The following is a 99,314-nucleotide window of genomic DNA, read 5'->3' on the forward strand; positions in this document are numbered from 1 at the left end:
AGCAAGATGTAGTCTTTCTTAGGACCACAGCCACGACCTTCTTTAATTTCTTGGTCCATAGAACGTGATACGAAGTCACGAGGAGCCAAGTCCTTAAGTGTCGGTGCATAGCGTTCCATGAACGGCTCACCAGCATCGTTACGAAGGATTGCACCTTCACCACGACAACCTTCTGTCAACAATACGCCTGCGCCAGCAACACCTGTTGGGTGGAATTGCCAGAATTCCATATCTTGTAATGGAATACCTGCACGCGCTGCCATACCAAGACCGTCACCAGTGTTGATATAAGCGTTAGTAGATGCACGGTAAACACGACCAGCACCACCAGTAGCGAACAATGTTGCTTTACCTTGGAATACTGCAATTTTACCAGTTTCTTGGTCAATTGCTGTAACACCAAGCACATCACCAGCTTCGTTACGAATAAGATCAAGCGCGATCCATTCTACGAAGAATTGAGTACCCATTTTCACGTTGCTTTGATAAAGCGTGTGAAGAAGCGCGTGACCTGTACGATCGGCAGCAGCACATGCACGTGGAACTGGTTTTTCACCATAGTTCGCAGCATGACCACCAAACGGACGTTGGTAAATAGTACCGTCAGCGTTACGGTCAAATGGCATACCAAGGTGTTCAAGTTCATATACAACTTGCGGTGCTTCACGAGTCATGAACTCGATTGCATCTTGGTCACCTAACCAGTCAGAACCTTTAACAGTGTCATAGAAGTGGTAGTGCCAGTTATCTTCTTGCATGTTACCAAGAGATGCACCAATACCGCCCTGCGCTGCTACAGTGTGTGAACGAGTTGGGAATACTTTAGTCAATACCGCAACTTTCAAACCAGCTTGAGCAAGTTGGTAAGAAGCACGCATACCTGAACCACCACCACCAACGATGACTGCATCGAAAGTTTGGTGTGGAATATTTGTGTAATCTTCTTTAGGGGTTATAGCGCCCATGATATTTTCCTATCAATTTGCCCAAAAAATCTGGATCGCCCAGATCGCGTATGCAAATACTGCAATAATCACTGCAGAAGTCAGCACCAAACGCAGACCGTTTGCTGATGGACCCATTTGACGAGTAGTTACATAGTCAGTAAATACTTGCCACATACCAATCCAAGCATGCGCAACAAGAGATAAGACAGACAACAAAGATAAAATCTTCATTGGTGTTGTCATCATAAAGCCATACCATTGTTCAAAATTGAATCCGCCATTGCATAGGATCCAACCCAGTACAACAATAGTATAAACAGCCAATACAACGGCACTTACGCGTTGGATAAACCAATCGCGTGAACCTGATCCTGTTAAACCTGTAGCACTTTTCATTAGAGAACAATCCATACAAATGCTGCAACAATACCGATTGCAGACAAGATCAATGAAATAGTAGCTGCGATACGACCACTTTGTAGTTCTTCAGCAACGCCAAGATCTGCAAATAGATGCTTGATACCACCAATGAGGTGATAGATTAAGCCGGCTACAAATACCCATACGACAAAACGCACAATGAAGCTATCAAACACAGCTTGCACTTGAGCAAAACCTTCAGGCGAAGATAAAGATTTGTCTAAAATCCAAAGTAGGACTGGTACGAGTAAAAATACGATAACACCTGATAGACGGTGTAAAATTGATGCAATAGCCACAGGGGATTTTAAGTTTACGTCTAAAACTTGACCCATGGACAAATTGACAGGTCTGTTGCTTTTCACAGCGGGCATCCTGTAAGTAAAAACTCCATCCGGAGTTTGTTGGAATTAATTCGTAGGAAAGCTGGCATCGTCAGACAATACAATATAATAAACTCTGCAGCTGTCTGATCTTATAAACGACAGGGAATTATAAAACGTGAACTATCAAAATACAAACGATCACATTTAGGTTTTTATTAAAAATTCTTTAAATAAGAATCATTAACAATAACTTTAACGCAGTAATATACATGTTAATTTAACAAAAAACCGACTATGTTATTGGTTTTAAAAAGTTAAATGGCAATTTCTTTCTTGTTCTAAAAGACATATTTAGTTGCTTTATATTTAGACTTAAGTTGAACAAAACTAAACCTTTATTTCCCCGCTTCATTTTAAAAGCATCAAGACAATTCGCCAAGTATTAATCACTAAAATAAATATCTACTATTTTTTTAAAAAATAAATATGAAAGATCATGAAGTGAAATAAGTACTTAGTCTGTGCATAAAAAATGATAATGGGTAAAACTCGCATACAAAATAAGCATTTTTGGTAAATTTAGAGAGGAATTTGCTGTCTTTTTAATCATTTCTTACAATCTAATGAGTCATTTTTTGATCAAACAAACTTTTTTAAAAGCTTCAGTTAGTCGTAATAATTATGAATAAGAAAAGATCAATTTAGATCAAGGAATAGCTGTAAGTTACGAAAAATATAATATTTTAGGTAAATCTCCCTCTTGTAAATCCACAATGTCTCAGAGTTTTTATGAATTAAATATTGCTTACAATTAAGACAACAGTCTTTTGAAAATCTGCACCTCCCCTTTAATTTGACTTATTATACTGCGTCGGCACTGTGATTAGACTCATTTTTTAAGCGGATATTTTGTGATGCAGTTCCATATAGAACTGTACTTTTTATCCATAAGTATAATTGACAAAATTTCAGTTCCCTCTAATCTTAGAGCAAATTTTTGATCCGTCTGATTCTCGCATTAAAAGATTAGTACTGAGTCAGATAAACATTCACCAGGACAGGAGATCTATTGAATGTCTGAAGCAACTGGCAAAAAAGCCGTTTTACAGCTTGATGGCAAAGAAATTGACTTACCAATTTACAGTGGCACTTTAGGCCCAGATGTAATTGACGTTAAAGATGTGTTGGCCGCAGGTCACTTTACTTTTGATCCTGGTTTTGTCTCAACGGCTGCTTGTGAATCTAAAATCACTTTCATTGATGGCGGTAAAGGTGTTCTTTTACACCGTGGCTACCCAATCGACCAGCTTGCTACTAAAGCAGACTACTTAGAAACTTGCTACCTTCTATTGAATGGCGAGCTTCCAACTGCTGAACAAAAAGTTCAATTTGACGCTAAAGTTCGTAACCACACTATGGTTCACGATCAAGTTAGCCGTTTCTTCAATGGTTTCCGTCGTGACGCGCATCCAATGGCGATCATGTGTGGTGTTGTTGGTGCGCTTTCTGCGTTCTATCACAACGGTTTCGATGTTGAAAACATTGACCACCGCGAAATCACTGCTATTCGCTTAATCGCTAAAGTACCTACTTTAGCTGCTTGGACTTACAAATACACAGTAGGCCAACCATTCGTTTACCCACGTAACGATTTAAGCTACGCAGAAAACTTCTTGTACATGATGTTTGCTACTCCTGCAGACCGTGACTACAAAGTTGACCCTATTCTTGCTAAAGCAATGGACCGTATCTTTACGCTTCATGCTGACCACGAACAAAATGCGTCTACATCTACTGTACGTCTTGCTGGTTCTACTGGCGCTAACCCGTATGCATGTATTGCTGCTGGTATCGCGGCTCTATGGGGACCTGCTCACGGCGGCGCGAACGAAGCTGTTCTTAAGATGCTTGATGAAATCGGCACTGTAGAAAACGTTGCTCCGTTCATGGAAAAAGTGAAAACTAAAGAAGTTAAACTTATGGGCTTCGGTCACCGAGTTTACAAAAACTTCGATCCACGTGCGAAAGTAATGAAAGAAACTTGTGACGAAGTGTTAACTGCACTTGGTATCAACGATCCGCAACTTGCTTTGGCTATGGAACTTGAACGTATTGCGCTTTCTGACGAATACTTCATCAAACGTAACCTTTACCCGAACGTAGACTTCTACTCAGGTATCATCCTTAAAGCGATTGGTATCCCGACTGAAATGTTTACTGTAATCTTCGCTCTTGCACGTACAGTTGGTTGGATCAGCCACTGGTTAGAAATGCACAGCGCTGCTTACAAAATCGGTCGTCCACGTCAACTTTACACTGGTGAAGTTCAACGTGACATCCAAGGTCGTTAATTCGCAAGAATTGTTCGATTTAAAAAACCGCCCTTGTGGCGGTTTTTTTATGCTTTGTAATAAGTTCCCATCTTTGATGTAATTGTTCTTTTTGATGAATCCCCCGCATTACAGCTAAAATTATTCAAATTCATTATGACATACAAGAAATAATATTTTGTTCATGCCTAAATAACTATGCAGCATAATCTGTTTTAGCTTTCAAAAAGCCAAAATAAAAAAAGCCTAACTTCATGTTGAAATTAGGCTGCAAACAAATTTTTTAGTCATTTTATTAAACGCAGAATTTAAGCAACAGTGTCGTAATCCTCTAGATTTACCTGAGCTAAACGCTGTTTTAAATGGCTCAGTGACCAAGGCCATGCAGCAAAATTGCGTCCATTGGCATCAAGGTAATAGCTTTTACATCCCCCACGATTAAATACAGTGGTCTGTAGATGCGTTTGTACTTTCGCATTGTGATAAGCCAATACTTTCGGCTTAATTTCTAATCGCTGGATTTTATTTTGCTTCATTTTCACCAAGGCATCGACGATATACCCCACTTGGGCCTCGGCAATACCGATGAATGAGTCATAGACCAAAATATTTGGACCAAGGACCAAGAACGCATTTGGCACTTGGGCAATACTGGTGCCCAAGAAGGCTTCAGGTGAACTGTTTTTCCAAAGTTCAGACAGCAACTGCCCTTGAGCATTTTTGACACGTCGACCAATCGGTGGATGTGACACTTCAAAACCTGTGCCCCAAATAATCACATCCACTTCAAAACGCTCCCCATTGGCAGCAATCACCGTATTACCTTCAATCTCAACCAGACCATGTGGAATCAAATCCACATTGGGTTGTTGCAGCGCTGGATAATAGTTATTGGCAAACAGTAAGCGCTTACAACCAATCGAAAAATTTGGCGTGACTTTTTCGCGCAGGTCATCATTTTGAATTTGTAATTTCAGTAATTGACGTCCCAAATAGTTTATCGGCTCAAGTAAGGTCGGATTACGCAAACCTAAATTTATGCCATTTAAAATTTTTGCGACACTTTTACGCCATGTATCCTGAATTTTGGGGAAACGTGTCATTAATCCTTTTGCACGATCATTGAGTGGAAAATCCGCTTTTGGCAACACCCAAGGCGCTGTACGTTGAAATACCACCACATTTTTAGCAATAGGCTGTATTTGAGGAATAAATTGGATGGCTGAAGCACCCGTACCGATTACCGCAATGCGCTTGTCGGTTAAATCAAATTGATGATTCCAACGTGCTGAATGGAACATCTCACCTTTAAAGCTTTCAATACCTTTAATCTTTGGAATTTGTGGTTCTGTAATTGGCCCTGTTGAGAAAATCACGGTTCGAGCAATGTAGGGACCTCTAGACGTTTCTAATTGCCATTGCTTCAGATCTTCATTCCATTCTGCATGCTTTAATTCGCAGTTAAATTGAATGTTTGGATATAAGCCTTGCTGCTCAGCCACATCTTCTAAATAATTTAAAATCTCGGGCTGCTTGGCAAATAAGTGGCTCCATTGATGGCTAGGCGCAAAGGAAAAAGAATACAGTGCAGAAGGCACATCGCAACCACACCCTGGATAAGTATTGTCACGCCAAGTTCCGCCAACCCGATTGGCTTTTTCTAACACGATATAGTCGTGGTAGCCCTGCTCATTCATGCGATGTGCCGCAGCCAAACCCGATATACCCGCACCAATCACAATGGTGTCATAGACCCGAATCTCTTGATTCACTTGGTCTTCTTGAACTTGCTGCGGCTTCGTAGTTTTATTCGTTTCTGATTTTTTACCTGAACTTCGACCAGTTGCCGCTTTTGCAGTAACTTTAACTTCTTTTGGTTGTGGTTTTTCTTGCTCTAATGCTTTTACATCTTCTTCATGCAATTGTGTCGGCATATTCATACATTTGCTCCCGACTTTTTAATATAAGTATTGAATAGTGGATAACCCACGCCCAGTAAGCGTGTATACATTTGCGGTGATAAGCGTTTCAACCACCAAAATAGCTTGGCATCGGGTTGAGGAATGGTATACAGCTTGCCTGCGTCTAAATTATCTAAGCTTTGCTTTGCCACATCATGACTCGTCGTGAATGCATGGTTCATTAACAACTGATCTGCCAGACCCGAATAACGACTGGGCAAACGACCATTTTTCATTATGTTTGTTGGTACCAACGTTGGGCAAAGTACATTGACGCGAATATTCGCAGAACGTAATTCGGCAGATAGTGTTTCAGACAATGCCAGTACACTTGATTTCGTCACGTTATACGCCGTCATTTCAGGAGCTGCAGTATATGCTGCCGCTGAAGCCACATTGATAATTGCTCCACCCGATTTATTGCGTTTCAGTTGGGGTACAAAATAATGACAGCCATGTATCACTCCCCATAAGTTGACATGCATACACCATTGCCAATCGTCCAAGCTCAATTCATCAAACTTACCTCCGAGACCCACGCCTGCATTATTAATCACTAAGGACACAGGATGACCCAAGAGCTGTTCAGCTTGTTCTGCCAGTGCTGCGACTTGTTCAGCATTTCCAACATCACATTGCACAGCATATGCCTGCGAAGATGTTAGAGATTGAATTTGATCTACGGTTTCTTGTGCGGCATCGAATTGAATATCGGCGCACACCACCGTTCCACCTCGACGTGCCAATTCAAGTGCATAACTGCGTCCAATACCACTGCCCGCACCCGTGACCACGGCATATGCTTGAGAGCTTGGTCGAGACTTTTTCTGAAATAAACCCATATTTATCTTCCTTTTTATACTTTTAATGCAGGTGTAAATTCTTTGACAAAATACGGCGTCAACACACCATCCGCAGGGTTCAACAAGGTTTTTTTGTAATACTCAAGGAAAGCAGAGGTATCGTGGTCATTCGGATGAAAACTAGGACGCAAATAGTCAAATATATGTTTAATGCTGCTGCCATAAACACCATCTTTTAAACCGAAGATCAACCCCACACTTCGTGGTAGATCTTTCCAATATGCCAAGCTCACTAAGTTTGAAGGCTTGCGATAAAATGGGACAAAGAATGATGCAAATGAAATCAACACTAAGATGGTAAAGAGAGCCGGAAAAAAGCCAGCAACGCGTAAGGCATAGTTATTTGAAAGCTTTTGAAACACATCATAGGCAATATCTTTATGCTCAGATTCCTCTAACATATGCCACATCCAAATGGCGCGCTGCTTTTCATCTTGTGAGCTAAAAAAAACGTCTTCATGATTCATCATGTATTCAGCAAGCACTGCTGTAAAATGCTCAATCGCTGCCATTAATGATAATTTCATTGGCTGTGGTAAACGCTCGAATCCATATTCAAAGACATAATGTTCAAGCTTTCTGAACAGAGAGACTGGTAAACCTTGTAATAGATAAGCATCATTCAATTCCTCATGCATCCGTGAATGAATGGCTTCTTGTCCGATTAATGACGTTACACGTTGTCTCAATAATGGGTCATCAATAAAATCTCGGTGATAACGCGCGGTATCAATCACCAAATCTTCACCGCGTGTTAGAAAAATCGACAATGAACCAAAGTAAGCACTCGCCAACTCTGCATTCATATAAAATTTTGGATCAATTTTTTTCGCCTCAAAATTGAACTTCATATGGCGAATAGGAACAACAGCAGATTGTTTTGCCGCATCAAAAGCTGGACCAGAAAATACGCGCGCTAAGGTTTTTTTAATCGGTTGAAAAGCACTCATAGTTTTTCTCTCAATGTAGGTGTTTTTCTAGCCAGACCTCATGTCAAAAATCTAGAAATACACATGTATTGAGCTTCAAACTAAGGGAGATAAAAGCCAAGACCATTAGCAAAATCGACCTCTCGATTTGCAATTTTGCTCAATTATTTTCTTTGTTAGACAATCCTGAAAGCAACCATGCTATATAGCTCAAAAGCTTGTCATTACAGGTCATGCGAAGTTTTACTATTTTTATGTTATGGCTGGATTTTATGTACTTCGCCTGTTGCAGATTGATACACCCATTGGTGATCAAACAGACTTTCATCCAAATGATCGAGTCGAAAATTCCCGATAGCGACGGCATAAAAACCATTGCCCTGTTGTTTCAGTGCCGTGATTTCTTGCATTAAATCCTCGGTTAATTGTCCCATAATAAAATCGGAAATCACCACAATATCTGCCTGAGTAAAACTCGGTTGCTGAATCATCTCGACCGCATGTTGCATCGCAGGAATAATATCTGTTCCACCATGAAATGATTGTCCCAAGAAATGAATCACATCATCCAATGAGCCTTCTTGCTGTAAATTAAGCGCAGTAATATTGGTCGAAAAATTCACAAGGTACATGGCACGTTTTTCACGTAAAGCTTGGATCGAAAGATATAAACAAATGGCTTTGGAAATGAGTTCAGGTTGCCCATTCATCGAGCCACTGGTATCCAGACAAACCACCATCGGACCTTTTTGTCCCATACGCTTTTTTGCATGATGCGGATCTTCAATTACACGCCCACTTTGCTGCCCCTGCATATTGAAACTCATTAAATTGGCTTCAAGGAATTTCAAATCAAATAAAATCTGCAAGTCAGGATCGGCTAGTAATGCCAGCTCACTGGGCAAAGCAAGACTTAGATCTTGAGCGAGTTTAATCCCCGTAATTTCTTCATGTGCAGCTTGCTCATGCATTAATACATCGGGTGAAATACTTTGCTGTGCTGACATGCGCTTACGCGGTAAATTTGGCTGTGCACTCCCAATCATGCGACAAAGTCGTTTCAACTCTTGATCTTGTTCTAAAAAATTTGCCCACTGTTCAAAATGCTGCATATCCTGTTCAGTCAGACGACCTTTGGAATAATCAATAAAGATGCCTGTTTCAAAGCCCAAACTGTCATGGTGTTTGGCCATTTTAGACAAAGTCGCAAGAAAATCTTTGATCTCATCTAAAAATGCATCACGCTGTAAACGTAGCTGTTCAAACTCCCAATGTGCAATGGCTTCAGTCAATTTACGCTGCCATTTTTCTTTTAACAGCACGCTTTGAAGTTGAATACTTTGCGGACTAAAAGAGCTGCTGTTAGCAGCGTTTTGCCAAAACTCAGTCAGCTCAGGCACACCCAAAGTTTGCATAAAAGCCGTGTAATCGGTACTCAGTTGTTTTAATTGCCCATAATCAAAGCAGTCTTGAGCTAACCATCCCTCTAGCTGCTGCTGTTCAGTTAAATATGGATGTTGCTGATCTAAATTAGACTTGGCTTGAAACGCCCATTCTTGAATTTTCTGATCGAGTTTTCTTGCAACTTTGTCATCAGCCAACCAGTGTTTCAGCGTCGATTGTCCCAACTCATCATACAACTGTGAACTGAGCTGCTCGATTGCCTGCTGTGTACGCTGCTTGGACGCTTTTAACTGCGACATAACTGTTCCAAACGGTCACAGTCTTGTCGTTGAAGCTGATAACGCGCCTGCTGTTGTTGAATGGCATGATGAAGCTTTTCAATTTCCGATTCGGCGACAAATACTGATTTAAAAGATTCTTTTTGTTCTAAGTAACGTGCAGACAAGGTTTGGGCTTCTTGAGCAAACCGAGCTTTTAATGTCTGTACTTCATGCAAAAGATCATATTTATCCTGTGCGGAAAGTTCAGTCCGCGGACTACCTTTCGTGTGCTTAATATAAGGTGTCACAACTTCTTCAAGTCCGTAATATCCTCCTTTTAAGGTACAGACACGTGACCCATTAAAATTACACACAATGCCACGAACTTCTTCCCCAGTTTCATCCAAGGCAAAGAAATCCTTTTTACTGTCCATTTTATCCAATTCAAGATAAAGCAATTTGTCTTTGTAGTGGCGATCCAAATTGGTCACTGCACGTAGATAATCCTTACCCTGAATCAGATAACATTCATATACATCGTCGGTATAATAAAAATGATTCAGCACTTTCTGCTCCAGCATATCTTTATCGTCAATCAATTGTTCTAAAGACAATCCATCATTGAGTCCTTGTTCTGCCAATATCTCATCAATCTGCTGTGTTACAAATTCAATATCTTCCGCTTGATTCCATAAGCAATGTTTTAAAATTAAAAGGTCACTCAAAATCACTTGATCTCGATCATTTAAGAAAGCACACGTCTTGACCAAATAAGCAACTCGCTGCCAACGGCGGTCAGAAACATACACCACATGATCTTCAAAATTATGAGCAAGACGCGCCTTTAAGGCATCAAAAATTTTTAAGATTGCAATCGGCAATTCCACCTGATGAATTTGCTCACGCCAATCTGCAAGTTCAGATTTTTTTATTTTTAAACTCGGCTCAACCTGCACAGTGACTTGGGTCGGCTGCGCTTGTAATAAGGCATGAAAATTCTGTACTTCAGCAATGGGCGAAACTTCTAACCTTAAAATAAAACGGTCATATAAAGCATCGAGCCCTTGATTCGGTTCTGGAATTTCATTCGATGCGCTCATCAGTACATTTAATGGCACCTTTTGAATCAACTCACCATTTTTAAAACTACGCTCATTCACCAAGGTTAATAAGGTATTTAAAATGGCTGGACTGGCTTTCCAAATTTCATCTAAAAATGCAAAGTCTGCACGCGGTAAATAATGTTCTGTTTTACGGATGTATTGATCTTCTTTAAGCGCCTTAATGGACACTGGCCCAAAAATTTCTTCAGGCGTACTAAAGCGATTCATTAAATATTCAAAATAGTCATGCACTTCAAATGCTGAAGCGATTCGTCTTGAAATTAAACTTTTTGCAGTTCCCGGCAAACCATACAAAAAGGTATTCACCCCTGCTACACCCGCCAGCAGACTTAAAGCAATAATCTGCTCGCGCTCATACATATTTTTGCTGATTTCAGAAATTAAAGTATTGATCCGAGCTTGCATATCGCCATCGAGAAAACCGAAAACCAAATTGTAACGCCCAAAACACAATTACGCTGCAATTGATCGCAATTTATAACGCATTATCCACAGCATTCAGTGCTTGAACATTTTAATTTCAAGTGATATTACACAGTGATAGCTCTCTCCATTTGACCTTTATTTTTTATGTTTAAACTCATTCCCGCACTGATTCGACTGTTAAAACTGGATCGCTTTAAATGGCGACCTTTAACATCTGGCGAAATTACCATGTGCCAAAGTGTGTTCGGAGATTTGATTAATTATGAACAAGTCAAAGTGATGAACCATCCATTTTTACCTTGGCAAGCATCCAATGTGGTCATGGCGCCCAGTGGTTATATTCATGCACGTAACTTGCTCTATAAAGATGATTACGCCAAAGAAAGTTTAGGTTTTCGCGCACTGTTTATCCATGAAATGGCGCACGTCTATCAATATCAAAAAAATATCAATGTCTTGGCATTGGGTGCAGTTTTGCAATTTGCCTATTTTATGAGTGCAAAAAAATACAATCCGTATCGCTATCAACTTCAGCCCAATAAAGGTTTTTTTGATTACAACATTGAACAGCAAGGCGATATTGCGCGAGATATTTATTTAAAACGGATCGACAATATTATTTTGCAAACTAACGCTTCCGACTAAATTTCTACTGAATAAAGTGCGACAAGTTCTGTGCGAATGACAGTACGGATCATTGAATAATTATTGAATGTCGAAATCGATCAAAAATACGGTGTATCGAAATTCTAAAGGTCATTTATGTGTAAATTTTCAGCATTAAAAATTGCTTCGTACACAATATCTCACGCTTCGCTTTGAAAAGCTTGGAATAACTCTAGTATCTCGCTTAATTTCAGATAAAATAAGCTTACCGAATTTTTTGCCTTGCAAGAAATAGGTTTGATTATCATACGATGATGGTGTTTTGTTTTCGCCTTTCGGCAGTATTTTCGTGTCTAAATACACTCGCTGAATAAATACAATAATACAAATCAGTGTGTTTAGTGTATTCACCTATAGGAATAGGATTTAGTTGGAATGAATAGTTTTAAAATTGCACTTGCCCAGTTCTCTCCGCATATTGGTAACTTAGAATCAAACGCAGCTAAAATGCTTCAACAAGCAAATGCAGCAAAAGAACAGAACACAGATATTATTGTTTTCCCAGAACTTTCGACTGTTGGCTACCCTGCTGAAGATTTATTACTACGTCCAAGTTTAAACAAACGCACGCAACAAGCGTTTGAACAATTGGCGACAATTAAAGATATCGTTTTGGTTTTTGGTTTTGTCAATCAAACTGAAGATGGTCAACGTTATAACTCTGCTGCTGTCATGAAAAATGGACAAGTTTTAGGGATCTACAATAAGCAAAATCTACCGAACTACAGTGTATTTGATGAAAAGCGCTATTTCAGCGAAGGCCATCAACATTTGGTATTTGAATACCTTGGTCACAAATTTGGTGTTTTAATTTGCGAAGATGTTTGGGCACTTCCTACTGTTCAGCAATTGGCTCAGCTTAATGTTGAAACCGCTTTGGTTTTAAATGCTTCACCTTATGAAGTAGGTAAACCGCAGCACCGTATTGAAACCATGTCTGCATTGACCAAACAATTAAACATGAACTTGGTTTACTGTAACCAAGTGGGTGGTCAAGACGATCTTGTATTTGATGGCACAAGCTTTGTGATGAACAATGCAGGTGAAGTCGTTGTTCAAGCACCGAGCTTTGCTGAAGATGTATTTATTGCAGAATATGATGCTGAACAAAAAGCATTCAAAAAAGGTGCGATTACACCTGTACTTGGCACAATGGCTGAAATCTACCAAAGCTTAGTGGTTGGTACACGTGATTATATTCAACGTTCAGGTTTCCCTGGTGTCATTCTAGGTTTATCTGGCGGTATTGACTCTGCATTAACTTTGGCGATTGCTGCTGATGCGATTGGTGCAGATAAAGTCCAAGCCGTTATGATGCCATATACCTATACGGCGCAAATCAGTGTTGAAGATGCCGCTGAACAAGCGAAAACCATGGGTGTTACTTTCGGAATTGCCGAAATCAATCCAATCGTAAATGGCTTTATGCAAACGCTGTTCCCATTCTTTGGTGACTCACCTGCGGATGCAACTGAAGAAAACTTGCAAGCACGCTCACGTGGCACGCTGCTTATGGCGCTTTCAAATAAATTTGGCAACCTTGTGCTTTCTACAGGTAACAAATCTGAACTTTCTGTAGGTTACTGCACACTATACGGCGACATGGTTGGTGGTTATGCGGTATTGAAAGATGTGTATAAAACCATTGTGTTTGAACTTGCGAAATACCGTAACAGCATTGCAGATAAACCGGTTATTCCTGAGCGTGTGATTACTCGTCCACCTTCAGCTGAACTTCGTCCAGATCAAAAAGACCAAGACTCTTTACCTGAGTACGAAGTACTGGATGCAATCTTGTATGCATACATCGAAGAAGATATGAGCCAAGACGACATTATTGCCAAAGGCTTTGATGCTGAGGTTGTGAAGAAAGTGATTCGCTTAGTCGACTTAAATGAATACAAACGTCGTCAAGGTGCGATTGGCCCACGTATCAGCTCACGTGCTTATAGCCGTGAACGTCGCTACCCAATCGTTAATGGTTGGAAACCTGGCGTTTAATTTGCCCTAAGCCTATAGAAGTACAAAAAAGCTCAGTCAACGACTGGGCTTTTTTATCAGTAAAATTTAATAAAAATAGTCAGTTTTGAAAAATACACAAATAAAAACGAAGTTGTTGAGTAGAACTTAAATGAAATAAATTGGAAGATTTTGCAAATATAGTTTTATTAATAACGTGAAATGAATTTGCTTTGGAACTTTTCTTGGCACAAAAAAAGAGACCAAGCTGAGAGCTTGGTCTATAAAAATGGTGGCTATGACGAGACTTGAACTTGTGACCCCCGCATTATGAGTGCGGTGCTCTAACCAACTGAGCTACATAGCCTTAAACTGTGGGGGCATTATCTAGATTTACGACATTATCGTCAAGCATTTTTGTGCACATTTGTTCAGAGTTTAAACAAGTGCACATTAAGATGATAAGATTTAATCAAATCTCGATATTTTTATCGTATTTCTCACATTTTTTGATTAAATATTAGAGTTTTATAATGAAGTCATATTCAATGAAAAAAATATATATTGCTTTCAGCTTTGTCCTTATTGCCCTCACAGGTTGCCAAATGGTGTCGCCGATTTTTGTAAATTACAATGGTGTTCGACGTGATGTGGCAACATGGATTAATCAGCAAACCTTTTTATCCATGCAGCAAAAACGTAGTTTGGCACAGATCAGTAAAGCCCAACAAAAAGTGTATCGCTTAGATTTAAATAACCACGATGCAGTTTTTAGTGTGGCAAAAGAAAATCAAATCGCGATACATTGTGCCAACATCAATCATGTCAGTGACAAAAAAATTAAACAGTTACAGCAGCATATATTTGATGAATCAAGCTGGGCTAAATTTCAGCAGTTCGAGCAATCCGCACCTCAAATCAAACTAGATGCAAACACTATTCAATGTGACTAAATCGATGAGCACGACAAAAACTTTTTGTTGTGCTCTTCTGCCCCTAATCTCTTAATTTTATCGTTAAAATTACTTACAACTTTATTGCATTTTGCCATTGTTAGTTTCACTCAATACAAACATATATTTTATATGATTTATTTTACAAACTTGAATATTATCCTTATGAATTTACTGGGTTTTATTCATTTTAAAAACAGCGTATGATGAATCTATAACCAATATTTTATATCGCTTTTTCTTTGTTTTTTTATAGATTCAATTGATCCTAAAAGGAGAAATATAATGGCTTTAAATAATATTTTAGTTCCAATCGACGGTTCAGAAACTTCATATGCTGCAGTTGCAAAAGCAGTTGAATTTGCAAAAACCTTTGGCAGCAAAATAACGGTGGTTCAAGTTCTAACGCTTGACCCATATATTGCCGCAGAATACATTTCTGCTTCTCAGACCAACGATTTAATTGAACGTGCACGCGCATCAATTTTAAATACATTGGCAGAAGCGAAAGATAAGTTTTCTGTCGAAGGTGTAACGGTAGAAACTCGCCTGCTTGAAGGACAAGTTGTACATACTGAACTGGTGAATGCAGCAAAAGAAACCAATGCAGATTTAGTTATTATTGGTTCACATGGTCGAACAGGAATTAAAAAATTCTTCCTTGGTAGTGTCGCACAAAGCATACTCAGCGCTTCTGATATTCCTGTGTTGGTTGTGCGTAAATAATTACGCCACTATTTTAATACTAATTGATGTTTTAAAGCCTTCTTACGAGAAGGCTTTAATTTTTTAATAATATATTTTTGACTACTTAGGGCTTCCACTGATACAGCTTTAAATTTATGCGACCATTCACAACCACAACCTGCTCAGCAGCGAGTTTATCTTGTTGAATATTGTCGCCATTAGCCTTTAACTGCTCAGTACTAATTTTCCCTTGTCCGTTGATCACGCGATGCCAAGGCACATTGTTTGCTTGATCCATATGTTTCAGCACATATCCAACCAATCTTGCATGCTTAGGCAAACCCGAAAGCTGCGCAATTTGACCATAGGTCGCGACTTTGCCATATGGAATAAGCGCTACAACCTGAAGGATGTGTGTTGCCAATTCATCACTTTTTTTCAAAACATGTCCTTATTGAGTTGTATTGCAAAAGCATGAGCATAAAAAAGAGAACCCGAAGTTTCTCTTTTAGTCTTACAAGATTTTAGCTATTAGTACAGTAATTGGTTGTGATCTAACAAATCTTGCAGCGTCACATCTGTATTTTTCAATGTCAGTAGTTCGACTTTGTCACCAAACTTCGTACCTGTGCCATCGCGGTCAATACTAATCACCGTATTACCCTTACCATCGGATTTCACTGACACGAATTGATCAATGTTGCTCTTATCAACATTTTGTCCTTGTAGCAATGCTTTGATATCGACCTTGTCACCTTCCGCTTTGTTAAAGTCATTCCAAGTATCATGCCCATTGCCACCCGTAGCGTCTGCTTGATTCAATACTTTATAAATTACGGTATCAATTCCTGCTTTAGTGGTGAATTGATCATTTCCAGCACTGCTGGTCATGACATCATCACCTACACTACCACTGAAGTTCACACCCGCTTTAATCGTCAATGTTGCTGCTGAAATATCACCATTTGGTGCAACCAATTTATAGGTGAATTGTTCAGCCGCACCAGCACTCAGGTTATTGTCCGTAAGCTTATAGGTATAACTACCATCCGATTTCACCACCATTTCGCCATATTTAGCCGTAATCGTGGTACCAGTCGAACTTACATGAGTAAAGCTTAAGCCGCCGTCCTTAGACACATATAAATCTGTGTATTTCGAAGCAACCGTATCCACACCAAAACCTGCGTTATCTGTTAACAGATTCCCTTTGGTTTCTGTATTGGCTACAGATTTAACCGTAAATGTATCTAGATCGATGATGCTACGTGAAATAACCGCAGAAACGCTGCCAGCGAAGCTGATGCCCTTATTAGTTTCGGCTTGAATCGTATATGTTCCCGCTTTCAAACCGGTCAAAGTCACTGAATTTCCATTCGGTAATAAGCCAATCACATCAACAAGTGTCGAAGCACCTGTAGTTGCAACCAGTTTGCCTTTCTCGTCATACACGTTGATCTTGGTATTACCGAGTAACGAAATAAGCTGAGAAGAACCAAAGTCCACTTTGACATTTTCTATGGTGCCTTCAGATACTGTAATTTTGGTTGTCCCCGATTTCGTACCACCAAAACCAAATGTCCAGCTATAGTTAATTGAACATGATTTTCCAGCTGAAATAGCATTTGATGCATCAAATCCAACGATATCAACATTGTTGGTTGCCACAACTGTCGTAGCATGCTCTGTTGGATCAGCGTTGTTCCATTTCAATGCCAAGTCACTTTGCGTACCAATATGAATAATGAGATCAGCACTGCTGGCCTTACCACTTACTGGATCAAGCACGGTATAGGTGAAGACTTCAGCTTTACCAATGGCTGTAACATCTGCTTTTGGTTTATAGCTGTATGAGCCATCTTTATTAATGGTTAAAGTACCGTAATTACCTTGAATCGTTGTCGCACCATTAACTGCTTTACCATTAACGCTATTGACTACAGATCCTTCTGGAACAGCGTCTTGACCATAAATGGCATCTTTATCGGTAATGACATTGCCTTTTGCTTCCTCTACATGACTCACTTCAGGGTCGACTGAAGTATCAAATACTTTCAGAGAAAGGTTCGCCGATACCGAGGTCGCAAGACCAATCGCAGAACCACCGACGAACTCAAACTTATATTCACCTGACTGTAAGTTTTTCGCACGAACTGATGTTGCTTCACCAAAAATACCTAAGAAATCAAGTAAGCCATAGTCTTTATTCGATGCAATAAGCTTCCATGAACCATCTGTATTTTTCACATATAGACGCATTTCAGCTTTATCAAATAGGTTCACCAATGAGCCTGTATGCACACTGATAGTCGCCTCACCCACTTCTTGATCACCTATATTGAAGTAACCTGTGTGTACCTTAGAACCAATATTAATTAAATCAAAAACATTAAATAATTCAGTTTTACGGGTTTCTTCAATTGGATATTCAAAATTGATTGCTGCATTAACCAAATTGTCAGCCGCAAACATATTCACTGAAGGAGCAATCAATTCTTTCGGTGCAGATTCGCCACCATCGTCTTTAGCCGTAACCAAAATGTGCTGCCCATCGGTCACCGCTGTTTTCAAAGTAATACTGAAATTACCAGCAGCATCTGCAACACCAACTCCCAAGACTGTTTTACCATCTGCGGTATATACTGTGATGTCCGATGCTGCTTCTGCAGTACCCGTCACGACAGCACCTTGACTATTTAAAGTCGCAAAAGGTGTTGCAGGTGCATAAAGATCTGGCGCTAGTGCTGGCGTTGCTAGGGATTCACCGCCCATATCTTTTGCAGTCACTTTAACTTGTTCACCATCGACTAGTGCAGGAACCAATGCAATGTTGTAGTGACCATTGGCGTCAGCAATTGCTGTACCCAAAGGCGTTGTGCCTTTGCTGCCACCATAAACTGTCACAATCGCATTTGCCTCAGTCAACCCTTCGACTGCGGTTCCTGTTGCATTGACTTGTGCACTCGGTGCATCTGGTGCAAATAGATCTGGTGCTTGTGCATTCATAGCGGGTGATTCACCACCTGCATCTTTAGCGGTAACTTTGACGTGTTCACCATCGACCAATGCAGGTTGTAAGTTAATACTATAGTTGCCGTTTACATCCGCAACCGCATTGCCTAAAGTCTGTTTACCATCTTGGCTATACACGGTAACTTCAGAACCTGGCTGTGCTTTACCAAAGACCGTAGCACCGTCTTTTTGGTTTACTTCCGCAGTTGGTGATACTGGTACAGAATTATCATTGAGATCGCCATTTGCATAACCTAAGTTTCCAGCTTTATCTGTTGCTGTCGCCACATAGTTACCTTCCGCTGCTGTTGCTGGAACAGTCGCACTAAACTGACCATCCGCATCGACAATCGCAGGAATTTTTTGACCATCTGGCGTAGTGATTTCAACTGTCGCACCCGGTTCAGTTTTACCTGTAACCGTTGCTGTGCCATCTGTGTTTGCATCTACTTCTAGAGCTTCAACTTTTGGCGCAACTGTATCATCTAAATCTGCTGTTGCTGAACCTGTATTCCCCGCTGGATCTTTTGCTGTTGCAGTATAAGTTCCTTCTGCCGCTGTTGCTGGAACAGTCGCACTAAACTGACCATCAGCATCGACAATTGCAGGAATTTTCTGACCATCTGGCGTAGTGATTTCAACTGTCGCTCCCGGTTCAGTTTTACCCGTAACGGTTGCTGTGCCATCAGTGTTGGCATCTACTTCTAGAGCTTCAACTTTTGGTGCAACTGTATCATCTAAATCTACCGTTGCTGAACCTGCATTCCCTGCTGGATCTTTTGCCGTTGCCGTATAAGTTCCTTCTGCCGCTGGTGCTGGAACAATCGCACTAAACTGACCATCAGCATCTACGATCGCAGGAATTTTCTGACCATCTGGCGTAGTGATTTCAACTGTCGCTCCCGGTTCAGTTTTACCTGTAACCGTTGCTGTGCCATCTGTGTTCGCATCTACTTCTAGCGCTTCAACTTTTGGTGCAACTGTATCATCTAAATCTGCAGTTGCTGAACCTGTATTCCCTGCTGGATCTTTTGCTGTTGCCGTATAAGTTCCTTCTGCCGCTGGTGCTGGAATAGTCGCACTAAATTGACCATCAGCATCGACAATCGCAGGAATTTTTTGACCATCTGGCGTAGTGATTTCAACTGTTGCTCCCGGTTCAGTTTTACCTCTAACCGTTGCTGTGCCATCTGTGTTGGCATCTACAGAAATACTAATTTGAGCTGTACTGTCTAATGTCGTCGTTGTAGAGGCCGTTTTACTTACATTTCCTGCTGTATCTTTTGCTACAGCTTCAACAGTATAAGCACCATCTTTTAAGTTTGAAGTACTTTGATATGACCAATGTCCTGAGCTATCAACAAGTGCTTTACCTATTTCTACCACAGCACCAGCAGCATCTTTAATGCTCACTGTAACTGTTGCACCTTTTTCTGTTTTACCGCCAAAGCTTGCACTAGGGTCATTAATAACACCGACTTCTTCAATATCAATCAATGGTGGTGTGATATCTACAATAAATTGTTTTGTCGAAGGTGCACTTACATTTCCAGCAACATCTACTGAAATTGCTTCGAGTGTTAGCAACCCTTCAGGCAAGGTAATAGAAGGTGTAAATGTCCATTTCCCAGTTGTCATATCTAGTTGCGCCTTACCTGAATCAATCAGTTTATTTTCAGCGTCATAAAGATTGATATTGACTTCAACACTCTTTGTCGATGTCCCAGAGAAAGTTTGCTTATTGTTATTGGTTTGTGGAATGGTCGGTGCAGATAATACAGTCGCACGCATTGCAAATGCAGCAACGGGTGCTAAAGCTGATGCTGCAAAAAAATCAAAATCATCAATTCCTACCGTCGGTGGAATGGTATTAATTTCAAATTCATCTGTAGCTGAGGCTTCATTTCCTGCTGAATCTTTTGCAACTGCCTCCACAGTGAAATGACCATCAAATAAATCTGTTGATGGCGTAAATGTCCATGTTCCATTAGAAAATACGCTAGCATTTCCTTCAATTTGGACTTCGCCTAGCTCATTTTTGATGTAAACATAAACTGACGAGCCAATCTCAACATCACCACTGATGGTTGGGGTCAAATCATTAGTAACGTCAAGATCATGAATACTTAGCGCTGGAGGTGTGCTGTCGATGCTTGCAACATTGTGTGTTGCTGTTGCGGCTTGACCTGCATTGTCTGCTGCATCGCGATAACTGCCAGCTGCAATATCAAGTGTCACACTTGCAACGCTACCATCTGTACCGTTTGCAACCACTTGACCGATCCAGCTGCCATCTGCTTGTTGTGTTAAGCCGCTGATCTTACCACCTGTCACTTGGACATCGTCTGCATCAAAGCCTTGCACTTTTTCGTTAAAGCTAATCTTCACTGCACCAGTGTCGGCAATGCTGATTGTTGCGGTTGGTGCTGTGCTGTCAATGCTTGCGACGTTGTGTGTTGCTGTTGCGGCTTGACCTGCGTTGTCTGCTGCATCGCGATAACTGCCCGCTGCAATATCAAGTGTCACACTTGCCACGCTACCATCTGTACCGTTTGCAACCACTTGACCGATCCAGCTGCCATCCGCTTGTTGTGTTAAGCCAATGATCTTACCGCCTGTCACTTGAACATCATCTGCATCAAAGCCTTGCACTTTTTCACTGAAGCTAATCTTCACTGTACCGTTGTCCGCAATGGTGATTGTTGCAGTTGGGGCTGTACTGTCGACGCTTGCAACGTTATGTGTTGCTGTTGCGGCTTGACCTGCATTACCTGCCGCATCGCGATAACTACCCGCTGCAATATCAAGTGTCACGCTTGCAACGCTACCATCTGTACCGTTTGCAACCACTTGACCGATCCAGCTGCCATCCGCTTGTTGTGTTAAGCCGCTGATCTTACCGCCTGTTACTTGGACATCGTCTGCATCAAAACCTTGCACTTTTTCGCTAAAGCTAATCTTCACTGCACCGTTGTCAGCAATGGTTATCGCTGCGGTCGGTGCAACAGTATCCACACTTACTTGCGACTGAACAGCATCACTGACATTACCTGCTTTATCTTTAGCATTTGCAGAAAATTGATAATCGCCGTCAGCTAAATTAGCTTTGACGTTATATGTCCAGTTACCTTTTGCATCTACAGTGGCAGCACCTGTTTCAATGACATCACCATTCAGTTTTTTTACTGTCACTGTAACGGCTGAGCCAATTTCCGTCTTACCTTTAACATCTGGAGTAACATCATTGGTTAAAACCGTATCTTGAATTTCAATCACTGGATCAGTGGTGTCAATTACAAATGCTTTTGAAGCAGGCGCACTAACATTTCCAGCTGCATCTTTAGAAATTGCTTCAAGAATGTAATAACCTTCCACCAACTCTACGGTAGGTGTATAAGTCCATTTTCCTGTTGCAGCATCTAATTTTGCTAAACCAGATTCAATAATTTTACTATTTGCATCACGAATATAGACATTGACTTCTATACTCTTGGTCGATGTACCAGAGAATGAAGGTTTCGTTTGATTGGTCTGTGGCACATTTGCCGGAACACTTAAAGTGCTAAGACGAGATAGGCCAGCGACAAAATTTGCAGTACCGAACAGGTCATCAATTTCTACCGAAGGTAATTTGGTATTTACAGTTTCTGAAACAGAAGTTGAATTACCCGCAGCATCCTGAGCCACAACGGTAACTTTATAGTCACCCTGACTCAAATTATCTTGAGGTTTAAATGTCCAAATACCATTTTCAACCTGAGTTATACCAGGGATGTCATTACCATATGAATCTTTAACAGTGACTTGAAGACTCGCGTCTTCATTTATTGTCCCAGTAAAATTTTGCTGATCATTATCATCCATTTTTACTGTTTCATCGATCGTCACAATAGGTGCTGTTGCATCAATTGTGAACTCTGGATCAATAACATCCGCAGTATTTCCAGCCGCATCTGTTGCTGTGGCTTTAACTGAATATTGACCATCGACCAAAGCTTTTGACGAAGTATAGGTCCAATCAGTACCAATAACTTTAGCCTGACCTTGATCAACAGTAACGCCATTTTTATCTTTAATAACTACATTTACAGTAGCACCAGCCTCTGTTGTACCCTTAAATTCAGGCATTGAATCATTTGTTAAATCAAGATCATCAATTTTTATTTCTGGTTTAATCGTGTCTTTACCACCAACAACTTGAGTTGGGTCAGATGTATTACCTGCTGCATCAGTTGCCGTTACTTTGGCTATTTCACCATCTGTCACTGCTGGTGAAACTTTGATTTCAAACTGACCAGAAGCATCGGCTGTGCCTGAACCAATCAATTTTCCAGCTGGATCACGCACTTCAACTTTAGCACCGGCTTCAGTTTTACCTGTTACGACAGTACCTTCATCATTCAATGTTGCTTCTGGTGCTGCTGGCTTAGTTGTATCTTTTGCTGTTGCTTCTGCTGGCTCAGATTCATTACCTGCTTTGTCTGTCAACGTTACTTCTACAGTTTCACCATTGGTTAATGGTTCTTTTAGTTCAACATCAAAATTGCCTGATGAATCAACGGTACCTGTACCAATGACATCACCATTTTTATCTTTGACTTCGACAGTCGTACCTGCTTCACCTTTACCTGTAACGTGTGAACCATCATCTGTCATCGTAACGTCAGTTGGTGCATCTGGTTTAGTGGTGTCTTTTGCTGTTGCTTCTGCAGGCTCAGATTCATTACCTGCTTTGTCTGTTAATGTTACGTCTACAGTTTCGCCATTGGTTAATGGTTCTTTTAGTTCAACATCAAAATTGCCAGATGAATCAACGGTACCTGTACCAATCACTTCACCATTTTTATCTTTAACTTCGACAGTCGTACCTGCTTCACCTTTACCTGTTACGTGTGAACCATCATCTGTTATCGCAACGTCAGTTGGTGCATCTGGTTTTAAGGTGTCTTTACCACCAACAACTTGAGTTGGATCAGATGTATTAGCTGCTGCATCAGTTGCCGTTACATTGGCTGTTTCACCATCTATCACTGCTGGTGAAACATCAATTTCAAATTTACCTGAAGCGTCGGCTGTGCCTGAACCAATCAATTTTCCAGCTGGATCACGCACTTCAACTTTAGCGCCTGCTTCAGTTTTACCTGTTACGACAATACCTTCATCATTCAATGTTGCTTCTGGTGCTGCTGGCTTCATTGTATCTTTTGCTGTTGCTTCCACAGGCGCAGATTCATTACCTGCTTTATCTGTCAACGTTACGTCAACAGTTTCGCCATTGGTTAATGGCTCTTTTAGTTCAACGTTAAAATTGCCTGATGAATCAACGGTACCTGTACCAATCACTTCACCATTTTTATCTTTAACTTCGACAGTCGTACCAGCTTCACCTTTACCCGTAACATGTGAACCATCATCTGTTATCGCAACGTCAGTTGGTGCATCTGGTTTGGTTGTGTCTTTTGCAGTTACTTCGGTTGGTTCTGATTTATTACCCTCTTTATCTGTCAGGGTAACCTCAACTGTTTCGCCATTGGTTAATGGTTCTTTTAGTTCAACATCAAAATTGCCTGATGAATCAACGGTACCTGTACCAATGACTTCACCATCTTTATCTTTGACTTCGACAGTCGTATCCGCTTCGCCTTTACCTGTAACGTGTGAGCCGTCATCTGTTATCGCAACGTTCGTTGGCGGATTTGGTTTTGTCGTATCTTTATCATGGCTTGAAGAATCTGAGCCACCACCAATTGCGGCACCCAATAAGCCTGCACCACCAGCACCCGCAATCCACGGTAAAATCACGCCCGTTAAAGAATCATTGTATAGTAACGGCTCAATTTCATCTAAAGGTTGATACTGAATCACATCAGCAATATCACCATTTGCCGTTGTAAATTTCGCCCAATATAAAGTGCCATCATCATCTTCAAAAACTAAACTATTGTCTGGCATCGCAGCATTAAAATAGTTTTCAACTGTAATGATTTCCCCATTTTTTAAAGTAATAATTGCATCGTTACCATTTTTGGTAATTGAAGCAACATCTTCCTTTGCAATTTTTACAACAATCACAGAATTTTCTGTTAAGCCAACATGATTTGATTCAATTTGATCCAAAACCTTATGGCTTTCTTTTGAAATTACAGAAATTTGCGGCATAGGTAGAACCTCTTTTATTTGAATTGCGCCGTTTTTGTGTTTTCTTATTTTTTTAGTGAATTGCTTTGTTTAATAATTCGTTTAAATACAATTCATTAAAAACTTAATTTTTAATTGTGTGCTTTATATCACAGTTTGTATTTTTTTTGCACAATTGCTGGAATATTGTATTATTTTTGATTATTCAAAATTTTTTGTTTCTTAATTTTAAGCAATAAATAACAAATACTTATTTGTGTGATGAAAATCACAAAAAAATTGTAATTCTGAAAAATATAAAATCTTAAGATTTCCTGACTTTTTGGAAAAAAAAAGAAATACCGAAGTATTTCTTTTCATTCAAAAATAAAAATTGAAAAATTTATGATTAGAAGTTTTCTGGATTTTCTAAACGACGCACTTCTTGTACTTTTTCAGGATTATGCACAGCTGCAACTCCGTCATCCGCTTTGGTATCTATCAACGCTTCAGGGTTATATACCGTAATCGTCTCATTACCATGTACATCTTCACCCACAATATATTGAAAACCTTTTTTGTTCATTTTATAGCACAAACGTTGATACCAACCTTTAAAGCCCTTGGTTTCCACATTCGGGTTGTAATAAAAGGCATTCATTACTGCAGGCAAACCTAATCCACAGACTAGGCCTGACATCAATACCGCAATAAAGGTATATCCAATTAAGATACTACTGTATTCACTCAGCTCTGGAATGTTAGCAACCGCCAAAATCAATGCCAGCGAAATACCACCACGCACACCACCCCACGATAAGATCGCCAAACTTCCGTTATAGCTTTTGTTACGAAAACTAGGGAAGAAAGCAAAAGAAAGATAATTTGCAGCAAATCGTGATGCATGCAGAATAATAAAGGCCACCATACCGCCTAAGATCAGGCTAATACTCAAATCTAGAATAAAGAGTTCCAGACCAATCAAAGTGAACAAGAACGAGTTAATGATTCCTTCGACAGTGTGCCAAAAATGGTTTACTTCTCGAATTTCACGATCTTGTAAAATTTCTTTCCATTTATTACCAACAATCAAACCACCAATAACGCAAGCAATTGGTGCAGAAGCATGCGCAAATAAAGCCACTAGATATGAACCACATGCCAGAAGTGCCGTGGTTAAAATGAGAGATTCCATTTCATGTTTACCACGAAGTAAACGTAAAACCCCAAGACCAAATGCCCAACCAATAATAACCGCAACTACAATTTCATATAGCAACGTTTCCAATGTACCAAGAAGCGTAAAGTGTTCGCCTTGTAACACGTTCAACAATGTCATAAAGACGGCAATACACATGGCATCATTGAACAACGACTCACCTTCAAGTTTAACGATCAAATGATGCGGTGCACGAACTGAACTTAACACCCCTTTAACCCCAATCGGGTCGGTCGCACCAAGTGCTGCACCCAATAAAAGCAATACAAGCAAGTCAACATGTTGCCCAATTAAAAATTGGTATCCATACAATGCTACACCGAAGAAGCCCGCGCAGAGCACTAAAGCAATACTGGCTAAAATACTGATTGGCTTCCAATGCAATCTTAAATCTGAAACTTTAAATTTGAGCGCAGATGAGGTCAAAATAAAACAAATAACACCATTAATTAAAAAATCATAAAAATCAATGTGCCGAACAGCTTCTTCAATATTATGTAAATTAATCGTAACAAATTGATTGCCGTTTAAAAGACTCGCCCCCCACTGCAATATAAAGACAAAAATAGCGGATACAATTGGAACACCAATGGCTTGAGGAAAACCTAATATTCGTTTATTAAAAATTGTAGTTGCAATCGAAAGTGCAAAAATGACGGTAAAAACCTGAAGAAAAAAATAATTTCCCATTGTGTTCCCAATTTTGGTGCTGTTTCGCCTACATATGAGACATGGATATTTCTAAAATAAATGCTATTTCAAAGCGCATTCAAAAACAAAATATTTTAACTAGTTTTTGCTAAATTACATGTATCGATTAAGTTTTTTCGCACATTCGATCAAGATGAATTAACATAGTGTCCAGTGCATAGATGGTATGCATTTTTCATTTTCCATATTTAATCTCCTATGCATCAGACTATTAAAACTATTTTTCGCCTCTGCTTTGCCACTGTCATTTTTTTAGTGACAGCTGCGCTGGTTCTTACCTGCTTCAGTAAAACGCAGGAAATTATTTTGGCTGACCAATATTTCAGTCAAGCTAAAACCATTTCACTCGACTCAACCACACATGAGCAATTGGTTTTAGTTTCAAATAATCAATCACCTGAAAATGCTATTTTTATTTTGATCGCCAATAATGGTTATCTCGCTAAAATTCAGTGTGAACATTATCTGAATGATATTTGCTTAGATGATTTCAACAAATCGCATACCCGACAAATTCAGCATATTGATCTTTTAAAAATTGGGCAATTCCAATATATCAAGCAAATCAGCTTTACTGACAGTCGCACACATCAAAAACAAGTTTTAAAATATAGTGATTCGCAACTGAAAATATTTTATCAAAATGATGTATCTGGGTTGAAATACATTGTATTTGGTATTGCATTATTTGCACTTGCCGCAATTTATACCAGCGTCCGTATCCTTCGAAACTTTAAATCATTTTTAAGCAAGTAAGTTAATAAATAATAACAACATACATATAAAAGAGGATGCATGCATCCTCTTTTATATTGGTCTAAATTGCTTGATTAAAGGTATCACAACTGTTGATATTTCCAGATTTTAGACCGACTTCAAACCACTTCATGCGCTGTGCACTACTACCATGAGTAAAGCTGTCTGGTACAACTTGTCCAGTCGCGCTTTTTTGTAAATAGTCATCACCAATTTTATGTGCCGCATCCATCGCTTCTTCAATATCACCCTGCTCAAGAAATTGAGTCCGCTCTTGATTTTTAGCTGCCCAAATTCCAGCAAAACAGTCTGCTTGTAGTTCTACGCGAACTGAAATTTGATTGGCTTGCGCTTTAGAACTTTGAGCCTGAGCTTTTTGCGCCTGAGATGAGATACCTAACAAATTTTGTACATGGTGACCAACCTCATGTGCAACCACATAAGCTTGAGCAAAGTCACCGGCTTGATCTTGACGCTGTAATTCCGTTTGGTTTTGTTCACCGCCAATACCCATCTGAGTACGCATATCTTTAAAGAATGCTGTATCGATATAAACCTTTTGATCTGCTGGACAATAAAACGGCCCCATCGCAGATTGCGCAGTACCACAGCCTGAATTCTCTGCACCACTAAACATGACCAATTTAGGCGGTTGATACTGCGCATTCAGTTGTTCTTTAAATACTTGCGTCCAAGTATCTTCAGTATCAGCTAGCACCGTACCCACAAAATCAATCGCCTCTTGTTGCTCTGGTGTAGGATTGTCGATGCCCTTCACTTCAGCCGACGTTTGCTGTGTCACTTGCTTCGTCGCTTGATATGCTTGTTGTGGATCAACGCCAAAGAACTTCCAAGCAACAAAGGCAACGACTAGCCCTAAAATACTAATTCCGCCCGCTTTGGCACCACCGCCACCGCGACGGTCTTCAACATTTGTACTTACTCTTCGACCTTTCCAGCGCATAGTGATCTTCCTTTTATAAATGTTGTGATATCAATGCGTTTGAGGATTAATCCTGTTTCGCTTTCATCTTTTGAATTAATGAAATCACGCACAGTACAATGAGTCCCGCAATAAACCCTGTCACGAGATTAATTAAAGTCGGCGTCAATGCTCCCACAATACTGCCTACGCTTGGAATGTGTTCAGCATAATCCACAGAGCCTTCAATAAAATGATGTAGCAAAGGGACACCATGAGTGATGATGCCGCCACCCACTAAAAACATTGCGATTGTTCCAACAATTGTCAGCGTTTTCATCAATTTTGGAGCAAACGCCAATAAACCACGACCAATCGTTTGTTTAAATGAAGATGCTTGTTGTGTGAGATAAAGTCCTAAATCATCAATTTTGACAATCATTGCGACAAAACCATAAACACCAACCGTCATAACGACAGCAATGATGGATAAAACGATAACTTTATTGGTAAATGTAGCTGCTGCGACAGTCCCTAAAGAAATCACCACAATTTCTGCAGATAAAATAAAATCGGTACGGATTGCACCTTTGACTTTTTCTTTCTCAAAAGTCGCCAAATCTGTTTCGATATGGGTCATTTCTTCACGAGCAACTTCTTCTGTTTTGGCTTTTTTATGATGCAAACTATGCAGGACTTTTTCTACGCCCTCATAGCATAAGAACAAACCGCCAATCATTAAAAGCGGCGTAATGAGCCAAGGTGCAACGACGCTAATCAAGAGTGCCGCAGGGACTAATATCAATTTATTAATAAACGAACCTTTCGCAACGGCCCAAACTACTGGCAATTCACGATCAGAACGCACACCGCTAACTTGCTGTGCATTTAATGCTAAATCATCTCCAAGCACGCCTGCTGTTTTTTTAGCAGCCACCTTACTCATCACTGCGACGTCATCAAGTACAGTTGCTATATCATCAAGTAAGATTAATAAGCTACTCGCCATTATTGTTATCCTTTGGGCATTTTTTAATATTCTAATTCGATTTAGCTAAAAATTTGTATTTAGTTTTTGATATAAAGAAAAAAATTAATCAATTTTCAGTCAATTGTGCCGAGTCAGTAACAATCAAAAATAGAATGCCGTACAATGGGGCATTCTTTGAAATGCAGCCGTAGTATTTGACTACCACTTTGGAACAGATAATGAGTACTCAAGATAATCGTCCAGTGATTTTGACTGGCGACCGTCCAACTGGACAATTACATTTAGGACATTTTGTAGGTTCTTTACGTTCACGTGTAGGTTTACAAGACTCTCATCATCAGCACCTTCTTTTGGCTGATGCGCAAGCACTGACAGATAATGCGGATAATTTCGAAAAAGTACGTCGCAATATTATAGAAGTCGCAACAGACTATTTAGCGGTCGGTATTGATCCAACAAAAACAACTATTTGCGTTCAATCATGCTTACCTGCATTAAATGAACTCACCATGTTGTATCTCAACTTTGTGACCGTTTCTCGTTTAGAGCGCAACCCGACGATCAAGTCTGAAATCCAAATGCGTGGTTTTGAGCGTGATATTCCAGCAGGTTTCTTATGCTATCCAGTGGCTCAAGCTGCAGACATTACAGCGTTCAAAGCATCTGTTGTTCCAGTCGGCGAAGACCAAATTCCAATGATTGAACAAACCAACGAGATTGTTCGTCGTTTGAATCGTCAAATTGGTCGCGAAGTTTTACCTGAATGTAAGGCATTACTTTCAAATGTCGGACGTTTACCTGGTTTTGATGGTAAAGCAAAAATGTCTAAATCTTTAGGCAATACCATCGTGCTTGACGCTTCTGATAAAGATATCAAAAAAGCAGTCAATGCGATGTATACCGATCCAAACCATCTTCGCATTGAAGACCCAGGTCAAGTGGAAGGAAACGTTGTATTTACCTATCTTGATGCTTTTGATCCAGACAAAGAAGCTGTAGCTGAATTAAAAGAACACTATACCCGTGGTGGTTTAGGTGACGGTACGGTGAAGAAACGCCTTGAAGGTGTATTAAAAGAATTGATCTCACCGATTCGTGAACGCCGTTTGGAACTACAAAAAGATCCTGATTACATCATGGATATTTTGAAAGCTGGCACAGACAAATGTCGTGATATTACCCAGCAAACACTGGACGAAGTGAAATCTGGCTTAGGTGTATTTCACTTTTAAGTCATTTTCAATTTGAATTAAAAGCCTTTCATTTGAAAGGCTTTTTTTTATTTATAAGTACCTTAAAAATACCATTAGTTAAAATTCACAGAATCTCCTCATTTTTAACGTGAATTTACATCACTTAACGTGAACACCAATGAAATGACTGACCATTCACTCTAAGATATATTTATGTTTTAGGAATGCCTAAATTCATAACATTTCTCCTTTACCGAACCTGTGAAGACAGATTCGTTGTTATACGCAATGAACACCCCAATCATTGCGTATTTTTTTGTCTTAAATTTAGAGATATAAAAAAAGCCCGCATATAGCGGACTTTTTTAACAAATTAGACACTTAGTTTTTATGACGCATATGCGGGAACAAGATCACTTCACGAATACTTGCAGCATTGGCAAACAACATCACTAAACGGTCGATACCAATACCTTCACCTGCTGTTGGAGGTAAGCCATATTCAAGTGCTTCAATGAAGTCAGCATCATAGTGCATCGCTTCATCATCACCTGCATCTTTTTCAGCAACTTGGGCTTGGAAGCGTTCTGCTTGGTCAATCGGGTCATTTAATTCTGAGAAGCCATTTGCCAATTCACGACCACCAATGAAAAATTCAAAACGGTCTGTGATATGTGGGTTTTCATCATTACGACGAGCCAATGGAGAAGTTTCCGCTGGGTATTCAGTAATAAATGTTGGTTGGCGAAGTTCAGTTTCAACGGTTTCTTCAAACACGATGGTTTGTAGTTTACCCAAACCAAAACCTGGTTTTACTTGCTCTTTCAGTTCATTTTTAACGAAGTTTGCGAGAAACTCACGATCAGACACATTTTCTGGTGTGAATGTTGGGTTGTGTTCAAGAATTGCATCAAACATTGAAATTTTCTTGAATGGACCTTTGAAGCTATACACTTCTTCGCCATAAGGAACATCAGTTGAACCTAAAATGTCGATTGCCAATTTTTCAAGCATATTTTCAGTCAAAGCCATCAAGTCTTTGTAATCTGCATAAGCTTGGTAGAATTCAATCATGGTGAATTCTGGGTTATGACGTGTCGAAACACCTTCGTTCCGGAAGTTACGGTTAATTTCGAATACACGTTCAAAACCACCAACCACCAAACGTTTCAAGTAAAGTTCAGGTGCAATACGCAAGAATAAAGGCATATCCAAAGCGTTATGATGCGTTTCAAATGGACGTGCAGACGCACCACCTGGAATCACATGCATCATTGGCGTTTCAACTTCCATAAAACGTTCATTGCTCAAGTACGAACGAATGCCTGACACAACTTTTGCACGAATCTCAAAAGTTTTACGTGTTTCTTCGTTCATAATGAGGTCTAAATAACGCTTACGGTACTTAACTTCAGTATCAGTTAAACCATGAAACTTATCTGGAAGTGGGCGAAGTGACTTGGTTAAAAGTTCAAAGTGTTCAATGTGAACATATAAATCACCTTTACCAGAACGACCGATATAACCTTCGATTGCAATGATATCACCAAGGTCTAAACCTTTAATTGTTGCAAGAACATCAGCAGCTAATTCTTTACGTGGCACATAAAGTTGGATACGACCTGTCATATCTTGGATCACGATGAATGAACCACGGTTCAACATCACACGACCAGCAACTTTTACATGAACCTGTTCACCTGCTTCAATTTCTTCTTTTGATTTTTCAGCAAATTGGTCTTGAAGGTCCTGTGCATAGTGTTCACGCTTAAATGTGTTAGGCCACGGGCTAACACCTGTTTCCTTGGCGTGCTCTTTGATGTGCTCTAACTTGGCATGACGCTGTGCAATTAAATCGTTTTCGGAAATGGCTTGTTCAGAAGTCGATTGAGCGTTATGTTGCGTCATCTCTGTCTCAAATAGTTAAAAAACGGAAGTTGCATAGCATAGCAGATTTCCATTCGATTGAGCAGTAAGCAATGACAGCTATTTTGAATAAAGTTAAATTTATCAACTATGATGCGACTTTGTTCACAGCCTAAACATAATATAACCCGACGCATTTCAAATTTTTGAAAACCACCCAAATAAATTTTGTAAATCACATCGTCACATATACAGCTCATATAACAACACTTTTCACACGTTTTTTATTATATTTTCAATTTGTTAAGTTTAAAAATGTAACTCAACAATTTAATACTAAAGTCTTTTATTTGCCTCCTAATTAGACCAAAAGCTAAATTTTCTTTTTGCTCAACTTCAATACAATGTTTAAAACAAATTTGTTGAAAAATAAATTATTCAGCAAGCCCACAATATGCCAAAAACAGTGTGTAGAAAAACAATGACTTCATGCTTATCGAAAATTCTGTTTTTACATGGACTTGATTCTTCACGCGAATCGACAAAATTCCATGCAATTGATGCGAAACAAAAATTTTGCATTGAAGTGGACTATCGCAACTTAAATTTTCAAACAGTTGCAGATTTTTATCATGATAGTATCGAAACGATAAAACCCGATATTATTGTCGGTCATAGCTTAGGTGGCTATTGGGCACTAAAAATGTCACTGTACCATCGCATACCTTGCGTCATTGCCAATCCAAGCTTGCATCCAGATTTTCGTGATGATTACCCAGCCATCTGTGATGCAGATTTAGATCATGATATTCCACAAGTGGCGTATATAGAACGAGGAGATGAAATCCTCAATATGCATGAAACAGAACAACAATTAGAAGATTTTATGCAAATCCAAGCCATTGATGGTGGTCACCACCGTTTACAATGTCCTGAAAACATTAATGAACTCATCCACCAACTTGAATCAAACTATTTAAAAATAAAAAGTTAAATCACTGCTTTTCGATCAAATATGCATGATTAAACATCTGCAATAAAAAAGCCCTGCAAATCACAGGGCTTTTTTGAAACTTTTCAACAAAATACTCTTAATACATTAAGCCGCATTTGCTTCAGGACGTGTTTTGTCATCCAGTACAGACCAAACCTTCAAGCCTAAATCTTTATGCATGTCTGGAAGGTCAAGGAAAATACTTGCACCCAAAACCTCATGTTGACATTTTTCAGCCAACTGTTTCACCGCACGTAAAGTACCGCCTGTCGCTAAAACATCATCCACAATAATCACTTTTTGTGATTGGATTTCAGCAGACATTTCTAAACGATCTAAACCATATTCAAGGCTATAACCCACACCAACAACTGGTGGTGGTAATTTACCAGCTTTGCGAACCAATACCAGACCTTTACCTGTGCGTTGAGCAAGTAAACTTGCCAATACAAAACCACGTGCTTCAACTGCAATAAAGCTGTCTACATCTGCCAACTGTTCTGTTGGAATACTCGCAATCAATGCATCCGTTAATTGTTCAATGTTGTTCATGAATAACGGTGTTAAGTCAAAGAAACAAATTCCTGGTTTTGGAAAATCTTGGACCGTACGAATGTTAGACCACAATGCAGAAGCAGTAGAAGTACTCATAATAGGAGAAAAACAAATAAGGAAGGAATGTGTGAATTTTAACGCGATTCAGTTCAAATGAACAGACACGACCACTGTTTTTTGCGTAATTAAAATACAACGATATTTTATAAGTTATTGATTTTTATATTTGTATTTTTTAAATAAATATCAATTATATATTTACCTAATTATAAAATACTCTATATATCACATTTACACAGCAAGACTTTAGTCTATATGAATCAAATACTTTTTAAATTTAGCCCACATTTATCCACTTAAGAGTCAATTTTTTTGCAGACCTTAATCTAGCTATTTTTGTCTGACAATTGGGGTTAAATTTCGGCGTTTGATGATATTTATTGTCCTCGACTGCCATTCTGCTTTTAATTTCACTGATTAAACTCCTAGCCACTTTACTTTATTGTCAGAACTGCGTAAAAATTTAGGCCAAGAGTTAACTGCATACGGCAATGTAATACCTGTGCAGTAATGAAGTTTTTACTGACTAGATTTTGTCAGTTTTTGGAGAATGGAATGAAAAAGTATCAATGCATCGTTTGTGGATGGATTTATGACGAAGCAGAAGGTTGGCCACAAGACGGTATCGTCGCAGGTACAAAATGGGAAGATATTCCTGATGATTGGACTTGCCCTGATTGCGGCGTGTCAAAAGTAGATTTTGAAATGGTTGAAATTTAATAAATAAAATCAAAGACCATCTATGTTATGGTCTTTTTTTTGCCTGTAAAAATATAAATTGAGTTTGGAGTTGAGTATGCACCCGATTGTCATCATTGGTTCTGGTATGGCGGGATATGCCGTTGCGCGTGAATTTCGTAAGTTAAATCCTGAACAAGAACTTATTATGATTTGTGCAGATGAAGCGATTAACTACGCTAAACCGACTTTATCGAATGCTTTGGTCGGAAATAAAGCACCAGAGCAGATTCCCTTAGGTGATGCAGCGAAAATGTCAGCTCAACTCAACATGCAAATTATCAACAACAGTTGGGTTAAAAGTATAGATGCAGCCAAGCAAGAATTGACTGTTGAAACTGAAAGTGAAAGCCGTACACAAGCCTATTCAAAATTGGTTTTAGCGGTGGGTGCAAATCCTATTCGTTTAGCCATTTCTGGTGATGGTAGCGATGATATTCATGTCGTAAATAATCTAGAACATTACAAAGCTTTCCGTAAACAACTTGCTGAACGTGATGACAAACGTGTGGTGATTTTAGGTGCTGGTTTGATTGGCTGTGAATTTGCCAACGATTTACAAAACACAGGTGCCAAAGTGTCGGTAGTGGATTTAGCACCACAACCATTAGGTCGCTTATTGCCTAATCATGTGGCAGCACATTTCCAAACAAAACTAGAAGAAACAGGAATCCAGTTCGTACTTGGCACCACGGTTGAAAAAGTGTCTCGCATTGAAAATGGTGACTATCATGTCAGCTTAGCCAATGGTCAAAGTTTAGTCGCAGATGTTGTGCTTTCAGCAATTGGTCTACAACCTGAAATTAGCTTGGCGAAAAATGCCGGCGTTCATACCAGTCGTGGTGTATTGACCAATACAGGTTTGGAAACCAACCTTGCCAATATCTATGCTGTAGGTGACTGTGCTGAAGTCAACGGCATGCTTTTGCCTTATGTCATGCCGATTATGCAGCAAGCACGTGCATTAGCAAAAACCTTAAATGGTGAAAAAACGGCTGTACACTACCCTGCTATGCCTGTTGCAGTAAAAACACCTGCTGCACCATTGACGGTATTACCTGCACCTGTAGGCGTGGACATTGAATGGGAAACTGAAATGCTTGAAGATGGCATGATCGCCCGTGCAATCGATTCAGAAGCCGTACTTCGTGGTTTTGTATTACTGGGTGCGACTGCTGGAAAGCAACGTTTAACTCTGACTAAGCAGGTTCCAGACTTGATTCCTGCTGCGGTTTAAGGTTTAAATACAAGGACGTCCTTATAATAATTGACGTCCTTTTTTTAAGGAAAATAATAATGAATAGTGCCCTTCAATTCAGTATCTCGCCCTACACCTCTTTCATGCATGAAACTCGCGTGGACTTGGGTAATGGTATTGAATTGCATGTCGAAGTGGGCGGCGACCCTGAACATCCCACTGTTATATTGATTATGGGACTAGGGGCACAAATGTTGTATTGGCCTGATTTTTTCTGTAAATCCCTGATTGATCAAGGCTATCGTGTCATTCGCTTTGATAACCGAGATATTGGTCTTTCAAGTAAAATACGCAATGCAGGTCCACGTTTAAATACTTTTAAATTGATGGGTCGCATGGCCTTAGGACTAGAAAATCAAGGTGCACCTTATGACCTCTACGATATGGCAGATGATGTTTCCTTGCTCATTGACCGCATGGGGCTTGATAAAGTTCATATTTTAGGGGCTTCGATGGGAGGCATGATTGCTCAAATCGTCGCAGCACGCTACCCAGAAAAAGTTCATAAACTCAGTTTACTCTTTACCAGCAACATTCAACGGTTGTTACCACCACCATTTCCAAAACAATTATTTAGTCTAATTGAAAAACCAGAATCAAACGATGAAGATGGCATTATTAACCATAGCCTCAAAGTCTTTAATATTATTGGCTCACCGGGCTATATAAATCAGCTTGAAGCAATTCAAACAGCTCGCAAGCTCTATAAACGAAGTTATTACCCTGCGGGTGTACTTCAACAGTTTTTAGCAATATTATGTACGGGTTCCCTGCTGCAACTGGATAAACAGATTCAGCACAATACCCTCGTGGTACATGGCGCATGCGATCGTTTGCTTCCGCCAAGCCATGGCAAGGCTGTTGCAAAGGCAATTTCAGGTGCTAAATTTGAATTAATTGATGGAATGGGGCATGATATCCCACCGCATTTTATTCCATATCTTAGCGGTTTATTTGCTGATCACTTTAAATCATAAATTAGGACACTATGGCTGCATTACCATCCTTAAGACAGCTGTCATATCTAGTAACACTGTCAGAAACGCTGCATTTCACTGAAGCTGCGCGTCGTTCTTTTGTCACCCAGTCAACTTTGTCTGGCGGGATCATGGAGCTTGAGCGTTTATTAGGTGGCGTTTTGGTAGAACGCGACCGTCAAAACGTGCGTTTAACTCCACTTGGCGAACAAGTTGTCGGCCGTGCCCGAGTTCTATTGGCAGATGCGCAAGACCTAATGCGTTTAAGTCGTGAAATGAGTGAGCCTTTAACCGGTGATTTGCATTTAGGTGTTATTCCGACCATTGCGCCTTTCCTTCTTGCACCTTTGCTTGATGAAGTGCATAAGCAGTTGCCTAAAATTCAACTCCATTTGCATGAAGCGCAAAGTGAAAAAATTGTTGAGAAATTAGAGCATGGCAATTTAGATATTGTTTTACTTGCTCTACCTTTCGATACTCGCAGTCTAAAAGTGGCTGAAGTGAACAAAGAAAAGTTATTCTTGGTTTACAACAAAGCTGACCAAAATGCAGCTCAAGCGAAGTCTTTAGATGACTTAGATTTATCTCGTTTGATGTTGCTTGAAGAAGGCCATTGCTTACGCGATCACGCTTTGAGTGCATGTCCAATTGGCGAACGTAAAAATGATCATCGTTTAAAAGCGAGCTCACTACCTACTCTAGTAGAAATGGTTTCAGCTAACTTAGGTTTTACCTTATTGCCTGAAATTGCAGTTCATACCAATATGATCAAAGCAAATTCAGATTTAGCAGTCAAAGAAATTGAGTCTAGCCCAACCCGAACACTCGCATTAGTAACACGTAAGAGCACACCACTCCAAAGCGAATTTGATGTATTGCTGCAAATCCTTCAAAAGATTACCAACAACCTACATTAAATAGGTGATACGTATAAAAAAGAGAGCCATGAGCTCTCTTTTTTAGTTTTTAAAAGCCGTTTTTTAAACCGAATTGTGATTCAAATTGCTAGGCTTCTTTATATCGCACAATTTTTTATTCTTAATTTATATTCCACAAAAGAAAAAAGGCTGACTCAAATGAGCAGCCTTATAGGAATACATATGATTCAATAACGATATTAATTCATACCCTAAATAATATCTTCACACTAGCCAGATAAGTTAGAAGACATCACTATAGTATGCAGAGAATGAAACGAATTAAATCCCTATTTTCAGGTATTTTTTTAATATTTTTTCAAGATAAAACATTGTATTAGCACTGATTAGGCTTCTTACATGAATCAAATATGAACCAGCATTCAGTTGATAATCGATGTTACCACTATGTTTAAAGGCGTTGAGTGTATACACACACAAGTGTAAAAAGATTTATATATAAATTCGCCATTCTAACGGAAGGAAGCGCCTCATCTTAAAGAAAAAGGAATTTGTGATCACGAATTTTGAACATTTTTGGCTTTAGAAAAGAAATATTCGAATAATTCAAAGTTTTTTAGGGTATTAATTATTTAATCACACTCTCACCATTTAACATTCTCTAAAATAATATTATAGATTTAATTAAAAGTGGTGATGCTCAATTTTGATGATGATTTTCAAACTGAATATTTGATTTATACCCTTTTATTCAAGGCATATAAATGTTCGCTAAATTAAGCAAATTCAAATTAATTTAAGTGTTTAATTATATTCTCAAACACAAAAGCAATGTAATAGTTGCATAAAATGCACATTTTTTTTAATCCATGTACGAAAGACCATAAAGAACTAAACATCATTAACGAAAAGTATTACTTTTAAATAATAAAAAATAGACTTAATTCACAATAACTTAATTATACTCTTGATAACAAATCCCAATTTCTAGGTATTTTTTTCTGATTTTTTTTATTGCACATTAGAACTACGCAATTAAAAAAATAAATAGGCAAGTTTATGACGGGCGATTTTTTATTACCAGTTCCTGTTCTGATTATTGACCATCAGTCAGTGACCTCCAAAAACTTGATGTACGATATTTTAGCAGACTTAGGCTATCCTCAAGATCTGATTAGTTTTGTCGATAATTTACAAGATGCGAAACAAAAAATTTTTGACATTTTGCCTAACCTGATTTTTTTAGTTACCACAACTCAATCAGACATTGCCTTTATTCATAAGATAAAAAAAATCTATCCATCCAGTAATCTGATTGTATTGGTACAGGAACAATCAACGGATTTAATCCTGCATGCCTTACAAATTGGCGCGACAGCTTATCTAGTGCTAGACCAATCCGCTGAAGATACCTACAAGCAGCTCAAAGTAATTTTACGTGGTGGTGCTGCGCTGCATGAAAGCTTTGCCAAGTTTCTATTAAATGCTTCGTTGAGTACTCAAGCTAATATAAGTAATCAATTTATGCTTAATGCAGCTGAATATCAAATTTTAGATATGGTGAGCCATCGTGCGACTCAAGAGCAAATGGTTAATGAATTAAAGCTTTCAACTTATCAAATAGATGGATTTGTGAAAAATATATACAGGAAACTTTATAGTTATTCTTAGATTATTAACTGCTAGCCACATCAAAAAAATAAATATAAAAAGGGAGCCTAAGCCCCCTATTCATTGATACATTATCACTTTCGATTACTTAAATGCCTCAAGTAATACATGCTGCGAATTATGTGCTTCCTCACCCTCTTTCAGATATGTGCGTATCCAACGACCATCACTTTGAAGTAACCAAGCCTGTTGGTTATCTTTTAAATAGTTCACTAGACCCAATTGATAAATACGTTTTTTCAAAGCAGGATCTTCTATTGGGAAACACGCCTCAACACGATTGAACAAGTTACGATCCATCCAGTCCGCACTCGAACAATAAATACGTGAATCACCATTATTACTGAAATAATAAACGCGAGTATGTTCCAAAAAGCGTCCTACAATTGAACGTACACGAATATTTTCCGACAGTCCTGGTAAGCCTGGACGTAAGCAACAAATTGAGCGAATAATTAAATCAATTTGCACACCAGCTTGTGAAGCTTCATATAATTTATTGATCAACTGTACTTCGGTTAAAGCATTCACCTTGACAATAATTTGCGCAGCTTTGCCCGCTTTGGCATTGGCAATTTCATTATCAATGTAATTAACCAACTGAGCGTGTAAGGTAAATGGCGCATGCAGCAATTTTTTCAATTTTGCCATTTTGCCCATGCCAGTTAACTCTTGGAAAATGCGGTGTACATCTTCACACAGCTCTTTATCCGTCGTTAATAAGCCATAGTCGGTGTAAATGCGCGCATTGCCCGCATGATAGTTGCCTGTCCCCAAATGCACATAGCGTACAAGTTTGTTATTTTCGCGGCGTACCACCAAAATCATTTTGGCATGAGTCTTATAGCCCACGATGCCATAAACCACGACTGCACCTGCTTCTTGCAAGACATTAGCCACTGCAATATTCGACTCTTCATCGAATCGAGCACGTAGCTCAATCACCGCGGTGACTTCCTTACCATTACGTGCAGCTTCTGCTAAAACTTGAACAATTTCAGAGTCAGCACCACTACGGTAGAGGGTTTGCTTAATGGCCAGAACTTGCGGATCACGTGCAGCTTCACGCAACAAGTTAATGACTGGTGCAAAGGATTCAAACGGATGATGCAGTAAAATATCCTGCTTTTGCATTGCACTAAAAATATTTTCAGTCTTTTTCAATACTTTAGGAATGACTGGTATATGTGCATCATAACGTAAATGTGGACGTTTAAAGTTTGAAAGTAAACGTGCTAAGTTGACTGGTCCATCGACCTTATAAAGCTGTTCTTCTTCAAGGTCGAATTCATCCAACAAATATTCATAAATATGCTGCGGACAATTTTCCGTTACTTCTAGACGTACTGCACGACCAAATCGACGTGAATTTAACTCACCCTTCAGCGCTTTGGCCAAATCTTCAACGTCTTCATTCAGTGCTAAATCGGCATTACGCGTTACACGGAATTGATAACATCCCGTTGCCGTCATGCCCGGGAACAAGTCCGATACATGCTCATGAATAATGGCAGATAACATCACATGGTGTTCTTTACCGCCTGTGAGTTCATCTGGCAAACGAACAACGCGTGGCAATGAACGCGGCGCAGGAACAACCGCTAAATCAATTTGACGACCAAACGCATCCTTCCCTTCCAATGTCACAATAAAGTTGAGTGACTTGTTGACTAACCGTGGAAATGGATGCGCTGGGTCTAGACTAATAGGTGTGAGTACAGGTGCAACTTGTTCTTGGAAATACTTTTTCACCCAAGCTGACTGTGCAGGTGTCAGTTCACCACGACGTAAGAAACAAATGTCTTCTTCACGCAGTTTCGGCAAAATTTCTTGATTTAAGATTCGATACTGGCGCTCTATTGCCGCATGCGCTGTCGCAGAAATTTCATCTAAAACTTGTTTCGGTGTCAGACCATCGGGACTACGGCTTTCATTGCCTAAGTCAAGTTGTTCCATCATGCCCGCAACACGAATTTCAAAAAATTCATCGAGATTACGTGAGAAAATCAACAAGAAATTCATTCGTTCTAATAACGGATGAATCGGGTCTACCGCCTGTTCCAGTACGCGTAAGTGGAAATCAAGAATTGAAAGCTCTCGATTGATATAACGATCATTATAAGTATATTCAGTTGGCGCTTGCGCGACTTCAGCTGCGGTATTCATCTCAAACCCATATTTTAAATGTGTGATGTACTGTGTTTAGTATGCTTCAAATTTATGACAATTTCATAAAAAAAGCCCATCGAAATGAGCTTTTTGTTTTAATTCATCAGCATTGCATCAAGTAGAATGCTCAAGCTAAATCAACCTAGTTCGGAATATGGCTATAACGCATATATTTTTGAATTAAACGCTTACGGTAATTCAATTTTCGATCATTACGGTTTTCATCATAATATTTTGGATTAGGTAAAATTGCGGCAATAAAGGCCGCTTGTTCACGCGATAAGCTACGCGAGCTTTTACCAAAATAATGCTGTGTTGCAGCTTCTACACCGTAAATATTGTCACCAAACTCAACAGAGTTTAAATACACTTCTAAAATACGCTCTTTTGACCACATGCGCTCCATCATCCACGTTGCAACCGCTTCTTGGCCTTTTCGAATGAACGAGCGTTTATTGTATAAAAATAGGTTTTTGGCTAACTGCTGCGAAATCGTTGAGCCACCTGCAACCACTTTACCTTTGTCTTTATTACGTTCTAACGCAAATTGCATGCCTTCCCAATCGAAACCTTTATGCTGTAAAAACTTGCCATCTTCGGCTGCCACGACTGCATGTTTTACATAGTCACTGATTTGATCATAGTCGCGCCACTGATGCTTAATCGGTTTAGAAGGTTCTGACCAATAATCAAGGCGCATCATCATGGTTGTATCGACAGGATGTGTTCGCCACCACACCAAACTCGCAAAGATCCAAAGCTGTACCAAAAGTACAATACTGACAAGAATTAACAATGTACGAACAATAAAGGCTTTCATGTCAGTGTGTTACTCCAGAAATTCTGTTTTTTCATGTTAAGCTTATTTTTTAATACTTTGACACAGTACAAGAATAGCATGTCTGAACTTAGCCCTCCTGCTGTATCTACAAGCAAATTGCAAATCCAACTTTGGTGGATCACCGCACTCCTCATTGCCACCAATGTCAGTCTATTTGGTTGGCAAGTGTTGAATGGTATGGATGTCTCTCAACCCGATATGCTAGATGCATTGCGATGGGGTGCAGATTATGCACCTTTAACCTTTTTAGAGGAACCCATCCGCTTATTTAGTAGCATGTTTTTTCATTTTGGCTTAATCCATCTCATGCTGAATATGTGGGCATTGTATATTTTTGGCAGTGTTGCTGAACAAATGTTAGGTCGTGTGTATTTTATTGGTCTATACGTTTTAGCAGGTTTGACAGGGAGTTTACTTAGTGGCTATCTCGATATTCAAGACAGCTATGCACTTTTGGCTGCGGGCACAGCAGATTCTAGTTTATTTCCAAAAATTGGTGCAGGTGCTTCGGGTGCAGTGATGGGTTTAGGCGCAGGACTTACCATCATTTCCCTGCTTCCTATGCTGCCACGTCAACGTTTTTATTTAGATAAAAAAACCTTGGTCATGGTCATGGGGATTAACTTGGTCATGGGCTTTATGATCAGTGGAATTAATAATGCAGCACATATTGGCGGCATGATCATGGGCGCAGCTTTATGCTTTATTTGGTATTTTGGTGAGAAGCTCCAAAAGCCATTATTGTTTAAAAGTATTGGTTTAATTCTCGGTGCAGGTGCTGCCTATTTATTTTATTTACATTGCCAACAACTTTTGCAGCCAATTGCCCCACTTTGGGAGCATTTTATTGTGTTAATGAAACAAGCTTTATCTGCAAAATAAATATGCAGCACAAAAACTAAAAAGAGCGCAAAACTGCGCTCTTTTTTCGATTTAACTATTCAATTCTCTTAGACTTTCCAGCGGTGGGATATCACACAGGTAGCTCAAACGATAACGTCCAATCAATGCACAAAGCAGCGTCATTAGTAACGGTAAGATTAACCAAATTTCCCAATGGGGTTGAACAGCCAGCTCCATTTTATAACTCGCAATCGCACTGATTACTTCAGCAAATAAACACGCCACAACGCCAGAAATCAAACCAATAAATCCAATTTCAGTGGTCAGCATCGACTTGAGTTTTCGCTTCGAGCTACCAAAAGAGCGTAACAGTGCCACTTCTTTTTTGCGTTCATCCATTAATAGGTTTAAGCAGGCGATTAAGACCAAAATACCTGAAATGCTCACCAACAGCGCCAAAAGACTCACGATCTGAATCAACACCGATACGATGCGTTTAATTTCATCCAAAATTAAGCTGACATCAATAAAGACCGTATTGGAAAATTGTTGAATGAGCTCTATCAATGCGCCTTTATCTGCTTCAGGCACATAGAAACTGCCTAAATAGCTGCCCGCATTTTCATCTATACTATGGGGTGAAAAAATAAAGAAAAAGTTGGGGCTAAAGCTCTCCCATTCCACACTACGCAAATTGATGACTTTAGCTTCTAGCACGCCTTCAGGTAGGCTAAAGGTCAAGCGATCACCAATTTGAATGCCAAGCTCTTGCGCAGTTTTGGCTTCAACTGAAACTTCATTGACCTGCTGAAAAGCTTTAGCGCCTTGTAATATTTGATTGTCTTTGGGGAAGGTCGCCGCCTGTGTCAGATTGAGTTCGCGTCTTAGACTGTTATTACTTTTGATCAGCGCTTCTGCAAAGGGCTGATCATTTTTAGCCACCAAACGTCCACGAATATTGGGATACATCGGTGTGCCCTGCCAACCATGTTGCTCTAGCTGTCGGTTGAAATCATTCAGTTCAAACGGTGGTAATCCATAAACAAATTGATTTGGCGTACCTTCAGGTAGCTGTTGCTGCCAGCGTTCTAGGAGATCCGTTCGTAATACCGCAAGAACAGTTACTAAACTTAAACCCAACGCCAAAGCAGTGATTTGAAATGCCGTTTGATACGGTGTTCGAACATATATCGAAATTTTAGCACCAAGGCCCTTAATAACTCTGAGCAGCAACCAAACCGCCAAATACAAAATCACGCAGAGCACAATAATCGCGCCCATGACCCACAGCGTCAGTTTCAGATTCTCTGTGAGTAACGCACAAAAAACAATGAGACTTAGAGTGCCAGCAAGCAACATGCCGAGCATAGAGCGAGCGGAACGTTCTTGCTGTCGTATTACACGTGCAGGTGGGGTTTTCAGGAGTTGCCATAAACTTGGAAAGACAAAACCTAAAAGGACAATGGCACTGGTCAAGATCGCCATTGGCAAAGTGCCAAGCAACATTGATATAGCAGAAAATTGCAATTGTAAGTTAGGAATGAGTTGCAACATTAACTGTAATAAGCCATATCCTAAACCTAAGCCGAGCACGCTACCGAGCAAGATTGATATCGACAATACAACTGCCAACAAGCCCATATAGGCCGTTAAAATTTGCTGTTTGGTTGCGCCAATACAGCGCATGAGGGCAATCGCATCCTGATTTTGCTGTACATAGCGTTGACTGGTGAGAGCGATGGCAATCCCGCACAGTAAAATGGTCAAAATATTTGCCAATTGCAAAAAGGTCTCTAAATTTGCAATCGGTTTCATTAAGCGAGTATTGCCTTCACTGGCATTTCTTAATTTTAATGTCGTTTGCGTACTACCTTCAGACGGCTCTGCATTTGGCTCATCGGCTATGCCAAATTTCTGTTTAAATCGCTTTTCAAAGTCTTTTGTTTTCTCAGGTGCTCCCGACATCAATAAGCGATATTCAATACGACTCCCGACTTGTATCGCATTGGTTCGTGCAACTTCTTGTTGTGCAATCATAATGGTGGGTGAAAAGCCACCAAAACCGAGTTCTTGATTTGAGTCATGGCTAATTTTTGCCGTGAATTTAAATGCCGCATCGGCAATATGCACCGTATCGCCAAGATGTACATGCAACAATTCCATCGCGCGCTGACTTAACCAAACTTCACCCTTTTGAATCGCTCTATTCAACTGTGGTTCAGTGCTCAATTCTCCTCTTAACGGAAATTCGGCATCGACAGCTTTGACATTGACCATAACAAACTGTTGGTCGGTATGTGCCATGCTACTAAACATCGTCACGTTGGACTGTTTGAGCTGCTGCGCCGTTGCTTGTTGTTTCCATTCATCGCTAATTGGGTCGTTATCGGTCAACACCAAATCTGCTGCCAGCATTTCAGCAGCTTGTAAGGCAACGGCATCTTGAATTTGCACATTGCTAAATTTTAATGCTGTGGTTGCACTGATCGCCAAAGTCAAAGCAATCATTAACAAATAAATGCCCGTCGTTTTAAAGCTTTGCTGTAATAAGGGTCGAAAGAGTGCCAGCAGATTCATGCTTTATGCTCCTACTCGATGCTCAATCAGCTGACCGTGTACCAACTCCAAATGACGCTGACATTGCTGCGCCAAATCGACATCATGGGTCACCAAGACCAAGGTAGTGCCCAATTCGCGATTTAACTGAAATAGTAATTGCTCAATTTCTTGCGCAGTTACGCTATCTAGGTTACCTGTCGGTTCATCTGCAAAAATAATATCGGGTTCAGTGACCAAGGCACGCGCAATGGCAACACGTTGCTGCTCACCACCTGATAAGACTTTCGGTGCTTGCTGTGCTTGCTGCTCTAAACCGACTTTTTTCAGCAAAAGTAAGGCTTTTTCTTCTGCCTCTTTAATTTTAAAGTTGGGATCTAAGCGCAAGGGCAACATGACATTTTCAAGTGCAGTTAAATGTGGCAACAGTTGAAAAGATTGGAATACAAAGCCGATATGTTCAAGGCGAACTTTGGCACGCTGTTCTTCTGTTAATTTTTGAATCGCTTGACCACAAACATGTAATTGCCCACTGCTGGCCTGATCTAAAGTTGCCAAAATACCAAGTAAAGTTGACTTACCAGACCCTGAACGCCCAGTAATAGCAACTTGCTCCCCTGCAAAAATTTCAAGGTTTAAGTTTTCAAAAATGCATAATTGTTTCTGCGGAAGTTGTATGTTTTGTGTCAATTGCTGTGCAGAAATAATCGCCTGTGGCATGATGTCAACATCTGTCGTAAGTTGGGTCATAACTTCCTTATATGCAAAATCGCATTCAAAAAATTCGTATATTGAGTTATTTATTGGGTACTGCTCTGTGCCTTAGCCCAATGCTACTCTCCGCTAAAACCATCATGATTGTCGGTGATAGCTTAAGTGCAGGTTATGGTATTTCACTACAACAAGGTTGGGTACATTTACTACAAAAACGTCTAGACCAACAGTATCCGAAACAGCATAAAGTGGTCAATGCAAGTGTGAGTGGCGAAACCACCAGTGGTGCGTTGGCTCGACTGCCAAAATTATTGCAAACCCACCGTCCAGACGTTGTGGTGATTGAGTTAGGCGGCAATGATGGTCTCCGTGGACAACCGCCCATTCAGATTCAAAAAAATTTGGCGCAACTGATACAAAAAAGTCAGCAGTCCAAAGCCAAAGTCATTTTATTTGGCATGAAAATTCCACCAAATTACGGCACTGCCTATAGCACTGCATTTGAAAAAAATTATGTGGTGGTCAGCCAGCAATACAAAATCAAACTACTGCCCTTTTTTATGCAAGGTGTCGCTGGTCAAAAAAGCTTGATGCAAAAAGATCTGATTCACCCGAATGCGAAAGCTCAAGGCATCTTATTAAATAATGCCTATCCTTATATTAAAGCGAGTCTTTAAATCAAATTTTGTGAGATAAAAAAGGCGCTCAAATTTGAGCGCCTTTTAAATACATCATTCATTTATTTGATTAGAAATCGTAGAAAGTTACTTCACCTGTCTCTAGTGAATATTCAGCACCTACGACTTTCAATTTGCCTTGAGCAATTAAATTTTCCAACACAGCAGAACCGTGTCGAAGTTGATTAACTGAAGCAAATACATTTGAACGCACAGCATGCATTGATAACTTTTCTAAATCATCTTTCAATTCGGTTTGCATCAAAATTTCAACTGAAGGACGTACACGATTCACAATCGACATGAGGTTTGCAGATGGTGGTGTCGCTGGGTTGGTCAATGCTTCAATCGTTGAATGAATCGCGCCGCAATGGGTATGACCCAAAACAATCACAACAGGACAACCAAAACTTTCAGCAGCAAACTCTACGCTACCAACTTGTGATGGTGCAACAATATTCCCTGCAACACGGATCACGAATAAATCACCTAAACCTTGGTCGAAAACCATTTCAGCAGGCACACGTGAGTCTGAACAGCCCAATACAATCGCAAATGGCTCTTGGTTCTCTGCCATTTCAGCACGTTGTTGATGCGTTAAAAGCTTAAGGTGCTGCGTTTGACCATTTACAAAACGCTCATTCCCTTTTTTTAAACGATCTAAAGCATCTGCTGCAGTTAGCATGTTCTTATTACCCTTGTCTAAAGTTGGAATATTTTAATCCCAGTCTATTCGATTGTCACTTGCAAAAAGAATTGCCCTCTTTTTTTAGCTAAAATTTAACCTTGATACAAAATGCAATTCAGCATTCTGTTAAAAAAATTATTTTTTATGTAATGGCTCACACTTTTAAGTCACAGCAAAAACTAGTTCAAACAATGAGTGAGTGACATTGGTCAATTTTAATTTACAATATATTTCATAAATATACAGTTTAGCTATTTCGGCTAATTTAGATAATTGTCATATAAATGATCATAAAAATGTATCCATTATATTTTTTGGGGGAACGTCAATGAAAGGAAGTCATTCGAACGTTTGGGTAAAACTAAGACTGAGTGCGCTGAGCTGCTTGTTGTTTGCAAGTGTAAATACGCTTGCAGCAAATCCAACGCCTCCAACAAAAAACGCGAACACTTCAGCCACCTCAAATATTTTACAAAATTATCTAAATCAAGAACGTAAAGCTGCTGGTTTAGTTTCACATAGTGTCCAAATTGGCAATGTTACTTGGAGCTATAGTGAAGGTGGTTCACGTAATAAACCTGCCATTTTATTGATTCATGGCTTGGGCGGGACACGTGACAATTGGAATGGCGTTGCACATTTTCTTACTCCCTATTATCACGTGATCATTCCTGACTTACCTGCCAATGGTGATACTCGTGTTCCCGCAGATTTTGACGTTTCAGTTCCAAATGTAACGGAGCAACTACGCCAATTTGTCGTTAAAATTGATATTGAAGACAAATTGAATATTGCAGGTCATTCATTGGGCGGCTCGATTGCTACGGTTTATGCCTCACAATATCCTTTTGATACGCAAAGCTTATTTTTAGTCAATAGTGCTGGTATATATAAGCAAGCCAATACCAGTTATACCCGTGATCCGTACTTGCTGAAAAATTTGATCGTGTCTAAACCGGGCGACTTAGATGACGTAATGCATAAACTGATGCAAAACCCACCAAATGTGCCACGTTCACTGAAACAAGCACAAGAAAATGTCCTTATTGCCCGTTCGCCACAAACCAGTAAAATGATTGATCAAGTGGTGACGCTTAATCGTATCTATACCCCTGAAACATTTGCACGCCTGACCCGTACAGTAGAAGCGCCAACCCTGATTCTTTGGGGCAAACAAGACAAGATTTTTAACGTCGAAGTTGCCAGTGAATTAAAATCATTATTGAAACGTGCCGAGGCACCTGTCATCCTTAATAATGTTGGTCATATGCCAATTCTTGAGGCTGAGCAGGAAGTCGCGGATCATTACCTCCCTTTCCTTGCAAAAAGTCAGAAGTTTAAAAACCCGTTGGCGGATAAGTTAATTCAACTCAACTGAGTATTCGCCTACACTTTTATCGCAACATGAAAGCGATCAGGGACAGTATGCAGAAAAACCCGATGATTGAGCAGCTCATTGATGCTCAACTAAACTTTTTAGATCACAGCTTTTCGCAAACTGAAACTGTTGCATCCGAATTTACCCAGTTTTACCAATGGTTCCGCAAGCAACCACTACAGAAAATTTGGGATTTTGAACAAATTAATGCACTTATTCAAAAGCAAATTTTAAATACCTCTGCCAGCCAATTTCTGATTGAGCAAATTGCCGAGCATATTAAATTTGCCTTGATTCATCCTGCGAATGACCAGACCAGCATTGCAGAAATTATCCCTGTTCTGACGATCGACAAAATTGCTCAATATGTGGCAAGTAAAAAAGACCATCGTCAGCGTCTCATTCACACTATGGTGAATAATCCTGCCTTTTCAGCCATGATCAGCCAATTGATTCAACATGCAATCCAAGACTATTTAGATAATTCGGTGATTGCTAAATCGGTGCCGGGCGTATCGCGCTTTATGAAAATGGGTAAGTCTGTTCTAGAAAATGTCACCGACACCAATCTAGACAGTGCCATCAGTAAATATCTACAAAAGAATATTTTAAAACTCAGTCAAATGAGCGAAACGGTGCTCAATCAACATTTTGACAATGAAAAGCTTTACCATTTTCAAGCCAATTTATGGCATAAAATCAAAGCAATGCCTGTGTCGGTTTTAAAGAAATATATTGAAGTGCAAGACTTGCCTCAAACGGTAGGTTTGGGTCACGAAATATGGGACTTTATGCGGCAATCGGACTATATGAAGCAGCAAGTCCATGATGGCGTTTATGCGTGGTATATCCGCAATCAGGAGCGTCCTTTTGATTTGTTGCTGCGCGATTTAAATATTGATGAATCACTCATTCAACATGAACTGCAAGGACTACTCAATCCAATTGTTCAACAGATGATTGGTTCTGGTTATTTGCGTGAACGATCACGACAGTATTTAGAACAGTTTTATTATTCAGATGAGACCTTAAAGATTTTGGGTATTCAAGCTTAGATTTTTTCAATATAGAAAAAAAAGCCGCTGTATGCGGCTTTTATTTAGTCATTGTAACTTAGAACTGATATTTCAGACTTGCATAGTATGCACGGCCCGGTTCGTTATACGTTTGGTTAACCGATTTATCACGTAATTTTTGCTCATCAAACAAGTTATTAATACCAATACGAGCACTAATCGCATCAGAGAACTTATAGCCCATATTTAGACCTGCAATACCATAACTTTTGATACTTTCTAAAGCTAAGCCATCTTTGTTTTCAAGGCTTGTTTCTGCAAATTGGCGTGGTTTTTGACGGCCATATTGAGTGTAAACAAAGTTGGTATCTAAGCGATCAGTGATGTTGTAGTTCAAAATCGAGTTGATGGTGTAATTTGGAATAATCGATAAAGGATTACCCGTACGTTTATCTTCAGAGTTAATCATATACGTGACATTGTTTGTCCACGTAATATCGCCCCAATCTAAGGAGATACTGCCTTCAACCCCTTCAACTAATGCTTTTGGTGTATTCATCCACTGCAAAACATTGTAGGTTGTGCCACCAATGACAATTTGTTCAAGCATGGTATCGCCAGCAACGATCTTATTTTTATAATCATTTCGGAACCATGCGAAACTTGCATTTACAATGTCTTTTTCAAACTGTAAACCAAGCTCTTTATTTACAGACGTTTCAGGTTTTAAGTCGGCATTCCCTTGTAATAAGCATTGGCTTAAACCGATTGGGCAGCCGTTACCCTTAGTACTTAACAGATAGCCTTCTGCATTTTGATATAAGTTTGGTGCTTTATAAGCCTGAGCAATACCGCCTTTTAAAGTCCAATAATCACCAATTTTTTGCGTGATATTTAAACTTGGACTCCAGTTATCACCCGATTTACTGTGGTTATCATAACGTACTCCCAGCACTAAATCAGTTGTATCCGTCAGGTTAATATTGTTTTCTAAATATGCAGATGCAATTCTAGAATCCATCTGTGAACGATCACCTGAGGTTAAAGCATCCCCAAAACCACCCGTCCCTGCTTTTGTATTCACGGTGTCTTTGAAGTCATCTTCAACCCATTCAGCACCTAAGGTTAAAACTTGCGGTGCATACCATTCAAATGGAATATTTGCTTCCGTGTTAAAACGGATTGTTTCTAGAACCGAAGTTTCTTTATTTTCTAAGCTATTAATTTGACCTTCAGTACTTCCACCTGTGCCTTCAGGCAAACGTTTATTTTTGGTTTTATCGTATTGAGCAATCACTTTGGTATCGCCCCAATCCCAACTACCTTCATGGGTTAAGGCATAATTGTCGCGATATACTGTATTGGTTTCTTCCCCAATTAATGCTGAGAGTATTGGCGCTTTGTTTGGATCTGCTGGGTCAAATACACTGTTTTGGCTGTCCCCTGCAAAACGGTTACCTTGACGACCCACTGCTGCATCAAGCATCAACACTTGTTGATCATTAAGCTGCCATGCCAAACGGGCAGCAACATCTTTATTTTCAACACCTTCACGGCCTGCCATACGTGCGCCATTATCCATGAGCGCATTGATATCCGCCGCATCGGAATCCGTCTTATTGTAGTTTCCATATAAACGATAAGATAATTTATCCTGAATAATTGGACCACTTAAATTAAAGCTTTCACGATGGGTTGAACCTTCTTTTGAGTGCTCAGGTTGATTGGTAAATAGCTCGACAGAACCATGTGTTTCATTGGTCACTTTTTTGGTTTTAATATTGACCACACCACCCATTGCACCTGAGCCATAGCGTGCTGCCGCTGGACCACGTAGCACTTCAATTGATTCGATAGCATCGGCTGGCACCCAGTTTGAGTCACCACGTGTATCACGTTCACCTCGCCAACCGTAACGTACCGAGTTACGAGAATTAACAGGCTTACCATCAATCAAAATCAAGGTATTTTCTGGGCCCATGCCTCGAATATCAATTTGACGATTATTACCGCGCTGCCCTGTTGCACTGTTCCCTGTTAGATTCACCCCTGGCATACGACGAACATATTCTGAAATATCATTCACCACTGGCAATTTATCGAGATCTTCTGCAGTAATTTTTGAAGCACCTAAGGATTGCTTAATTTGTTGTTCTGCAGTCACCACAATTGTTTCCATTTGAGTCACGGATTCATTAGTGGTTTCAATCTCTGTTTCATTTGCGTGAGAAAGACTGGCGATAGCACACAAAATTGAAAGTGTAAGTGTTGAACGGAAGATATGCTTGGTCATTTGGTATTTTCCAAAGTGGCTAAGTTATGGAGAAATCTAGAATAATGTGTTGCACATTGTAACCAACACAAACAATATTGCAAATAAATTTAATAATCATTCTCATTTATGTTTTTAATATGCCTTATTATCTCGCTACAGAAATCAAATAAATATTTTAAAAAATTTTAATTATTTCAGTTAGATAACCAACATCATGTCCGTAAAAGTAATTTCTAATTTTAAAATAATTTTTAAGTCTATTTATCGGAGCCCTACATCTCGGGATTGAATATAGGGATTAGCCTTCGGCTGGAGGTACTCTTACGAAACGTTGTTTCTCATTCGGCAAAATGAGGAGCAATTCTCCGCAAGAAAACCATTGTCATCCGCAAAACTCGTTCACTACCTTCAAATTATTCAAAGTATCGCAAAAACTTTTTTGATCAGAAGTAGTCCTATCTCAAACAATTGCGGATGACCTCACCGCGTAACGTTCTTTTACTTGAGTCAAATTAAGTTTCTGATGTTATGCAGTAACATCAGTTAGAAAATAAAAAAGCCGCAAAATTGCGGCTTTTTATAACAACACTGAACTTATTTAAAATAAGCACCTTCAGTATTACTGTGATCCGTTTGGTCAACGACACGCATCAATTCAGGAACGTGTTGTTTCAATGTTGTTTCAACACCTTGTTTCAGGGTTAAATCAATTGAAGAACAACCTTGGCAACCACCACCGAATTTAAGCACCGCTGTTAAACCATGATCTGCATCTTCAACCACTTCTACCAAGGCACAGTTACCACCGTGACCCGCTAAACCTGGGTTAATTTCAGATTGTAATACGTAGGTAATACGTTCTTCGACAGAAGCATCAGGTCCAACACGTGGCACTTTAGAGTTTGGCGCACGGAAAGTTAACTGACCACCGAAACGGTCTTTATTGTAATCAATCACAGCATCTAAAAGATAAGGAATAGACGGTGAGTCAATAAATGCAGGGAAATCTGGATAGTCTTGTTTATAGTCAGTTGGCACAACTTCTTCTGGTGCACTGTAAGCCATACAACATTCAGCACGTGGCGTACCCGGATTTTCCACAAAAACACGCACACCAATACCCGGTGTGTTTTGTTTCTCCAAAAGATCTTTCAAATACTCTTGAGCATTTGGTGTAATCAATAGGTTTGGAATTTCTTCAGCAACTGCTGTGCTGTTGTTCTCAGTCGACATTACAATATTTCCTCAAGCTGAAGTCGCCATTTTAACTTAAGATGCGGTGCATTAGAAAAAAATCAACTAAAATTGTCGGAATTATTCTTAAAGTTCACGCTTTACCTGTTTTTAATGGCATTATTGAGGACAAATTTTAACAAGTAGAATAGTCATTTATGTTGGGTTTACCGTTTAACCACACCGTGACCATTATTCTGATTACCGTAGTGATTTCACTCATTGCCTTTTCAAATCAGAAAGTTATGAATCGCTTATTGTTTTGGCCGCCAGCACTACAACGTGGTGAATATGATCGCTTCATTACGCATGGGTTCATTCATGCTGATGGCGCACATTTACTCTTCAACATGATTACCTTATTTTTCTTTGGTTCTGTGATTGAAAGTTTTTATCGCCAATACTTTTTCGACATGGGCTTTGCACTGTTTTATTTGGGTGGCTTAATTGTTGCGATTCTTCCGAGTTATTTAAAACATAAGCATGATACCCATTGGGCTAGTTTAGGTGCTTCAGGCGCGGTTTCTGCTGTTCTTTTTGCCTATATTTTGTTTGAGCCATGGAAACTGATTTTTGTGTTCTTTATTCCAGTTCCTGCCATTATTTTTGCAGTGCTGTACGTGGCTTACAGCATTTGGTCTGGTAAACGTGGCAATACCAATATTAACCATAGTGCGCATCTCTGGGGCGCGGCCTATGGTGTGATTATGACCATTATTCTTGAACCTCAATTAATTCCGCATTTCTTAAATAAGTTACTCAATGTCCCCTTTTAAAACAGCAACTTAGTTTTAAAGAAGGATTCAGTTTTGAATCCTTTTTTTGCAAAAAATTCTGCAGCGAGTCTTCAATGAAGTTCAACATCTCTGTGTTGCAAAATTTCTCCTTGCGCAAAAAGCATTTTTTTAGCATCAAACCGTATATTTCAAATACAACCAACCCTTTCCTAAGCGTAAACACCATTGAAAAGCCTCATACGCAAATAACAACTTGAACAATTAGATTTAGCAAAAGCTTCTCCACACGCTTGGTTAAACTTCCCTTGTATATGCGACAAAAGTTCACAGAAGCCCATGACAAATCATATAAATTTGGCACTTTATGTCACCCAAGTTTTTAATTTGGCATAGATAATGTATACATCTGTATATTAATGACTTTGTCAGTTGAGATATTTTGCATGTCTAGTTCACTTGAAGGGCTTCAGTTCCCAATTTCACCAGCACATCAAAAACCAAGTACTTCTAAAACAGGACGTGAGATTATTGCTGAAGCCTTAGCTTCTGTGGATCACGAAACCTCTATACGCGCAAAACAAGAAAAAAACTGGCGAAAAAAGTATCCTGAATATTTTAAAGCATTGGTAGAACAAGGCATTCAAACAACCAATGCAGCAATCAATATTGCTGAACATGGTTTAAATAAAGCTCACCATGTCTTTGAGTTTTATCGCGACAATCAGAAATTTGCATTAAAGGACATCATGAGCCTTCCTGCAAAGTCCCTATATACGGTTAAGTTGAAGGGTGAAAGTAATGCAGCACCTGAGTGGTATGTGCCCTACCACGGCCAAAAACTACAAGGCAAAGTACTGCTTCAACAAATTCAAAAATGGTTAGATGCGGGCATTATTGAAGAAAGTCATGCCAATGCCCTGCGTGCTACTGTGGCTCATCCTGAATGGTTTGATTTATCAGATCGCACCATGGTGCTCTTTGGTGCTGCTTCAGAAGCTGGTCCATTAACATGGTTGGCGAAGTGGAAAGCCAATATTGTTGCTATTGACCTAAATAATGAGCACGTGTGGGATCGTATTTTAAGTACAGTTCAAACAGGCAATGCCACCTTATATGCACCATGCAATGCGGCGGTCAATGACGATACACCTACGCAAGAGCTGAAACAAAAACTGGGCGCAAACTTGCTCACGCAAACACCTGAAATTGCCCAATGGTTAGTGCAAAATGAGCATCAACTCGATTTAGCTGCAATTGCTTATTTAGATGGTGAGAAGCATGTCCGTGTAGCGATGGCGATGGATTGCATTATGGATTATGTCAGCCAGCAAAAAGCGGACACGAGCCTGATGTTTATGTGCACACCAACCGATGTTTATGCTGTGCCTGAAGAAATTATTAGCGCATCCCAATCCAAATTCCAAGATCGTGCACCTGCACAAAAGCTACTCACCAAAAGTATTGCCACTATTTCTGGTCAACTGTTCTTTAAACAAAATAATGATCAAATGACTCGTTCTGATAATGGCAAAACTTATGGTATTGCCGACTGTTTGGTGGTTGAACAAGGTCCAAACTATGCACTGGCTAAACGCATTCAACAATGGCGTGCAACAGTTGCGCGTCAAAATGGTCAGCGTGTCAGCATTAATATTGCACCATCGACCACAACGCGCTCAGTAACAAAAAATCCGTTATTAAAAGCAGCATTTAATGGTGCAAGTTTATTTGATGTTGAATCATTTAATCCTGAAACCACCAATGCCTTAATGGCTGCACTATGGATACATGATTTGCGTAATCCTGAGTCAGTAGCCAACCCTGAAACGCTACTTGATCATCCTTTAGAGTTGATGATGTCTGGTGCCAATCATGGTGGTTTATGGCGTGTAGCGTATCTAGCACGTACAGCATTACCGTTTGCTGCGGTGTATGGTTTTGCGACTGAAAAGCTACCCAAAGCACTTAAGAATAAATTGAAGAAATAACCCTTGATCTGTTATTTCTTTCGCCGCGATCATTGGGCTAAAGCTTAAATATCGTGTGCTTGAAGAAAGAATCATCCATAAAAAAACGCTGCCAGTGCAGCGTTTTTTTATATCGAGAAAATCTTAAAAGACTTTCAAGAACAACCAGTATAGACAGCCCGATAAACAGATCGTTGCTGGCAGTGTGAAAATCCATGCAGAAAGAATCGTTTTCACGGTATTAAAGTTTAGACCTGATTTATTGGCAACCATGGTACCAGCAACAGCAGAGTTCAGTACGTGTGTGGTCGATACAGGCATACCGAAACCATCTGCCGCAGCAATTGTTGACATCGCAACAAGTTCTGCTGACATCCCTTGACCATAAGTCATGTGGTTTTTACCAATACGTTCACCTACCGTTACAACGATACGTTTCCAACCCACCATCGTACCAAGACCTAGTGCAAGTGCTACCGCGACTTTCACCCAAGTTGGGATGTACTGTAAGAATGAATCTAAGTTACTACGGTATTCTTTAACTGTCTTTTGCTGTGCTTCTGCCATCGCTGGAAGTTGCTCAGATTTATCAAGACGTTTAAATGCCGTGGTACTTAAATACATGTCATTACGGATTGAAGACACTTCTTGTTCAGGAATATCTTTGAGGTCACCATACTGACCAACACGCTCACCCAAATGATCCGTCATACTTGCCAAGGCAGGCACAACTTCAGCATTCATTTCTTTGGTTTGAATGTATTTGGTTAAAATATCGCGCGCTTTTTCATCTGGAACATCATCATGCTGTGCATAAATTGCAGTTGCAGTTTGCGCAGACAATTGATGGAAAGACTGAATGTGTTGATTGTCTAAATTCTTGTTTAAAGAATAAGCCAAAGGTACACAGCCAATCAGAATCAGCATGATCAGACCCATACCTTTTTGACCATCGTTTGAACCGTGCGCGAAACTTACGCCAGTACAAGTAAAAATCAAAATGGCACGAATCAGTGGCGGTGGTGGTTTATTGCCTTCAGGTGGATGAAAAAGTTCCAATTGTTTACGAAACACTTTTTTCACAATCAGGAAAACCACAGCCGCAAATGCAAAACCAATCAGTGGTGAGAACAATAAAGCCTTACCAACTTTAAGCACTTGTTCCATATCCACGCCACTGGCACCACCACCTGCATTGAGCAGGTAGTTCATAATGCCAACGCCGAGGATCGAACCAATTAAAGTATGTGAACTTGATGCAGGAATGCCCAAGAACCATGTACCCAGGTTCCATAAAATCGCAGCGATCAGCATGGCAAAAACCATGGCGAAACCTGCGCCAGAACCTACATTCATGATTAATTCAACTGGGAGCAAAGCAATGATGCCGTAAGCAACCGCACCACTTGCAACCATCACACCTAAGAAGTTACAGAAACCAGCCCACATCACCGCAACAGGTGCAGACAAGGCATTGGTATAAATCACGGTTGCTACCGCATTGGCGGTATCATGGAAACCATTGACAAATTCAAAGCCTAAAGCGATGAATAAGGCAGTGCCTAGCAAAATCATTGAATACAGGCTTAAAGGCGGAACATGCGATAAATCGGCAGTCACCTGAAAACCAATATAGATTAGCGTTGAAATGATCAACGTTAGAAACACCGGAATAAAGAACTTCGGTGTAGGCACATGAACATTCGTCGAAATGTGTTTCGACGTGTGCGCTGAATCTACGGGAGTTTGTTTAGAATTCATGCAGGCAAGAATAGAGGATTTTAGAATCCCCATATTGTTCAATTTAATTGTGACAATTATATGACAAAGTGCTGTCATATAAAGCAATATTTCATGCTTTATTTGTATTCAGCACCGCCTAAAAACCTACTTAAATACTCTGTTTTACATAAAAAAATCAGATATTTATTCGTTTTTAAAGCATTGATTTTAGTTTGAAACCCAATGTTTCAACATATATTTCATCTTGTCATATTTATTGTCATGAACGCCTACCATTTTGCTTATTTTTCAAGCGTACCTGAGCAATATGACAAATTCGTGAAGCTTTCCATACATTTAGATTAAACTTTCGCAAATTATTTTGTTTAATTTATCAACACTCTAATAATTAACGATCAATGTTACAGCTTGATTATCAATAAAACTGGATTGAATTCTGTTAATATATTTGCCGATTTTATATTCCATCGGATTGGGGTTATTTATGTCCACGCTTGCCACCCTAAAAGAGCTGCTCGCTCAACGGATTCTGATTATTGATGGTGCTATGGGCACCATGATTCAGCGTCATAAACTCGAAGAAGCTGACTATCGTGGTGAGCGTTTTGCAGATTGGGCATCTGACCTCAAAGGCAACAATGACCTGTTGGTGTTAACTCAACCGCAGATCATTCAAGGTATTCATGAAGCCTACCTTGATGCAGGCGCTGACATTATCGAAACCAACTCGTTCAACGGAACGCGTGTTTCTATGTCGGACTACCACATGGAAGATTTGGTTCCTGAGATTAATCGTGAAGCGGCACGTCTTGCCAAAGAAGCCTGCAAAAAATATTCAACACCTGAAAAACCACGTTTTGTGGCAGGTGTACTTGGGCCGACATCACGTACCTGCTCGATTTCACCGAATGTGAATGACCCAGCGTTTCGTAACATTACTTTTGATGCACTGAAAGAAAACTATATTGAAGCTGCGCATGCCCTGATTGAAGGCGGTGTAGACATCCTACTGATCGAAACTGTTTTCGATACATTGAACTGTAAAGCTGCGATCTTTGCCGTTAAAGAAGTGTTCAATCAGCTTGGTTATGAATTGCCTTTGATGATTTCAGGCACCATTACCGATGCTTCAGGTCGTACCTTAACAGGTCAAACTGCGGAAGCATTCTGGAACTCAGTGCGTCACGGTGATTTACTGTCGATTGGTTTTAACTGTGCCTTGGGTGCAGACGCAATGCGCCCGCACGTAAAAACTATTTCAGATGTAGCTGATACCTTTATTTCCGCCCATCCAAATGCAGGCTTACCAAATGCCTTCGGTGGTTATGATGAAACCCCTGAAGAAACGGCTGCCTTCTTAAAAGAATTTGCTGAAAGTGGTCTGATTAACATCACTGGCGGCTGCTGTGGTACGACACCTGATCATATCCGTGCCATTTATAATGCAGTTAAAGACATCAAACCGCGTCAAGTGCCAGAAACCAAACCTGCGTGCCGCTTAAGTGGTTTAGAACCTTTTAACATCACTGAAGAATCACTTTTTGTGAACGTTGGTGAGCGTACCAACGTTACGGGCTCTAAAAAATTCTTACGCCTCATCCGTGAAGAAAACTTTGCCGAAGCTTTAGATGTTGCGCAGCAGCAAGTTGAAGCTGGCGCGCAAATCATCGACATCAACATGGATGAAGGCATGCTGGATTCACAAGGTGCAATGGTGCACTTCCTGAATCTTGTAGCATCTGAGCCTGAAATTTCACGTGTGCCAATCATGATTGACTCGTCAAAATGGGAAATCATTGAAGCGGGTTTGAAATGCGTTCAAGGTAAACCTGTGGTGAACTCGATTTCCTTGAAAGAAGGTTATGACGAGTTTGTCCACAAAGCACGTTTGTGCCGTCAGTACGGTGCGGCTGTGATTGTGATGGCATTTGATGAACAAGGTCAGGCAGATACGGCAGCACGTAAGCGCGAAATTTGTAAGCGTTCTTATGATGTATTGGTCAATGAAGTGGGCTTCCCTGCTGAAGATATTATCTTTGACCCGAACGTATTTGCGGTTGCAACGGGTATCGAAGAACACAATAACTATGCTGTTGATTTCATTGAAGCAACAGGTTGGATTAAGCAAAACTTACCACATGCGATGATTTCAGGCGGTGTGTCGAACGTATCGTTCTCATTCCGTGGTAACGAACCTGTACGTGAAGCGATTCACTCGGTGTTCTTGTACCATGCCATCAAGCAAGGCATGACCATGGGTATCGTCAACGCAGGTCAAATGGCAATTTATGACGATATTGATGCAGAACTGAAAGCTGCGGTTGAAGATGTAATCTTGAACCAAAACCAAGGTGAAAGCCAACACGATGCGACTGAAAAACTGCTTGAAGTTGCTGAAAAATACCGTGGTCAAGGTGCAGCGCAAAAACAAGTCGAAAACTTGGAATGGCGTGAACTTCCAGTGGAAAAACGTCTTGAACATGCGTTAGTAAAAGGCATCACAGCTTTTATTGATGAAGATACTGAAGAAGCACGTCTGAAAGCCAAACGTCCACTCGATGTAATTGAAGGCCCGCTCATGGACGGCATGAACGTGGTCGGCGATTTGTTTGGTTCGGGCAAAATGTTCCTACCGCAAGTGGTGAAATCCGCACGTGTAATGAAACAAGCTGTAGCTTGGCTGAACCCGTACATTGAAGCTGAAAAATCCGGCGGTCAATCTAAAGGTAAGGTGTTGATGGCGACCGTCAAAGGCGACGTCCATGACATCGGTAAGAACATCGTAGGCGTAGTCCTCGGCTGTAACGGCTATGACATTATCGACCTTGGCGTGATGGTGCCTGCGGAAAAAATCCTACAAACAGCCATTGATGAAAAAGTCGATATTATCGGTCTTTCTGGCTTGATCACTCCGTCTTTGGATGAAATGGTGTTTGTTGCTAAAGAAATGCAGCGCAAAGGCTTTAATGTTCCGTTGATGATTGGCGGTGCTACAACATCTAAAGCTCATACAGCAGTGAAAATTGACCCTCAATATTCAAATGATGCGGTAATTTATGTTGCTGATGCTTCACGTGCCGTAGGTGTAGCAACAACTTTACTTTCTAAAGAAATGAAGCCGAAGTTTGTTTCCGATACACGTGCTGAATATGAAAAAGTCCGTGAGCGTATTGCCAATAAACAGCCGAAAGCTGCCAAGCTGACTTATGCTGAATCTGTAGAAAATGGCTTGAAAATTGACTTCGCTGCCAATGCGCCTGTGAAGCCAAACTTTATTGGTACGCAAACCCTAACCAATTATCCATTGGACACACTGGTTGAGTATTTTGACTGGACACCATTCTTTATTTCTTGGAGCTTGGCGGGCAAATTCCCTGCCATTCTCAAAGATGAAGTGGTCGGCGAAGCAGCAACAGACTTGTATGAACAAGCGCAGACCATGCTGAAAGATATTATCGACAACAAACGCTTTGATGCGCGAGCTGTATTTGGTATCTACCCTGCTAACCGTTCAGCAGCGGATTCGGTTGAAGTGTATAGCGAAGATGGTCAATCGGTTACGCATACCTTCCATCACATTCGTCAGCAGTCTGACAAAGTGACTGGCAAACCAAACTTGTCATTGGCGGACTTTGTTGCGCCTAAAGGTGTTGCGGAAGATTATTTGGGCGGTTTCACTGTATCGATCTTTGGTGCAGAAGAAATGGCCAATGAGTACAAAGCCAAAGGCGATGATTACTCTGCAATTCTGGCGCAATCTTTGGGTGACCGTTTTGCCGAAGCTTTTGCGGAGCATTTGCATGAGCGCATCCGTAAAGAGTTTTGGGGCAACCAAGCGTCTGAAACTTTAAGTAATGAAGAATTGATTAAAGAGAAGTATGTCGGCATCCGTCCTGCACCGGGCTACCCTGCTTGCCCTGAGCACTCTGAAAAAGCGCCATTGTTTGACTGGTTAGGTTCGACCGATAAGATTGGTACGCAATTGACTACAAGTTTTGCAATGTGGCCACCTTCATCAGTCAGCGGTTTCTACTATGCAAACCCTGAAAGCCAATACTTTAACGTGGGTAAAATCGCAGGTGATCAGCTTGAGGATTATGCGAAGCGTAAAGGTTGGACTTTAGATGAGGCGAAGCGTTGGTTAGCACCGAATTTGGATGATTCGGTGGTTTAAAAAATCCCCCTAGCCCCCTTTAATAAAGGGGGAACTAAAAAGCCCTCAATTGAGGGCTTTTTTTTTGAATCTACCCTAACCCCTCTTTTTCAAAGAGGGGAACTTTTGCGTATCACATGAATTACATGACAGCTCCTCCCTTTTTTAAAGGGAGGTTGGGAGGGATTAAAAAATCATGTAAATTGAACTATAATAAACTCTTAAAATTAAAATAATTTTCTCAATTATGGATCAATTTAACACTAGAGAATTAGCCTCAATTACATGGGGAGCCATACTTGTAATAGCTTTAATATTCTACTCTTTAAAAAATGCTCACCTCAGAGATTCTCTTATCGGTGTTATCAAAGCATTTTTTCAAATTAAAATTATTACTTCTATTTTATTAATTACTACATATGTACTGCTAAGTGTATTTATCTTATACCAAATAAAAATCTGGGATTTTAGCCAGCTTAAAAACACATTTTTTTGGTATGTATTTTTTGCAATTGGTACTATGTTTAGTTTAAGCACCATCAAAGAAAATTCGCACAACTTCTTTATCCAAACTATAAAATCATCAGTAAACTTAAGCATCGTTCTTCAATTTATCATTAACTTTCATACCTTTAATTTTCTATTGGAATTAATTGTACTTATTCCACTTATTACCCTTTTAAGTATCATCAGTGCTGTTGCTAATCAAACAAAAGATCAAATATTAGTTAAGAAACTTTGTGACTTTTTACTAACTTTGATATTTCTCATATTTTTTATCTATTTTATTATTCAAACTTTCAAAGTCCCCTTAACCTTTATAAATTATCAAGCATTACAAGATTTCTTCATACCTATCATTCTTACAATACTCTATTTACCATTTCTATGGTTTTTTCTCTTATATATAAAGTACGAGGAAATTTTTGTACGACTTCAACTTCATATGAATGATAGGAAACTCATAATCCTTACAAAATTTTTGGTCATTATTAACTTTCGAACCCAAAAAGATTTGATTGATGAATGGTTTCACCATATTAAGATTCATAAGATAGAAAACTACAAACAATTAATCGATTCTTTTTCACTCATAAAGCATAGAAAAGCTAAAAGAAATAAACTATCTGACACACCTTTAGATGTCGGCTGGAGTGTATATCAAGCAGAAAATTTCTTAAGTGCCTACGAACTCCAAGTTAAATATTCTGATATTGGAGATGAAATTTGGTTTGGATCTAAACTAATTAAATTAGATGACGATTTTAATCCATCTACATTAACCTACTATATTCAAGGCCATGAAGATGCTGTGAAGCAATTAAAAGTTAAACTGTTTCTCTATGATCTTAATCATATTCCAAAGTACTTAAGTATCTACATTGAAGTTATAAATTGCTTAGTCAGAAACTCACTCCAAGGTAGTTTAAACTACAACCATATAGATAATATTTATAACTTGGAAAATTTTTCAGACACGTCACACGATAAGCTACTTGAATTTCAATATGAAAAATTCACTCATTCAGTAAAACCCACTTGTGAACTATCATTCAGTATAAAGAATCCCTCCTAACCTCCCTTTAACAAAAGGGGATTTAGGGGGATTCCTTCACACAATACCGATAAACCTCTTCCACCACCCCATCAATTTGTCTCATCACCTCTCCATTATCAAACCTCAGCACCTTTAGCCCAAGCTGAGCCAAAACTTCATCACGAACTCGATCTGCCTCTAATCCTTCAGGCGTATAGTGCTGACTCTATCTTCATTCCCTCACCCCAGCCCTCTCCCAATGGGAGAGGGAGCATTCATTGTGAATTCAATAATGGATGTTCCCTCTCCTCTTAGGAGAGGGTTAGGGAGAGGTCTATTAATTTGGAGATGTGCTTTTTAAATGCCCTTTTTTACACTTTTATGTCAGACACCACTCCAATTTCCTTATAATAATGAACTTTAAATCTCCCCCTATTTAATCCATTGGTGCATCAATGAAAAAACTCATGAACGGTGCTGAAAACATCGTAGTGGAAATGTGTAAAGGATTTGTCCTTGCGCATCCTGAACTTGCATTTAATCAATCTTATAAGATCATTTCGCGTAAAGAAAAACACCAAAACGTGGCATTGATCAGTGGCGGCGGCAGCGGTCATGAACCAGCACATGCAGGCTTTGTTGGTACAGGTATGCTCGATGCTGCTGTATGTGGCGACGTATTTGCATCCCCTTCACAAATTCAAATCTATAAAGCATTGCAACACGTCGCAACCGACAAAGGCGTGCTGATGATCATAAAAAACTATTCTGGCGATATGATGAATTTCCAGAATGGCGCAGCCCTTGCGGCTGACGATGGCATCAAAGTGGATTATGTAAAAGTTGCAGATGATATTGCCGTAAAAGACAGCCTCTACACCGTGGGTCGTCGTGGTGTGGCAGGTACAGTATTCGTGCATAAAATTGCGGGTGCTGCGGCAGCTAAAGGCTACGAACTTGCACGTGTAAAAGAATTGGCACAAAAAGCGGCTGACAGCGTAACCAGCTTAGGTTTTGCATATACCTCTTGCACCGTTCCAGCCAAAGGCACGCCAACTTTTACGTTGGCCGATGACGAAATGGAATACGGCGTGGGTATTCACGGTGAACCGGGTATTCGTCGTGAAAAAATTCTGCCCTCTAAAAAATTGGCACAGCGCATTGTCGATGACCTATTCCTTGACCGTCCAGACCTGAAAGAAGTGGCTGTATTGGTCAATGGTTTTGGTACGACGCCATTACAAGAACTGTATGTGTTTAACCATGATGTCTGCCAGCATCTTGCCAATAAAGGCATTAAAATTTACCGTACATTTGTTGGCAACTACATGACCAGCATCGACATGAACGGTGCATCGGTATCGCTTCTTGCACTGGATGATGAACTAAAAACTTATTTAGATGCAGAAGCCAATACACCTGCATTTAAAATGGACGGTTCGCCTGCTTTGCCCATAGAATTTGCCTCAGATAATACGCACGCGGAACGCACAATTAATACCGATGTAGAAACGCATCCTGAACATGCCAAAATTTCTAATGAGCAGTTCACCATTGAAAATATGCGTTATGTGGTTGATGTGATGAGCGCATGCATCATTAAAAATGAAGTGCCATTTTGTGAATTAGACGCGCATGCAGGTGACGGTGATTTCGGCATGAGCGTTGCAAAAGGCTTTAAACAGTTAAAACGCGAATGGCATCAGTTGGTACAAGCAGATCAAATGGATGAATTCCTATTGAACTGTTCAATGATCATTATGGAACATTGTGGCGGTGCATCTGGCCCAATCTGGGGTTCAGCATTCCGCGCTGCAGGCAAAGCGATTAAAGGCAAAACTGCTTTAAATACCGCGGATTTTGCAGACATGCTGCAAGCAGCAGTTAAAGGTATTCAAGTGACTGGTGAACGTTCATTTGGTCGCGGTGCTGTTGTCGGTGATAAAACTCTGATTGATGCTTTAGTACCATGCGCAGATTCATGGTCTGCCAATACAGATAAATCTTTTAAAGAAAACTTCACGCTAGGTGCAAAAGCTACCGTTCAAGGCGCTGAAAATACCAAAGAGATTGTGGCGCGTATGGGACGTGCAGGAACTGTAGGCGACCGCAGTCTTGGTTACCCAGATGCTGGTGCACATGGTTTAGCTGTGATCTTTAGCGATATCGCAGAACATTTGAAATAAGTTTTGAATGTTAAAAAAGCCCTGATCACTTTACGGTGTTCAGGGCTTTTTTTATCGTTTGAAATATAATTTCATAACTGCTTTTCAGTAATGGTTGCTACGATATTCAATTTTCTTAATCAATCAAACGTAATTTACGTAACCTTGCACGAATCCCGCCAATTTTACGGTTATGGCGCAGTGCAATTTCCTTAATCGGCAACTTTTCATCCATGAAGGCATCAATCAAGCGGACTTCTTCATCTTCCGTCCATTTCTGGCCAATCATTGAATCTGTATCACTTTCTGGTTCTATACTCTCTGATTCATCTACCGCTTTTTCAATGCTGACCTGTACTGAGTTTTCTTCAGGCTCTTGTTGCTTTGCCGTTTGCTCATAAATCGCTTTTACATCCGCAAGAAAGCCTTTATTTTCACAACCTAAAATGAATAATTTATTCTGTGCACGGGTCATGCCCACATACGCCAGCTTTCGCTCCGAATCTAGATCTCGATTTTCCCCCAGCCGTGGCATATGGTCCAAACCAATAAAGAATACATGCGGAAACTCCAGCCCTTTAGAAGATTCTACATTCATAATTTTGATTGAATTTTTATTCAAATCTAGCGCTTTCTTTTCTGTACTACTGAAAATCAATTCAGCTTCAACATCTGGAACATAATTTTCTAATTTGGCTTTTAGCTCATTAACGAAAATGTCGTATTCAGCAGATTTTGCCTGCAACACCGCAATGTCTCTTGGTTCTACATCCGACTTCAGTAATTGTCGAATTTTACGGGCAATTAAATCCGCTAAATGGCGCACATCATTTTCATGATAAATACTTGGATATTCGCCAGTTTTACACTCCCCTGTATCTGGATCTAAAACACGGTCATATTCATCGTTATTCTGTAAGCTCTCGTATTGCTTCGGATTCAAAAATGCTTTGGCAATATCTAAAATTTCTTTGGTGTTGCGGTAGCATTTATACAATTCAACTGGTTTTTTACCTTGCACCTGTAAGCCGACTGAACGCCAACTCGGCTTTTTACGGTTAAAAATATTTTGCGCCGGGTCATAGCAGAATAAAATGTTATTACTTTCTGCTTTGACTAATTTTGACAGGCCAATAATCCACTCCTGTGCAAAGTCCTGACCTTCATCAATCAAAATGGCATCATATTGTTCAGTTTCGGATAATCCGTTAGTCTCCAGATAATCCAATAAAATTTGACCGACACGACTGTTATAGTCTGTCTGTTTCTCATTTTTCAGCATAGACAGATTTGCACTGGTGATTTTCTTCACCACACTATGAAAGTTCAGCACTTCTATCTTGTCATTAAAATCATCACCAAACATGTGTCCTAAGTGGTTACAAAGTGAATTGTTATAGCACACCACTAAAATTTTATAGTCTGGATAAATCGTCTTTAAATATTTTGCGCGACAAGCCAAAACCAGTGTTTTACCGCTACCTGCCACACCTTTTAAAATACGGTGCCCATCGCCAATATTTTTTGCAATGGATTCCTGAGATAAATCGAGCGCTTTCACTTCTTGTGGTTCTACGGCAAATAATTCATCCTGTTTAAACTCATTGACTCGAATTTCAGGAAAAATCATATAGCGTAAAAATTTTTCTTCAGCATAAGCCAAGGCTTCAAATGGAAAGGCAACATCCTTAAAAGCATCAATCAGTTTTTGCTTGAAAGTTTTATTCTCTGCAACTAAGCGCAAATCGTCTTTATAAATGGTTTTATGTTCAGAGCTGATCGCGGGAAAACTCAAGCCAATTTCATTGGCTTCTTGCTGTTTTAACTCGGTATAAATTACACAACTTGTGATCGGGAATTTAACATTACCTTGGTAAGGTCCGCTTTGCTGTAAAAATACCGCGGTCTTTTTGAATTGATTCAGAATATTCAGCATGCATTTACGCACCTGTAATTCTGGATTTTGTACCGAAACATTTTTGGCATTGTTCTTATTATAAAAACGCCCAGTAAATGTTTCAGGATTTAGAGTTTCAAATCTGTCTTTAGACCAGTCTTTAACTTCAATGACCAACAAGCCATGCTTTGGTAACCAAACAATAAAATCTGTATAACGGTTGAGTGCTTTCGGTTCATGCCAAATAATGGCATTTTCATCCTGAAAAACATGCTCCAACAACTGATAGACTTTTCGTTCACCGCTACTGGCTGATTTTAATTGTTGAATGCTTGGGGGAATCAGTTCAGCCACAGTGATTATTCTCTAAATCGTAATTATTTGATTAATTAGACAAATTATAATCAAAAATGTTAAATAGTCCATCCTATTTGCTTTGCATGTTAATTAATTATTCACATTTATTTTTACTAGATTCAAATGAATTGAACGCAAACTGCTGTTGAATGCATCCGAAGCATTGGCACAATAAAAAGCGCTACCTGATGCATTTGATCAAACAGCGCCATTATTTTACCTAAAAAGATCAGCGAGTCATTAGATTAGCTTACAGGCTTCACCTGTGTCTTCGGTAGGAAGAACGTCACTAAGCCCAACAACGGCAACAATGAACACACGCCAAAGACCCATTCAATACCATTGATATCCGCCAAATAACCCAAGCCTGCTGCGGCAATACCACTAACACCAAACATCAGACCAAACATTAGGCCCGCAATCATGCCAACACGTCCCGGCACAGCTTCCTGTGCATACACGACCATTGCGGCAAAAGCAGACGACATGACTAATCCAACAATAATCGACAGCACCGTAGTCCAAAACAAATTAGCATAAGGCATGATCAGTGCAAAAGGCGCCATGCCAATAAATGACACCCAAATCACCGCTTTACGACCAATTTTATCGCCAATTGGCCCACCTGCAAAAGTGCCCAATGCAACCGCAGCCAAAAAGGCAAATAAATGTAGCTGTGCATTTTGCAGGCTTAAATCAAATTTATGCATCAAATAAAACGTAAAATAATTACTGATGCTGGCGATATAAGTAAATTTGGCAAACATCAGTACGCAAATGGTCGCCAACGCAATAAACAACTGACTGCCCTGCAACTTGCTTTGTACCTGCTGTGCCTTTGATGTAGCTTGGCTGAGGCTATGTTGAATATTCCAGCGGCTCACACCAAACAACACCCAAATTGCCAGTAGAGCAAAGACGACCAGCCATGCGACGGCATGCTGTCCAAAAGGCACAATAATCAAGGCCGCCAATAACGGGCCAATCGCGGAACCGGTATTGCCTCCCACCTGAAAAGTCGATTGCGCAGTGCCAAAACGACCGCCTGACGCCATGCGCGCCACACGTGATGCTTCAGGATGAAAAGTTGATGAGCCCACGCCAATCAGCGCGGATGCAATCAATAGCACGGTGAAACTCGGCGAAAAAGCCAGTAGCACAATGCCACTGAATGTGACTGCCATGCCCATTGGGAGTAAATATGGCTTAGGATGCTTATCCGTATAAAGGCCAATCCACGGCTGCAGCAATGATGCCGTCAGTTGATAGACCAGTGAAATCAGGCCAACTTCTGCAAAACTCAGTGAAAAATTGACTTTCAGCATCGGGTAAATAGCGGGTAGAACCGCCTGTATCAAATCATTCAGCAGATGCGCAACTGCGACTGCACCCACGATTTTAATCACCATGCCCTGTGGCTGTGGACTTGCCGCGCAAGCCTCATTCTTCACGGGTATTGAAGAGTTCATTGCCCGTTTACTCCATGTCTGTATTGATCAGTTTGTGATTGTAAATTGTCACTCAAACCATTATCTTCCAATAATCATTGTATAAGTGACAAGATGGAGGCCTACATGCACAGTTTGCTGATTGAAACAGAAATGTCTGAACTGGTGATAGGCCTGTCTTCTGAACATAACTATCGGGAGATTACGCCTCCACACCATCATTCTCGGGCGCAGTTTCTCTATGCGTCTAGTGGCATGATTCAGGTTTACACCCCCAACCATGTTTGGATTGTACCGCCCATGTGTGCGCTGTGGATTCCAGCAGGTATTGAGCACAGCGTCATTTCACTTAGCCATGTCAAAATGAATACGGCGCTAGTCGAAACTGCTGCCGCTGAACTGATGGGACAGCAATGTTTTATTATTCGTGTGAGCAAACTACTACATGAACTGCTGATCCGCTTAAATGCGCTAGAAAGTATGCCACCTTCTGCGGTGCTCAGCGCCGATGAACTGTCACGCTCCTTGCAGATTTTAATTTTTGATGAGATTCATAAAGCCAATCTACTACCGATTCAGATCCCTTGGCCGCAGGACAAACGTCTGCTACATATCTGCAAAACCATGCTCGATGCACCGGGTCAGCTAAAAGATTTAACTACATGGGCAGATGAGATTGGAGCCAGTTCTCGCACATTAATGCGCATGTTTCAAAAAGAAACGGGGCTGTCCTATCGAACATGGATTCAGCAAATGCATATTGCACATGCGCTAAGTAAAATTTCCAGCGGCGAATCTGTAACGCAAATTTCTAGATCACTGGGCTACAGCAACGCTAGTGCATTTAGTGCCATGTTTAAACGCCACCTAGGGCAACCTCCACAGCAGTTTAAACATGCGAGTAAATGAAGAATACAATCCGTTTAGTTTGCCAAGTGCTCGACAAATAGGATGCCATTGAGATGGTCGACTTCGTGCTGCACGATGCAAGCAGGAAAGCCAGCAAAAGCCAAAGTGATTTTAGTGCAGTCTTGGCTACCCAGATACTGGCGCACATGGTTTAGGTGTGATCTTTACTGATATTGCGGAACATTTGAAATAAGTTTTGAATGTTAAAAAGGCCCTGATGACGTTGCAGTGATCTAGGCTTTTTATGCTTATCTCAACATCAATTCCATATTGATGTATCCCAAAACGTAGCTTCAAACCATAAGATCTATTGCACCAGTCAGAAAAATTTAGAATGAACAATGATCTTTGGAAACTGGAGCATGCTCTGTAAAAGAAAAAGGGGGGAATTTTTGATTGATGCAAGAAATCTAAAGCTCAATATGCCCCATTATTTGGCTGAGTTATTCCTTTAATAAAATAGATGCACAACAATTTAACATTCAGACGAAAATACAAAAAATATCGTTGCCCTGAATTAATCCAGAAATAGCGCCAAAAATTATTCAAATTTTATTCATATTCAATTTTTATCGTTTTTTATTTAAGAATCATTCATTTAATTTTCTCAAGCAAAATTCGTTAAGCACCAAATTGGTGCATAAACAATTACATTTCGCAAGTGCTTGCTTTATATCGAGTCTTCTACAAGATTTAACGTTTTTAATCAAAATTTTCCACTTTAGAAATACTTCTCGAAACTTTTTCGATGGATATACTGAAGTCCTTTTCGTGAACTAGCGCACTAAACTGGAACACCTTATGCAAAATATTGATCTCCTCTTTCTCCTCCTTGGTGCAGTATTGGTTCTTGCTATGCACGCAGGATTTGCTTTTTTAGAACTCGGTACGGTACGTCATAAAAATCAGGTCAACGCGCTCAGTAAAATTCTAACGGACTTCTCTATTTCCGCAATTGCTTACTTTTTTGTGGGTTATTACATTTCATATGGGCAACACTTTTTTCATGTCGGCGACACTCTAGCAGCCGATCATGGTTATAACTTAATGCGTTGTTTCTTCCTCCTTACATTTGCCGCAGCTATTCCTGCCATTATTTCAGGCGGGATTGCAGAACGGGCGAAAATGCGCTCTCAAGCCATTGCGACTCTACTATTGGTCGCTTTGGTTTATCCTTTTTTTGAAGGCATGGCTTGGAACGGTAATTTTGGGCTTCAAAAATGGTTAGAAAGCACCTTTGGTGCATCTTTCCACGACTTTGCAGGTTCTGTAGTGGTGCATGCGATGGGCGGTTGGATTGCGCTTGCAGCAGTGCTTTTACTTGGTGCTCGACATGGTCGTTATAAAAAAGATGGTCGGATCAGCGCACATCCGCCATCAAGTATTCCATTTTTAGCCCTCGGTTCATGGATTTTGATTGTCGGCTGGTTTGGCTTTAATGTCATGAGCGCTCAACGCCTTGATGCCATTTCAGGTTTGGTCGCAATCAACTCACTCATGGCAATGGTCGGTGGTACATTATCGGCAAATTTCATGGGTAAGAATGACCCCGGTTTCTTACATAATGGACCATTGGCAGGTTTAGTTGCCATTTGTGCAGGTTCAGACGTGGTTCATCCTGTAGGTGCTTTAATTATTGGTGTTGTTGCTGGTGTCATCTTTGTCAAACTGTTTACCTACACACAAAGCAAATTGAAAATTGATGATGTCTTGGGTGTATGGCCACTGCATGGCGTGTGTGGCGCTTTTGGTGGTCTGGCCGTGGGTCTTTTCGGGCAAAAATGGCTCGGCGGATTGGGCGGTGTTTCTATGATTTCTCAATTTATTGGCACATTGCTGGCGATTAGCATTGCACTGGCTGGTGGCTTTATTGTTTATGGTGCACTCAAAGCAATGATGGGCATTCGTTTAGATCAAGAAGAAGAATTCCGCGGAGCAGATTTAAGTATTCACCGTATTTCTGCCAATTCAGAAGAAAATATGTTTTAAGCTCTATTCACACATATTTACGGTATGTAAAGCGGCCGATGTGCCGCTTTACTTATTTTCTAGCAACTCAAATGCTTATTTTAAATACTGCCACACTTGATCAAGTCGCTGAATTTTATGCTCAATTGACAAACTTTGTTCGAGACTTAAGGAATGAAAACCTTCTAGTAATAGCGCATGCATCCCCGCTTGTTTCGCACCATAAATATCATTCACAGGATGATCACCAATAAACAGACATTGCGCTTCAGAAATATTTAAAGCTCGGCTGGTCTGTTGAAATATCTCAGGTTTTGGCTTACTGATACCGACCAATTCCGAGCTTATAATTGCATCAAAATAACGGGTAAATCCTAAACCTTTCAAAATATTTAAACGTGTTGCATGACCGCCATTAGACACAACCGCTAGTTTAAAATGCTGTTGTTTTAATTGTGTTAATAGCGCTATTGCACCCGGCATCGCCACGGCAAATTGACCAAAATATTGAAACCAAAATTGTGTCAAGCCATCAAAGTCGGGCAAGATCTTCCATTCTAATTCTTGCCGTAAAGCATGCGCGACCGAAGCTCCAATACTGGGGTGAGTTAACATTTCCTTCTTGGGATATCCGCCATTATCAATTCGGTTAATAATCGCTTTTATCTGCATCACATCTGTCACAACTAAGTTTGTTTGAAACTGCTGCGCCAGAAAATGGCTATAAGCCAAAATACTGTTATCGCGGTGCGTTAGGGTATTGTCCAAATCAAATAGTACGGCTCGAATGGTCATAATTATACAGCGTTGTTTTTTTCTAATTTAGCACACTGAAGTGAACTGCAAATGCAGCATCATTGCTATATATATCTGTAGCTTGGAAAAGCAGAATTAAGTCAGAATTAAGCTGAGCCGTATTTAATAGATCTATTAAAAATAGAATACTGCAATACTATGCACTCGACACCACGTTTTTTCCTGACTCAAGGGCTCATATTAACTTTGAGTTTTATCCTGTTGCTGTTAATTTTCCCTGTGGGCGGTACTCTAGATCAGTCCATCATACAACCGTGGGTCGGTGTACATGGTACTTTTCCACTACGCAATGATTGGTCTCTTGCAGTTTTAAACCACCGCTATATCAAAAATATCTTAATTGCTGTTTATGTGTTTTATTTAGTCGCTTGGGTCCGCAGCTTCAAAGTTCCGAGCTTAAAAGCCCAACGTTTTGAACTCGGCTATTTCTTTTTTGTCGCTATTTTAAGTACAGCGGTCATTGGCTTGATTAAATCGCAGTCTGCACATGCCTGCCCTTGGAATATGAATGTACCTACTGCTGAAAGTTTTATCTGGAATTTCTCAGCAATTCATGGACATTGCTTTCCCGGTGGACATGCATCAACTGGCTTTGCCTTGATGACTGGATTTTTTACCTACCGCATCAGCAATCCTCGCCGCGCTTATTTTTTCTTAATTGCAGGACTGATTATAGGCTTTGGCTTTGGATGGGCTCAAATGATGCGTGGTGCACATTTCCTGAGCCATAACCTTTGGACTGCATGGATTGTCTGGGCATTTAATACAGCGTTCTACTTCTGCGCCTATCGCTATTTCCCAAAAACAACTGTGCCGAAGCGTAATGAACATAAACGCTTCGAATGGATTTAAAGATTAAAATCGAAGGATCTTTTAAGCGAACAACCCAGATGTAAGGCTGATGAATTTCATTTAGGAGTCACCTCCTACGCAACATGATTGTCATTTTGGAGTGGAATTTTAAGGGTGACTTTTAAGCCACCAAGGGTTTCACTTTTAGAGAAATCTAGTTCAGCACCAATATGCTTCGCGGCTTTATCTACAATGGCTAAGCCTAAACCACTGCCCACTTCTTCATGATTAAAAATACGATAAAAACGTTTTCGGATGTGTTCATACAGCGCAGGATCAATGCCAGGACCACTGTCTTCAACCTCAACAATGGCTTGTTCATCTTGCTGAAACACAGATACATTAATCATCCCCTCTTGCGGGGTATATTTAATGGCATTATCAATGAGGTTAAAAATAATCGAATGTACCGTAGGCTCTAAGCTATGCAGTGCAATACTTTGCTGCTGCTCCATCCCTAGATCAATATCTTTTTGCATGGCCAAATGAATCAACTGCTCAACACAATTTGCTGCCACCTGCTTTAAGTCAAAATTTTGTTTATGCTCTAATTCAAAGATTGAAGCATCTTGTTTGGCTAGGCTGAGCAACTGACTGACCAAATGCTGAATCCGAATTAAGCCCTTACTCAAATTCAATAAAGCATCATCTTGCGGAAATTTCTGTAGCAAAATCTGCATTTGTAAATTGAGTGCTGTAATTGGAGTACGTAATTCATGTGCTGCATCGGCAATAAATTGACGCTGTTCTTGCTGAGATAAAGAAATGCGTTCAAATAAATGATTGATTTCTAAAATGGTCGGCGCAATTTCTTCCGGATAAGGTGCATTGGAAATTGGCGACAATTCAAAAGCATCTCGTTTGGCCAATTCACGTTTGAACTTTTCGAGCGGTTGCAGACTGCGTTGAATGAGCCATCCTAAAGCAAAAAGCGCAAAAGGAATAATAATCGCATAAGGTAAAAACATACTGCTGGCCAATTCAGCAGCCAAATGTTGACGTACGGATTCTTGTTGGCTGACCTGAATCTGCTTATCCGCTAATGGCAATACATAAGTATGCCATTCATCACGTGGGGTAATATGTGTATAAAAACCCGCATGTTGTTTCGGTGGAACCAAAAGTTTTAATTGATGTTTTTGCTGCGCATTAGATTCGTAACTCCAAACGTCGACAAATAAATCTTCTTCGTGATAACGCTTGTGTTGATCAAATTGACTTTGGATCGGCTCAGGATTATGCGCCGCAACGCGCTCAGCCAAATTTTGCATTTGCGCATCTAAAATTTCATTAATTTCTTCGAGCGCAATACGGTAGGCGGAAAACACCAACACACAGCCCAATAACATACTGAAAATAGACACATAAACAATCAGTCTCTTTTTCAGAGAATAGGGAGTGTGTTGCATTTAAAATATTGTCCTAATGGTTTAACCCAAACGATAACCCAAACCACGAATGGTCCGAATAAAATCTTTATCCAGTTTGGTTCTTAGATGATGCACATAAACTTCAATGGTATTACTGCTAATTTCACTATCAAAATCATAAAGCTTATCTTCGAGATTCGCTTTAGAAAAAATCTTATTTGGATGAGTCACTAACGGAATAAGAATTGCCCATTCCCGATTAGACAAATCAACATACTGCCCTTTATAACGTGCTAAATGTTGCTCTACATCCAGCACCAATTCACCATGTTTGATTACTTTTTGGGTGCTGTCTTGCGTTGCTGCACCAGTACGACGTAATAAGGCATGGATACGTGCCAATAATTCATCAAACTCATAAGGTTTAATTAAATAATCATCTGCACCTTGGTTTAAACCATCGACACGATTTTGCAATTGATCTCGCGCAGAAATAATCAATACAGGTAATTGGGGATAGATCTGACGAATTTGCTTTAACACTTGCATGCCGTCCATCATTGGAAGTCCCAAATCCAGTAAGACGATATCGATTCCACCCTGCTGAATCAACTTTAAGCCATCAATGCCATTATTCACCCACTCCACATCAAACTGTTGGTAGTTCAATAGCGTTTTGGTCGATTCGGCAATCATGAAATCATCTTCAATAATAAGTATTTTATGCATGGCTTAGATCCTGCTTTGAGCGGTATGAGCGCATTGTTGCAACATATTGTTCTTTTCATCAATCACCTGCGTTTGAATACCTAACAGGCTTAGCATTGATGGAAATAAATTATCCTGGCTTAATTTTTGACCTTTTTGTGCCACTAAACAATTATATTCTGCTGAATTATGTTTTTGCCAATCCTGTGAAAACCACATCAGCATAGGTACATGGGTTTGTTGCGTAGGTGCAATCGCATAGGGCGAACCATGTAAATACAGTCCACGCTCTCCAGTCGATTCACCATGATCTGATAAATACCATAATCCAGTTTGATAGTTTGTTGTGGTTTTTAAAGTATTCATCAATTCGCTAAGTACATGGTCTGTATAGACAATACTATTGTCATAACTATTGATTAACGCAGTCGATGTACAACCTTGAATCGCATTTGAATTACACGTCGGTTTAAATTTTTGAAATTCAGGGCGACTGCGTTTGAAATAAGCGGGGCCATGACTCCCTATTTGGTGTAATACTATCAAACGTGGTGAATGATCATCTTTTGGAATCGCTGCCAAATAGTCTTTTAAAGCATCGACCAAAATACCATCGAAACATTCACCTTCAGCATCACACCATTTTTGTTTCAACTTTTCAGGAAATTCATATTTTTCCACACGGGTACACGTGCCCTTACAGCCTGAATTATTATCCATCCAAGTCACTTTATAACCCGCACGCTGCGCAATATCGAGTAAACCTTCACGATGCCCTGCGAGCTGCTCATCATATTCAGTTCGTGGCATACCTGAAAACATACACGGTACAGAAACCGCAGTGGCTGTTCCGCAAGAACTCACTTGACTAAAATTAATGATGTTTTGTTGACTGAGTTCAGGATTGGTATTTTTACTATAACCATTTAAAGAAAAGCTTTCAGCACGTGCCGTTTCACCTACCACCAGCACCATCATTTTTGGTAATTGACCTTGACTCGATTTGTTTACAAAATGAGCATCTTCACCATAGGTCACTAAAGGTAAATTCTTTTTCGGTGCTTTTTTGTGGTAATAGGAAAACGTAGAAGCAATACTATTTTGCGGTGAAAGCATACCTTTCAAATCGCGGTGTTCACGAAAGATCGCTGCATAATCAACAAAATACACAAACAATAATCCAGCCATAACAACGAGTGACAATACAATGTTCAGCGCTTTTTTACCTAATACAGTGCGTAAAGCTTCAGTTCGAATGGGTAATAGTAATGTCACAACAACTGGAACAATGACCAGTCCAAAAACCCAAATGAAAAATTGCGGCGAAATTAAATCATTTACTTCTTTGATGTCTGTTTGCATCATATTTTGTACTTGATCCGACGTAATCGTGACACCTAGACTATTTACAAAATAGGCACTCAGTCCGCCAATAATCAGTAGTACGTTCGCTAAAATTTTAAAATTCCAGCGCCATTGCACCAATTGCATCAACACATTATACAGCGCAACCACCACAACCACAGTTGCTGCGATAAACAGTCCAGCTTTACCACCCGAATAAGGCGTGAGTTGTTGAATTTGCTGATAAAAAGCAATGTTCAACCCCAATCCTAGCCAAATAGACAGGATTAAATTCAGTTGGCTTAAACTCAGCTGTGGTAATTTTTGCTGAATCTTATGTATTGCATTAAGCATATCGGCATCAATATTTAATCTTTGATATTTTAATCTAAAAATTGAAACTTAAAAATCACTTAAAAGTATGATCAAAAAACAAAAAAGGCGATGTAAAACATCGCCTTTTGATTCATCAATACGAAATCTTAGAACTTAAATTCAAGCCCAGTACCCACTACAGGTTGTTCGCTTTCATTCGAACCTTGTTCAAGTGCTAAATAGCCTGCATAACCATAAGCTTTGACTTGTTTACTAAATGCATAATCTACGCCAGCAATTAACTGCAGAGCTTCGTAGTCATCACCAACTTTGTAAGTGGTCGTGTTTTGACTATATTGAGCTTTCACTGTCCACGCTTTTGCAGATGGTAGATTGTACTCTGCTCCTACTAACCAACCTTGTGCATCATCAATATTGGCAGCCGCTGTATCATTACCTGTTGCATTTTCAACTTCAGATGTTTGATAAAGTGCTTTGAGTGCTAAGCCACCATCAAGGTTGACACGACCAATTGCACGAATGGTATTTGCTGCTGCAAATACTTTGGTTCCAGCCACTTCTGGTTGTGAAGCATTTAAGATGCCTACACCACCGAAGTTTGAAGGAATCGCTTTGTCATAAGCTAAACCTGCAACCACGATAGGGCTGTCATACACAACAGATGCAGACCACGCATCACCTAAACCACGGCCCGCAGTTTTCACCACACCTTTATCGTTTTTGATCCCAGAAGATTCACCACTGGCAAGTAATGCATTGACTTTAATTGCACCATCCGCCACTTTGAAAGCAGGAGATTCATAAATTACTGCATTTGCAACGCGGTTATCACCGGTCATAATGCCTGTTATGTCAGCACGGTTACCTACATAGTTATTAAAAGTATCGACTGGGCTAGACAGTTGTTTTAACGGTGTATCATGTGCACCAATTTTTAATGTACCAAGTTTCGCATCTTTCAGACCGACAAAGCGGTTACGCTTAGACCAGTCATCCCCTTCGCCATCTGAGTTAAATGACCATTCAATTGCATATACGGCACTTAAACGATCAGTCAGTTTTTCATCACCTTTCAAACCAACAAATGAACTATTTGAACTGATTTCCACCACATCTTTGTCAGAAAAACCTGATTTATTGTCTTCAGGTAAATAATCTACAGATGCGTCGATTTCCCCGTAAAACGTTGGTGCTGCAAAAGTTGATCCTGCCAAAAGGCTTAAAGCAATCGCCGCTGCTAACTTAGTTTTCATTCAAAAAATTTCCTTAAATTATTTTGTAACAGATATTACACACGCGTAACTTGTTACAAAATTATTAAAATAATATTTGCAATGCTCTTTTAGTTCTTTAGCTGCATGAACACAATCAAAATCTTGATTTATCAATGTTTTTGCTCATTTTTTGTGTATTTGACCATAAAATTATTGGAATTAAACTCAATACCGCCACCACAGAAATCAGAAATAAATAGCTGCTATATCCCAGTTGATCGGCAAAATATCCACTGATGCTATAAAGACCACCACTAACAGTCGCCATTAACGCCACCTGAAACGTGAAGTCCGTACCTGCAAAATTTTTACGGCTGTATTGCATCACCAAGGTCAGCATTACGACCAACAGCATGGCTGAAACCATATCTTCAGCGGCATTAATGCCATAAATGATCCAAGCATTGACCTGCTGTTTTGCGTCAAATTGCAAAGCCAGCCATGCATAAGCCAGCAGCGTTAATATTTTTAAAATTGAAAAACTAATCAGCGCTTGTGCACGTGACAGATATTTCAAACTCATTCCTGCAAGTCCAGCACCAATTAAAGCTGCAACCGCACCAAGCATGGTGACATACAGCCCAATTTGACTAAAACTCAGCCCCATATCGACCATTAAAGGTTTTAATAACGGTCCTGCCAGACCATCGGCAAGCTTAAAACTCAGCAAGACCCATAACCACATCAGCAAGGTTTTGGTTTCAGTAAAATAAGCCAAATAGCGTTTTATCGACTGCTGAAAACTGAGTTTTTCCGTATTATTTTCAGATAGAGGGATATCAGAATGCTTGACTCTTTCAGCTTCGCGATAGCATAAAATCGGTACAGTATTGAGAAAAACCAATGCGGCTAGAAATAAAAACGTTGCTTGCCAATGCAGCCAGTCTAAAGCCCATAAAACTGCACCTCCGCCGACAATAAAGCCCAGACGCGAGCCGATCACTTGAAATGTATTACCCCAATGTTGTTGATCATTTTTAAGTATGTTGACAGCCAAACCATCCGTTGCAATGTCTTGGGTTGCACCAACCATGTTCATACTCAGCAGCACTATAAAGAACAGCAACAAATAAACAGGCTGATTCAGACTTTCTATTGGTAAAAATGACAGCAGCACTAAAATAAAGATCGTCAGCAGTTGCGTGGGTACTATCCAGCTACGGTAGTGTCCTTTTGAAGCTAAGCCGTGTTGATCGACTAAAGGCGCCCAAAATATTTTGATTGACCATGGCAGCATCAGTAAGCCAAAGCCGCCTATATGCGTAAGTGATACTCCTTCTGCTCTTAAGATGACAGGCAAAGCATGCGTCATAAAGCCCACAGGTAAACCTTGTGCCCAATATAAGGAAAACAGTAAGAGATAAAGCTGGCGCATGTATTTCTCTGCGTTGAATGAGCAAAAAGAAGCACTTAGAGTATAAAAACTATAACGAATTTGCCAATGATCTTAAATTGGCTTCAACCTATGATGAAAGTCATAGACAAGATATGTCGAAGGCAACATGGCAGGATGCCACGCCATTACACAAAAAAAGAAGATGACATGAATAATGATCTACAGCTATTTCCTGAGTTACCTGACCAAGTACCATCACGTGGTTCAGCGATTTCGCGCTTAGTTTTTAAAAAGTTATTTTTAGCCCAAGGTTGGCGCTTTACGGGTGAGTTTCCAAACTTACCCAAGGCCGTTGCCATTATTTCACCGCATACCTCAAATATAGATGCATGGTATGGTTTTCTAGCACTACTTGGTATCGGAATTCAAATCACGATTTTTGGTAAAAACAGCTTATTTGATACGCCATTAAAACCGCTGCTGCAATGGATCGGTGTCATCCCTGTCAATCGTGATAATCCCAAGGGTTTAACCCGTGAAATTGCCGAGATTGTACATTCACGTGATCAGATTTGGATTGGTATGGCACCAGAAGGTACACGTAAAAAAGCCGATAAAATTCGCAGTGGATTTTACTATATTGCCTATGAAGCACAGATTCCAATCGTGATGTTTAGTTTTGATTATGCTGAAAAAACCATACGCTGTTTAGGGACATTTTCCCCAACAGGTGACTATGCTGCCGATTTGGACAAAATATTAAATCTGTATGAAGGTCACTTTTCACCACGCAACCCTGAGTGGTTGGCTCTGCCGTTACAAAAGCACTGGAAAAAGCCCTAGTCAAAGCATGTTTTTTTTGATGTGATGTGCAACTTGTTTAATTTACAATCAGATTTCAATCATGAAACTATCGCATTTCTTTATTCCAAGCCTTTTGGTGCTTGGTTTAGCAGGCTGTGACTCTGCAACCAAAACTCCCTCTACCGCTACACCAACACCGGTAAAAGCTCGCGAACCTGTGATTGCCATTGCTTTGGGTGGTGGTGGTGCCAAAGGTTTTGCTCATATTGGTGTCATCAAGGTTCTTGAATCTCATGGCATTAAACCGACAATTGTTACGGGTACCAGTGCAGGTAGTTTCGTAGGCAGTTTATATGCCAGCGGCAAAACACCGTATCAAATGCAACAATTGGCACTAAATTTCAAGGAATCGGATATTCGTGACCTGACTTTAAATAGCCAAGGCGTGATTCAGGGTCAAAAATTACAAGACTTTGTAAACAAGAGCATCGGCAATAAAACCATTGAGCAATTTCCAAAACGCTTTGCCGCAGTCGCAACCCGTTTAGACAATGGGAATAAAACCGAATTTAACCGTGGTAACGCAGGTCAAGCGGTGCGCGCTTCTTGCAGTATTCCAAACGTCTTTGTCCCTGCAACCATTGCTGGAGTGAAATATGTCGATGGTGGATTGGTCAGCCCAATCCCAGTCAAAACTGCACGTGATATGGGGGCCGACATTGTGATTGCCGTTGATATCTCAGCACGTCCAGATGGAACAAAAGCTGTGAGTATGTTTGGTCTGCTCGATCAAACCATCAACATTATGGGTCAGCACAGCATTAATGAAGAACTGAAAAATGCCAATATCGTAATCCAACCGAAAGTCGGTCATATTGGTACACTGGATTTAAAATCAAGTAATGCCACAATATTAGAAGGTGAAAAAGCAGCTCAACTCAAAATTAATAGCATTGAAAAAGCCATTAATGATTTTAGACAATCACCTGCTGCATTGAAGCCTGCACCGAAAGCTCGAATATAAATCAATGATTTTTTAATATTCATTGGTTTATACATCTGCTACATTGATATAGATATTGCTTCATCTATATCAATGTTCCCATTATAAGAGTAGATGTATGGAATTTATTTTAGAACCTTGGCACTGGTTTGTTTTAGGCGTCGCTTTGATGCTTTTTGAACTGGTTTTGCCGTCTTTTGCTGCCCTATGGTTTGGCGTATCGGCTATTTTAGTCGGTGTTTTATATTGGATTTTTCCATCTATGGACTTTAATGTCCAAATTATCATCTGGATTATCCTTGCAATTGTATGCACATTTTCATGGTTTAAATTTATCAAGCCACTTTCTATCGATAAAACCAAAGCAGGTCTTTCACGCGAAGCGACGATTGGACAAGTGGGTATGGTCATCCAAACTCAACTAGAACATGGCTCAGTCAAAGTCCGTTTTCCCATGCCTGTATTAGGTTCAGATGAATGGCATTGCCGTACTCAAGATCAACTCCAAGTCGGTGACCGTGTTCGTGTCATTGATATTTTAGGAAATGATTTAGTCGTTCAACTGCATAGCAGCAACCACCCAAATGACCATCAATAAATAAGAGAGTAATCAAATGTCTGGTGTTTCTATTGTTTTTTTAGCCTTTTTAGTTTTTGTGGCCGTCACCATTTTTAAAGGTGTACGTATTGTTCCTCAAGGTTATAAATGGATTGTACAGCGTCTTGGTAAATATGACACAACCCTCAATCCAGGTTTGAACTTCGTCATCCCTTATATTGATGAAGTGGCTTATAAAGTAACGACCAAAGACATCGTACTGGATATTCCATCACAAGAAGTGATCAGCCGTGATAACGCTGTACTCCTCATGAATGCTGTGGCTTATATCAATTTAACCACCCCTGAAAAAGCAGTGTACGGCATTGAAAACTATACATGGGCAATTCAAAACCTCGTACAAACATCATTGCGTTCAATTGTCGGTGAAATGGATCTAGATGATGCTCTGTCTTCACGTGACCACATTAAAGCTAAACTTAAAGCAGCCATCTCAGATGATATTTCAGACTGGGGTATTACGCTAAAAACTGTAGAAATTCAGGATATTAAACCTTCTCATACCATGCAAGCAGCAATGGAAGAACAAGCTGCGGCTGAACGTCAACGTCGAGCAACCGTGACCAAAGCTGATGGTGAAAAACAAGCTGCTATTTTGGAGGCTGATGGTCGTCTTGAAGCTTCACGTCGTGATGCTGAAGCACAAATCGTACTGGCTGAATCTTCACAACGTGCTATTGAATTGGTGAGCTCGGCTGTCGGTGATAAAGAAATTCCTGTTGCCTACTTACTGGGTGAGCAGTATGTGAAAGCCATGCAGGATATGGCGAAATCGAACAATGCCAAGACTGTGGTCTTACCAGCTGATATCATGAATACTATCCGTGGTGTCATGGGTCGCAATAATTAAAAATTGATTTTATTGAATTTTTAATGGGTCGTTTTAACGGCCCATTTTTTATGCCTTGCCAGAAAAAGAAAGCAAAGTTTGTGAATTTATGTTTAAATTTCACGTTATTTTTTGACGTTTCAGGACTTAAAGCCTGATTTCCCCTACTTCGTTTAGGAAAAATCCCACTTAGTCCACCGTTTTAAAAGCATTTGTCCAACGCCAAAACGGATATCGTATGAGTTCCCTAAATCCCACTCTTATTACCTTTCTTTTTTATATTGTCGCCATGGTCGTGATCGGCTTACTTGCTTATCGTGCTACCAGTAACTTTTCTGACTACATTTTAGGTGGTCGACGATTAGGTAGCTTTGTTACCGCACTCTCCGCTGGTGCATCTGACATGAGCGGTTGGTTACTCATGGGTTTACCTGGTGCGATTTATCTTTCAGGTTTATCTGAAATGTGGATTGCCATTGGCCTGATTATTGGTGCTTGGCTGAACTGGCTATTGGTTGCAGGTCGTCTACGCGTACATACCGAAGTACAAAATAACGCATTGACCCTCCCCGACTATTTCTCAAATCGCTTTAATGATCAGAAAAAAATTCTACGTATCGTTTCAGCAGTCATTATCTTGATCTTCTTTGCGATTTACTGTGCTTCAGGCATGGTGGCAGGTGCACGTCTGTTTGAAAGTATGTTTGGCATGTCGTATAGCACAGCACTTTGGATCAGTGCCATTGCGACTGTGAGCTATGTATTTATTGGTGGATTCCTCGCGGTCAGCTGGACAGATACCATTCAAGCAGGCTTTATGATTTTTGCGCTGTTGCTTACGCCTATTGTGGTTATGCTGTCTTTCTCAGATCTGAGTCAATTTACCATGGCACTTGAAGCTGCTCGTCCGCAAGCCATGAATGTTTGGGGTGATTTAAGCTTTGTGGCGATTATGTCTTTATTGGCATGGGGCTTAGGTTATTTTGGTCAACCGCATATTCTTGTACGATTCATGGCTGCTGATTCTGTCAAATCTATTCCAAATGCACGCCGCATTGGTATGACATGGATGACGCTTTGCTTAGGCGGTGCAGTGGCTGCAGGTTTCTTCGGTATTGCGTATTTCCAGCAACACCCAGAACTTGCTGGCGTTGTTACAGCAAACCCTGAAACAGTCTTTATGGAATTGACTAAAATTCTGTTCAATCCATGGGTGGCAGGTATCGTGTTGGCTGCAATTTTAGCCGCGATTATGAGTACGCTAAGCTGTCAGCTTTTGGTTTGTTCAAGTACCTTAACAGAAGACTTTTATAAATCATTCCTACGTAAAAATGCGTCACAAAAAGAATTGGTTTGGGTTGGTCGTCTGATGGTCTTGATGATTGCGATTTTAGCCATTTATATGGCAGGAAACCCAGATTCTAAAGTGCTTGGTTTAGTGGCTTATGCTTGGGCAGGCTTTGGTGCTGCATTCGGCCCACTCATTATCTTGTCATTGTTCTGGAAACGCATGACACTGAACGGTGCTTTGGCAGGTATGATCGTTGGTGCGGTGATGGTGATTTTATGGAAAAACGTTTGGGGTGATACAGGCGTTTACGAAATCATTCCAGGGTTCATTTGCTCAATGTTGGCCATTGTTGTTGTGAGCTTAATGGGTAAAGCCCCTACTGCTGAAATCACAGATAAATTTGAAGAAGCAGACCGTATCTATAAAGAAAGCATTTAATCATTTTGACAATCTATTGAAAAAAGGACGTTCTCGTCCTTTTTAATGTCTATTTTCTAGCATATGCACGTGATGAGATATCTGTAATCTAATTTGCTCTGATGTTTTAATTTACACAATGATTTAAAAAAATCTATTTGCTGATCAATAAAAAAGCCTGAATAAAGCGTTCTCTATTCAGGCTTTTTTTAATGTTTTTCTTAACTTTTACGATTTAACAAGAACTGTGTAATTTTAGTCAGCTCTTCTGCATGATCACCGAAGTATGCCAGTGCACTCATCGCTTGATTATGTAAATCTTCCGCATAGGCTTGTGCATTTTCCAGCCCCATCAAAGCAGGATAAGTCGATTTATCTACTTGCTGGTCTTTGCCTGCTGTTTTGCCCAACACTTCTGTTGCAGCGGTAACATCTAAAATGTCATCTTGCACTTGAAAGGCTAAACCAATCGCTAATCCAAATTCACGTAATTTAGGAATGGCTTGATCTGTACCATTAAAGATCGTGACTGCAGCCATCATAATTGCCGCAGAGATTAGCGCACCGGTTTTATTGCGGTGAATATTTTCTAATTGAGTTTGGTCAACATGTTTGCCTTCGGCCTGTAAGTCTAAGACTTGACCATTGACCATTTTCGACGTTGCAGTAGCTAGAATTTGCATTTGTTTTAATACAATAGCGGGCTCAACTGCTGGGCCTTGGTCAAATAAACGACTGCCTAAAACTTCAAAAGCCATCGACTGTAAAATGTCACCTGCCAATAAAGCCGTATCTTCACCAAAAGCCACATGGCAAGTCGGCTGTCCACGACGAAGTAAATCGTTATCCATGCAAGGTAAGTCATCATGAGCAAGTGAATAACAATGAATGAACTCGATTGCCACTGCTGCACGGCGCACTGCTGCATAATTACTATTTGAGTTTAATGCTGCTGTCGCATAACAAAGTGCCGGACGTACACGCTTGCCCCCCAACATTACCGCATGATAAACCGCACCTTTTAGAGGTTCAGGTATAGCAAAAGCATCTAATGCTGTAAGTAAATCCTGCTGAATACGTTGTTGGGCTTCAGTCAGGGCATGTGTGGAAACGTCTGTTAAAGAAGACACATTCACCTCAAATACTTAAATATTAATTTCAATCGATGATGCGCAATTTATTTGCTTTTCATCCGTCTTTTCGACTTGTTGCATCATACTGCTTTCTCGAATCTTTCTCTATGTTCCAATCCATTTTTGCCTATGAATAACGCATTATTTTTAGATTTCAGGTTTGAACATTCGCACAGAATGTCCATCCGTATAGAAGGTACAATTTTTATTGGCGTGCTTGGCTTGATATAAAGCATCGTCTGCTCGGTTTAGCGTTTGCATGAGCAACTCTGAATTTTGCCATGCTGCTACACCACAAGATACAGAGAGCTGAATTGCTGGATCAACGGCATATTTCGATGATGCAAATAATTGTTCACAGCACTGCTGTGCAATCTGACAGGCTTTTGTTAATGCTAAGCTGGGTAAAGCAATCGCAAACTCCTCCCCACCCAAACGATAAATTTGAGCAAAGTCCACATGTTTAATCACGTCACTCAAGATGCCAGCACTATCTGCTAAAACCTGATCACCAAACACGTGCCCGTACTGATCATTGACTTGTTTAAAATTATCCAAGTCCAACATGATAAAACACAGCTCTAAAATTTGGTCTCCATTTAGCTTTTGTTGCCATTCATCTACATGCAAATCAAAACATCGCCGATTGCGTACACCCGTGAGATGATCAAAATAAACCTGCTGCTTGAGTTCAAAATTGTGCTTTTGTAAATTCTGCTCTAATTGCTTTAAATTGGTAATGTCAGCACAACAAAGCAGCACATGTTTAAGCTCACCACTCTGTTGAAAATGCGGTTTTAAAGTTAACCAATAATGTCGATCATTTTCGCTATGCATAAAGGGTTCTATGCATTGCATTTCTAGGCAGCGCAAATCAAACTCTGAAACATTTGAATTGCTATTAACTTCCAACGCATTCAGTCGAGTTAAAACAATTTCTTTTAAACTGGATTGAAAATGGTGTTTATATAATTCATTTGCACATAAAATGTCCGCACTAGCAGAAAATAGTGCTGCTGGCATCGGTAACGCTTCCAGTACTGCAATGTGTTCAAAGGATATTTCCGATTTTAATAAGTCATTTTTAAGCATGGTATATCCACTTTTTCTAGGGTATAGCTACGCAAAATGCTATCAAAATATTTGTGATATATATCACTCAATACTTCTAATATTAAATGCAGTACTTATTATATTTAAATATATATTAAATACTGCTTTGCTTATTCTTATCTTTCATAAAGCATAAAAAAAGCCCCTGTAGAAACAGAGGCTTTTTCATCTAAATATACTTATTTGAGCGTATCAGCAGGTATGCGGACCCATCCTTCCATAAGAACACGTGCACTGCGACTCATGACGGCTTTCTTCACCACCCACTGACCATTTTCCAGCTCCGCTTGTGCACCTACACGTAATGTGCCTGAAGGGTGACCAAAACGTACAGCTTCACGTTCACCACCGCCAGCAGCCAAATTCACTAAAGTTCCAGGAATCGCTGCCGCTGTACCAATTGCAACTGCAGCAGTACCCATCATGGCATGATGAAGTTTACCCATCGACAATGCACGAACGAGAATATCTGTATCATTCTCACCAATCTCTTTAGCACTTGAAGAAGTATAGGCTTTAGGTTGAGATACAAAGGCAATTTTAGGGGTATGTTGACGCTTTTCTGCTTCAGCAATATCCGAAATCAAGCCCATTTGCACAGCACCATAAGCTCTAATTTTTTCAAAACGTGCCAATGCCTGTGCATCACCATTAATAGCGTCTTGAAGTTCTGTACCCGTATAACCAATCTCTTCAGCATTTAAGAAAATAGTCGGAATGCCTGCATTGATAAATGTCGCCGCAAAGCTTCCTTCGTCAGGCACGGTTAAAGTATCCACCACATTGCCCGTTGGGAACATTGCACCGCCATCTTCACCATCATTTGCAGGATCTAAAAACTCAATTTGTACTTCGGCTGCTGGAAATGTCACACCATCCAACTCAAAGTCACCCGTTTCTTGTACTTGACCATTGGTCATAGGTACCTGGGCAATAATGGTTTTTTTAATATTGGCCTGCCAAATTCGAACGGTGCACAAACCATTTTCTGGAATACGCTCAGCATCGACTAAACCATTCGAAATCGCGAATGCACCTACTGCTGCCGTTAAATTACCGCAATTTCCACTCCAGTCAACAAAGGCTTTATCAATTGATACTTGTCCAAATAGATAATCTACATCATGGTCAACTTGATTACTCTTTGCCAAAATCACGGTTTTACTGGTACTTGAGGTTGCTCCACCCATGCCATCAATTTGTTTGCCGTATGGGTCTGGACTACCTATTACACGTAATAAAAGTTGATCACGGATTTTCCCGGGTTGCTGCGCCGCTTCTGGCAAATCATCCAACTTAAAAAACACGCCTTTACTCGTACCACCGCGCATATAAGTTGCCGCAATCTTGATTTGGGGTGCAAAACTCATTTTTTTTAAATCCTTGATCATTATCATTGTGTTAGGACAGTTCGTACATTTCCGCCCTTTTCGCATCATACATTGTTTATTTGAAGTTTTAACAATCACATGACTTAAGTATAAAAAAACAACACTCAATACCTTTTTTGCATAGAGCAAAGCAAGACACAAACATATAAAATAAAATTAATCTATTGATTCATAAATTTTTAATTTAATAAATGTAATTAAAAATTGGTTATTCCATCTATAATTATTTTTCATATATTTTGAGCTACTAGGCTATTCAATCTCGATCTATTACAATTACAAAAATTAAACCATTCACGGGAAGAGTAACTTGACTACCAATTCCTCCGAACTCAAGCGTGGCTTAAAGAATCGTCATATTCAATTGATTGCCATGGGTGGTGCAATTGGTACAGGATTATTCTTAGGCTCTGCGCATGTGATTCAATCTGCCGGTCCATCGATTATTTTAGGCTATGCCATCGGTGGTTTGATTGCCTTTTTAATTATGCGTCAACTCGGTGAAATGATTGTTCATGAACCTGTTGCAGGTTCTTTTAGCCATTTTGCATATAAATACTGGGGTAAGTTTCCGGGCTTTTTAACTGGTTGGAACTACTGGATTCTTTATATTTTAGTGGCAATGACAGAGTTAACTGCTGTCGCAAAATACATTAACTACTGGTGGCCTTTCATTCCAGCTTGGGCATCTGTTCTATTTTTCTTTGTGATCATTACGCTGGTTAACTTGGGTAATGTGAAGTTCTATGGTGAGTCAGAGTTTTGGCTATCCATCATTAAAGTGACTGCTGTTATTTCAATGATCGTATTTGGTTTGTATTTGCTATTAACCGCAGACTCAAATTCAACAGCATCTTTTAGTAACCTTTGGGCACATGGTGGTTTCTTCCCAAATGGCTTTGATGGTCTATTCTTCATGTTGGCCTTTTTAATGTTCGCCTTTGGCGGTATTGAACTGATTGGTATGGCTGCAGCTGAAGCTGAGAATCCAAAAGAAACCATTCCAAAAGCGATTAACCAAGTGGTTTTTCGTATTTTGATTTTCTATGTCGGTTCTTTGACGATCCTGTTGTCACTCGTGCCATGGAATCAACTTGAATTAGGTGGCTTAGATAAAAGTCCATTTGTGATGATTTTCAGCCAACTTGGGATTAACTGGGCAGCGCATCTACTTAACTTCATTATCTTAACTGCTGCACTATCTGTTTATAACAGTGGTATGTATGCAAACAGCCGCATGCTTTATAGTTTGGCAAAACAAGGTAATGCACCAAAAGTATTTGCTAAAACCAATAAAAGCGGTGTGCCAATACCTGCCGTACTGTTATCTGCGCTATTGATTTTCGGTTGTGTACTGTTGAACTACTTCGTACCAGAAGATGCGCTGGGTCACTTAATGTATGTGGTCGTTGGTGCATTGGTATTGAACTGGGCAATGATTACCATGACCCATTTACAATTCCGTCGCGCTAAACGCATTTTAAACTTTACAACCTCGTACCCTGCACTATGGGCGCCAGTAAGTAACTACATTGTTTTGATTTTCATTGCTTTAGTACTTTTCATTATGTGGACCCAAGGCTTTATGGAATCTGTACTGATGATTCCAGTCTGGATTACTGTAATGCTCTTAATGTTTAACTATCTCAATCCTAAAGATTTGAGTGATGTTGATCTCGATGAATCTCCAAAAGACTAATTGAATTAAAAAGTTATTGTCTCGGCAATAACTTTTTTTTTAGCTAAAATAGGAGTACATTAGCCACCGTCTTGCGCTCTTAGCTTAACTGGATAGAGCAGTTGCCTCCTAAGCGACCGACGTGGGTTCGAGTCCCGCAGAGCGCACCACTTTAGTAAAATTTAATCAATCAAAGCATTGAATCATTTTCTGTTCTAAGCATTAGGACAATATAGCTTGAATAAATTAAAGCTTTACGTTGTTAAGCACATCTTTCGCCTAAAAATAATATTTAAATTACGATATACAGTTGTATTTGTTTACTTTTCCACTATCAACAGGATTTAAGAAAATTTAAAATAACTATCACTTCTCTCTTAAATATTCTTTGTCAATAGATTTATTCGTATTCATTATGTCAGAAATGCAATTTTTAGCACTTGAGTGATAATCAGATTTCAGGACTACTCCATTTATTTATAAAAAAAATATTCTAAGACTCAGCTAGTATTTTATTAACTTTCAATTATTTATGTTTAATATTTAGTATATTTACTCTATATCGTATATTTTTTATTCACATTTTTTTATCTAGAGCATTTACTCTTATTTTAATTGTGCTATTTTTGTCACATGGAGTAACAATTCGACCAATAGCTAAAAAGAATTTTCCATACCGAATATATCCAGTAAGCAAAAAAATCAAATTCGTACCTCAAGGAAAGACGAAGAATGAAATTAAAAACTTTAGCAACAGCAATTATTCTTACTTCAATACCTATGACTGGTGCATTCGCAGCAGCGATGGATCGTTCTGGTCAATCAATGTCTGCTTTTTTACAGCCAGGCAATTACTTTGAAGCAGGCATTTCAATTCTAGACCCTACTGTTGAAGGTAAAGAGTCAGGTACTAGTGAAACTCGTCGCAATATTGAAGATATGGCGGGTGATTATTACTTCCCTTCTGCAGCTATTAAACTTCAGTTAACTGATAAATTTTCTTTTGGTCTAATTTACGACCAACCATTTGGTGCTGACGCAGAATATACAGGTAGCAATGTATTCACCTCGGCACCAGGTAGCGACACAGTATTATCTGCAAGTGCAGTGAACAATATTGTTACATCTAAAGCAGTTGCTGCTTTAGAAGCTCAAAACATACCAGTAAATGAACAAACTCTTGCAGCTGCAAAACAACAAGTTTTAGCTAGCCCAGCGTTCCAACAACTTAATGGTGCGCTAACAGCTGCTAATGGTTATTTGGGTGAAGGCAATACAAAAGTTGAAGTAGATACCCAAAATTTATCTATGATTTTTGGTGTTGAGCCGATTGAAAACTTCAGCATCTATGCTGGTGGTGTATACCAAACAGTAAAAGGTAAACTAAGCCTACGTGGTCAAGCGTATAGCCTATTTAATGGTTACGATGCTACTTTTAAAGAAACGGCAGGAACAGGTTGGTTAGCTGGTTTTGCATATCAAATTCCTGATATCGCTTTAAAAGCATCTGTTACATATCGTTCTGAAATTGATCATGATGCAAAATCAGATGAATCATTATCTTTAATGAACTTTGCAGGATTACCAGCTGTTCTTGGCGGCTTAGGTGTATCAGCTGAACAATTAGCAGCATTAGGTCAAACTGGTAAAACCAAAATTACTACTCCACAGTCTGTTAACGTAGATTTCCAAACTGGTATCATGGCTAACACTGTTGCATTCGCAAACGTTCGTTGGGTTGACTGGTCAAATTTCTCAATTCAACCTTACAAATTTGGTAAAGTAAGTGAAGCTGTGGGTCCCCTAGTTGGTCGTCCAGATGGCTTTAACCTTGTGGAATATTCTGATGATCAGATCTCTGCAACTGTAGGTGTTGGTCGTAAATTTAATGACCAATGGGCAGGTAATGTGTCTGTAGGTTGGGATTCAGGCGCTGGTAACCCTGTATCAACTCTTGGTCCTACTGAAGGTTACTGGAATGTAGGCTTAGGTTTACAATTCAGTCCTGCACCGAATTACTTTATCGCGGGTGGTGTTAAATACTTCATGCTCGGCGATGCAGATGCTCAAACTGCTGCACAAGCTGGCAGCAGCGATTATGTTGCATCATTTGAAGATAACGATGCTTGGGCATATGGCTTAAAAATCGGTTACCGCTTCTAATTTTCGGTATTAGTAGATTGGAAATATATCCAATCTACTATTGTTAAAATAATTTAATTCAAATGTTCATAGATTGAGCATTTGAATTTTTTAAGTTTCAATACAAATATTAAGTTAAATACTCTATTTTTTTATTTATAAATCATAAACATAGACACTAACTTCTAGAATAATTACTCTAGCTCTGCTTATTTTTTAACTTATACAGTTCATTTTTAGAGTAGCAACTCTTATTTACTGTTTTTCTATATATGTTACTTTCACTCACCGAATTAACATCAAAAGTTACAAACAGGGATAATGTATGCAACTCAACAGTCTTACAAAAGCCATCATCATCAGTTTAATGCCTGCGACTACAGCAATTGCTGGTGGTTTAGACCGTTCAGGCCAATCAATTTCTGCATTCTTACAACCTGGTAACTATGCTGAAGCGGGTTTCTCGGTTTTAGATGCTGAAGTTCAGTCGAAGGAACTTAATGTAGATGATATGGCAAAGTCATACTACTTCCCTTCAGCTGCTGTAAAAGTTCAAGCAACTGATAAAATCTCTTTAGGTTTGATTTATGATCAACCTTATGGAGCTGAGTCTGAGTATGATGCCGCTTCGCCTGTATTTGGTAATGGTGCAGAAGGAACTTCTGTTGATGTTAAAACAGAAAACTTAACTGCACTTATTGGTTATCAACCAACTGAAAATTGGAACTTTTATGCAGGTCCAGTTTGGCAAACAGTAGAAGCAAATATCAAATTGCGCGGCGCTGCTTATGGCGGTAATGCCAAGCTTGGTACATATAATATTGAAGTAGAACGCGAAGAGGCATATGGCTGGTTAGCTGGTGTCGCTTATTCTATTCCTGAAATTGCATTAAAAGCAGCGATTACCTATCGCTCTGAAATTGAACATAATGCAAAATCAAAAGAGTCTACTCTTTTACCTGTACCATCTTTGAGTGGACTTACCTCGTCAGTTGATGCGACAACACCTCAGTCCGTAAACTTAGATTTCCAAACTGGTATTGCTAAAGACACATTAGCATTTGCAAACGTACGTTGGGTGCACTGGAGTCAATTTGCAGTTAAACCAACCTTGCTTGGGAATATAAGTTCAATTCCAGCGCCACATGTACGTCAAAACTTAATCGACTATTCTGATGATCAATGGTCAGCAAATGTTGGTGTTGGTCGTAAATTTACACCAAAATGGTCGGGTTCAGCTTCTGTCGGTTATGACTCAGGTGCAGGTAACCCTGTAACAACACTTGGCCCAGTTGAAGGTTATTGGAACATTGGTTTAGGTGGACAATATAGCCCTGCTGAAAACTATTTCATCCAAGCAGGTGTTAAATACTTCTGGTTAGGTGATGCCACAGCACAAACTGGTGGTAATGAAGTTGGTGATTTTGAAGATAATCATGCTCTTGGTTATGGCTTGAAAATTGGTTACCGCTTCTAATACAAGTTATATTTTGTAATGTAAAAAAGCCCCATTTTGGGGTTTTTTTACATTCAACATGTGATGTATTCCACAATTTACTATATTTATTAAGCAATATATAGAGTATTTTTTAGCCAAACAAACTATAAATACTTTAAAATGAAACTTTAAAGTATTTATTTGTATAACAATAACTTAAATCAAAATTATAAAGTTTTAACTCTAAAACAAATAAAAACAATGACTTTTTTATACTATTAGTTCAATTTTAGAGTCTTTACTCTTTTTTTATTTATGCTAACTTGCGCACATAGATATGATTAAAAATAAATTACATATCTCATATTTTTATTAACGCATTGAAGCGTTTTTTATACTAGGAAAGTAGAAAAATGAACTTAAAAGCTTTAACAAGTGCCATTTTATTAGCCAGCGTTCCAGCGACAGGGGTTTTTGCAGCCGCTCTTGATCGCTCAGGTCAGTCAATCTCAGCATTTTTACAGCCGGGGAATTATTTTGAAGCCGGTATTTCAGCACTGGATGCTGATGTATCTGGAACAATGAAAGAAGGCTGGGTACCACCCAATGCCAACATTCAAGGTAAAGGAATGGGTGGGAGTGACCTAAGTGATATGGCTGAAAGTTATCACTTTTTTAATGCAGCACTAAAAGTTCAGATGACAGACAATCTATCTTTTGGTCTGATTTACGACCAGCCGTTTGGTGCCAAAGCTTCTTATTCAGCCAATGATAAATCATTTTCTGAAACTGGAACCGGGCAAGCAGCATTAAAAGATGCCGGCACATTCTATAAAGGTGGTGAAGGTACAGCTGTTGATGTCCAAACTCAAAATTTATCATTTATTTTTGGTTATCAACCAACTGAAAACTGGAATATCTATGCCGGTCCTGTTTACCAGACAGTAAAAGGTGACGTTCAGCTTCGTGGCGCAGCTTACGGTCCTTTTGGTGGTGTACTTTGTCCAATCATGTGTTCAGCCATGGCAACCGGTGCAAATAAAACACCATTTAAAGGTTATGATGCATCGATAGGTGAAGACTCAGCCGTTGGCTGGTTAGGTGGTATAGCATTTCAGATTCCTGAAATTGCATTAAAAGCATCTTTAACGTACAGATCAGAAATAGATCACAATGTCAATATTGATGAAACACTTGGTTACGTTACAAACACACTTGTCGCTGGTCAATTTCCAACACTGGGTCAAGCCAACATTACAAAAATCAATAATGATGAAGGCAAAACCAAAATCACAACACCTCAATCGGTTAATTTAGATTTTCAGACAGGGATTATGGCTAATACTGTAGCATTTGCTCAGTTACGCTGGGTTGACTGGTCAGAATTTGCGATTCGTCCCTATAAATTTGGTCAACTTGCATCGGGTTTATCACAAGCACTGGCAGGAACACCAAGAGGATTCGATTTAGTCGCTTATGAAAAAGATCAAATTTCTGCAAACGTAGGTATTGGTCGTAAATTCAATGATCAATGGGCTGGCACAGCTATGGTTGGCTGGGACTCTGGTGCGGGTAACCCTGTTTCAACTTTAGGCCCAACTGAAGGCTATTGGAGTGTTGGTTTAGGTGGTCAATTCTCTCCAACACCACAATCATTCATTCAAGCTGGTGTTAAATATTTCTGGTTGGGTGATGCTAAATCACAAGTAGCTTCAGATTTTGGTACTGAAAACTATGCAGCAAACTTTGAAGACAATGATGCGATTGGATATAGCTTAAAACTAGGCTATCGTTTCTAATTTGCTTTACAAAAATTAGGATTAAACAGAAAGGGCGCCATTGGCGCCCTTCTCTTATTCAGCTTTTACAACAAATTAAGCTGGAATATCACGCACTGAAGCATTACGAATCGCTTCTTTTAGTGCTGCATAGCCATGAATTGGTGGGAACTGTGGAAATTCTGCAATCACATTTTCAGGCGCATCAAATAAGAAACCTGCATCTGCTTCACCTAGCATAGTTGTATCGTTATAAGAGTCACCTGCCGCAATAACACGGAAATTCAAACCATGAAGTGCTTGAACTGCTTTACGTTTTTGATCTGGTTGACGTAGTTTATAAGCGCTAATCATGCCATTTTCGTCAGTTTCTAACTTGTGACAGAAAATCGTCGGCCAGCCCAATTGCTTCATTAATGGATGAGCAAATTCGTAGAAAGTATCTGAAAGAATAATCAATTGAAAATGCGTGCTTACCCACTCAACAAATTCTTTTGCACCTTCAAATGGACCCATATCTGCAATCACGTCTTGGATATCATTTAAGCCCAAGTTATGTTGTTTTAAGATATTTAAGCGTTGAGTCATCAACACGTCATAATCTGGGATATCACGAGTCGTTGCTTCAAGCTCCTTAATCCCTGTTTTTTTAGCAAAGTTAATCCAAATTTCAGGAACCAAAACGCCTTCCAAATCCAAGCATACAACTTCCATGAATACTACCCTCTGTTATGTTGAAAAAATTTTTCAATATGATAGCCGAAGAATTAAAAATTGCATTGTTCTTTTTTAAATCTATTTTTTTCATAAGTATTTATTTTTAAGTGATAAGTCGTTTTTAGCATTTCTATTAAAATAGTCCTGAAATAAATTAATATAGGTTTTGAAGTTCCAAGCCTATTGCCAGGACACACATGACTACAATCCCTACTATTGATCTTGTCGATGCACTTGCATCTGAATATGCAGATAAGTCACCTTCTGAAATTATGAAGCTTGCTTTGAGCCAACAAGGTGAAATTGCCATTTCCTTCTCAGGTGCGGAAGATGTGGTACTTATCGATCTAGCATCTAATCTTGGTATTCCATTTCGTGTTTTCAGCCTAGATACAGGTCGTCTACATCCCGAAACTTATCAATTTTTAGATACTGTGCGTAAACACTATAAAATTGATATTGAAATCTGTTTCCCCGAATCTGATGCTGTACAAAAATTAGTTACAGAAAAAGGTTTCTTTAGTTTTTATCAAGATGATCACAAAGAATGTTGTGGCATCCGTAAAGTTCAACCTCTTCGTAAAAAGCTTACTACTTTAGATGGTTGGATTACAGGTCAACGTAAAGACCAAAGTCCGGGCACACGCAATGAAATTCCTGTTGTACAGGCAGATCCTGGTTTCTCTGGCCCGGGTAAACAATTGATTAAATACAATCCACTCGCTAATTGGAGCAGTAGTGACGTTTGGAACTACATTCGCTTGATGGAAATTCCTTATAATCCATTGCATGAACGTGGTTTTATTTCGATTGGTTGTGAGCCTTGTACACGTGCAGTATTACCAAACCAGCATGAACGTGAAGGTCGTTGGTGGTGGGAAGATGCAACTCATAAAGAATGTGGCCTACATGCTGGCAACATGAAGAAATAATCAAATCAAAACCACTGCTAAAGTAGTGGTTTTTTCAACGCATAGATACACATAAATCCGTATTATTTTGATTTAAAAACGCTATACTGCAAAAGACAAATTAATAATTCTAACAATGCTACTCATACAAGAGCAGCTGTAGAAATTGCAGTGAGGCAATCAACGCTATGCGTCCATTACATCCTATTGATTTCATATTCTTAAATTTAGAGAAACGGCAACAACCGATGCACGTGGGTGGACTTTTTTTATTTCAAATTCCAGAAAATGCACCTGAAACATTTATTCAAGATTTAGTTACGGATATTCGTAATTCAAAAACAATTCCAGTTCCACCTTTTAATAATAAACTGAATGGCTTTTTTTGGGATGAAGATGAAGAATTCGATCTCGATCATCATTTCCGTCATATTGCATTGCCGCATCCGGGTCGTATTCGTGAATTATTGACCTACATTTCTCAAGAACATAGCGCTTTGATTGATCGTGCCAAGCCGCTTTGGACTTGCCACATCATTGAAGGTATTGAAGGCAATCGTTTTGCCATGTACTTCAAAATTCACCATGCCATGGTCGATGGTATTGCTGGCATGCGTTTGGTGGAAAAATCTCTATCGCATGATCCAAATGCGAAAAGTATTGTGCCACCTTGGTGTGTTGAAGGCCCACGTGCAAAACGCTTGAAACAACCTAAAGTCAGTCGCATTAAAGGCATCATGGCAACGCTGAAAAGTCAGTTGGATACAACGCCACGCGTATTGTACGAATTGTCTCAAACTGTCATGAAAGACATGGGACGTAACCCGGACTATGTTTCCAGCTTCCAAGCTCCGAGTTCAATTCTGAATCAACGAGTCAGCTCCTCTCGTCGTTTTGCAGCACAATCTTTTGAATTTTCGCGTTTGTCACATATTGCCAAGGCATTGGGTGTCACAATTAATGATATTGTGCTCGCAATTTGCTCAGGTGCGCTGCGTGAATACTTAATTACTCAAAATGCACTGCCAAGAAAACCGTTGATTGCCATGGTACCTGCTTCTGTTCGTTCTGATGATTCAGATCTTTCGAATCGTATCACCATGATTTTGGCAAATTTAGGCACGCATAAAGAAGATCCGCTTGAGCGTCTCAAAATTGTACGTCGTAGTGTATTGAATGCCAAAGAACGCTTTAAACGTATGAACTCGAATCAAATTTTGAACTATAGTGCATTTGTTTATAGTGCTGCTGGACTCAATATTGCTTCAGGAATTATGCCGAAACGTCAGGCATTTAATTTGGTGATTTCCAATGTTCCCGGCCCTCAAGAGCCTTTATATTGGAATGGAGCGCGCCTAGAAGCACTTTACCCTGCTTCGATTGTATTAGATGGTCAGGCACTGAATATTACAATGACCAGCTATCTTGATAAACTTGAAGTTGGCTTAACTGCATGCCGAAATGCCCTACCAAAAATGCAAAATTTACTCACACATTTGGAAGATGAAATTCAACGTTTTGAAGCCATTGTGAATCAAGACAACCCAAAGTTGCAGGCGGTTAGCTAAAC

The 99,314-nt window shown here is 39.8% G+C and carries 72 protein-coding genes, 2 tRNA genes and 2 pseudogenes (1 of these 76 only partly in view); 38 read left to right on the plus strand and 38 right to left on the minus strand.

What is annotated here, in order from left to right; genetic code table 11:
* The 3 genes in view from B9T33_RS10450 to sdhC are tightly spaced (at most 12 nt apart) and all read right to left on the minus strand, a layout consistent with a single transcriptional unit that may run on beyond the window.
* A protein-coding gene (locus B9T33_RS10450; protein WP_086178843.1) for an FAD-binding protein crosses the window boundary here: on the minus strand, positions 1-965 show its 5' portion. 934 nt of this gene lie to the left of the window's left edge; the window shows 965 of its 1,899 coding nt (coding positions 1-965); the start codon lies at positions 963-965; its stop codon lies off the left edge, out of view.
* Positions 966-977: 12 nt separating this feature from the next.
* Positions 978-1,343 carry a succinate dehydrogenase, hydrophobic membrane anchor protein gene (gene sdhD, locus B9T33_RS10455; protein ID WP_086178844.1) on the minus strand — a complete coding sequence of 122 codons (366 nt, stop codon included), beginning with the start codon at positions 1,341-1,343 and terminating at the stop codon, positions 978-980.
* A complete protein-coding gene (sdhC, locus tag B9T33_RS10460; RefSeq protein ID WP_078192993.1) occupies positions 1,343-1,741 on the minus strand; it encodes a succinate dehydrogenase, cytochrome b556 subunit in 399 nt (132 codons plus the stop codon). Before sdhC ends, sdhD begins: the two co-directional genes overlap by 1 nt.
* Before the next feature lie 1,025 nt (positions 1,742-2,766).
* On the opposite strand from sdhC, the gene gltA reads away from it, so the two are divergent.
* On the plus strand, positions 2,767-4,044 hold the full coding sequence (gene gltA, locus B9T33_RS10465) for a citrate synthase (protein WP_086178845.1): 1,278 nt from the start codon (positions 2,767-2,769) through the stop codon (positions 4,042-4,044).
* 287 nt (positions 4,045-4,331) lie between these two features.
* Here the strand turns inward: gltA and B9T33_RS10470 are convergent, their stop codons facing one another.
* From B9T33_RS10470 to B9T33_RS10490, 5 genes are all read right to left on the minus strand, one after another.
* Positions 4,332-5,963: a flavin-containing monooxygenase gene (locus tag B9T33_RS10470; protein WP_086178846.1), complete on the minus strand. Its 1,632-nt coding sequence runs from the start codon at positions 5,961-5,963 to the stop codon at positions 4,332-4,334.
* A complete protein-coding gene (locus B9T33_RS10475) occupies positions 5,960-6,826 on the minus strand; it encodes an SDR family NAD(P)-dependent oxidoreductase (protein ID WP_086178847.1) in 867 nt (288 codons plus the stop codon). The genes B9T33_RS10470 and B9T33_RS10475 overlap by 4 nt, the downstream gene beginning before the upstream one ends.
* Positions 6,827-6,840: 14 nt before the next feature.
* Positions 6,841-7,797, minus strand: a complete 957-nt coding sequence (locus B9T33_RS10480) for a metal-dependent hydrolase (protein ID WP_086178848.1) — start codon at positions 7,795-7,797, stop codon at positions 6,841-6,843.
* A 236-nt stretch (positions 7,798-8,033) separates the two neighbouring features.
* A complete protein-coding gene (locus tag B9T33_RS10485) occupies positions 8,034-9,479 on the minus strand; it encodes a VWA domain-containing protein (RefSeq protein WP_086178849.1) in 1,446 nt (481 codons plus the stop codon).
* The gene (locus B9T33_RS10490) at positions 9,467-10,996 is read right to left on the minus strand and encodes an AAA family ATPase (protein WP_228145814.1); all 1,530 of its coding nucleotides are present in this window, start codon (positions 10,994-10,996) and stop codon (positions 9,467-9,469) included. Before B9T33_RS10490 ends, B9T33_RS10485 begins: the two co-directional genes overlap by 13 nt.
* Positions 10,997-11,134: 138 nt before the next feature.
* Between B9T33_RS10490 and B9T33_RS10495 the strand changes: the two genes are divergently transcribed.
* The gene (locus B9T33_RS10495; RefSeq protein ID WP_086178850.1) at positions 11,135-11,635 is read left to right on the plus strand and encodes a hypothetical protein; all 501 of its coding nucleotides are present in this window, start codon (positions 11,135-11,137) and stop codon (positions 11,633-11,635) included.
* A gap of 396 nt (positions 11,636-12,031) precedes the next feature.
* Positions 12,032-13,657, plus strand: coding sequence for an NAD+ synthase (locus B9T33_RS10500; protein ID WP_086178851.1), 1,626 nt, complete (start codon positions 12,032-12,034; stop codon positions 13,655-13,657).
* Positions 13,658-13,905: 248 nt separating this feature from the next.
* Here the strand turns inward: B9T33_RS10500 and B9T33_RS10505 are convergent.
* Positions 13,906-13,982 (minus strand) — tRNA-Met (locus B9T33_RS10505).
* Positions 13,983-14,163: 181 nt separating this feature from the next.
* Here B9T33_RS10505 and B9T33_RS10510 point away from each other — a divergent pair.
* Positions 14,164-14,568 carry a hypothetical protein gene (locus tag B9T33_RS10510; RefSeq protein ID WP_086178852.1) on the plus strand — a complete coding sequence of 135 codons (405 nt, stop codon included), beginning with the start codon at positions 14,164-14,166 and terminating at the stop codon, positions 14,566-14,568.
* 285 nt (positions 14,569-14,853) lie between these two features.
* A complete protein-coding gene (locus B9T33_RS10515; protein ID WP_086178853.1) occupies positions 14,854-15,294 on the plus strand; it encodes a universal stress protein in 441 nt (146 codons plus the stop codon).
* An 85-nt stretch (positions 15,295-15,379) separates the two neighbouring features.
* Here B9T33_RS10515 and B9T33_RS10520 read toward each other — a convergent pair whose 3' ends face one another.
* From B9T33_RS10520 to B9T33_RS10530, 3 genes are all read right to left on the minus strand, one after another.
* Positions 15,380-15,697 (minus strand): MGMT family protein, encoded by a 318-nt coding sequence (locus B9T33_RS10520; RefSeq protein ID WP_086178854.1) that lies wholly within the window; start codon positions 15,695-15,697, stop codon positions 15,380-15,382.
* Between the two features lie 89 nt (positions 15,698-15,786).
* The gene (locus B9T33_RS10525) at positions 15,787-24,426 is read right to left on the minus strand and encodes a BapA/Bap/LapF family large adhesin (protein ID WP_086178855.1); all 8,640 of its coding nucleotides are present in this window, start codon (positions 24,424-24,426) and stop codon (positions 15,787-15,789) included.
* A gap of 367 nt (positions 24,427-24,793) precedes the next feature.
* Positions 24,794-26,293, minus strand: coding sequence for a cation:proton antiporter (locus tag B9T33_RS10530; RefSeq protein WP_086178856.1), 1,500 nt, complete (start codon positions 26,291-26,293; stop codon positions 24,794-24,796).
* Positions 26,294-26,512: 219 nt separating this feature from the next.
* Between B9T33_RS10530 and B9T33_RS10535 the strand changes: the two genes are divergently transcribed.
* The gene (locus B9T33_RS10535) at positions 26,513-27,070 is read left to right on the plus strand and encodes a hypothetical protein (RefSeq protein ID WP_086178857.1); all 558 of its coding nucleotides are present in this window, start codon (positions 26,513-26,515) and stop codon (positions 27,068-27,070) included.
* Positions 27,071-27,131: 61 nt separating this feature from the next.
* Here the strand turns inward: B9T33_RS10535 and B9T33_RS10540 are convergent, their stop codons facing one another.
* Together B9T33_RS10540 and B9T33_RS10545 are read right to left on the minus strand one after the other, a co-directional pair.
* Positions 27,132-28,034 carry a neutral zinc metallopeptidase gene (locus tag B9T33_RS10540; protein WP_086178858.1) on the minus strand — a complete coding sequence of 301 codons (903 nt, stop codon included), beginning with the start codon at positions 28,032-28,034 and terminating at the stop codon, positions 27,132-27,134.
* Between the two features lie 46 nt (positions 28,035-28,080).
* The gene (locus B9T33_RS10545) at positions 28,081-29,001 is read right to left on the minus strand and encodes a DUF808 domain-containing protein (RefSeq protein ID WP_086178859.1); all 921 of its coding nucleotides are present in this window, start codon (positions 28,999-29,001) and stop codon (positions 28,081-28,083) included.
* A 200-nt stretch (positions 29,002-29,201) separates the two neighbouring features.
* Here B9T33_RS10545 and trpS point away from each other — a divergent pair, with 200 nt between their 5' ends.
* On the plus strand, positions 29,202-30,215 hold the full coding sequence (gene trpS / locus B9T33_RS10550; protein ID WP_086178860.1) for a tryptophan--tRNA ligase: 1,014 nt from the start codon (positions 29,202-29,204) through the stop codon (positions 30,213-30,215).
* A 342-nt stretch (positions 30,216-30,557) separates the two neighbouring features.
* Here the strand turns inward: trpS and lysS are convergent, their stop codons facing one another.
* Positions 30,558-32,084, minus strand: coding sequence for a lysine--tRNA ligase (gene lysS, locus B9T33_RS10555; protein WP_086178861.1), 1,527 nt, complete (start codon positions 32,082-32,084; stop codon positions 30,558-30,560).
* A 439-nt stretch (positions 32,085-32,523) separates the two neighbouring features.
* On the opposite strand from lysS, the gene B9T33_RS10560 reads away from it, so the two are divergent.
* Positions 32,524-33,036, plus strand: a complete 513-nt coding sequence (locus tag B9T33_RS10560; RefSeq protein ID WP_086178862.1) for a YqiA/YcfP family alpha/beta fold hydrolase — start codon at positions 32,524-32,526, stop codon at positions 33,034-33,036.
* Between the two features lie 105 nt (positions 33,037-33,141).
* Here B9T33_RS10560 and B9T33_RS10565 read toward each other — a convergent pair whose 3' ends face one another.
* A complete protein-coding gene (locus B9T33_RS10565) occupies positions 33,142-33,687 on the minus strand; it encodes an adenine phosphoribosyltransferase (RefSeq protein WP_086178863.1) in 546 nt (181 codons plus the stop codon).
* 519 nt (positions 33,688-34,206) lie between these two features.
* Between B9T33_RS10565 and rubA the strand changes: the two genes are divergently transcribed.
* The 5 genes from rubA (at position 34,207) to B9T33_RS10590 (ending at position 39,173) form a co-directional block, all read left to right on the plus strand.
* Positions 34,207-34,371 carry a rubredoxin RubA gene (rubA, locus tag B9T33_RS10570; RefSeq protein ID WP_005179369.1) on the plus strand — a complete coding sequence of 55 codons (165 nt, stop codon included), beginning with the start codon at positions 34,207-34,209 and terminating at the stop codon, positions 34,369-34,371.
* A 76-nt stretch (positions 34,372-34,447) separates the two neighbouring features.
* Positions 34,448-35,626, plus strand: a complete 1,179-nt coding sequence (locus tag B9T33_RS10575) for an NAD(P)/FAD-dependent oxidoreductase (RefSeq protein ID WP_086178864.1) — start codon at positions 34,448-34,450, stop codon at positions 35,624-35,626.
* Positions 35,627-35,685: 59 nt separating this feature from the next.
* On the plus strand, positions 35,686-36,624 hold the full coding sequence (estB, locus tag B9T33_RS10580; protein WP_086178865.1) for an esterase EstB: 939 nt from the start codon (positions 35,686-35,688) through the stop codon (positions 36,622-36,624).
* A gap of 11 nt (positions 36,625-36,635) precedes the next feature.
* Positions 36,636-37,541 carry a LysR family transcriptional regulator OxyR gene (oxyR, locus tag B9T33_RS10585; protein WP_086178866.1) on the plus strand — a complete coding sequence of 302 codons (906 nt, stop codon included), beginning with the start codon at positions 36,636-36,638 and terminating at the stop codon, positions 37,539-37,541.
* 1,020 nt (positions 37,542-38,561) lie between these two features.
* The gene (locus tag B9T33_RS10590; RefSeq protein WP_086178867.1) at positions 38,562-39,173 is read left to right on the plus strand and encodes a response regulator transcription factor; all 612 of its coding nucleotides are present in this window, start codon (positions 38,562-38,564) and stop codon (positions 39,171-39,173) included.
* Positions 39,174-39,257: 84 nt separating this feature from the next.
* Here the strand turns inward: B9T33_RS10590 and ppk1 are convergent, their stop codons facing one another.
* Both ppk1 and mtgA read right to left on the minus strand, forming a co-directional pair.
* Positions 39,258-41,339, minus strand: coding sequence for a polyphosphate kinase 1 (ppk1, locus tag B9T33_RS10595; RefSeq protein ID WP_086178868.1), 2,082 nt, complete (start codon positions 41,337-41,339; stop codon positions 39,258-39,260).
* A 145-nt stretch (positions 41,340-41,484) separates the two neighbouring features.
* Positions 41,485-42,162, minus strand: a complete 678-nt coding sequence (gene mtgA, locus B9T33_RS10600; RefSeq protein WP_086178869.1) for a monofunctional biosynthetic peptidoglycan transglycosylase — start codon at positions 42,160-42,162, stop codon at positions 41,485-41,487.
* Positions 42,163-42,240: 78 nt separating this feature from the next.
* Here mtgA and B9T33_RS10605 point away from each other — a divergent pair, with 78 nt between their 5' ends.
* The gene (locus tag B9T33_RS10605; protein ID WP_086178870.1) at positions 42,241-43,065 is read left to right on the plus strand and encodes a rhomboid family intramembrane serine protease; all 825 of its coding nucleotides are present in this window, start codon (positions 42,241-42,243) and stop codon (positions 43,063-43,065) included.
* 51 nt (positions 43,066-43,116) lie between these two features.
* Here B9T33_RS10605 and B9T33_RS10610 read toward each other — a convergent pair whose 3' ends face one another.
* Positions 43,117-45,597 (minus strand): ABC transporter permease, encoded by a 2,481-nt coding sequence (locus B9T33_RS10610; RefSeq protein ID WP_086178916.1) that lies wholly within the window; start codon positions 45,595-45,597, stop codon positions 43,117-43,119.
* A 9-nt stretch (positions 45,598-45,606) separates the two neighbouring features.
* Positions 45,607-46,332 (minus strand): ABC transporter ATP-binding protein, encoded by a 726-nt coding sequence (locus B9T33_RS10615; protein ID WP_086178871.1) that lies wholly within the window; start codon positions 46,330-46,332, stop codon positions 45,607-45,609.
* An 11-nt stretch (positions 46,333-46,343) separates the two neighbouring features.
* On the opposite strand from B9T33_RS10615, the gene B9T33_RS10620 reads away from it, so the two are divergent.
* On the plus strand, positions 46,344-46,973 hold the full coding sequence (locus tag B9T33_RS10620; RefSeq protein WP_086178872.1) for an arylesterase: 630 nt from the start codon (positions 46,344-46,346) through the stop codon (positions 46,971-46,973).
* 70 nt (positions 46,974-47,043) lie between these two features.
* Here B9T33_RS10620 and B9T33_RS10625 read toward each other — a convergent pair whose 3' ends face one another.
* Complete coding sequence (locus tag B9T33_RS10625; RefSeq protein WP_086178873.1) at positions 47,044-47,658, minus strand: carbonic anhydrase; 615 nt, start codon at positions 47,656-47,658, stop codon at positions 47,044-47,046.
* 331 nt (positions 47,659-47,989) lie between these two features.
* On the opposite strand from B9T33_RS10625, the gene B9T33_RS10630 reads away from it, so the two are divergent.
* Both B9T33_RS10630 and B9T33_RS10635 read left to right on the plus strand, forming a co-directional pair.
* Positions 47,990-49,039: an alpha/beta fold hydrolase gene (locus B9T33_RS10630; protein ID WP_086178874.1), complete on the plus strand. Its 1,050-nt coding sequence runs from the start codon at positions 47,990-47,992 to the stop codon at positions 49,037-49,039.
* Between the two features lie 47 nt (positions 49,040-49,086).
* Positions 49,087-50,094 (plus strand): hypothetical protein, encoded by a 1,008-nt coding sequence (locus B9T33_RS10635; protein ID WP_086178875.1) that lies wholly within the window; start codon positions 49,087-49,089, stop codon positions 50,092-50,094.
* A 58-nt stretch (positions 50,095-50,152) separates the two neighbouring features.
* On the opposite strand, the gene B9T33_RS10640 is transcribed toward B9T33_RS10635, so the two are convergent.
* Both B9T33_RS10640 and nfuA read right to left on the minus strand, forming a co-directional pair.
* Positions 50,153-52,348: a TonB-dependent siderophore receptor gene (locus B9T33_RS10640; RefSeq protein WP_086178876.1), complete on the minus strand. Its 2,196-nt coding sequence runs from the start codon at positions 52,346-52,348 to the stop codon at positions 50,153-50,155.
* A 576-nt stretch (positions 52,349-52,924) separates the two neighbouring features.
* A complete protein-coding gene (gene nfuA / locus B9T33_RS10645) occupies positions 52,925-53,563 on the minus strand; it encodes a Fe-S biogenesis protein NfuA (RefSeq protein WP_086178877.1) in 639 nt (212 codons plus the stop codon).
* Positions 53,564-53,721: 158 nt separating this feature from the next.
* Between nfuA and B9T33_RS10650 the strand changes: the two genes are divergently transcribed.
* Both B9T33_RS10650 and B9T33_RS10660 read left to right on the plus strand, forming a co-directional pair.
* Positions 53,722-54,339: a rhomboid family intramembrane serine protease gene (locus B9T33_RS10650; protein WP_086178878.1), complete on the plus strand. Its 618-nt coding sequence runs from the start codon at positions 53,722-53,724 to the stop codon at positions 54,337-54,339.
* Positions 54,340-54,743: 404 nt separating this feature from the next.
* A complete protein-coding gene (locus tag B9T33_RS10660; RefSeq protein WP_086178880.1) occupies positions 54,744-56,288 on the plus strand; it encodes a hypothetical protein in 1,545 nt (514 codons plus the stop codon).
* Positions 56,289-56,411: 123 nt separating this feature from the next.
* On the opposite strand, the gene B9T33_RS10665 is transcribed toward B9T33_RS10660, so the two are convergent.
* A complete protein-coding gene (locus B9T33_RS10665; protein WP_086178881.1) occupies positions 56,412-58,028 on the minus strand; it encodes an inorganic phosphate transporter in 1,617 nt (538 codons plus the stop codon).
* Positions 58,029-58,494: 466 nt separating this feature from the next.
* Here B9T33_RS10665 and metH point away from each other — a divergent pair, with 466 nt between their 5' ends.
* Together metH and B9T33_RS10675 are read left to right on the plus strand one after the other, a co-directional pair.
* Positions 58,495-62,184, plus strand: a complete 3,690-nt coding sequence (metH, locus tag B9T33_RS10670; protein WP_086178882.1) for a methionine synthase — start codon at positions 58,495-58,497, stop codon at positions 62,182-62,184.
* Positions 62,185-62,410: 226 nt separating this feature from the next.
* Positions 62,411-63,739: a hypothetical protein gene (locus B9T33_RS10675; protein WP_086178883.1), complete on the plus strand. Its 1,329-nt coding sequence runs from the start codon at positions 62,411-62,413 to the stop codon at positions 63,737-63,739.
* 22 nt (positions 63,740-63,761) lie between these two features.
* On the opposite strand, the gene B9T33_RS10680 is transcribed toward B9T33_RS10675, so the two are convergent.
* Positions 63,762-63,872 carry a DUF559 domain-containing protein gene (locus B9T33_RS10680; RefSeq protein WP_416202594.1) on the minus strand — a complete coding sequence of 37 codons (111 nt, stop codon included), beginning with the start codon at positions 63,870-63,872 and terminating at the stop codon, positions 63,762-63,764.
* 283 nt (positions 63,873-64,155) lie between these two features.
* On the opposite strand from B9T33_RS10680, the gene dhaK reads away from it, so the two are divergent.
* Complete coding sequence (gene dhaK / locus B9T33_RS10685; protein WP_086178884.1) at positions 64,156-65,886, plus strand: dihydroxyacetone kinase subunit DhaK; 1,731 nt, start codon at positions 64,156-64,158, stop codon at positions 65,884-65,886.
* A 115-nt stretch (positions 65,887-66,001) separates the two neighbouring features.
* Here the strand turns inward: dhaK and B9T33_RS10690 are convergent, their stop codons facing one another.
* Together B9T33_RS10690 and B9T33_RS10695 are read right to left on the minus strand one after the other, a co-directional pair.
* Positions 66,002-68,116, minus strand: coding sequence for a 3'-5' exonuclease (locus B9T33_RS10690; RefSeq protein ID WP_086178885.1), 2,115 nt, complete (start codon positions 68,114-68,116; stop codon positions 66,002-66,004).
* A gap of 248 nt (positions 68,117-68,364) precedes the next feature.
* Positions 68,365-69,588 (minus strand): MFS transporter, encoded by a 1,224-nt coding sequence (locus tag B9T33_RS10695; protein ID WP_086178886.1) that lies wholly within the window; start codon positions 69,586-69,588, stop codon positions 68,365-68,367.
* 105 nt (positions 69,589-69,693) lie between these two features.
* Between B9T33_RS10695 and B9T33_RS10700 the strand changes: the two genes are divergently transcribed.
* Entirely contained in the window at positions 69,694-70,476 is a 783-nt protein-coding gene (locus tag B9T33_RS10700) for an AraC family transcriptional regulator (RefSeq protein WP_086178887.1), read from the plus strand.
* A 14-nt stretch (positions 70,477-70,490) separates the two neighbouring features.
* On the opposite strand, the pseudogene B9T33_RS10705 reads toward B9T33_RS10700, so the two are convergent.
* Positions 70,491-70,574, minus strand: a pseudogene (locus B9T33_RS10705) (peptide deformylase); the annotation flags it as partial.
* A 20-nt stretch (positions 70,575-70,594) separates the two neighbouring features.
* Here B9T33_RS10705 and B9T33_RS16680 point away from each other — a divergent pair.
* Both B9T33_RS16680 and B9T33_RS10710 read left to right on the plus strand, forming a co-directional pair.
* A pseudogene (locus B9T33_RS16680) lies at positions 70,595-70,669 on the plus strand (dihydroxyacetone kinase); the annotation flags it as partial.
* Positions 70,670-71,277: 608 nt separating this feature from the next.
* Complete coding sequence (locus tag B9T33_RS10710) at positions 71,278-72,465, plus strand: ammonium transporter (RefSeq protein WP_086178889.1); 1,188 nt, start codon at positions 71,278-71,280, stop codon at positions 72,463-72,465.
* A 75-nt stretch (positions 72,466-72,540) separates the two neighbouring features.
* Here B9T33_RS10710 and B9T33_RS10715 read toward each other — a convergent pair whose 3' ends face one another.
* Complete coding sequence (locus B9T33_RS10715; protein WP_086178890.1) at positions 72,541-73,239, minus strand: HAD family hydrolase; 699 nt, start codon at positions 73,237-73,239, stop codon at positions 72,541-72,543.
* A gap of 159 nt (positions 73,240-73,398) precedes the next feature.
* Here B9T33_RS10715 and B9T33_RS10720 point away from each other — a divergent pair, with 159 nt between their 5' ends.
* Entirely contained in the window at positions 73,399-74,112 is a 714-nt protein-coding gene (locus B9T33_RS10720; protein ID WP_086178891.1) for a phosphatase PAP2 family protein, read from the plus strand.
* A 74-nt stretch (positions 74,113-74,186) separates the two neighbouring features.
* Here B9T33_RS10720 and B9T33_RS10725 read toward each other — a convergent pair whose 3' ends face one another.
* The 5 genes from B9T33_RS10725 to B9T33_RS10745 form a co-directional block, all read right to left on the minus strand.
* Complete coding sequence (locus tag B9T33_RS10725) at positions 74,187-75,521, minus strand: ATP-binding protein (protein WP_086178892.1); 1,335 nt, start codon at positions 75,519-75,521, stop codon at positions 74,187-74,189.
* A gap of 21 nt (positions 75,522-75,542) precedes the next feature.
* Positions 75,543-76,211 (minus strand): response regulator transcription factor, encoded by a 669-nt coding sequence (locus B9T33_RS10730; protein ID WP_086178893.1) that lies wholly within the window; start codon positions 76,209-76,211, stop codon positions 75,543-75,545.
* Positions 76,212-76,214: 3 nt separating this feature from the next.
* Complete coding sequence (locus B9T33_RS10735) at positions 76,215-77,888, minus strand: phosphoethanolamine transferase (RefSeq protein WP_086178894.1); 1,674 nt, start codon at positions 77,886-77,888, stop codon at positions 76,215-76,217.
* A gap of 128 nt (positions 77,889-78,016) precedes the next feature.
* Positions 78,017-79,123 carry a porin gene (locus tag B9T33_RS10740; protein ID WP_086178895.1) on the minus strand — a complete coding sequence of 369 codons (1,107 nt, stop codon included), beginning with the start codon at positions 79,121-79,123 and terminating at the stop codon, positions 78,017-78,019.
* Between the two features lie 115 nt (positions 79,124-79,238).
* On the minus strand, positions 79,239-80,519 hold the full coding sequence (locus B9T33_RS10745; protein WP_086178896.1) for an MFS transporter: 1,281 nt from the start codon (positions 80,517-80,519) through the stop codon (positions 79,239-79,241).
* 168 nt (positions 80,520-80,687) lie between these two features.
* On the opposite strand from B9T33_RS10745, the gene B9T33_RS10750 reads away from it, so the two are divergent.
* The 5 genes from B9T33_RS10750 to putP all read left to right on the plus strand — a co-directional run bounded on the left by B9T33_RS10750 (position 80,688) and on the right by putP (position 85,464).
* Positions 80,688-81,323 (plus strand): 1-acyl-sn-glycerol-3-phosphate acyltransferase, encoded by a 636-nt coding sequence (locus B9T33_RS10750; RefSeq protein WP_086178917.1) that lies wholly within the window; start codon positions 80,688-80,690, stop codon positions 81,321-81,323.
* 61 nt (positions 81,324-81,384) lie between these two features.
* Positions 81,385-82,308 carry a patatin-like phospholipase family protein gene (locus tag B9T33_RS10755; RefSeq protein WP_086178897.1) on the plus strand — a complete coding sequence of 308 codons (924 nt, stop codon included), beginning with the start codon at positions 81,385-81,387 and terminating at the stop codon, positions 82,306-82,308.
* 97 nt (positions 82,309-82,405) lie between these two features.
* Positions 82,406-82,885, plus strand: coding sequence for an NfeD family protein (locus B9T33_RS10760; RefSeq protein ID WP_086178898.1), 480 nt, complete (start codon positions 82,406-82,408; stop codon positions 82,883-82,885).
* A 16-nt stretch (positions 82,886-82,901) separates the two neighbouring features.
* Positions 82,902-83,756, plus strand: a complete 855-nt coding sequence (locus tag B9T33_RS10765; RefSeq protein ID WP_086178899.1) for an SPFH domain-containing protein — start codon at positions 82,902-82,904, stop codon at positions 83,754-83,756.
* 217 nt (positions 83,757-83,973) lie between these two features.
* Positions 83,974-85,464 carry a sodium/proline symporter PutP gene (putP, locus tag B9T33_RS10770; protein ID WP_086178900.1) on the plus strand — a complete coding sequence of 497 codons (1,491 nt, stop codon included), beginning with the start codon at positions 83,974-83,976 and terminating at the stop codon, positions 85,462-85,464.
* A 200-nt stretch (positions 85,465-85,664) separates the two neighbouring features.
* On the opposite strand, the gene B9T33_RS10775 is transcribed toward putP, so the two are convergent.
* The 3 genes from B9T33_RS10775 to prpF form a co-directional block, all read right to left on the minus strand.
* Positions 85,665-86,573 carry a polyprenyl synthetase family protein gene (locus B9T33_RS10775; protein WP_086178901.1) on the minus strand — a complete coding sequence of 303 codons (909 nt, stop codon included), beginning with the start codon at positions 86,571-86,573 and terminating at the stop codon, positions 85,665-85,667.
* Between the two features lie 150 nt (positions 86,574-86,723).
* Positions 86,724-87,668, minus strand: a complete 945-nt coding sequence (locus B9T33_RS10780; RefSeq protein ID WP_086178902.1) for a GGDEF domain-containing protein — start codon at positions 87,666-87,668, stop codon at positions 86,724-86,726.
* Between the two features lie 200 nt (positions 87,669-87,868).
* Positions 87,869-89,059 carry a 2-methylaconitate cis-trans isomerase PrpF gene (prpF, locus tag B9T33_RS10785; RefSeq protein WP_086178903.1) on the minus strand — a complete coding sequence of 397 codons (1,191 nt, stop codon included), beginning with the start codon at positions 89,057-89,059 and terminating at the stop codon, positions 87,869-87,871.
* 331 nt (positions 89,060-89,390) lie between these two features.
* Here prpF and B9T33_RS10790 point away from each other — a divergent pair, with 331 nt between their 5' ends.
* The 5 genes from B9T33_RS10790 to B9T33_RS10810 all read left to right on the plus strand — a co-directional run bounded on the left by B9T33_RS10790 (position 89,391) and on the right by B9T33_RS10810 (position 96,137).
* Positions 89,391-90,779, plus strand: a complete 1,389-nt coding sequence (locus B9T33_RS10790) for an amino acid permease (RefSeq protein ID WP_086178904.1) — start codon at positions 89,391-89,393, stop codon at positions 90,777-90,779.
* A gap of 73 nt (positions 90,780-90,852) precedes the next feature.
* Positions 90,853-90,928: transfer RNA gene (locus B9T33_RS10795), tRNA-Arg, on the plus strand.
* 562 nt (positions 90,929-91,490) lie between these two features.
* Positions 91,491-92,921, plus strand: a complete 1,431-nt coding sequence (locus B9T33_RS10800; RefSeq protein ID WP_086178905.1) for an outer membrane protein transport protein — start codon at positions 91,491-91,493, stop codon at positions 92,919-92,921.
* A 304-nt stretch (positions 92,922-93,225) separates the two neighbouring features.
* On the plus strand, positions 93,226-94,377 hold the full coding sequence (locus B9T33_RS10805) for an OmpP1/FadL family transporter (protein WP_086178906.1): 1,152 nt from the start codon (positions 93,226-93,228) through the stop codon (positions 94,375-94,377).
* 374 nt (positions 94,378-94,751) lie between these two features.
* Positions 94,752-96,137, plus strand: a complete 1,386-nt coding sequence (locus tag B9T33_RS10810; RefSeq protein WP_086178907.1) for an OmpP1/FadL family transporter — start codon at positions 94,752-94,754, stop codon at positions 96,135-96,137.
* Positions 96,138-96,212: 75 nt separating this feature from the next.
* On the opposite strand, the gene thrH is transcribed toward B9T33_RS10810, so the two are convergent.
* A complete protein-coding gene (gene thrH / locus B9T33_RS10815; RefSeq protein WP_086178908.1) occupies positions 96,213-96,830 on the minus strand; it encodes a bifunctional phosphoserine phosphatase/homoserine phosphotransferase ThrH in 618 nt (205 codons plus the stop codon).
* Positions 96,831-97,030: 200 nt separating this feature from the next.
* On the opposite strand from thrH, the gene B9T33_RS10820 reads away from it, so the two are divergent.
* Together B9T33_RS10820 and B9T33_RS10825 are read left to right on the plus strand one after the other, a co-directional pair.
* On the plus strand, positions 97,031-97,765 hold the full coding sequence (locus B9T33_RS10820) for a phosphoadenylyl-sulfate reductase (RefSeq protein ID WP_086178909.1): 735 nt from the start codon (positions 97,031-97,033) through the stop codon (positions 97,763-97,765).
* Between the two features lie 167 nt (positions 97,766-97,932).
* A complete protein-coding gene (locus B9T33_RS10825; RefSeq protein ID WP_086178910.1) occupies positions 97,933-99,312 on the plus strand; it encodes a WS/DGAT/MGAT family O-acyltransferase in 1,380 nt (459 codons plus the stop codon).
* The last annotated feature ends 2 nt before the right edge of the window (positions 99,313-99,314 follow it).

Origin of the sequence: Acinetobacter sp. ANC 5054, assembly GCF_002135295.1 — a bacterium.
Lineage (GTDB): Bacteria > Pseudomonadota > Gammaproteobacteria > Pseudomonadales > Moraxellaceae > Acinetobacter.

Excerpts from the sequence above, each read along its gene's own strand:
- sdhD (WP_086178844.1), bottom strand. The coding sequence starts at position 1,343 with ATGAAAAGTGCTACAGGTTTAACAGGATCAGGTTCACGCGATTGGTTT.
- sdhC (WP_078192993.1), bottom strand. The coding sequence starts at position 1,741 with ATGCCCGCTGTGAAAAGCAACAGACCTGTCAATTTGTCCATGGGTCAA.
- gltA (WP_086178845.1), top strand. The coding sequence starts at position 2,767 with ATGTCTGAAGCAACTGGCAAAAAAGCCGTTTTACAGCTTGATGGCAAA.
- B9T33_RS10470 (WP_086178846.1), bottom strand. The coding sequence starts at position 5,963 with ATGAATATGCCGACACAATTGCATGAAGAAGATGTAAAAGCATTAGAG.
- B9T33_RS10475 (WP_086178847.1), bottom strand. The coding sequence starts at position 6,826 with ATGGGTTTATTTCAGAAAAAGTCTCGACCAAGCTCTCAAGCATATGCC.
- B9T33_RS10480 (WP_086178848.1), bottom strand. The coding sequence starts at position 7,797 with ATGAGTGCTTTTCAACCGATTAAAAAAACCTTAGCGCGCGTATTTTCT.
- B9T33_RS10485 (WP_086178849.1), bottom strand. The coding sequence starts at position 9,479 with ATGTCGCAGTTAAAAGCGTCCAAGCAGCGTACACAGCAGGCAATCGAG.
- B9T33_RS10495 (WP_086178850.1), top strand. The coding sequence starts at position 11,135 with ATGTTTAAACTCATTCCCGCACTGATTCGACTGTTAAAACTGGATCGC.
- B9T33_RS10500 (WP_086178851.1), top strand. The coding sequence starts at position 12,032 with ATGAATAGTTTTAAAATTGCACTTGCCCAGTTCTCTCCGCATATTGGT.
- B9T33_RS10510 (WP_086178852.1), top strand. The coding sequence starts at position 14,164 with ATGAAAAAAATATATATTGCTTTCAGCTTTGTCCTTATTGCCCTCACA.
- B9T33_RS10515 (WP_086178853.1), top strand. The coding sequence starts at position 14,854 with ATGGCTTTAAATAATATTTTAGTTCCAATCGACGGTTCAGAAACTTCA.
- B9T33_RS10525 (WP_086178855.1), bottom strand. The coding sequence starts at position 24,426 with ATGCCGCAAATTTCTGTAATTTCAAAAGAAAGCCATAAGGTTTTGGAT.
- B9T33_RS10530 (WP_086178856.1), bottom strand. The coding sequence starts at position 26,293 with ATGGGAAATTATTTTTTTCTTCAGGTTTTTACCGTCATTTTTGCACTT.
- B9T33_RS10535 (WP_086178857.1), top strand. The coding sequence starts at position 26,513 with ATGCATCAGACTATTAAAACTATTTTTCGCCTCTGCTTTGCCACTGTC.
- B9T33_RS10540 (WP_086178858.1), bottom strand. The coding sequence starts at position 28,034 with ATGCGCTGGAAAGGTCGAAGAGTAAGTACAAATGTTGAAGACCGTCGC.
- B9T33_RS10545 (WP_086178859.1), bottom strand. The coding sequence starts at position 29,001 with ATGGCGAGTAGCTTATTAATCTTACTTGATGATATAGCAACTGTACTT.
- trpS (WP_086178860.1), top strand. The coding sequence starts at position 29,202 with ATGAGTACTCAAGATAATCGTCCAGTGATTTTGACTGGCGACCGTCCA.
- lysS (WP_086178861.1), bottom strand. The coding sequence starts at position 32,084 with ATGACGCAACATAACGCTCAATCGACTTCTGAACAAGCCATTTCCGAA.
- B9T33_RS10560 (WP_086178862.1), top strand. The coding sequence starts at position 32,524 with ATGACTTCATGCTTATCGAAAATTCTGTTTTTACATGGACTTGATTCT.
- B9T33_RS10565 (WP_086178863.1), bottom strand. The coding sequence starts at position 33,687 with ATGAGTACTTCTACTGCTTCTGCATTGTGGTCTAACATTCGTACGGTC.
- rubA (WP_005179369.1), top strand. The coding sequence starts at position 34,207 with ATGAAAAAGTATCAATGCATCGTTTGTGGATGGATTTATGACGAAGCA.
- B9T33_RS10575 (WP_086178864.1), top strand. The coding sequence starts at position 34,448 with ATGCACCCGATTGTCATCATTGGTTCTGGTATGGCGGGATATGCCGTT.
- estB (WP_086178865.1), top strand. The coding sequence starts at position 35,686 with ATGAATAGTGCCCTTCAATTCAGTATCTCGCCCTACACCTCTTTCATG.
- oxyR (WP_086178866.1), top strand. The coding sequence starts at position 36,636 with ATGGCTGCATTACCATCCTTAAGACAGCTGTCATATCTAGTAACACTG.
- B9T33_RS10590 (WP_086178867.1), top strand. The coding sequence starts at position 38,562 with ATGACGGGCGATTTTTTATTACCAGTTCCTGTTCTGATTATTGACCAT.
- ppk1 (WP_086178868.1), bottom strand. The coding sequence starts at position 41,339 with ATGAATACCGCAGCTGAAGTCGCGCAAGCGCCAACTGAATATACTTAT.
- mtgA (WP_086178869.1), bottom strand. The coding sequence starts at position 42,162 with ATGAAAGCCTTTATTGTTCGTACATTGTTAATTCTTGTCAGTATTGTA.
- B9T33_RS10605 (WP_086178870.1), top strand. The coding sequence starts at position 42,241 with ATGTCTGAACTTAGCCCTCCTGCTGTATCTACAAGCAAATTGCAAATC.
- B9T33_RS10615 (WP_086178871.1), bottom strand. The coding sequence starts at position 46,332 with ATGACCCAACTTACGACAGATGTTGACATCATGCCACAGGCGATTATT.
- B9T33_RS10620 (WP_086178872.1), top strand. The coding sequence starts at position 46,344 with ATGCAAAATCGCATTCAAAAAATTCGTATATTGAGTTATTTATTGGGT.
- B9T33_RS10625 (WP_086178873.1), bottom strand. The coding sequence starts at position 47,658 with ATGCTAACTGCAGCAGATGCTTTAGATCGTTTAAAAAAAGGGAATGAG.
- B9T33_RS10630 (WP_086178874.1), top strand. The coding sequence starts at position 47,990 with ATGAAAGGAAGTCATTCGAACGTTTGGGTAAAACTAAGACTGAGTGCG.
- B9T33_RS10635 (WP_086178875.1), top strand. The coding sequence starts at position 49,087 with ATGCAGAAAAACCCGATGATTGAGCAGCTCATTGATGCTCAACTAAAC.
- B9T33_RS10640 (WP_086178876.1), bottom strand. The coding sequence starts at position 52,348 with ATGACCAAGCATATCTTCCGTTCAACACTTACACTTTCAATTTTGTGT.
- nfuA (WP_086178877.1), bottom strand. The coding sequence starts at position 53,563 with ATGTCGACTGAGAACAACAGCACAGCAGTTGCTGAAGAAATTCCAAAC.
- B9T33_RS10650 (WP_086178878.1), top strand. The coding sequence starts at position 53,722 with ATGTTGGGTTTACCGTTTAACCACACCGTGACCATTATTCTGATTACC.
- B9T33_RS10660 (WP_086178880.1), top strand. The coding sequence starts at position 54,744 with ATGTCTAGTTCACTTGAAGGGCTTCAGTTCCCAATTTCACCAGCACAT.
- B9T33_RS10665 (WP_086178881.1), bottom strand. The coding sequence starts at position 58,028 with ATGAATTCTAAACAAACTCCCGTAGATTCAGCGCACACGTCGAAACAC.
- metH (WP_086178882.1), top strand. The coding sequence starts at position 58,495 with ATGTCCACGCTTGCCACCCTAAAAGAGCTGCTCGCTCAACGGATTCTG.
- B9T33_RS10675 (WP_086178883.1), top strand. The coding sequence starts at position 62,411 with ATGGATCAATTTAACACTAGAGAATTAGCCTCAATTACATGGGGAGCC.
- dhaK (WP_086178884.1), top strand. The coding sequence starts at position 64,156 with ATGAAAAAACTCATGAACGGTGCTGAAAACATCGTAGTGGAAATGTGT.
- B9T33_RS10695 (WP_086178886.1), bottom strand. The coding sequence starts at position 69,588 with ATGAACTCTTCAATACCCGTGAAGAATGAGGCTTGCGCGGCAAGTCCA.
- B9T33_RS10700 (WP_086178887.1), top strand. The coding sequence starts at position 69,694 with ATGCACAGTTTGCTGATTGAAACAGAAATGTCTGAACTGGTGATAGGC.
- B9T33_RS10710 (WP_086178889.1), top strand. The coding sequence starts at position 71,278 with ATGCAAAATATTGATCTCCTCTTTCTCCTCCTTGGTGCAGTATTGGTT.
- B9T33_RS10715 (WP_086178890.1), bottom strand. The coding sequence starts at position 73,239 with ATGACCATTCGAGCCGTACTATTTGATTTGGACAATACCCTAACGCAC.
- B9T33_RS10720 (WP_086178891.1), top strand. The coding sequence starts at position 73,399 with ATGCACTCGACACCACGTTTTTTCCTGACTCAAGGGCTCATATTAACT.
- B9T33_RS10725 (WP_086178892.1), bottom strand. The coding sequence starts at position 75,521 with ATGCAACACACTCCCTATTCTCTGAAAAAGAGACTGATTGTTTATGTG.
- B9T33_RS10730 (WP_086178893.1), bottom strand. The coding sequence starts at position 76,211 with ATGCATAAAATACTTATTATTGAAGATGATTTCATGATTGCCGAATCG.
- B9T33_RS10735 (WP_086178894.1), bottom strand. The coding sequence starts at position 77,888 with ATGCTTAATGCAATACATAAGATTCAGCAAAAATTACCACAGCTGAGT.
- B9T33_RS10740 (WP_086178895.1), bottom strand. The coding sequence starts at position 79,123 with ATGAAAACTAAGTTAGCAGCGGCGATTGCTTTAAGCCTTTTGGCAGGA.
- B9T33_RS10745 (WP_086178896.1), bottom strand. The coding sequence starts at position 80,519 with ATGCGCCAGCTTTATCTCTTACTGTTTTCCTTATATTGGGCACAAGGT.
- B9T33_RS10750 (WP_086178917.1), top strand. The coding sequence starts at position 80,688 with ATGAATAATGATCTACAGCTATTTCCTGAGTTACCTGACCAAGTACCA.
- B9T33_RS10755 (WP_086178897.1), top strand. The coding sequence starts at position 81,385 with ATGAAACTATCGCATTTCTTTATTCCAAGCCTTTTGGTGCTTGGTTTA.
- B9T33_RS10760 (WP_086178898.1), top strand. The coding sequence starts at position 82,406 with ATGGAATTTATTTTAGAACCTTGGCACTGGTTTGTTTTAGGCGTCGCT.
- B9T33_RS10765 (WP_086178899.1), top strand. The coding sequence starts at position 82,902 with ATGTCTGGTGTTTCTATTGTTTTTTTAGCCTTTTTAGTTTTTGTGGCC.
- putP (WP_086178900.1), top strand. The coding sequence starts at position 83,974 with ATGAGTTCCCTAAATCCCACTCTTATTACCTTTCTTTTTTATATTGTC.
- B9T33_RS10780 (WP_086178902.1), bottom strand. The coding sequence starts at position 87,668 with ATGCTTAAAAATGACTTATTAAAATCGGAAATATCCTTTGAACACATT.
- prpF (WP_086178903.1), bottom strand. The coding sequence starts at position 89,059 with ATGAGTTTTGCACCCCAAATCAAGATTGCGGCAACTTATATGCGCGGT.
- B9T33_RS10800 (WP_086178905.1), top strand. The coding sequence starts at position 91,491 with ATGAAATTAAAAACTTTAGCAACAGCAATTATTCTTACTTCAATACCT.
- B9T33_RS10805 (WP_086178906.1), top strand. The coding sequence starts at position 93,226 with ATGCAACTCAACAGTCTTACAAAAGCCATCATCATCAGTTTAATGCCT.
- B9T33_RS10810 (WP_086178907.1), top strand. The coding sequence starts at position 94,752 with ATGAACTTAAAAGCTTTAACAAGTGCCATTTTATTAGCCAGCGTTCCA.
- thrH (WP_086178908.1), bottom strand. The coding sequence starts at position 96,830 with ATGGAAGTTGTATGCTTGGATTTGGAAGGCGTTTTGGTTCCTGAAATT.
- B9T33_RS10820 (WP_086178909.1), top strand. The coding sequence starts at position 97,031 with ATGACTACAATCCCTACTATTGATCTTGTCGATGCACTTGCATCTGAA.
- B9T33_RS10825 (WP_086178910.1), top strand. The coding sequence starts at position 97,933 with ATGCGTCCATTACATCCTATTGATTTCATATTCTTAAATTTAGAGAAA.